Below are 115,343 nucleotides of genomic sequence, written 5' to 3'. Positions count from 1 at the left end.
TGGAGCTGCCCGCGGAGGCGACGGTGACGGCGGTCGGTGCCGCACTGACCGCGGCGATTGCGTGGAACCTGCTGACGTGGTGGTTCGGGTTGCCGTCGAGTTCGTCGCACGCCCTGGTCGGCGGGTTGGTCGGCGCGTGCCTGATCGCGGCGGGCACGGACGGGGTGCGCTGGGGTGGGTTCACCGACGGCCGTCCCACTGGTGTCGTGGGAATCCTTACCGCGCTGGCGCTCTCCCCGGTGATGGGGGCGCTGGCGTGTGCGTTGCTCGTGGCATTCGCCTGGCGCCTGATGCGACGGGCGCGGCGGCGTGCCCTCGCTCCGGTACGGGGAGCCGAATGGGGCACGGCCGCGATGCTCGCGTTCAGCCATGGGGGCAATGACGCGCAGAAGACCATGGGTGTGGTCACTCTGCTGCTGGTCGCGAGTGGACATCTCTCGGAGTTCACGGTGCCGCTGTGGGTCAAGCTGATGGCCGCGACGAGCCTGACCATCGGTACAGCGTTCGGGGGGTGGCGGATCGTGCGGACCGTGGGACGCGGAGTCTTCCGGATGACTCCGCTCGATGGTCTGGTGAGCCAATCCGGTGCCGCCGGAGTGATCCTCGGCGCCTCCCTCGTCGGTGCGCCGGTAAGCACGACGCACGTGGTCGCGGCCGGCGTGGTAGGTGTGGGAGCACAGCACCGCACACGGCATGTCCACTGGAGGGTGGTCAAGGAGATGGGTTTGGCGTGGATCGTCACGTTGCCGGTGACCGGCCTGCTCGGCGCCGCATTGTTCCCGGTGTGGGAGGCGATCTGATGCGCTGGCCGCGCCTGCCGAGCTCCTGGTTCCTGCCGCGTTCGTTCGACGTGCTCGGCATGCTGCGCGCACAGCTGATTCTCGTGGAGCAGGGCATGCGGGTGTTGAACGGGTGGGGGCACGGCGGGGTCGCGATCCACGATGCGGCCGCGGAGCTGCGGGTCGTCGCGGAGGCCGAGCGCGTCGCGCGTCGCGATCTCCACAACGCGGTGCGCGACAGTTTCAGCACGCCGATCGAGGCGGAGGATCTGTTCGAGCTGGGGGAACGACTCGGCGAGATCACCGAGGCCGGGTATGCGCTGATCCGGGAGTGGGAGCTGTCGTGTTCGGGGCCGACGTGTCTGGCCCCGGACCCGTACTTGGTGGGATTGCTCGACGCCCTCGCCGACGCGGCAGTCCCCCTCGCGGAGGGGCTGCGTGCGCTACCGGGAGGTGCCGCCGCGAAGTACGCGGACCGCGCGATCGAGGCACTGTCGGCGGCCGAGCACGCCTACCGGGCGGCGATTGCCGACCTCGAGAACGAGCCCGACGTGCGGCGGGAGCTGCGCCGGCGGGAGATTTATCGCCGAGCAGAGCATCTGCAGGCCGCGATCCTGCGGGTCGCGCGGCGTACCGGATATTCGGTGTATAAGTCGCGTTGACGCCTGGCGTCAACGCGGACGTCTCGTCGGTTCGGGTCCAGCGGGTAGGGGGTGCGGGTGCGGGGGACGACCTCCGCCGCCGCGAAAAACGCACTCGCGGTCTTCAATATCTCATTAGCCCTGCGTAATTCGGAGACTTCTCGTCGAAGCTGAGCGAGTCCCTCCGACGCGTCCGGCTCTCGAGACGCAGCGCCAGGCGGGGCGGCTTCGTCCCGCTCGATCCAGTTCCGCAGCGTCGCCGGCGCGATGCCGAGCAGCTCACGACGTGGCGACGTGCGGCGAGCTTCGGGCCGCCGTGCTCGTCGAGCCGGTCCCGATACATCCGGATGGCCCGTTCCTGGGTCTCAGCGTCGTACTTCTTCGGTGCAGGCATGACCGACGTTCTCCTTGTTGGATCAACAGCCTCCAGTCGATCCAGGACGGTTCACCATTCGCTGGATCAGCTCTGGTTCGGGCCGCCGGTGTCGAGTCGTAGGGCTGCGCGCGGATTGAGGGCAGGCGGGGGAGCGGACCAGCGGAAAATAGTTCCGTCGCGTTGGTGGTGAAGCGTCGGTTGGTGTCTCGCGGGCGAGGTGGGTGATTTGCTGCCGATCGGTTCAGTCGGGACCGCCGCTACTGCCACTGCCTGGCACCGTCGGATGGTAGCGGAGGGGAAGTCCGAGCGCGGTCCGATCGCAGCCCCGCACGAGGTCGGTGGCCGTGACGATGCCCGTCAGGTGCTGCTCACCGTCGACGACTGCAATCAGATCCAGACCCGGCCGGAGGAGCACCGCCCTGGCCACGTCCGCCAACAGCGTGTCACCGGTCACGATGTCGGCGTCGGGCAAGGGGCAGGCGAGTGACCCGATAGTCGTCCGGCTTCGCGCCGCCGGGGTTGTCCGGGCCAGATCACTCAGAGTGATCACCCCGACGGGGTGAACGTCCGGGTCGACTACCGGGAAGATCCGGTAGTGGGACGACGATGCCGCACTGGCCAGGAATTCTTCGACGGTGTCACCCGCGGCCGCGGCGACGGGGGTGGGTGTCATCGCATCGGCCACGTGAAGGTTACCGAGACGGTGCCGTGCCGATGCGGTCATCAGTTCCACATTCGCCGCCGACCGGAGAAACCACCCGAGCAGCATCAACCAGAGTCCGCCGCTTCCGAAGACGATCGCCTGTGCCCCGCCGAGCAGGATCAGCACCAGTCCCAGGACTCGTCCGCTCCTGGCCGCCGACGTGGCGGCGGCGAGTCTGTCTCCGCTGCGATGCCACAGGACGGCACGGAGCACCCGGCCGCCGTCCAAGGGCGCGCCTGGCAGCAGATTGAATATCGCAACGATCAGGTTCGCCGTTCCGAGCCAGAGGAGGGCAGCGGTCACGAGCGGACCGGTGAACTGTTCGAGCGAGAAGGCGACGACGAGAGAGACCACACCGATGAGCAGACTGGTGATCGGTCCGGCGAGTGCGATATGGAGGTCCGCCTTTGGATCGGGTGGTTCCTCACGCAGCTCCGACATCCCACCCAGCAACCACAGGGTCACCCGGTCGACAGAGACGCCATGGCGGCGCGCGACGAGGGAGTGAGCGAACTCATGCGCGACGAGAGTCAAAATGAACCCTGCCGCGGTCACGGTGCCGATGATCCAGTAAAGCAAAGTGGGCCGGCCGGCGAAATGAACCGGCAGTATCGACAGCGACAGCAGTGAAGCCAACAGCGCCAGTGTCGGGAAAAGCGACCAGTGCACCGAGATCCGGATGCCCGCAATCCGGCCGGCGGGAATCGCTCCGCGCAACATCGGGCACCTCCTGATGGAAGCCGGGGTCGCCGGACGCGACCCGAACCAATTTCCATTCCACTCCGGGCCGGATTGATACGGCAGGGTCATTGGTCACGTTCGCCGGGACTGCAGCCACTGCACGGCCGATTCGGTCTCCGCGCCGAGTTCGGTCAGCGGTAGGTCGCCCGTATTCCGAACCGGTTGCCGAAGCCTGTCGCGGCCGTCGGCGTATCGTTCCAGGACTTTGCGCATATTCGCGACGCCTTCTGGCGGTTCCCTGCATCCGGGATCTGGGCGAGTTGACGCTTTGAGACTGACCGCAAAGTCGGCGTAGTCGTCCTCTTTACCTGTCCTTCAGTGGGATTTCGTTGGCGACGGGGCTGTCGGCGGCCCTGACGATCTGATCCACCCGCTCGTGGAATACTCGCCAGCGTCGCTCGTTCTCGTGCGTGAGCACCGCGCTGCGAGCCGCGAGATCCGCGGCAAAATTGAGCATTTCCGAGACGGAGAACATATACCGCGGAGCGACACGGTTCGCAGTGAGATCCGCGCGCAGGGCGGCCGGGGTGAAGTCGACCCGACCGAGGATCGCGACCGCGCGCTCGAGGTTGCGGGCGATGAGATCGGCCATCGACGCGCACTGCCAATCGTTGCTCACGATACGGTGCCGCTCGGCTAGCAGATCCGCAAGTTCCGGGTAGCTCAGCAATGCCTCCAACATGTCCCATGCCGCGGACATCGCGGACGTCAGCCACTGCCCGGTCGCCCGGTTCGCCTCCGCTAGCGCGCGGAGATCACGTTTCAGATTCGTGATCTCCGTAGGCTCGCCACCGCCCTCCATGAACAAGATCCCGAGCGTCTCGGTGGCGCGATCATCATTGAGGTCGGAAGCTCCTGCGAACGGGCTGAGGTACTTCTCGCCAGACGGTTCGACCACCAACCACCGCTCGGCCAGTGCCTGTAATGCCCGTGAATTGCGTTGCAACCGGATCACGTCATGAAATGGTGATTCGGAATAAAACTTCTCGTGCTCGCGGTGAAACCGTGCGAGGTTGCGCACCGTGAGCAGCAGCTGGTCTCGCTCCGTCTGCATCGTTCGAGCGTGGCACGGCACAGCGAGACATCGCCGGCGAATCGGAGAACTCTCGCATCATCGGCGTAATTCTCTCCGCGTGGAGCAGTTCGGGGGCGGTCGGTAGGGATTCCTTCCACCTGTTTGCCGGCGCCGGGGAGGTGCCGTGTGTTCGGGCATAGAGCGCGCCGCAACCGCATTTTGGCTGCTATGTACATGACGACTCTTCCTGTTGCCGACGCCCGGGCGCAGCTGTCGCGGCTGGTCGGAGGCCGAACATACCCATGAGTTGTTCGAGATCACCCGCAACGGGCTCCGTGCCTCGGTCCTGCTGGGCGCCGACGATTACGACGCGTTGCGGGCGACGATCGCGGTGCTGTCGGATACCGATCTGCTGGCGGCGCATCGCCGGCCGGGCCGAGTTCGAGGGCAGGGATGTCGTCGATGCTTGTGGGCCGGTACTGATTATGTGGGCCGACGATTGCGCGGGCTCTGCAGCCGTTCTGTGGTGTGGGGTGTGAAAGCATCCTTCCGCGACGGGCAAAGGGACTATGCAGCTTACGGAGGGCGTGAAGGATGCCGCTGCCGAGGTTGAGCGGTGTGGCGCTACCGGTAGATGTCCACTGCGTTTGGTGCTGGATCGCCTTTGGAGATTCATACCAAGTCCGACATCAGCACCGATGGTCCGGTGTGCTTGCATCCCCGACGCCGCTGTTCTCGAGGGCTTAGGCTGCCCAGCGCAGAGACTCGTGTTTGCGGTAATCAAGGATCGAGTATCACGAGCCCTTCCGCGCCCGTGACAGCCGTTCACCGATCAGTGACCGGCCAAAAAATCCGCCCCCTTTGTGCGAGTTCTCCGGTGAGCACTTTGTGAGCACGGCGTTCGTCAGTGCGCCGAATTCGATGGTGGTCAAGATATCGCCGGTTCGTTACGGGCTGCGAGGTACGTTCGCTCGCGCGTTCCACGTGCTGGCCATCGAAAACGACAAATTCTGCCGCGACTCACGCAGCCGATCGTTCGGCCGGCGGTCAGCGGCGGAAGAATGAACGTAGGGTGCGACGCTGGTCCTGGACCGGGGTGGTGTCCTGACGGCAGGTGCAGCGGTCGGCGGTAGGCACGGAGCTCATGACGGTGTCGACGTGTCGGCCGCAACCGCCCCAGCCAGTGTTGCCGCAGTTCGGGCAGGTGACGGGATAACACATGGGGATCCTCCTGGGTACCAGTCCGGCGCTCGGGTGAACGGTTCGGGTCAGGCGCCGGCGACTGCGCGTCGTTCGGTGACCGTCGCGTGCACCCGAGCCATGTCGAGGGCCTTCACCTGCCCGATCAGGTCGTCGAGGGCGGGCGCGGGCAGTACCCGGGCCGGGAGTAGACGAGCACGCCTTCGCGGAAGGCCATGATGGTGGGGATCGACCGGATGTTCGCCATGGCGGCGAGTTGCTGCTCGGCTTCGGTGTCGACCTTCGCGTGCACGAAATCTGGATGCGCGGCCGAGGACTTCTCGAACACCGGGGCGAAGGCGCACCAGGAGGCCCAGAAGTCGACAAGCAAGACGTCGCTGTCGGCGATCGTGGACTCGAAGTCCACGAGGGTGAGATTTTTCGTTGCCATCCGTTGGGTTCCTTCGTTGATCGGGACTGCGTGTGGCTTGAACGATCAGGCGGGGACGTGCGCCTCGGCCCAGGCGTGGTAACCGCCGAGCAGGTCGGACACGTTCTCAAAGCCCTGCGCCCGCAGCAGCGACGCGGCCACACTCGACCGCCAGCCGCCCGCGCAGTGCACCACGATCGGCTTGCCGGTGGGTACCTGCTCGAGCCGGGTACGCAACTGCGCCAGCGGAATCGGCGCCGACCCCGGTATCGTCCCGAACTCCCGCTCGCCCGGATTGCGGATGTCGACCAGGGTCACCGCATCGGCGGCGAGTAGAGCGTCGAGCTCGTCGATGGTGGTGCGTTGCGCCGACTGCACGAGGTCAGCCAGCTCGACCGGAAAGAGCCGGTCGTGGCCGACGTTGAGGTAGCCGATCGCATTGTCCGAGCCGATCCGCGCCAGCCGCACCGCAGCCTCCTGCTCCTCGCCCGGGTAGGTGATCAGCACCAGCTTCTCGCCCACTTCGGCGACCATCCCGCCCGTCTCGGCGAACCGGCCGTCGAACCCGACATTGACCGAGCCGCGCAGATGCCCGGCCGCGAAGTCGTCCACGCTGCGCGCGTCGACCACCCGGATTCCGGTGACGAGTTCGGCGCGCACCCGCTCCGGCGAGAGTTCGGGAATGGCCCGATCGCGGGTGAGGAGAGGATGAACTCGCTTGTTCATCGCGGCGTCGACCGAGAAGTAGGACGGCGCCGCGGGTTGTCCCTCGGTGACCAGCGCGACGAAGATGTCCTCGCTCATCGGCTGCACCGACGGATTGGTGGCGCGCTGCTCCCCGATAGTCGAGGTCAGCTCGGTCGAGAGGTTCTTCCCGCAGGACGAGCCGGCGCCGTGGGCGGGCATGACGGTGACCTGATCGGGCAGGGTCAGGAGCTTCTCGTGCACCGTGCGGTACATCGCCCGGGCCAGGTCGGTGTTGGATCCGTGTCCGAGGTTGACCAGGTCCGGCCGGCCGACGTCGCCGATAAACAGTGAGTCGCCGGTCAGCACCGCGGTCGGGGTCACTCCCGCCCGCTCGCGCACCAGCACCGAGATTGACTCCCACGTGTGTCCCGGGGTCGACAGGATCTCGAGCTCGACCTCGCCGAGACGGATCTGCTCGCCGTCGGCTAGGCGGCGGATCGGGTAGTCGGTCTCGGCGGCCTCGCCGAACCCGATCCACGCTCCGGTTGCCTCGACCAGTTCGAGGTGGCCGGAGACGAAGTCCGCGTGGAAGTGGGTGTTGATCACACCTTCGATTCGCAACCCGTGCTTGTCGGCGTCGTCCAGGTACTCGCCGATGTCCCGGCGCGGGTCGACGACCACCGCTCGGCCGGTGCTCTCGTCACCGATCAGGTATGAAGCGTGCGACAGGCACTCGATGTAGTACTGCTCGAGAATCATGCGTTCCTCCATCGGGTCGATGTCCTCGTATGAGCAACATGGTGTCACATACCCCATGGGGTATGTCAAGTACCCCCTGGGGTATCCACCTGCTCGGTTATCCCGACCGCAAAGTTGTTCGAGGACGGAAGTCGGCACCACAGCCGTCTCCGTCCTAGCCTGGGAAGCTGGCCGGACTATGCGCATATCCCGGCGCATGCGTTTTGGCGCGGTGTGGATCCCCGTCGGCGAGCGGCCCCGTCCGCCCGGCGGTGGCACCCGCGGCAAGGCGGTCTATTTCATGCGCCCCTGCGGGTTACCGAGCAACCAGCGCGCGCAGGTCCGCCAGCCGTGAGGCCCGCACCGCCGCCGGGCGAAAGCGACGCATGGCTGCGCCAGGTTCCAACGACGGCACTGCCCGAACTGGCGGCGAATCCTCCTCGGCCCTTTGCTCGCTCACGTCGCGGGCAATCGGCACACTTGCGTACCGACATACCCCCTGGGGTACAGTGAGCGAGGTCCCGCCGATACCCCATAGGGTATAAAGGAGTTTGATATGCGTGAGGTAGACCTCGGTGAATTCGCCGTGCGCTGGGCCGACGGAGTTCCCGTCGTGGATGTGCGCGAGCGGTGGGAGTACGTCGACGGGCACGTACCTGGTGCGCTGTTGATGCCGCTTGGGCAACTAGCCGCTCATACCGTGGAGATTCCCGCGGGGGAGGTCGTCTACGTGATTTGTGCGTCCGGTAACCGCAGCCGGGAGGGGGCCCGCATCGTCGAGGCCGCCGGCCGCGGTGCGGTCTCGGTCGCTGGGGGCACCTCGGGCTGGGCCGCCCTGGGCCGGCCGCTCGACACCGGAGACGGATCGTGAGCGAACCCTCACGCCCGACCTCGCCGATACGCGCTGCCAGCGCTTTGCCATCACCTCGAGGAGGACTTGTATGACCCGCAGTACGGCATTGGGCGGCGACGCCCCGACGGCCGAGCCGATCACCGACGGCGGTGTGCTCGGCCGCATGGGCGTGGTCATGGCCGGGCACGCGAAATGGGTGTTCGGCATCTGGCTGATCCTGCTGGTCGCCCTCGGTGCCGCCGCGCCGTCGGTGTTCAGCTCGCTGGCCGGTGCCGGGTGGCAGGCAAATGGATCGGAGTCGGTGCAGGTTCGTGAGCTCGCGGAGCAGCATTTCGGGGGTAATTCCTCGGCCGCGGTGCAGGTGGTCGTGCACTCGGATACTCAGACCATCGACAGCCCGCAGATGCAGCACACCCTGGCCGACGTCGGGACCGTCTTCGCGGGCGACCCACGGTTCGGTGCGGTGATCGCACCGCAGCCGGGGACGTCGATCAGCCCGGACGGGCACACCGGCATCCTCATTGCGGGCGCGAACGCGAGCACCGACGACATGGTCAAGGCCGTCGACGAACGCAAAGCGGAACTGACCGCCCTCTCCGGCGACGGAATCGAGGTGTACCCGACCGGCGCATCCGCACTGTGGAGCGATTTCAACAAGGCAAACCACGACGCGATGATTCAGGCCGAATTGTTCTCCTGGCCGGTGACGTTGGCGATCATGGTGCTCGCGTTCGGGTCTCTCGTCGCCGCCGGTCTGCCGCTGCTGTTGACCCTGGCCGGGCTCGTTGCCTCCGCGGGCGGGCTGGTGTTGCTCAACCAGGTCACCCCGATCTCGGTGTGGGCGATGAACTTCGCGATGATGTTCGCCCTCGCCCTGGGTATCGACTACGCCTTGTTCGTCGTCGCCCGCTTCCGCGACGCGATCCGTCACGCCTCCTCACCGCGTGCCGCGGTGGCCGAAACTATGGCGACCGCGGGCAAGGCCGTCGTCCTGTCCGGAATTACGGTGCTGGTCAGCCTGTCCGCCGTTCTCCTCGTGCCCGCGCCGGCCGTGCGGACGATGGCCGTCGGGATCATGCTCGCGGTGTTCTTCGTCCTGCTGGCCTCGATGACGCTTCTGCCCGCCGCCCTGGCCGCGCTGGGCGGCAAGGTCAACGCAGGCTCGCTGCCCTACGCCAAGCGGCAAACACACCGCTCGCCGCGGTTCGCCGCCTGGGGCGACCTGCTGCATCGCCACCCGTGGCCGTTCGCGATCGGTTCCCTCCTGGTGCTCATCGCGCTGTCGATCCCTGTGCTCGGACTGAAGGTCGCGATGCCCTCGATCGAGGTCGTTCCCACCGACGCCCCGGTCCGCCAGGGCTACGAACTCGTCCAGGCTCAGATGGGCGAGGGCGCACCGGGCATGCTGCAGATCATCACCCCCACCACGGAGGGTGCCGAGACCGCCGCGGCGGCCACAGCCACGGACGGTATCGCCATGGTCACCCCACCGCAGCCAGCCCCCAACGGCAGCAACTACGTGATGCTCCAAGCCATGCCAACCGTCGATCCCTCCGACGCGCGAATGGGCACTATCCTCGCCAGCCTCCGCGCCGGCCTACCCGACACCGCTCTCGTCGGTGGTGCACCCGCGGAGAACCTGGACCTGCAGCAGGCCCTGAACGACTCCCTCCCGCTGATCGTCGGCATCATCCTGATCCTGGGGTTCGCACTGCTATTGGTGGCGCTGCAGGCCCCGTTGATCGCGCTCCTCGGCACCGTCGTCAGCCTGCTCTCGACCGCCGCCGCATTCGGAGTCGCGAAGCTGATCTTCCAGGACGGCCACGGCGCGAGCCTGCTCGGCTTCACCCCGCAGGGCTTCCTCGACGGGTGGGGACCTGTGTTCTTCTTTGCGATGATCTTCGCGATCGCCATGGACTACACCGTGTTCCTCCTGGCCACCGCGAAGGAACACTACGAACACTCCGGCGATCCAGCGGTCGCGCACGTCGACGGCCTCGCCCACTCCGGACGGGTGATCTTTGCCGCCGCCGCAGTGATGGTCGCGGTGTTCTTCACCTTCGCCCTCGCCGATCCGCTGCCGCCGAAGGAGATGGGCATCATCCTCGGCGTAGCCGTCCTCCTCGACGCGGTGCTGATCCGGCTGATCCTGCTGCCAGTACTGCTGCGGCTGACCGGGCACGCCGCCTGGTGGTCACCGGCCTGGCTGCGCAAGGTCCTGCCGACCATCAGTTTCTCCCACTGATGCCGGTGCGGAGGTGGGCCGGCGCGTCCCTTACCCACCCCAATCCGATACCCCGGGGGGTACAGTGGTGAGAGGTCTAGGAAAGGAAACGCCATGGTCGGCGACGAAGACAGCATCGCATTAGTACTCAACCGGCTCCGCCGCGCCCACGGGCAACTCGCCGGGGTGATCTCGATGATCGAGCAGGGCCGCGACTGCAAGGACGTCGTCACCCAACTCGCCGCGGTCTCCCGGGCCCTGGACAAGGCCGGGTTCAAGATCGTCGCCACCGGACTGCGCGAATGCCTCACCGGCGACACCGCCGAGGGCAAGGAGCCGATGACCGAGGCAGAACTCGAGAAGCTCTTCCTCGCTCTCGCCTGAGCCCCTCCGATCCACCGACAGGAAAGGCGACCATGACCGAGACCCTCCACGCCCGCAGCTGGACGATCGAGCGGGTAGTCCCGCTACTGGCCGGAGTCATGGTGCTCGCGAGCATCGCTCTGACACTGGCGTTCTCGTCGTGGTGGCTGCTGCTCACCGGTTTCGTCGCCGCCAACCTGCTGCTGTTCGGTGCGGTGAGCTGGTGTCCGGCGAGTCTGCTGCTGCAGCGTCTCGGTGTGCCCCGGCGCACCGCAGCATGCCCAACCTGATCCCAGGCCTCCGAGAGAAAGGCAGCACACGCTCATGACACTCGCACTGTCGACCACCCTGCACACCTCGTTCGCCGACGCGGTGGACCGCACCCGCAAAGCCCTGGCTGACCAGGGCTTCGGGGTCCTCACCGAGATCGACATGAAGGCCACCCTGAAGGAGAAACTCGGTGAGGACATGGAGGACTATCTGATCCTCGGTGCCTGCAATCCGCCGCTCGCCCACCGCGCGGTCACCGTGGACCGCCAGATCGGGCTGCTGCTGCCGTGCAACGTCGTCGTCCGCGCCGACCCCGCAGATCCGGGTGCGGTGCTGATCGACGCGATGAACCCGCAGGTGATGGTCCAGGTCGCCGACCAACCCGGGCTCGGGGCGGTCGCCGACGACGCCACCGCAGCGTTGCAGGCCGCCATCGACTCCCTCGGCGCGGGCGCATCGACGGACTGACATCGCTTCTGCCCATTCCCGGCGAAAAGGAGGATCGGTGACCCTGGGCATCGCGCTCGCGCTCGGTGCGATCATCGGCGTCCTGCTCGGACTCCTCGGCGGCGGCGGATCGATACTGGCGGTCCCCGCCCTGGTCTTCGGTCTCGGCCTCGACCTCGAACAGGCCATTCCGATTTCCCTGCTGGTGATCGGTGTCGCCTCCCTCGTCGGAGCCATCCCGAAAATTCGTCAGCACCAGGTGAACTGGCGTATGGCCGGGGTCTTCGCCGCCTGCGGTATTCCCGCCACCTTCGCCGGCAGCGCGGTCGGGCGTGTGCTGCCGCAATCGGTGGTGATGGTCGGCTTCGCCGCCGTGATGATCTTCGCCGGGATCCGGATGCTGATGGACCGCGGCGACACCGGCACCGCCTGCGAGGTCGGGGACTCGGGGATCGACTGGCGCCGCTGCGCCCCCCGATCCATCCCCGCCGGGGTCGCGGTGGGGTTTCTGACCGGCCTGTTCGGTGTCGGCGGCGGCTTTCTGATCATCCCCGCCCTGGTACTGATGCTCGGTCTGCAAATGTCGGTCGCGATCGGCACCTCGCTGGTCATCATCGTCGCGAACTCGGCGGCCGGCCTGATCTCGCACCTGAGCGGCACGAGCATCGACTGGGCGATCACCGCCGCGTTCGCGGGCACCGCGATCGTCGGGTCCCTGATCGCCGGTCATGTCGGCGCCACGGTCGACACCGACCGGCTGCAGCGGTGGTTCGCCTATCTCGTCTTCGTCGTAGCCGCCTATGTGCTGGTCGACACGATCTTTCTCCGCTGAGGAGGGCGGGCACCGACCCCCGACACCGTTTCACCGATGCCCCCGGGTATGCGAATTCCACAAGAACATGTGAGGAAGGTACGAGTCATGGACGTGTCGATCATCGAGCCCTCCGGTTTGGGCGACCGCAGTTACCTGGTCAGCGACGGCGCCGGCGACGACGTCGGCTACCAGCGGCGCGCCGTCGGTGACGGTGAAATCATCAACGCCGGACCCATCCAATTGCAGGTCATGCACACCCCGGTCACACCCACCCCCACGTCAGCTACGTCCTGCGCGACACCGCCGGCACCACCCACGCAGTCTTCACCGGCGGCTCGATGCTCTTCGGCACCACCGGCCGCACCGACCTCCTCGGCAGTGACCACACCCAGGAACTGACCCACGCCCAGTACCACTCGGTGCGGCGCCTGGCCGACGAGCTCCCCGCCGACACCAAGGTCTACCCACCCACGGATTCCGCAGCTTCTGTGCCGCCACCCCGGCCAGCGGCGAGTCGTCGACCGTCGGCGAACAACGCGACACCAACCCCGCCCTGACCCAGGACGAACAGAGCTACGTCGAGGAACTGATCGTCGGCCTGTCCGCCTCCCCGGGTCGGTGAGCACGACGAGACCGGGCGGGCTCTGCCACCACACGTTCACGTCGCCGGCGGACGCGGCGAGGGCAGCGCCGAGGCCGAGGACACCGACAAGTCCGATCAGGGCGCCGGCCACCAACGGGACCGCACCACCGGCAGGGACGGATTCCCTCGTCGGGCGGTGGTGGTGATGCGTTCGGGCGACCAGACCGCCGAGTGCGACGGCGAGCCCGAGGAGCAGCAGCCACCGCAGGGCGGCATCGGTCCAGGACGTCGACCGGCCGCCGGCCGCGCTGCCGTCACCGGTCAGGGCGAGGCCGATGGCGAATCGGAAGTCCTGCTCGACGAGGTCTCCGTCGGCACCGGTCACCTGCCAGCGCACGGTGTAGGTCCCCGGGGCCAGCGGGTCGGCCGGGCGGACAGTCGCGGTGACAGCCGCGACCGTGTGGGTCGTGCTCATCCAGTGATCATCCGCAGATGCACTGGTCGGACCGTGCGATCTCCGCCGGACGGTGTTGATGACCTACGGCCATAGAGCCACCGAGCCGCGAGCACAACACTCGAAGCCAGGACAACGCAATGAGACACGATGATCGGCCGAGCACCCACCACACCCACGGAAAGACCGTGAACACGCGAGCGCTCCCCACGGTCCCCGACCGACGTACCGTCGAATTAGCCGTGGCGCTGGCGCGCCGCGCGTCGTCGCTGCACAACAGCCAACCGTGGCATTGGGTAAATGGGCGCGGCTCACCTGACGCTGTAGGGAGATCCGACCGGCTGTTGCGTACCACCGATGGGTTCGGTCGTCAGATGGTGATCTCCTGTGGTGCGGACTTGAATCATCTCGAGTACTCATTCGCGGCGAATCGCTTGCGTCCTGTAATCGCTGCCGCGGCCTTCCTGCCGACAACTTCTGTCTACTATGCGCTTCGTCCCGGCACCGCAACCGCTCGATTTCGTCGCACGAATGGCGGCGGCGATCGAACGACGACGAACCGAATGACTGCCACTGGACGCACCGCCTCTGCGGAGCGAGACACTCGACCGGCTGGTGCGACCCATAAGGACGGTAACGGGGTGGTCAGAGGGAATTGACGCCCTGCAGGACAAGAGCCGGCCACCCCGGGACCATCAGGCCGATACCGATCGAGATCAGTATGAGACCCCAATTGTTGTATCGTGCACTGTAACTAGCGGCCAATCCGCAGAAGACGATTACCGACGCGCAGCCGAGCACATTGAGTGCGGAGGTTGCGAACAGTGCGGCACCACCGGTGAGTGCAGCGGCGACCAGCCAGAAGTACCGCAGATCGCGAGCATCGAGATCGAGAGTGTGCACGGTATTTCCTGTCTCATATGACTGTCAGCGCCTGTTTTCTCGTCGAGATTTGTTCACCGACAGCACGGTATTTACCTCACGCCGGGGAGTCTGCCGCGGAGCGAGGTTCCCGACCGTGCCGAGACGAATCAAGACCTGGGCAATGGATGGCTCGGGGAGAAGGTTTCCGATCATCGTCCGGCTCTGCGGGACCTCGGTCATGTGGGTGAGCGGGCAGGTGGCAACTTTGTTCACCGTTGCGTCGAGCAGTACGGCGGAGAGGGCTTCACCGCAGCGCAACCAGTCCATCCGAGTGTCGGTTCCGGTGCTCAGCACCACCACGGTCGACTGATCGATCTGCGTCGAGTCGGCTCCGTGTGTGTCGGTTCCGGAGGGGAAGTTGCGGCCGATGCCGACGCGTGCCCGCTCCTCGGCGGTGGCCAGCGCAGTCGGTGGGATTCCTCCCGCCGGAATCGAATGACCTGCCCACCAATGTAATTCGGTGTGATACATCGCGTCGTAGCGTCGCGCAGCCGCGGTGAGTTCCGTCGCCTCTGCCAGCGTTCGACGCGCATCGGCGGGGAGCACGGTCAAGCGTGCGCCACGTCCGCGAACCACCTCGGACAGGGTGCCCGGGCCCCACGCCGTCAGGGGGTCGAACGCCCGTCGATCCGAGTAGCGATGCCTCATCGCGGCCGCGAGGTCGAAGTCGTGCGATTGAGGGCGAGCGTCATGCCGGAAGCGAATCGTCGCCAGATGGGGTGAGTGAGGGCCTTCGGGGAGCCGCTGGATATCCGCGGTCCATCGCACTGCGGTGAGCGCCACCTCCAGGTGATGAAGGGCCGCTCCGCAGCTGATCACCATCTGGCGGCCGGTGGGGTCAGCCGTCTTCAGGAGTCTTTGGGGATCGGTATGAAGTTCGAGGCGATCGTCGGTCAGCGTCCAGTGCCATGGCTGGCTGTTGTGGACCGACGGGGCGCGGCAGGCCAAGTCGACCGCGTGCCGCACCACATCGAGGCCGGGAATCTCGACATTCATGGTCTACTCCTCACCTGCACTCTCACCGACGTCGCCGGCGGGATGGGCGCACCGCCCTTCCTTACCCATACTCGTCGTCGCAAGGCTTCCGCGGCAGGGCCTATGGTCACCGCAATTGGTGTCCGAGCGTCCCGGTGTGTCCCCTGCGTGGCCGGCGGGGCATCAACATTGCTGTCGCAAGGCACAGAATTCCGACAAGAATCGCTGCCGCACCCACACCGACGAGAGGCGTCGCGAGCCAGACACCGAGAAAAGCGACCAACCCTGCCACAGTCGCGCCGGACAGCACCGCAAGCGCCATCCCGGCCGGGTGCAAGAATCGAAGATCGTCGCCCTCCTGGCGGTGCTCATCAGTGAATGAGCCCTCGCGATGCTGTCCCACGATGTCCTCTCCGTTTCGTGCTGCTCGGTGTGTGTCGGCTTCCGCGAACAACGGTCCGATAACCAGGAGCTTTGTTCCAGGGCCGAAGGTCACCGATTCAGGCGCCGTGGCCCACGCCGGGTGGGCGCTGGTGGAAGAGTCCTGGGCCGATGACTTTGTGCTCTACGCGCGTCGGATTCATCGCGGAAGACTCGGAAGAGGAGCGTTCCGAGGAGGTGGGGATGGACAGCACGCAGCCACTCACCTTGCGGTGGTGGCGACTGGCCCCTTGGAGCCGGAACTCGTTGATGCGCCCGAGTGATCGATTCGAGTCGCTCGCGGTGCTGATGGCCGCCCTTTTCGTGCTCATGCTGGTGCCGTGTGCGGCGGCATTCGGCACGGTCAGCTACACCGACCTGAGTGAACAGTCCCGGACCGACCGCGCAAACCGGCATGTGACGACCGCCGTCCTCGTCGATAACCCGAAGCCCCGAATGGACGACGGGTATACCCGGTCTCCGCTGACCCACGACTACGCGTCGGCGCGGTGGCGTGCCTCCGACGGATCACCTCGCACAGGGGACGTGGAGGCTCCACCGAATGCACAGGCGGGCGATACCGTCGACGTCTGGATCGATGCGAGCGGCGACGTCGTGGACGAGCCGAGGACCGGAACGGAGAACGCCGCCATCGCGGTGAGCGCGGCGATATGTGTGTGGGCCATCGGCGCGACCACTGCCGTTGTTCTACTTGCCCTCGTCCGATGGGCAGGCTCGCGCGAGCGGATGCGGCGGTGGGATCGTGAATGGGGCAACGTTGACCGGACCCCGGGATGGACGATCAATTAACCGTTGTTCGATTGACGACAACCGGAAGAATCACGTCACCGGGAGCATCGATGACCGCCGCTATGCCCGACCGAGCATCTCTCGAATCTGCAGTGGCCCTTGCGTGCAGGGCGCCGTCGCTCCACAACAGTCAGCCGTGGCGTTGGGTTGTCGACCGGTTCGGGCTTTCACTGTTCAGTGATCCCGATCGCCTTCTTCCCGCGACGGACGACTTCGGTCGTCAAATGGTGATTTCCTGCGGCGCTGCGCTGAACCATCTCGAATATGCCTTCGCTGCACAGGGCTGGGGCTTCGACATCGATCGGATGCCGGCCCGGGCCGACCGCGAGCTCCTTGCGACGGTTGGCATGTTCCACCAGCGGGAGATCGTGCCGGACGACGCCCGCCTGGCGGAAGCAATTCCGACGAGAAGTACCGACAGGTTGCCGTTCACTGCACCACCGTCGTGGGACGAGACAATTCCGCATCTGCACGCTGTGTCGGAAAGGAGCGGTGTTCGCCTCGTCGTTCTCGACGAGCGCAGCCGAGCAGCGCTCGAGGATGCGTCCCTGCGGCTCTCCGGTCTCCGTGGGGGCAATCCGATGTATCAAGCCGAACTCAGATGGTGGGCCGGTCATCCGGATTCTTTCCCGCACGGGGTGCCCGACGCGGCGTTACCGTCTGCCACTCAACGCCGTTCCGTGTCGCTGGCTCGCGACTTCCCCTCGGGCACCGCGGCATCGGCGGATCCGGCTGCGCGGCAGGATCGGGCCGCGATCCTGCTACTCACCACCGACGCAGATTCCAGACTGGACTGGTTGCGCTGTGGCGAGGCGCTGTCCGCTGTGCTGCTCACATGTGCATCCCGCGGGCTCGCCACGTGTCCGGTCACTCACCTCACCGAGATGCCGGCCACTCGTACCCTCGTCCGGGACCTCTCCGCGGACCCTGGGTTGCCGCAAGTGCTCATTCGGGTGGGAGTGGCAACCCATGAGCAGACGCTTCCGACCACATCTCGTCGTCCGCTGTCCGAGGTCCTCTTCAAAGTCCGGCCGACACCACCTGGATAGTGACCCCGCGTCGATCACCACGCAGTGGAGTCTCCGGATCAGACGCGCGCGAACAGGGCGGGATCGCTACCCGGAACCTGCGCGACGAGGCCGCGGGCGACCAGGTGCCGCAAGTGGGCCGCGCCCTCGGAGAGCGCCATGTGCTTGCCCATCGGCGAGATGTCGGCCCACGGCTTGTACCACTTCATCCGTGCGGCCACATCCCACACGCTGAGCTGGTCGTCGCCGAACGCGTGATGGAGGTGGTCGAGCCGTTCCTCATGATGTTGGATCAACTCGCCGGCGCGACCCGCGACATCGTCGATGGGGATTCCGTGGGCGCCGAGACCGCGGGTGATCTCCATCTTCTGCACGCGGCGCAGCGAGTCGAAGAACTCGGCGAGGGCATCGCGTTCCTCGAGGGGGTAGACGAAGTTGCCGACATGGGGGGTCGTCTTCTGCAGCACGTGGTCACCGGTGAACATGACGTCGGCGTCTTCGAGGTAGAAGCAGACGTGCCCGGGTGTGTGGCCGGGGGTGTAGACGGCACGCAGCCCGCGGCCGGTGAGGGCGATCAGTTCGTCGTCCACGAGAACGCGGTCGGGAGCCGAACTCGGGCCTGTGGGCGGCTCGGTGGTCGCCGCCTGCTCGAACGCCGCTACCTCGTCGGCGCCGGCGCCGGCACGGACCATGTTGAGGCGCTGAAACTCCAGCCATTCGTCGCTGCGACCGGAAGACATGTGCGCGAACAATTCGTGGTCGGACTCGTGCATCGCGATCCACGCACCCGACGCCTCCCGCACCCGTCCGCACAGCCCCGTGTGGTCGGGATGGAAGTGGGTGAGGACAACGCCCTCCACGTCCTTCGCGGAGTGGCCGATCTCCTCCAGCCCGGAGGTGAGCCCGGCCCAGGCGTTGTCGTCGTCCCAACCGGCGTCGACGAGGATCAGTCCACCCGGGGATTCCATCGCGTAGACCAGCGTGTGCCCGAGGGGGTTGTCCGTAATAGGGACAGGTATCTGGAAGATGCCATCACCGATGGCCGCCGCACCATTCATCTGCTTTACCTCGCACTAGAAACTGCTCTTGGATTCCGAAACCAAAATCGGTCTATCACTCCTTCATAGCCGCTGCGGACCGGTCGCGAACAGCCGGGTCCCGTTTAGCGGGCGTTCAGACTTTTCTCGATCCCTCGATCCGGCGCGGGCCGGCAAACGCTGTGGGATGCTCCGAACCGAGACGATCGATCGGGAGCCTGCGACGGGGGACGACTGACATGACAGATCAGCACACGAAAACACGACGCCGCTGGTACACGAGCGGGGTGTGCGGGGTGGCCGTAGTCGGCGCATCCGCGCTGCTCGCGCCCGGTGTCGCCGTGGCCGCCCCGGCACTGCCGACGGGTTGCGTGCAGGGGTCGGGCAGTACGGTGACGTGCACCTTCACCTTCACCGGCGGTGCCCAGTCCTTCACGGTTCCGGAGGGCATCACCAGCCTGGACGTGACCGCTACGGGTGCTCGCGGTGGAAACGCCGCTTCCGTGCTCGGCGGCTTCGGCGCTGTCGCGTCGCGCTCACTTCCCGTCACGCCCGGCGACGCCCTGTATGTGCTCGTCGGCGGCAACGGTGGTGACGGCACGGGTGCGGCCGGGTTCAACGGCGGGGGAGCCAGTGGCACGGGCGCGGGCGGCGGTGGCGGCGCATCCGACGTTCGGATCGGAACGGGTGAGCTGGCCGATCGGCAAATCGTCGCGTCGGGTGGCGGCGGTGCCGGAGACACCTACATCGGTGGCGGCGGCAACCTCGCTCCCAACGCACCCGCAGGTCAGGCCGGTGGCGGGGGAGGAGCCGGGGTGGCGGTCAGGCCGACGCGGGTGGTGTCGGCGGCAACGGTGGTGACAATCCCGACGGATCGGCGGGCCTTGCCGGGGTCGGCGGAGCTGGATCCGAGACCGGTGGCGGGGAGGCGGCGGCTGGTTCGGTGGCGGCGGCGGCGCCGAGAACTTCGGTGGCGGTGGAGGCGGAGGCGGTTCGTCCTACGCGCCCGACGGGACCATCGGTGCGGCCGGTGTCGACGCCGTATCGTCCGTGGTGATCACCTACGGGGCCGGTTCGGGAACCGGATCGCTGGGGAGCTTGTTCGGTAGTAGCTGAACGAGCACCGTCGCGGTAGTTCCGTCGTTACAGCGGGGGAAGTGGTGCGGCTCAACGACAACGGCAGCAGCCCGGACCTTGTATCCGGGCTGCTGCCGTTGGCAACACGCTGGGTGATTGCAAAACACGAACCGCCGAACTAGACAGCGACGGCGGTGGTTTCGTAGATCGATTCGATACGGCGTCTCGTGGCCTCGGGGGTCGTCTTCATGGCGAGGACGAGTTCGGAGATGACGAGCTGCATTGCGTGCTCGAGCTGGCGCTTTTCTCCGGCCGAGAGCGGCTTGGCCAGCGACCGTGTCATCAGATCGCGGATCACTTCACTCACCGTAAAGATGCCACCGACGGTGATCTTCTCCTGGTTGGCCTTGAACCGCCGGGACCAGTTGGACGGGTCGTCGATTGTCGGGCCTTGCAGGATCTCGAACACTCGACCGACTTCGTCGGTATTGATTGCGTTGCGCACACCGATCGCCTCGGCTTTCGCCACCGGTATCTCGATCTGCAGCCCATTCTGAGCAACTTCGAACTGCACGTATGCAGTGGGTAGATCTTTGAACATCCGGGTCGTGAGCTTCGTTACCGTCACGGACCCATGGTGCGGGTACAGGAAAATGTCTCCGATATTGAGATTCATTGATTACCACCCTTCGAGTACATTATGGCACACGCTGCCATATTGACAACCGGTGACCACCTGTGAGCGACTGGTAGGGCTTCTACCGATTGTGAGGGCCAGCGATGACCAGACTCGACGCGTTCCCTGTGTCGCCTCACCTGCCCGCCGGCCAGCCTGGGCTGCGGGAGCGGCGGCGTGAGCAGACAAATGTGGAGATCAGCGAGACTGCGCTCACCCTGTTCGAGCACAAGGGTGTCGAAGCCACGACGGTTGGTGAGATCGCGCAGGCGGCGGGCGTGTCACAACGCACGTTTTTTCGCTACTTCGCCACCAAGGAAGAGGCGGCACTCCGAGACCACTGGGCCTTCGAGGCGGTCTTGACTGCAGGGCTCGACCGACTCGACTCGGATATGTCACCGCGACTCGCGCTGGAAACGTCCTTCGCTGCAGCTTTGACGACGTACTCGGACAGTTCGTCGATCGCATCTCGGCGATTGCTGCGGGTAAACAAGCTCATCAAGAAGGAGCCGACGCTGCGCGCCGTGCTGGCGCGTGCGAGCGTGGCGCGGAACGCGACTCTGGTCGATGCGGTGTCGAAACGATTCGACTGCTCCGAACTGCAGATTCGGCTGGCCGTGGATGTGTCGATCGCAGTACTCCGAGCGGCACTGGAAACGTGGGTGGACCGTTCCTCCACCGACGAGACGGCGAACCTGCCCGAAACCTATTCGACGGCACGGACACTCGCGTACATGTGATTGGGAGTTCGCCCCACGCGCCAGCTCACCCGGCGAGGAAGCTGAAGCGGACGCGGCGCACCGGGTTGTCGACGTTGGTGTCGACGAGGCACACGGATTGCCAGGTCCCCGTCGCAACGGTGCCGTCGATGACGGGCACCGACGCGTAGGGCGGCAGGAACGCCGGCAACACGTGATCGCGGCCGTGTCCGTGGCTGCCGTGGCGGTGCCTCCACCGGTCGTCGCGGGGCAGCACGTCGTCGATGGCCCGTAGGAGGTCGTCGTCGCTTCCCGCGCCGGTTTCGATGACGACGAGTCCCGCCGTGGCGTGCGGCACCCACACATGCAGCAGGCCATCGCCGGCACCGGCCGAGGCGAGGAACTTCTCGATCTCACCGGTCAGGTCGTGCACCACCGGCTCAGCGCCGGTGCGCACCTCGATCTCAGTACTGAACATGCTCCGACGTTAGCGCGGGGGAGCATGACATTCGATCCGAAGCGGTTGGGCCCGCGCCTGTCACTTGCGGCCGGCTGCCCACTTCATGCCCCAGCTGTAGGCCTTGTCGAGGTCGGCCTGGCTGCCTTCGATGTAGTTCACTTCGCGGGTCACAGTGATGCCCTGACTGGTGTTGTGCAGCATCGCGATGGCACAGACGCGAGCGGAGCTGTTCGAGGAGTCGAGGCGAACCTCCACCTCGGGACCGCTGGTGGGGTACAGGGTGACGACGCCGTCCACTGCGGCCCAGTTGGGTGCGCCGTCGTAGATCATCGCGAAGATGAGGATGCGCTTGAACATCTCCGGGCGATCCAGATTGATATGCATATTCTCGCCGCCGGTCACGGTGCCGGTGCGGTCGTCGGCGTCGAGCTTGATGAACGGAGCGTCCTGCAGCGAACCGAAGGTGTTGCCGAGTGCCTGGACCACGCCTTTCGATCCGTCGGCGAGTTCGTAGAGGCAGCCGAGGTCCAGGTCGATACCGGTGCTGCCGCCCGCAGCGGCAGCGAGCTTCGCGAAGAAGCCGGTCTTCTTCGGCTGCGGCGCCACGCCAGTCGACCAGTTCAGGTTGACCCGCATCGCGCCCTGCCGCTCACCCGACTTGGTGAGGCTGACCGACGGTGCTGCCTTCGACAACGTCACCTTGCTCAGAGTCACCCCGCCCTGGGGTGCGGCCGGGGTGGAGGGGCGACGGGTGTAGTCGATGGCCATGGGTAGAACCTTCCGTTTGACGACCGGGCGCCGTGCCGGATCGCTGTCCGATTTGCACGGTTTCGGTCCAGGGTAGTCATACGTCCGATACTGCCCGACTCGACCTACACTGGGATCAGCCAGTCAGCTCCGCTTGTTCCACTCGATTGCCGGGCACGTATCCATCACCATGGCCAGTCCCTTTTCGGTTGTGCGTCGGAACGCTTCTTCGTCGATGACGCCGAGCTGGAACCACACGCCTTTTGCCCCCACTTGGACGGCTTGGTCGGCGAATTCCCCCGCAGCATCGGACTGACGGAACACGTCCACGACATCGATGGGAAACGGCACGTCCGCGAGAGTGGGGTAACCCTGCTCGCCCAGCACCGTCGGGGCGGTGGGGTGGATGGGAACGATGCGTTTGCCGCGTTCCTGCAGCAACTGAGCGATGCGGTACGCCGTCCGTTCCGGATTGCCGGAGAGTCCGACTATCGCCCACGTCTCCCAGTCGTCGAGCATCGACGAAACGGCGTCAGGGTCCTGCCATGAAGTGCTCATGAGACAAAGATAGTGATGCCGGGAGATTCTGACAGGTAGTAGATCCGAAGCTCATCGGAAGAGTCGGCGGGATTGCGGTTGCGAGCACGAGCTCTCGCTCCGAAATCACGATGGAACTTGGTAGACCGCTGCCGCGATGAGTAGGACGACGAGCGAGAGCAGCACGCCGCAGCTCAGTTGGCGGATAGTCTTGTTCTGCATGAAAAGTCCGGCGAGAGCTAGAGCGAAGACCAGCCAGATCGCGGGGTTCACGTAGAAGCCTGTGAATGCGCAAGCCAGGCCAAGGAGTATTCCTGGCTGAGTCCGTTCACCGAATGATGTTGTTGTCATTGCCAACCCATGATCGCCAACACCGCGGGAATTGTAACAACGCACAACGCTCCGAAGACCGCACCGTATGGAATCGCGATTAGCAGCGTGAATGGTCGACGAGACATGACGAAGAGAAGGGCGCAGTAGGCAGCCAACACGAGAATGCAAAGTAGTCGGGGATCGGGGAGTGAGTGGCAGTCATGCCGAGTCACCTTCGCCCAGACACCGAAGGCGATTCCGGCTGTGAGTATCGATGTGGCCGTGGACGCCAACCATGCTGTACGGGCGGTCGGCGGATTTGTCGGCTCGATGTCGGTGCTCATTCTCCCACAATCACGGTCCGAGGTGGATCGGACGGCGACCCCGAGGCTGTGCCGTCCACTCGCGGTACGAAGTATGTGACGCCGCGTCTGTTGCCAGGTATCGGCTCTTCGTCGAACAGGTCACCGAAGTTTTCGGGCCTGTCACCCACTACGTGTGACGTTCCGAGTTCCAGTAGCGGTCCGGCAGAGCTGGTGTTGTCGGCTTCATCGTTGAGGAGCGTTCGAGTTGGTTCGCCCGGTCGGTCCGAATACACCTCGAGTGATGGGTAGTCGCCCACATCCCCGTAAACAGATGGCCCGCTCTCGTGTGGGGACACGATGACGCTGCCGCTTACAACCTTTCCGGCGAGTTCCGATCCGGGCGGGGCGAATGGGTTCTTCGCGCTGTAATCCACCATGACCGTTCCGTCCGACGTTTGCCACGTTTTTGTATCTGGCACGTCGACTCGCACTTCACCATCGGTTTGGACAGAGGGGTTCTGCCTTGTGATTACCACACCGTTCTCATAGTCGACGTACACGGATGCCCTGGTGTGTTCGGGTGTGAAGTTCTTGTCGAATCCGCGATTGTCTCCGAGGTCGTCTTCGGGAACGTTGAATACTGACTCGCTCGGGATGAACAAACCCATGCGCACCACACCCTGACCGGGGACCGGTTCAATTCGTGACACCACGACTTCGGAGTCGACACCCTTGTACTTCGGGTCGTAGCTCTCGGTGTTCAGTATCTCTGCTGTTCGCCAGTCGGTTTCCGACGTTGGATTCCGGCCGAAGGTTTCACGGAATGCGTCTCGTTCCGTTTGTGCTCGTGTCGGGTCAAGCTGATCGCGCACGCCGTCGAGGTAGCGCACCCATTCGGGGTGTTCGTCAAGAACTTCGCGTCGTTGATATTCGGGCATCGACTCCCAGTACTCCCGATTTTCCGCAGCCGTCCCGTTTATGGGTGGTGCAGGAGCGGTGAGTCCGCCCTGCTCTTCCCCCGCCTTGACAGCGGCCTCGGCGTCCTTCGCGCCTTGCGCGTTGATCTCACCGTTCGCGACACGCATGAGGATTGTGGCCGCGTCGGCATCGATGTCTTCGGCCTGGAGGATCAACGCCTTTGCGGCCGCTGCGGTCTCCTCCATGGCAGCTCTTCGCTGGGCTGCGTCCTCTGCCGAGCGCTCGGCGGGGTATGAAGTATCGGTGACACTGCCGTCGTCCGATATTGCAAGCTCATTGCTGTCCGCGAACGAATAGAGAGCGTCGAGCTCCTTTTTCACGTGGGTGACCGCGATGTGGGTCTCGCCCGTCACCTGCCGGACTGCAGTGATCGCAGCGACCTCGTCGATAAGATTGTCTACAGTGACCCCAAAACGCTCCCGAGCTGCTTCCGCAGATTTGCCCGTCCACGCCGGGAGCCGGCCGATGTCGGCCAAACGCTGATGAACATCCTCGATCGTCGAGATCCTGGATGACAGGGATTGCTCCAGCTGCTCAAGTGAGACCGTGTCCCACTCGCGTACCGCCTTCAGATCCACAGTCCCCCGATCGAAAAATTTCCCCACGGACACACTCGGAAGTCGCGTCCACCCTCCGTCAGCGTAAGGCCTCGACAAAGTCCGTCGACAGTGAGGTCGGTGACAGGATGATTGTCCGGAGTGACCGGAAGCCTGCCTAGTAGAAGCAGGGCTCTCGGGATTCGTGACGTTGGAGAACTGCGAGGTGTCCGACGGCCATAGGCAGGCCCGGGCCGTCTGCTCGCACGTGCGGGCGTCGTATCTCGAGGCGTTGCCCGCCATCTGGTTATTCGAGGCGTGTCCCACGTTTGTGGGCGACTTCCATGCGCTCGGTCAGCAATGGGGAGCGCCAGAGGGGTCGGATGAAAGCACCCGCAACACCGACATCATGGAATTTGGGAACTCGGCCTTACCCGGCATATTGCAGATTTGGCGTCGGAACTACCCTTGGGGGAGCGGTTCGATGCGGCAGTCGTGGAGGAGGCGCAAGACATCGCCGATGACTGGTCCGCTGCAACAACGAAGATGACTGGTCCGCTGCAGCAATGAAACAGAGCGAAGATATCGCGGAAGGATGACGAACTCACCACGGCGTCTACAGTTGCAAGCGTGAATTTTGATGCCATCGACCGTCCAGCCGTACTGAAGGCGCTCGCCAAGTGCGACGAATCGAGTCGGGACGAGTTTCTGAAAGAGTTCGGGTTCAATCGTGCACTGAAGTATGAGGTGGTACACGATGGCAAACGGTACGACTCGAAGGCGATTGTCGGTGTTGCGCATGGCTACGCGACGGGGATCTTCCTCCGGCCACATCAGTTTTCAGGCGGGCGCAAGGTTACCAGTCGACTCGAAGAACTCGGATTCGAGATCGCAGGTGTCTCTGCGCCGCATTAGTGCCGCACCGACCGCTTCTCTTCTAGCCGCGCCTATCTTCGAAACTCGGCGCCTTTTCCTTACCTGGCTCGGTAACCTGCTTGATCTTTCTCCCGAGAAAGCCGAGCCCTGCCGCACCTGCGTCGACACCACGGCTCCCTAGTGCAAGTGCGGACCCGCCGAGTGTTTTGAAGTGGTTCCCTAGCTCGGCCAGCGCATCACCGATGCCCGGATCTTCGTGGTCCTGCCATCCCTGTACCTGACTGCGCCGTGCCGTGGCGAACGAATCGAGGTCTTCGCGCAACTGAACGATGTCTCGCTTCAGCTGTCCGCTGGACATCCACCGTACGATCTCGAGGGGCTTGATTGCGGCGTAGTGTGCGAGCTCTGTACGTCCGCGCCGAAGTAGCTCACCGTCTGCATTCAAGTGCTCAGCAAGCATCTGCCGGGCGGTCGCAATGACCAGTTCGAGATTCTCGGGTTCGGTCTGGCGCACGCGTTCAATTCGCAGCCGTTGCCACAGGTAGAGCGAATCTTCTGCAATCACGAGGAGTTCGAGCGTCTCTCCAAGGCGGTTGTCCTCCACTGCCTTCTTGAGATACGAAGCGCGATCTTGGACGGGCTTGGCCGCATCGAATCCCTCGACCGTGAGTCGGATATGCGCTCGCAGTTTCTCGACTACCACTTCGAGGTTCGGGCCCAGCGGTGCAATCGAGTCCCAGTCCGCTGACGGGAGTTTGCCCGTCTCATCGAGTGTGTGCACCGTGCGCTTCAGTGACTGATGATGCCCGACAACATCACCGATCACCGACGCCTTCGCCAAATTGAGAATGGCGTCGACCTTGCCTTCGACCCGTTCGACCGCGTGAGTGGTTTCCGCGATTGCGGTCTGAAGTGCGATCACGGCGACTGTCAACTGGATGGAGAGTGCGCGTGTTCCCGCGAGTGATGCTTGCTGCCACTGCATTTGCCCACGGAACTTACCGGCGGCATCGGCGACCATCATTCGATTGAACCCGGGATTTCCAGGTATGACGTGGAACTTCTTCATCAGATCGACGCTTTCGGGCGCAAGCCGGACGAACGTCCCGTGCTGCGCGCCCATCGCTGCCAAGCCGGCGGCCAGTGCCGCAGTGCCCGCAAGTGATTGCGAATCGACCCCCGCCACCTCGATCGCGCTAACCGCGTTGAATCTGAGCTTGTCCAGGAACATCTGGACGGAGGATTGGTCACCAGCCACGAGTAGACCCTCGGGCTCCACGACAACGGCCAATTCCGACTCAGACTCGGCGGAACTCTCGTCTGTGCGAACCACATCACTCACGGCGCATTCCTTGCTTGTCTGTAGGCGCGGCTGTCGGTTGGCGCGCTAAGGGAACATCGCTGATCTCCGTCGAATCATGATGAAGATCAGTAGGGTTAGTCTTCTGGCTCAGATATTTACGCCATAATCGCGTGCGATGCCGGCGAGCCCGGAGGCATAGCCCTGGCCGATTGCGCGAAACTTCCATTCGCCGTTGTGGCGGTATACCTCACCGAATAGCATCGCGGTTTCGCTGGACGCGTCCTCGGTGAGGTCGTAGCGTGCGAGTTCGATGTTGGTGACGCTGTCGACAACGCGAATATACGCGTTGGTGACCTGTCCGAATGATTGCAGGCGGGCTTCCGCGTCGTGGATGGAGACGGGAAAGAAGATATTTGTGATTGTTGGGGGCACTGCGGAGAGGTCGACGTTGATCACTTCGTCGTCGCCGTCCCCTTCGCCGGTGAGATTGTCGCCTGTGTGCTCGATGGAGCCGTCTGGCGACCGAAGGTTGTTGTAGAACACGAAGTGCAGATCTGACAGCACCCTGCGATCTTGCCCGGTCGCCAGGGCGCTGGCATCGAGGTCGAAAGGCGCACCCGTGGTGCCGCGGGCATCCCAGCCGAGTCCAACGGCCACAGTCGTGAGATTCGGCGCCGCCTTCGAGAGTGAAACGTTGCCGCCTTTGGCCAGAGTGACGCCCATGCTGGATCCTTTCGAGACTTCGGACGGCGATCGATGGTCGGCGTCCACATTCCGTGGTTCGCCCTACAATAGCCACACACTTCGACGGTGTCGGGCCGAAGCCGTTCATATTCGGCTGCGGTTCGCCTCTCGCTTGTTTCCGCGCTCGACCGATAGACATCCAAGGACCTGACCGCCACGCGCTGATCGGCAAGCTCGCCGGCTGCCCCGGGCTGGGGAAGGACCTCAGGACCGTGGAGGAACGGTGCGTCCGCGAGTGACCGTTCGGCGCGGCCCCCGACCCGACTCTTCTGCAGGGTAACGCCGACCGACATCTGTCCGACTATCTAGTGTGGTACGCGGTTTGCTGCGTTGGAGTGGGAAGGAGCGGGTCGTGAAGCGGTACGACGGTGTCAATGGCCAGATCGTTGTCGACGATCCGTATGTGTGGATCACCCGGGAGGAGCTGGCGGCTGACGTCCACTTCCCGTTTCCGCTCGACCCACGGCGTGCGCCGCTCTCCAGAGTGCTGAAGTGCCGCTTCCTGCCGGCATCTGATTCCACTGTCGGCTACTTCCACATCGTGGCCGAAGGAGCGGGTCTTCCCGGCAGGGAGGGCCCGATCGCTCATCCGGACCTCGTACTCATTGCCGATACTCATTCGGCAGGGTTCCACGAACTCGCTGAGAACCTTGCGCACTACTGCGGCGTGGAAGTACTCGAAGCGGAGTCGCCGCCCTCCTCGAAAGACAAGTTTCTCATCGCACTCGACGCGCTCGAGGGCCTGGCATCGGCGGACGAGATCGTTCTCGAAGCCGGAGGTATGGACGCTTCCGATCGACGCGGTGAGACATTCACGTTGTTGGCCGACGAGCTCGACGCCCTCGATCATGACGAGCGGGTGACGTGGGCATGGATTGGCGACTCCAGATTCGCTGCGGGCGGGTGCGTGCCAACCCCTGCCTCCGATCGCGAAACGCGTATTCGTGAGCTCACAGGTTTGCGGACGTCGCTGCGCAGCGATGCGGGAACCCGACAGCTCGTCGCTGCGGTCGCCGGCACATCGCTGGCCGCGCTGTCCACGATGCGGCTGGCGCAGCTTTGGGAGATCGTTGCACCACCCGCACCCGCACCTGCGCCGCAGACCACACCGCGAACTCCCAGCGCTGGAACTTCGACATCGAGCCTTCACGCTCCGAGCACGCCCAACGCACAGCCGCGTTCCCCCGAACCGAAAATTCCGGAAGTACCGGGACCCGAAGCGCCGACACGAGCACTGGTTGGGCCGGCACGCCCGGAATCCTCGAACCCAAGACCGGCCCCTGTCGCGGCGCCGGCACACACCGTGCAAGCGCCGAGAGGTTCGGCGGCAGTCGGCTCTCGTTGGCGGGTCTACTTCGATTGCGAGGGGTTTCGCACGATCGCCGTGTGCGATCCAAGGACCGGAGAAACGAAGATCACCAAGGGTGAGCTGCAAGGGCGCCGGTTTACAGATCCCACATCTGCCGTTAGTGCGGTGATTGAAAGACACGACTCAAACAGCGTCGACAATCCCGACGGTTGGAAGTTGTGGTTGCTCCACGATGGGTCTGGTCGCTCGATCGGCTCCATGAAGCAAAGTGGCGTTGAAGCCGATCGTGGTGAAGTCGAAGACATTGCCCCGCCGAGTGCACCACCTCGTTCTCAGCCAGCGTCCACAGCCCGGCGTTGCAGATCAGGGAATTGATTGGTTTCTCCTGCAACTCCGCGCCCGGGGTGCGCACGGTGAGCGTGTAATGACCTCCAGGCGGACTGCAGTGCGGGTAGAGCGTCCAGGTGCAGCCCCTATCGTGGTTCGGGTCAAAACGCGGACAGCGGGTACTTGGCAAGCCCAGAAGGCAGACGAGGATCTGAGCAACGACGACACGGGATCGTCCTTCTGGGCTTTCGTTGATCTGTCGACGTCGAGGAAACCGGTGTACATCCTGGCGTCCGAGGAGGTAGCCAACGGAATCCGAACGGCCACCGACGCATGGATTGCGCGTGATTCCAGGCGAGAACGCACAGGGCACCATGCGATCGAGTTGGCTCGTGTGGCGGGTGGGCGAGATCGATGGGATTTGCTCGGGTTGTTCCGTTGAACCACCGCGTCATTCACATGGATGACACTGGGAGCATTGTTTCGGGACTCCCCGCGCACGCGCCTTACCTGGTCTTTAATCTGTAGTTCGACACGGAAGCAGCGCAGCAATTAAGGGGGCGATTCTGTGGAGGTTCGGGAAGACGATCCCCAGCTCAAGGACCGGGTTCAGCGGCTCATGCAGTTCTTGCGTGAACTCGTCAAAGCGAGGACCAAGCCGGTTCGAGACCTCCGCCTGCACGACGACGTCCTCTGGTTGAACGAAGGCCGTATTGCGGTATCGGTGGATGCCGAGGTCACTGCTGGTGAGGTGGTTGTTCGATCGCGACGGGTGGCGTTGGAGGAACCGCCAGAAGTGCCGCGGAATCTTCGCGAATGGATCAAGGGAGATCCCTCGGATTCCGCCGCTTCGTTGGAACTGGTACCGGACGCTCCGGTCGGCGACGGAGATTTCACGCGCTGGCTGTCGGTGTGGCGGATGTGGGCGAAACTAGACCAGGAGCGACGGCCGTACTGGGAGCTCTACCGGGCACTACAGCACGCCTTGCAGGAAATGGTGTCGCGTCCGGAGTCCGTCGAGCTGGTGTTGGCATCCGGCCTCCTCGAGCTCCCTGCGAAAGTCGCGGGCGAGGATATTCGCACCCACATAGTCACGCAGCCGGTCACAATCGAACGAGACGAAGCCACTGGCGACCTTCTGGTGCGCCTCAACGCCGGCACCTCGCCCCGGCTGGAGGACACCCAGCTACTCACTGGACTCGACGTGTTCGACGTGTCGGGCTCACGTGCTCTCCAGGACCGGTTGCACCAAGCGGCGTCCCCGGTCGACGCGGGCATCATCGTTTTCCTGAAGGAGTGGGCTGCGCGAGCGCTCACCACCAACATTGACGTCGAAGAGCAAAGGGCGGACTCGAGTTCGGGCCGTGTGCTCACCCCCTCACCGGCGCTGGTGCTCCGGAAGCGAGGCGCATTCGCGCTGGTCGAGTACTACGAGTCGATGATCTTGGCCGCCGAACGTGATGACAGTCAGGTTCCGCTGGGTCTAGCCCAGCTGGTTTCGGCCATCGAGTCGGAGGAGCGGGTCGAGTGGCTCGAGCGTACTGGTTCGGCGCCGTCGACCGGTCTCGCCGATGACCCGTTGTTCCCCCTGCCGGCTAACCGCGAGCAGCGCGAGATCATCGAACGGCTCGCGGGCGACAGCGGCGTTGTGGTCGAAGGCCCGCCGGGTACCGGTAAGACCCACACCATCGCCAACCTCATGTCAGCGCTGCTCGCCAATGGGCAACGCGTGCTCGTCACCAGCGAGAAGTCTCAGGCACTGCGAGTATTGCGCGACAAGTTGCCCGACGAGATGCAAGAACTCTGTGTCTCCATTACGGACGTCGGGCGGGGTGGTTCCGACGAGCTGAACAAGAGCGTCGCAGAGATCGCGACTCGCAAGGCGTCCTTCAGCAAGAGCGCCGCCGACGCCAGAATTGCGGATCTCACAGACAGACGGCGCCAGGCGCTTGGTCGCCGCTCGAGGATCACGGAAGACATCCGTGCGCTGCGCGAATCGGAGACCTTCCAGCATCCGGAAGTAGCACCGGGCTATTCGGGCACTTCCGCGGCGATTGTCCGCGCTGTCACGGCACGGATCGATTCATTTGCTTGGATCCCGGGGCCGGTAAATGATGACGCTCCGCCGCTCACTGCGGACCAGTTCCGGACTCTGATCTCGCTGACCCTGCAATCGAGCCCGAGTCGCGTGGAGCGGCTCCGCCAGTCGTTGCCCGCGGTCGATCACCTCCTTCCACAGGCTTCCGAGCTGCAGCGGTTGTGTGTGCGGGCCGCCGTAAGGCCGGCCGACATCAATCCGGAAGCAACGCAACTTCTCCAGATTCTGAGCGGCGCCACGGCGCAGACCTTGATGGACGTCGGACGGCGCTGCGAGCGACTCCAGGCTCGGATTGCCGAAGTCCGTGCCTTGGAACCAGCCCTCCAGAACGCTGCTGAGGGCGTGCTGTCGGGTCATACCGCACATCTGTGGGCCAAGTCTGCGGACCTCTCGGCGTTGCTCGACATGGCCAAACGCGCCGATGCCTTCGTGGGCACCCGGATAGTCGACGCCTCGGTTGTGGGCCGCCGAGCCCTCAACGCTTACAGCGCACTGGCCGCGGCGTTGGAGAGCGGCCAGCAGTGGCGCGGCCGGTTACTGCGAAGCGACGAGCAGAAGGCCGTCGAGGAGCTGGGCGAACTCGCGACAGTGGACGGCGAACGAGCTAAAACCGCTCACTTGGTACGCGCAGTGACCGAACATCTACGAGCGCTGGACTGCGTGCAGAGTGGCGCAATGTTACTCGGAGACCTTGGCATCGCCGTCAACGTCACAGGTTCACGAACTGTTCAAATCAATGATCTGAACCGGGCGGTCGGGAACATTGGACACATCAACGCGCTTGCCGCAGAGGCGAATGGTCTCATCGAAGCCTTGCTCGCCATCAGTCCGGCGGCGCCGCGGATCCGAAGCGTCGCGGATGCGCAGGCACTCGCGGCCGCGGCCGGCGCAATCGCGGCGGCCCACGACGCGGACGAGGCCCGCAGCCGCATGAGTCAGCTCAGCGCCGAGGTTTCCGCGGTGTTCGGCGTCGCACCCGCGCGCGAAGGTGTCGACCTCATCGAGGCGCTCGGCTCAGCCGACTTCGACGAGATCACCCAGGCGCTGTCCCGCCTCGAAACGGCTCGACAGGAACAAGAAGATGAGCGCCACCTGCAAACTCTGCGCGCTCGGGTGGAGGAAAGTGCGCCTGGGCTCGCGACCCTGCTAGCCGACACTGCAGACGACGCGAGGTGGCCGGACCGTCTCGACAGCCTCGCGCCGGCGTGGGCGTGGCGACGCGCTCACACCTGGGTGCAGCGCCAACACATGGTGGGCCGAGACAAGCAGCTCGAATCGGATCTCGATACGGCCGAGACTGATATCGCTCACCTCACGGCACGACTTGCGGCTGAATATGCCTGGCTGGGGTGTCTGCAGAGGATGACGGCGACGGAAGTGCAGGCGCTGCAGGCATACCGGGGCCACGTGTCGGCGATCGGCAAAGGCACAGGCAAGTATGCCGAGACGTACAGAGCCTCGGCCCGCGAAGCGATGCAAATCGCACAGAGCGCCGTTCCCGCCTGGGTGATGCCGCTGCAGCAGGTCCTCGCATCGATTCCACCGGAGCCCAACACGTTCGACGTCGTGATCGTGGACGAAGCGAGTCAGGCCGACATCAGTAGCCTCTTCCTGCTGTGGCTCGCCCCGCGGGTGATAGTTGTCGGTGACGACAAGCAGTGTGCGCCGAGCGAGGTTTCCTCCGGCGCACTGGACGGAATCTTCGATCGCCTCGACATGTACTTGCATGACGTGCCGGGCTATCTGCGCAACAGTTTCACGCCACGCGACAGTCTGTTCTCATTGCTGCGAACCAGGTTTGGGCAGGTTATCCGGCTGCGTGAGCATTTCCGCTGCATGCCTGAGATCATCAACTGGTCGAGTAACCAGTTCTACCGCGATGCACCGCTGGTGCCCGTTCGCCAGTTCGGCGCCGACCGGTTGCCGCCGCTCCGCACCACCTATGTGGAGGGTGGTGTCGTCACCGGTAAGAGTGCGACGTTGTCGAATAGGCCCGAGGCACTCGCCATCATCGATGCCATCGAGCGATGCCTCTCGGACAAGGCCTACGACAACAGGACCTTCGGTGTGGTGGTCTTGCAGGGGCAGGCTCAGGTCGACGTCATCCAGAATGAGCTCCTGAAACGCCTCGATGTCGATGTCTGGGCTGAGCGACGACTCCGCATCGGAACACCGCCTGACTTCCAGGGCGACGAGAGGAACGTTGTCTTTCTGTCGATGGTAGTCGCACCCGGACAGCGAACGATGGCGCTGACGGCCAACGAATATCAGCGCCGCTTCAACGTGGCCGCGTCTCGCGCACAGGACCAGCTATGGCTGTTTCATTCGGTGACGGCGGACTCGCTGCGCTCCACGGACCTACGACATTCGCTGCTCACGTACATGCAGTCGACGTCTCCGGCACCGGCCGATCCGATGCCCGAGGGCGTGACACGCGACGAGCGACACCGAAACTTCGACAGTCTCTTCGAACAGCGCATCTACCTGGACCTCGTAGCGCGTGGCTATCACGTGAATCCCCAGGTCGAGGTGAACAATCGCCGCATCGACTTGGTGATCACCGGTGCCGCAGGGCGGCTTGCCGTCGAATGTGACGGCGACGCCTTTCATACGACACCCGAGCAGATGCGCGCCGACATGGAGCGGGAACGCGAACTCAAGCGGTGTGGGTGGGAGTTCTGGCGGATCCGTGAATCGGAGTACTACCTCGACACCGTCGGCTCTCTGCGAGGGCTCTGGACCGAACTCGACAAGCGCGGCATCCGGCCTGGCGCCGTAGCCGCGGTGGAAACCGGATCGTCCGCGACCTGGGTCCCTTCAGCATTGCCCGACGACGAGTCGATTGCCGAAGACATTGCCGAGGCAGAAATAGCGAAGATCCTCCTGGCGGATACGCTGACACATGAGCCGGTGTCGCCCGTGCTGGAAGACATGGCGAAGCCGAGTGCGGCAGGGACCCCGCGAGCCCAGGAACCCGCCCCTGCGCCCGTCGCTCGATACCAGCCGGTGACTCCGGTGATGCTGCAAGTTGCGCAGGATGTGGAGGCGCTCGACAATCCTGGCACTGAAACCAATGCTTCGGCGTGGGAAGTCATGTCGGTCGGTTCAGTTCCGCGTCCGGACAACTATCTGTTCGATCGCATACTCGAGGCGGCGCGAGAGCGCCCTGTATCAACGGTAGACCTCGCTTCGCAGTGGCGGGTTGATCACCTACTGGTGTGGGCAGCTCTACGGAAACTCGCTCACCTGGGCCGGGTCGACCGGGTCGGTCGGAAGCCCAAAATTCGTTATGCACTGGCCAGTTCCGACCAGGCGGAGATCCCGCTGCCCGCTGCTGTCAGCGGCGAGGACGGGATTGAGCCCCAAGAGTTTTCGCCTCGATTGTTACGCACGCTCATCGTGGCTGAAGTCAAGAAGGGCCCCGTGACGCGGACAGACCTGCACCGCAGGCTGCGTGCCGACGATCAGCTGATGCGCGAGATCCTGAATGCACTCGTGCGCGAGGAGGCCCTGGTGATCGTCCAGGGCCGTTATGTTCTACCGGAAGACTCATCGGCTCCTCCCGATTTCGCGTAGCGACATGCTGCAGCAACGTTGAAATTTGATCGCTGGAACCTGGCCGGAAGGGATCGACTTAAATGACGTACGTCGTCGCAACCATCAACCTCAAGGGAGGTGTCGGTAAGACGACGACCATGGCCGCCCTGGCTGAGATGATGTCGGGGGAGTTCGGCCAGCGAGTACTGCTTGTCGATTTAGACCCTCAGACCAACTTGACGATGATGATGATTGGAGAGAGACGGTGGGGTGAACTCGACGCGCGCAACCTCACGTTGGCGTCGCTCTTCGAGCGGGCTGCAAGTGCAGCCAGCAGCGATTTCTATTTCGATATATCGACAATAATCGAGCGAGCGGTATCTCCGCTACGCAAAGTGAGCACGGTTGATCTAGTGCCGTCGTCGCTGAGATTGATTGGTCTGCAAGAAAAGATCGGGGCCTCGGGCGACGCCACTGGGGTCCTTCTTCGTGCTTTGAAGCCTGTGCTCGACCAGTATGACTACATCTTGATCGACTGCCCGCCTAATCTCGAGACGATCACGCTGAACGGATTGCGATGTTCGGATGCGTACATCATTCCTACGATCCCGGACGTCATGTCGACCTACGGGATTGGTCCCGTGCAGCAGCGGATCGCGCAATTCGGTGAGCGTTGGGGAAAGCCCATAGTCGAACTGGGTGTGGTGGTTACCAAGTACCGGAAAGCATCGACCGTCCACCGGAACACTGTCGAGGATCTGAACCGGCGACGAGACATTGCAATGGTGTTCCCGTCGTTCATTCCCGAGGCCAACCAGATTGCCGCCGCCGCCGAGTACATGGATTTCGGAACACTGCGGAACAAGTACGGCGCGGAGGGACAGTTCACCGCATTGCGTGACCTTGCACAAGATTTCATGGCGACGACGAAGGTGAGATTGGGATGGGCGTAGGACTCTCCGCCGACGAGCTGGGGCTGAGGAGGATCACCTCGGATGCTGAGGGTTCCCTTGCAGCCCTTGGCAAGACCAACCCGGAGTTGGGGATTGCCCTATCGCGACTGGTGCAGACGGTTGCGGACGAGGCCGCGCGCACGCCCCGGTTTGCAAAGGCGCTCGGTGATGCATTGATGCTGGGCGCGATCCAAACTGCTGCTCCACAGCCCGTGCCCGCGCGCGGGCCCGCCACGGCACGTTCGAAGGGTGTGCTCGATCCCTTCGCGGTATTCGAGGTGTCCGGCGACGCCGGGCTCCGCGCCCGATTGAAGACCCTCAATGTGAAGCAGTTGAAGGACATTGTCGCTGAGCATTCGATGAACTACGACAAGGCCGCGATGCGTTGGAAATCAGCTCCCCGGTTGGTTGATCGGATCGTGGAGCGTGTGCAAACCCGAGCTACGAAAGGTGATGTGCTGCGATAGCACTTCGTCGGGTAGGCGGTCCCTTGCGCAGTGACCTCAGAGGCCGACCGATTTCGGTCGGCCTCTGGGGTTATACGATCGGTGATCTAGTTCTTATTCCCCTCGCTCACATCAATGATGGGGGAGTCCTCGCGTGAGGAATCGATGGTGGTGAAGCGGACCACCCGGCTGTCGCCGCCGTGTGCGGAGGCGGGAGCCACGAAGGTGAAGGCGAGCACTAGTTTGCCTGGGTCGATGGTTCTGTCGGTTCGAACTGTGGCCCGTTGGGAAGACTCGACAATGGGGTACAGGACGATCGCACCTCGGCGATCACCAACGAGCTTCTCCGTCTCGACGTTTCCAGAGTCGGGCAGGGCTCCGGCGATTCGGCGCGGTACAAAGCGATGTTTCGGGTCACTGATGGCGCCGAAGAGGGGACCGCGCCGTCGATCACGAGCGATCCAGGTGAACTCGCGGCCCGAGCCCTTTACTGCGACGCGATTGGCGCCATCGGCACCCTGGGGCAGAAGGACAACCCAATCATCGACTTGCGCTGAAGCGCCCGTGCTGATTCGACGCAGATACGCGAGGTTCGGCGCGAACTGCGAGGGTGCTTGCCATCTGAGTTTCTCGACCAGGTCCAGAAGTGCGTCCGCTGCAAGACGACCAGTCAGAGCCTCGAAACTCGCCTTCGCCCCTTTGCCGGAGCGGTAGGCATACGACGTGCACTCAGTGGAGAGCGACTCCAGGATTGGTATCCAGAGCGCCGTGTTGTGTCGCAGGTCCGCTTCCTTCGTCGGATACGCAGTGGGCTCATGCCATTCACCCGGTGAACTGATCTCCACCAGGCGGGCGTTGAACATCTTGTTGGGGCTCGTCGGCTTGAGCCAGGCGAGGTGTTGCGAGACGAGGGGTGGGACCTGAGACGGAAGGATTTGGGGTCGGCCATCCACCATCACGGAATACTGCTTGAGTTCTGACCTGAAGCTCTCCTCGTCCAGACAGATCGCTTCGAAGGCTTCATACAGGTCGATCTCCTTGGCGCCTGTCGTCTCCGAACGACCGAGATAGAGCCGCACTAGATCCCGATATCCCTCGCGGAACCCGAACCACCGTCCCATCTGCATGAGCGTCGACGCATTGCCGGCCCGGCGTCGGAAGTAGGTGACGGTCAGTCCCTCCACGGTGAAGCCCCGCGAAAGTTTCTGGCCGCCGATGAGGATCTTCCAGATAGATCGCTTGTCGAAATCCGCCTCCCCGGTCTCGACGTCCTTGTCACCGTTGACCACGAGGATCGGGTTCTCGTCGCCGCTGATTCGGAAGAATGCCGGACCCAGGAAAGGCATGAGCTCGTCGTAGGAAGCGGGCACGGCGTACCCGTCGGCTCGAACCATGGACACCGGCAGAACGTCCGTTTCGAATAGTTCACGAAGACGCTTGTGCCCACTCGGTCCCATATAGCCAGAATTCCACCACAGCCTGGTGACACGACCTAGTAGTTCGCGATGGACCTCTGTTCGCATGGATTCGTGGATGAGCATCGTGTGGTGCTGGAAGTAGCGTTCGCCGAGACCGCCCTTTTCCTCGCGGTAGAGCTTGATTGCAGCCGTGAGAACGAACATGTCCATCGCGCGCTGCAGGCAACTGTCGTCATCGTCGCCGTCAATGTAGATGTCCCGGACGTGCGCTTTCTCGTTCGAGTTGGCAACGGTCCGTTCGTTTACGGGAATTATCGAATCCAGATCGTGAAAGTCTGGAGCACCCATGTAACCGTCCGGGCGGGGAAGCGAGATGATGAAGTCCTTGGGAAAGATGTCCTCGGTGTCGCTCGGGTCCACGAAGACATTCGCGAACGGCGTCGCTGTGTAACCGACGTACTGTGCGCGAGGCAGCATCTTCAAGAGATCTGAGATCTTCTGATTGATTGCGGTACGTTCGGCATCTGGCTTCGCCAAGTCGGATGTGTTGACGGAGGCCTCATCGGATTCGTCATCGATGATCAGGACGGGAATCTCGGTGAGGGGAGTCTTGATCCTGTTGAGGTCCTTGACTAACTTCGTCAGTACCGTCTTGTTCTTCTTGACGACCATCAGGCGCGCCGATGACCTGTGGAGATTTTGCGGATCGTACAAGGGGAGTGCCGGTTCCTGTTTTTCGAACTCGAGCGCGACTATTCCTTGGAGCAGGCTCTTGTAGTCGTCGTCTCGGGTTGTCATTCGGACGACGTCGAATGCGCCCAACGTGGAGGGGAGGCCCCCGAATTCGAGAAACTTGCCCTTTCCCCATGCCGGGTCGTCCGCGTAGTCGGACTCGTCCGCGTGCGCGCCGCGCAGGATGTTCTCGCGGCCGACCAGCTCCATGTCGAGCCGTCGCTGGGTCTGTCCCCGGAGCAGATTCAGGGTGCCGCCCAGAACGATCACGAGCCGGTAACCGGCGTCGACGGCTTTGGCGATGACTCCAGTAAAGTTGGCGGTCTTGCCCGATTGGACGTAACCAACGACCAAGCCCTTCGACTGATAGGCGGTGGAACTGGACGGGTCGGCCAGGCGCTCGACGACGCGGTCGGAGGCCATATCCAACCCCGCGACTGCGTGTTCGGGCCAGCCTTTGTCCGTGAGCAAGCGACGGTAGGCCGGCCAGTACCACGGTCGGCCATGTTGGGACTGGGGGGTGTACCACGGCGTGAAATCAGTGCTGATAACAACAGGCGGGTCGGACTTGAAGACTGGCGCGAGTCCGGTGAGCAGCTCGCGCGTCGCTGGATCGAGGGCGAGGAGTTCATACACATCGTGACGTCGTTCGTCGGAGCGGGCACCGGCGTTCGACCACAGAGGAGCTTCGACAAAGTCCCACCTCGTGAGTTGTTTGCGCCACATCTCTACGAGCTGGTCTGTGGGTGAAGCGGACCCCAAGAACCGACGGAAATCGTCTTCGGCCGCATGGGCGGCCGCACCGTCGGGAAGATCCTCGGACTGATACTCGAGCGCACGCAACAATCTCTTGGGCTTGCTGCCGTTCATATCTGCCAGTGCGGCGCCGTGTAGGGCAAGTCGCAGGGAATCAGGGTGAGTCATTACATTTCCTCGTTGATCGACAATGCTGATGCTGGATTTCGCGTTACTCACCGTCGGCCACTCGCTCGAGCTCCGCTCGAGCTGCCGATACCAGCACTGACTGCCACAGCTGGAGGTTGTCCTTCTCTCGCTTGCCGCTGTATTCCTTCTCGAAGATCTGGTGGAGGAGTAGATACATGAGCGACTTGAGGACTGGTGCGTCGTTGAGCGTGCCTTTTCGGCCGCCCAGAATTGCTGCGCGGTAGTACTGATTCAGCTGAATCGTTCGATTCTCGCGATCCAGGTCGAAGAAGATGCCGTTATCGAGCGTTTGCCATCGGACGGAGATCGGGTCTTCCCCGGGGATCAGTGGGAGCTCTTCCTCGATTGTTTCGCGTACCGAGGCGTCAATACCTTTGCCAGGAGCTATTACTGGCTTGCGGATCGTTCCCGAGGTCTTGCGGGCCTCGCGATACGCGGTTTCGCCATCCTTCAGATACTGAGTGAACAGTCGCCCGTCGCCGTCCTGCGCGTCCTCGAGTGCAGCGACGACCTCGGGCGACATTTCGACGCCCTCCTTCTTGACGCTGAGCCGGAAGACTTCCTGAGAATGGTCGGGCAGGTCGATGGAAATGCGGGCCAGTGCGAGGTGTTGGTCGGGTTGCCTGAAATTGTTCCATCCTCCCGCTTGGACGAGGCGGTCATGCCGATAGAAGTAGAAGCCTTGCCGCTCCATGACGGACCCGACGGCCTTGTATTCGTCAAGCGTGGATTTTGGGGGCCAGACGTGGGCGTCGAATCCGACTGATCCGACCGACGGGAGTTCGGCGACGAATGGGCGCGGATAGTCGGGGTGACCGGACACGGGGTAGGCGAAGGGATTCAGCGGGACTACGCCGAAGTTCATGTACTCGATACCTGTTGCAACATCTTCGACTGCAATCGTGATGTTGAAGTTGTCGCGCATCAGGAAACGGTGAAAGTAGAGGCCGAGGTGAAAACCGACCTTGTTGATCGTTCGATGTAGGTAGCGGTCGGTTTGGCCACCGCCACCGTACTGGGGAAAGTTCTTGACGCCGTCCCACCGAATGACGGTACCGGACCAGACGATTGGGCAGTTGGCGTAACGGTCCATCAATAGTTGAGCATAATCGGGTTCGACGATGTCACACTGGAAATCGGCCATGGCGCGTTCCATCAGCCAGCGCCGACCTGCAGGGCGGGTACGTTTGGTCTTGCTGACCACTGTCACCGAGGATGCGTGGCTGAGGGAGGCTGACTTCAGCCCGGTGCCGAACATTCCGAGAGCCTGCGCGCCGTAGCTCCGCTGCCCTCCCACGGTCATCGCGACGTCGAGGCCGTCGTCAGTCATCCCGTCGCCGTCGTCGATGACCAGGAGACTGACCAACTGGTCGCCATCCCGGAGGAAGTGAATGACCACGTCCTTCGCGCCGGCATCGATCGAGTTGTCGACCAGGTCGGCAATCGCAACTTCGAAGCCGTAACCCTGACTGCTCAGCGCTTCCATGTACCGGGCGTCCGGCGGTAAGTGTTTGGTGCCTGCCGTGGGGACTTCGAACTTCCAGTCGCCTGCCATACCCGTCCTGAGATTCTGTGCTGATTGACAATCAACGCAGACGATAGCCGAGCGTACAGACAGCAACGGTGCGCACAGTGCCTATTGGTTCCGCCCGCATGGCTGAGTATCGGTCGAACAACCGACAAAGCGATCTGAATTTCAGGGCTTGCGCTGCGCCGGGGTGACAAACCGAAATCCATTAGATCGAATATTTGTTCGAGTTTTTCGGCTGGGATGGAAAATGAATCCTGTCGGACCATTGCCCTAACGTCTGTCGGCTGTCCCCAATGCAGCCCCGTATCACGGGTGGAGACGACATTTCGAATTGAGTACGCAATGCCTCGCATTTCCTTGTTCGTATTCGCCATACTCGCGCTGGTCGCCGTATCGGGCAACGGTCGCACTCAGACGGAGGTGGCGGATGAGCCTGCGAAAGTCGAGCCGATCATGGCGTCTGATAACCATGACAGGTTCATGTCAGCACTGGTGTCTTCCGGCTTGCGGTTCGACGATGAGTCCTCAGCAATCGAAGTCGGGCTGTCAACCTGTGATGCCCTCCGTCGAGATGTCTCGCCGGCTGAGGTTGCCGAACTCCTGACAGGAGCCCTGGGCATCGCGACCGCTGAGGCTCAGCTCCTGATCCTGACCTCCGTCGACGAGTTGTGCTCCGAGTATCTGGCGGGGAGTCATCGCTAGCTGCACTGAAGGACCGTCCCCGCTGCGACCCTGTCGGGAGCCGAGCGCCCGAGGTCGTCCGCCCTGTCCTGGGGTGTCGCCCGTTCCTTATATGATTCATCCCCATGACAGCCGCTCAGTCCTACAGCTCGCCTGCCGAGATGGTGGACCTCTTCGCCGGACCGGGCGGATTGGATGTGGCGGCGCGTTGGCTCGGGGTGTCGGTTACCGGGATCGAGTGGGACGCCAATGCGTGTGAGACCAGGAAAGAGGCGTTACTCGACACCAGGAAAGGGGATGTGCGTCACTATGGGCCGACGAACTTCCCGAACGCAAAGATCCTTGCTGGTGGACCTCCTTGTCAGACCTACACTGTTGCAGGCAACGGCGCGGGGCGTCGAGCTCTCGACCGAGTTCTCGAGTTCGTCAAACGAATGGGTGCCGGAGAAGACGTTCGCACCACGTTGAGTGAGTTGGACGACGACCGGACGGGCCTGGTGCTCGAGCCCCTGAGGTGGGCACTGGAAGCCTATGAGCTCAAGCGCCCGTTCGAAGCGATCGTGCTAGAGCAGGTTCCTGCCGTGTTGCCCGTATGGCAGGCGATGAAGGAGCCACTCGAAGCGATCGGCTACCACGTCGACTGCGGCATTCTTCGCACGGAGCAGTACGGCGTCCCACAGACCCGGCGCCGGGCAATCCTCATCGCGCATCGAAGTCAGACGGTGTCCCTCCCTCAACCGACGCATCGTTCGTACCGCAAGTCAGCTGAGGCGGCGGAGACCGACAACGGCTTACTGCCGTGGGAGACAATGGGTAGCGCACTTGCGAAGACGCGTAAGCATCCATTTGTGGTTGTCTCGAATTACGGCACTGGCGGAGACCCCAAGGCGCGGGGAAGGCGGTTGTCATCGGAGCCCTCGGCTACCGTGACCGGGAAGGTGTCCCGCAACCGCCTGGAGGGACCAGATGGCTGCGAACTGGGGCGACTGAGCCCCAAGGAAGCGGGCAGGCTGCAGACCTTTCCGCTGGACTACCCGTGGTCGGGCAACGATATTTCGCAGCAGATCGGCAATGCCATTCCTCCCCGCCTGGCCGCCCATGTTCTGGCAGCAGCGCTCGGGCGAAATCTTGACGAAGCGTCACTAAAGGCAGCAGTCGCCGCAAAATGGTCGAAGTCGTTCGGCGCACTCGGCGATGCAATCTCTGCCACGACTGCTCCGTGACCGATCTAGGATGGTGGCCCACGTTCTGAGATTCCGAGGGCTGCGGAAGCGCTAATTTCCTGGTGCTGTCTGTCGGCAAGCAGCGAATTAATGCTGCTTGTCGCTGTCTGTCCCATGGTCGGAAAGCGACCGCTTTCGGTCACGAAATGGCTTTGCGAAGAAATGTGTCGGTGCCTTCTGGCAATGTTCTAGGGCTCGGCCTCGGACGCCCGAAATGTCTGTAACAAGGTGCGCACGATTTCCGACATCCCGCAGACGGCATTTGCCGGGGGCGGCAACGATGTGGTCATTCGAGACAAGGGCGAGAACATGAACGCGATGTGGGCGGGCGTCAGCGGTGAGCTGGCGAAACATGTAGAAGCGCAGACCAACCAGTGCCAGGCGGCGTATCGAGCGAAGCCGAATCTGATCGAGCAGGATGCCGGAATCGAGATCTCGAACGTGGAGGGCGGTTACGGGCGCAAGCAGCTGCACGAGCTGGTGCAGAATGCGGCTGATGCGTTGGTAGGAAATCAGGGTCGAATTGCTCTTGTGTTGGCGAATCGAAAGTTGTATTGCGCCAACGAAGGACAGCCCCTCACCAAGAGCGGTATCGAAACCTTGATGGCGTCCCACCTCTCCAGGAAGAGGGACGAGGAGATCGGTCGTTTCGGACTGGGGTTCAAGTCCGTTCTCGGTGTAAGCGATGCCCCGGAGATCATCAGTCGCGGTGTCTCCATCAGGTTCGACCGAGACTCAAGCGCACGACGCGCGAGGAGCATCGACCCAACGGCTAGCCGGACGCCCGTTCTGCGGATGGGCACCCCGTTCGATCCGACTGCGGAAGCCACTGAAGATTCGACACTGGATGAGCTCATGTCTTGGGCGTCCACCATTGTGCGGTTGCCCCTCCGCCCGGACGTCGACTGGCTCGGCGACAGCCTTCTCGCCTTCCCATCGGAGTTCCTGTTGTTCAGCGAACACATCGAGCGCCTCGAGCTTCGTGACGTATCGAGTGGCGAGAGCAGGGACTGGCGTGCCGAGCGAGAGGGAACGCAGGTCACGCTGGTGTCGGACGACAGTTCCGTGCGGTGGCGCGTGTATCGCACCTCGCATGAACCGAGCCCCGCTGCGAGAAAGGATGCCGGTGAGATCTCCGGCCGCGGTCGCGTCGACGTGGCTTGGGCGGTTCCGGAGAAGGGGCGCGCACGTGTTGGCACGTTCTGGTCGTATTTTCCGACCAACTCGCGGACGACATTGTCCGGCATCATCAATGCCCCGTTCAAGACAAATGAAGACCGCCACGACATTCTCGACGGCCTCTATAATCGGGAGATTTTGACGGCTGTTCTTCCCGAGCTCGTCAGCCGCAACCTCACCGACCTTGTCGATCCGCAGGATCCGGCGTCGATCCTCGATCTCCTTCCGGGGCGCGGCAAGGAGGACAGGTCCTGGGCCGACGCGTTGATCAACGACCCCATCATGCGGGCGGTCGCTGCAGCACCGTGCCTGCCCGATATGGACGGTCGCCTGATGAGGCCCGGCAAAGTGAAGCTCCAGCCGGAGTTCCTCTCCGAATTCGGATCATGGAAACCGCGGTGGGCTGCCGTGGACGGCCGCCCGTCCGACTGGGTCCATGGGTCGGTCGACCGAACTGCTGAACGTCGTTCCAAGGCAGAACGTCTCGTGGGACTGGGCGGCTCGAAGGTGCGCGGTGTCGGCGAGTGGCTCCACGACCTGGCAGCGAGCGCCGGCATCGTGGGCTCCCAGGAGGCCATCAAGCTCGCGGCACTCGTTGACAGGGAAGCCGGCGAACACATGATGGAGATGCGGAAAGCTACCTTCGTCTTGGCTACCGACGGATCATTGAAGCTGCCGAAGAGCGGCCTGATCTTCCTCCCGGAGTCGGACGACGAGAACACCGCCGAATTCGTGCACCCGGCCGTCGCAGCGAACGGTGACGTAAGGCAAGCGCTCGAGCAGCTCAGCATCGGCAGGCTCGATCAGCGGGGGCGTTTGCGCGCCCAGGTTGCGCGCATGGCGCAGAGCACGGTCACCGGTCCGATGGTGGAGGGATTGTGGAATCTCACCCGCGGTCTTCCCGTGGAGCAGGCCGCACAGGTGATAGAGGCCGGCTTCGGCGCGGGCAACTGTCCGGTTCGAACTCTGGCGCGCCGCACCGACCGGATCGGCAACGTGTTACTGCCGGGCACGATCGTTCCGGCCGATGGCTCGCGCGATGCAGCCATTGCGGTTGACATGGTGTTCCACGCGAAGGACGTCGCCCTCCTGCGTCGCCTCGGTGCCGTCGCGGAACCCCAGCTCGAATCGCCGCGGAAGGAGGAGGCCTGGTTCAAGGCGTGGGAGGTGGCGGCCCGGGACGGTTACGTCGAATGGGCTTCCGAACGAGGACTCCGGGTGTCCGGAGCAAAGGTTCGGATCGTGGCGGGGACGACGATCCGTGGTCTCGACATCACCGCCGGTCTGAGCGATGAAGGCAGGTTGGCACTAACTCAATGTGTCCTGCGTTCGTCGGCGAAGCCGTGGGTACTCGATTCGACGAGTAACAACGGTCAGTCATCCATGCCGTTCCCCAACCCCGCACTGTGGTGGATGAAGCGACATGGGTTCGTCGACACGGCCTTCGGAATTCGACCTGTCGTCGATTCTTTCGCCAGTGTGCCGGGCATACCCGACTCGCTTATCCCGGTTGCTCGGATCCCGGACGCTCAGGCGCGTGCCCTGGGACTGTCGGATCAGATTCGGGACCGCGAATGGAACCGCATTCTCATCCGCCCGTGGCGCTTCCTCGAGCAGGATCAGCTCAATCAGCTCTACGGCATTGCTGCGAAAATTGGTGCGCCGGCGCCCGAGGAGATCGGCGTGACGTTCTCGTCGAACAAGACGTTGGTGTCACCGGAGGAGGCCTACGCAACTACCTCAGTGGCCGACTACGAGGCCCTGTCGGAAAACGGCTACCCCGCAGTCCTGGTAGATGACTCGGATCAAAAGGTGGCCTTGATCGAACACTGGGGCCTGCAGGACGCGCAGGGAGTGATCAGCAGGAAAGTACTCGCCGCGGAATCTGGTGAGCCGATTCTCCTCGTCGAAAAGTTTCCCGGGCTCCGTGCATTCGTGCGCCCCGCTCCCGACGTCGAACTCGTCCCATGTTCGGATTTGTCGGTCGAACTCGCAGCTGACGGAGCCTCCGGTCCCACAGTGACCGACCACCAGATCCTGCGGGACGGCGAAGACACGGTGTACTTCCGAGATGAACTCGACGACGAGACACTTCTGACCGAGCTTGTCGGCGAGTTGCACCTGGGCCTGTCGGATGTGGATCAGCGAAAGATCCACGAGATCGACGCGCGCGGTGAGGTGAACAAGCTTCGGCAGCGGGTACGGGCGGAGAAGAGCGAGGACCGCAAGCTAGTCATGCTGGCCGGGGTCGAAGCGTTGGAAAAGGAGATTCCGGCCGGCGCGAAGATGATCGCGGAACGGCGCCGCGGCAAGAAGCTTGATGCCGAGGAGATCGCGGCGATGGCGCGCGCATCGAAAGGTGCGAGCTTGCTCAGTCGACTTGCGCCGGCAATCGAGGAGAAGGGTGTTAGTCTGCCGAGGCTCTCAGGCGGCGTGCAGGCTTCGGCAGCAATCCAGGACCTCGGCCTGCCCGTTGAGTATGCAGGAAGCCGGACATCCGCGCCGGCTCCACGGTTCCAGGTCATCGGACCGGTTGCGCTCCCGTCGCTGCATGGGTATCAGGAGCAGGTCGTCGAGAAGTTGCTCGACGTCCTGGGTCCGCGCGGGTTGAACCGCGGGATCGTCGCGCTTCCGACCGGGTCGGGTAAGACCCGTGTTGCGGTCGAGGCGCTGATTAGGTTTATGAGGGAGTCGGATACCGAGCCTCTTATCCTCTGGATCGCACAGTCCGACGAACTGTGCGAACAGGCGGTGGAGACGTGGTCGTACACGTGGTCGGCGATTGCGCCTCCCGGCGCCAAACTGACGATAAGCAGGTTGTGGGGTGCAAACGATGCCACGCCTGCTGAAGATGGCGCGCACCTGGTCGTTGGCACTGATGCGAAGCTTCTGTCACTTGCCCGTAAGGGGCATCACGTGTGGTTGACGGATGCCGAGGTGGTCTTGGTCGATGAGGCGCACACGTCGATCTCGCCGACATACACCGAGCTCTTCGGGTGGCTGAAGCGTGGTGCCCGTGAACGCGACAGGACTTTGATCGGCTTGTCCGCGAGCCCGTACCGCGGGAACAACGAGGACCACACGAAGGGCCTCGTCAATCGCTACGACTCGAACCTGCTCACCGACGACGTGTTCGGCGACGATCCACACTCCGAGCTGCAGGACATGGGGATTCTTGCGAGGGTGAAGCATCTCGAGCTCGAAGGAATGACTCTCACCCCCGCAAGGGTCCGCCGAGCGTCGGACTCCGAGGCGATGCATCTGGACGACTACCGCATCGACCTTAATCAGGTGGCGGGTGATCACGACCGGAACAAGGCGATTCTGGACTCGCTGGAGGCGCTGCCTGCCGATATGACGGCTCTCGTGTTCGCAGCCTCGGTGCAACACGCAGAGGTGCTCGCAGCAGTGCTGGCTAACAGCGGAATTCCCGCGGCGCCGATCGCCGGCTACACCCCGGCACCCGAGCGTCGTAGATTGATTCAGCGATTCAAAGAGGGGGAGATCCGAGTGTTGACCAACTACAACGTTCTGTCACAGGGATTCGATGCGCCGAAGGTAGGGGCCGTGTATGTCACGCGACCGACTTTCAGTCCTAACCGTTATCAGCAGATGATTGGTCGTGGCCTGCGAGGGCCGCTGAACGGAGGATCCGAGGAAGTGCTGATCGTGAATGTTCGCGACAACATCGACGCTTTCGGGACGCAGCTTGCCTTCCATCATTTCGACGGATTGTGGAGGCGGTAGTGGTAACCGAACCATTCGAGCTCAATGACGAGCAGCGTGCCGTCGTTGAAGCGGACATCGGAGATCGGCTCGTGGTGATCGCCGGAGCAGGCCAGGGCAAGACCGAGGTGGTTGCAGCCAGGATCGGCTTCCTCGTCGACGAAGAGCAGCTATCGGCGTCTTCGGAGATCTTGGTGCTCAGCTTCTCCCGAGCGGCGGTCTCCGCCGTTCGGGCCAGGCTGGAATTGCGGGAAGTGGCTGCCGCGAACGTGCGAACGTTCGATTCGTTCGCCGGTCAGATTCTGCTCGATGCGGCCATCGAGCCGACTGGCTCGTATGAGGCGCGAATCAGACAGGCCACCCGGGTGCTCAATGAATCGGATGAGATTCCGTTCGAAGTCGAATCACTTCGGCATGTAGTTATGGACGAGGTACAGGATCTTGTCGGCGACCGTGCGGATTTCGTTCTCGCGCTCCTTCGCAGGTTGGATTCCGATGTGGGGATCACTGCCCTGGGCGATCCGTTGCAGGGCATCTACGACTTCCAACGCAGCGATTCGAAGAGCAAGACCTCGTCGCAGCAGGTTTTCGACGCTTTCGCATCGGAGTTCAATGCAACGACCGTGGGACTTGGGCAGAACTACCGTGCACAAGGAAAAGATCCGAAGGAAGTTGTCGAACTGGGCAACTGCCTTCGTGTGTTGACTGATGCCGAGGAAGCGCAGGCCGTGCTGGACGAGTTCGAGACATCCCTGCTCTGCCTGGGTGAAATCGAGGACTGGGCCGATATGGTGTCGGTCGACGGCACGAGCACGGCTGTTCTGTGCGCGACCAACGGCGAGGTCCTCCGGGTTTCGAAATACCTCAACGAGCGAAGAGTTCGGCACGTTGTTCGTCGTCAGGCACAAGACTTTGGTGCGGCTAAATGGGTTGCGCAGGTGCTGGGTTCCCTGGAGGCTACGGTCGTTCGTCGGTCTGAGGTAGAGGTCGCGCTCGAAAGGACCCTCGGCCGTGAGCGGGGTGAGGAAGCCTGGTACTTGCTCAAGGCGGCCGAGGGCAATGCACGTCAGATCGACGCTCTCAACATCGCGAGAATCAGATCCTTGGTCGGGTCGGCCTCCGCCCCACTGACTTTGACCGAATCCGACGACAGCAACGTCATCGTGTCCACGGTCCACCGGGCCAAGGGTCTCGAGTTCGATCGAGTGTTCCTAGTCGAGCGCAGTTTTGTTCGGAAGGATGAAGATCCGTGGGCCGCCGTGCGCGCACGCTACGTGGGATTGAGTCGTGCTCGGGACATGATCGGTGTGTGTGCCTTGCCTCGGAGCTTTGCATCATACCAGGAAATGCGCTGGTTGCCCGGTCGTCTCCTTGAGAGGTTCCCTAGGAAGGGCTCGAAGACGAAGCGCAACAGTGCTGTCGAGTTTCGGTATTCAGATGTCGAGGTCGACGCGCCCGTGGAGTTCGAGGGTGGGAATGCGTCCGTGGTTCAGTCCAATCTGGAGGCGTCCGACCTCGTCGGCGCCAGACTGGACGCCAATCTGGACCTCGGGAACTCGACACCTGACCTGCCGTCGTACCTTCTGACTACCGAGGACGGTCGTACAGTCGGGCGGACGAGTGATGCGTTCAATGAGGCGTTCGTCAAGGCGTTCAGGCGCCCTGACGGTAAATGGCCGGCCATGCTGACCGGACTGTCGGTCGTGTCGGTAGAAACTGTGGCCGGTGACCCTCGGAAATCGCAGCAGATGGACATCAGTTTCGCCGGATTGTGGCTCGCACCGAGAGTCGTTGGTCTGGCCCAACCGGATTGGTCGATGATGGAGGAAGTGCAGTGAGCAGCTCGGTGGACTCGTCCTTGGACGAGAAGTACAGGTTTCGCTCGGATATGGTCGAGCAGCTCGAACTGGACGTGATCGGTCCGGGTGAGGGTGAGCACGAGATCATCTCGGAGGCGCCGCTCGACCGGTACATCGTCGGTGCGCTGTGGCCGGTTGATGATCGACGGCAGGAGACACCCGAGCCGGATGGCGTCGAGCCGGGTGACGCCGAGCCGACAGAAGACAGTCCCGTTGCACAGGCACTGATGCGATACCCGTCGTCGGTCGGCCTGACCTTCTCGGTTCGGCTCGCCGACGCAAGCGATATAACTATCGCGATCGAGGGCGCGAGCTACACCGCAGTCGCGGTAGAAGGCGACGATGCCGACGCCAAGAAGAAGCGGTCCGACGATTGGCAGCGTTCACCTCTGGCGATCGAGCCCATCACGGTGCCGATCAGTGCATCCGGCGTCGTCGGGCCGACGAACGACGTTATTGAGGGACTCCAGCTGTACGTTTATGTGCGGCCTCCGCGCGACGGTGCTTCGACAATCTCGGTGGCCCTACGCAACACGAATCGGGCGGTCACGGGGGAGCTGCGCGACGGTAAAGCGTGGTTCCAGGTGGGTCTCAAGGTGTCGACCGAGGTACCAGCAATCATCGACCGCACTAGCTATGAGAACGTTGGAAGCGACGAGGATCTCGCCAGCTCTGCCCTGCTGTACCGCAACAAGTGTACGTTTGCAATCGGCCATGGGTGCGCCGTGAAGTGGGACGCGGGTTCCGCCAAGGTGGTGGCGGAGGTGTCGACAACCTTTCTCCCGACTTACGAGGTCTCGCGTGCTCGGCCGGGTCTTCTCGACGAGTCCGTAAATCTGCGAATGTCGTTTCTGGCGACAGGTTCCGACGACGACATTATCGCGAGTCTGCGTGGATTAGCGACGCGGTACAGCGAGTGGATCAAGGCCCTCGAGGGTGACCTCACATCCGGCGAGGCCGACGTCCCCGCCGAACTGCTCGATGTTGCCCGCGGTCACGTCGTGACTGCCCGCACTGCATCCGATCGGATCGAGGCCGGCATCGACCTGCTCCGAGACGACCCAGTCAGCATGAGGGCTTTTCGACTGTCGAACCAGGCGATGCAGTTGCAGCGCGCCCGTCAGGACTGGGTACGCAGGGGAGCCAAGGGAAGTGTCGGCGACGGTGCGGAGGACCGCTGGTACCCGTTCCAGATCGCCTACATTCTTCTGAACCTTCCAGGCCTGGCTGACAGGCATCACCCGGACCGGGAGATCGCGGACCTGCTGTGGTTCCCCACCGGTGGTGGCAAGACGGAGGCGTACCTGGGGCTCGTCGCATTCTCGATCCTGCACCGAAGGCTCAACGACCGCGACGCGCAGGGGGTGGCGGTCATCATGCGCTACACGCTGCGGTTGCTCACCATCCAGCAGTTCGAGCGGGCCACGATGTTGATGTGTTCCCTGGAGACGGTGCGCAAGGCCAACGCTGACATTGGTGACCTGCCGTTCTCTATCGGACTGTGGGTCGGAGGGGGCGGCACTCCCAACACGCTCGACGAGGCTCGTCGGTCGCTCCGCGACCTTGCGTCGGGGCGTGAGCTGCAGGAGAAGAATCCGGTCCAGCTGACGCAATGCCCCTGGTGCGGAACCCTGATGGACCACAACAATTACGCGGTTGTGAAGGCGCCGGAACGGCACCTCCAGATCGCGTGCGAAACCGTCGGTTGTGACTTCGCGAACGGGTTGCCCGTGCACGTCGTCGACGAGGACATCTACAGGGACCGCCCTGAACTCATCCTCGGCACGGTCGACAAGTTTGCCGCGATGGCGTGGAAAGCAGACGTCGGCAAGCTGTTCGCCCGTGACGGCGTCGGGCACCCCCCGAATCTGATCATTCAGGACGAGCTGCACCTCATTTCGGGGCCCTTGGGCTCGATGGTCGGGCTGTACGAGACTGCGGTCGACGCGGCGTGTTCGGTGGATCCGCTGTCGGAGTCCGACGATCGCGGCCAACCGAAAGTCATTGCGTCGACTGCGACGATCCGTCGGGCGGAGAAGCAGATCCGATCCGTGTTCGCGCGGCGGGCGGCACAGTTCCCGCCACCAGGTATCAACCCGGACGAATCGTTCTTCGCGGAGCCCGCGCCGCGGGAGACGCACGGCACGCGCCAGTACGTCGGTGTGATGTCTCCGGGGTCCAGCCACGCCACCCTCATGGTGCGCGTGTACTCCGCGCTGTTGCAGGCAGCCGCGGACATCGACGGCGACGCCACCACGCGCGATCCGTACTGGACGCTGCTCGGCTATTTCAACAGCCTTCGTGTGCTCGGGAGTGCGAACCTCCAGGTGGAGGGCGACGTCCGCGAGCGATTGCGGGTGGTGGCGAACCGGAGCGGTACCGTGGAGCGGGAGCTGAAGCCGGCGAACGAGCTCACTAGTCGTGTGCCGTCCTCTGAGATCCCCGGGCGGCTCAAGCAGATCGAGACCACCCTCGCGAGCGGAATTCCGGACGACGTCGTGCTGGCGACCAACATGATCTCGGTGGGGGTCGATATCGACCGGCTGGGATTGATGACCGTGATGGGTCAGCCGCAGTCGAGCTCCGAGTACATTCAGGCGACCAGCCGCGTCGGCCGTAAGTTCCCCGGCCTCGTGGTCACGATCTTCAATGCCGCTCGCTCGCGGGACCGTTCGCACTACGAGAGCTTCATCCCATACCACCAGGCGCTGTACCGGGCCGTGGAGGCGACGAGTGCGACGCCGTTCGCGGCCAGGGCACGTGACCGTGGCCTGCACGGTGTGCTCGTGTCGCTGGCCCGCTTGCTCGTGCCGGACCTCGCCCCCGACACAGCCGCCTACCTCGCCGACGACAACTGGGACGACCTTCGCAAGATCGCCGATCTGGTTGCAAGGAGGGCAGAGACGGCGCTCACGGATCCGGAGAGACCGGACGACCCGGAAAGCAAGCGAGAGTGTGAGGACACGGTGAAGCAGGTCAATGCTCTCCTTGACGTGTGGTCCGACGCTGGCTCGGCGAAGCCGAACATGCGGTACCAGAACATTCGAAATATCGACGCTGCCCTGCTCGTCGACCCGGCACAAGCGTTGACGAACGACCACATCGAGTACTCACAGGAAGAAGCCCCCTGGCCGACGATGCGCAGTATGCGCGAAGTCGATGCGGAGAGCGGCCTGTACCAGATTGCGATGAAGAGGAAATGATGACGACCGGAGCGAAGGCCCGTCGGGGCCAACTTCTCAGCACATACGGAATCGGTGGACTCTTTCCGTCGGAGACGACCAGTTACATGATTGTCGGATTGGATGAGTGGCAGGAGAACCGGGCGCGACCGGTGAGCGAACCTCGGCTGGCGCGTTCACTTCGTGTCGCCGAACTGAAGGCGCCGCCGGCAGGCACACCGCGCGATGTACCGGTGATCCGATTTCCTCTGACACAGGTCTGTCCCAATCCGAAGTGCCGCCGCATCGGGTCGCTGTTCGAACTGGCGAAGGATTGGAACATCGCGAAATGCGCGCAGTGCAAGGAAAAGCCGTTGCTGACGCCGTTCCGCCTCATCACGGCATGCTCGAAGGGACACATCGACGAATTTCCTTACTTTCGGTGGCTGCACAAGGGCGCGGCGTGGGGGGAGGGAACCGCTCACAACATGCAGATGATCTCCCTCGGCCGCACGTCCTCGCTCGCGGATCTCGTTCTGAAGTGCAGCTGCGGCGTCACCCCGAAGTCGCTGGACGGGACGTTCGGGCCGAAAGCGCTCGCCGAGTTCGGAACGTGCAACGGAGCGCGGCCGTGGCTGGGTGCCGAATCGAAGCAGGACTGCGCCGAAACCCCTCGGGTGCTCCAGCGCGGTGCTTCCAACGTCTGGTTCCCGGCTGTGCGGTCGGCGATCTCCATTCCGCCGTACTCGGAAGCGTTGGTGAAGCTGGTCGACAAACACTGGGTCCTGCTTGAGGATCTCGACCCGATCCCGCAGAAGGTGCTGGAGAACATCGCGAAATCGTCGAACCGCAAGCACTCTGTCGAGGACATCGCTGCCGAGATCGAACGCCGGCGTGGTGCAGAGGACGACGCAGACGTCAGCGAGGATGCGTTGCGGCGGGAAGAGTTCAGCGCCCTGAAGTCGGGGCGGAAGGAAAACGGAATCGAGTCCGATTTTGTGTGCCTGCCAATGGATCTGGACTCGACTGTGCCTGACCTGGTGACACACGTCCGGAAGGTGACGCGATTGCGGGAGGTTCGCGCGCTGTATGGGTTCTCGCGTCTCGACGGCGTGACGGAGCCTGGTGCGGAGGGCCTCTGCGACCTGTCTCGTAATCGCACACATTGGTTGCCTGCGGTCGAAGTGATCGGCGAGGGCCTCTTCATCGCGCTTGATCGGCAAATGCTCACGGACTGGGCCGAGAAGCCGTTCGCCCGGGATAGACAGAAGGCACTTCAAACGGCGGCCGGGCGCCGCGCGGCCGAGTTCGGACGACCTGAGGCGCCGCGAGTGGACATTGTGAAGGTCGCCGTGCACACTCTCGCCCACGTTCTCATCGACCAGCTGTCGCTGGATGCGGGCTACCCCGCGGCGTCATTGCGGGAGCGGCTCTACGTCGACGACGACATGGCCGGGATCCTTGTCTACACGGCGAGCTCGGACTCGGCGGGCAGCCTCGGTGGTGTGGCATCGCAGGCGGAGCAGAAGAGTTTCGCGACTGTGGTGGACCAGGGGCTGAGACGCCTGTCGTGGTGCTCGTCCGACCCGGTCTGCATCGAGGTGTCGGCCTCGGGGACGGATGCGTTGAACCTGGCGGCCTGCCACGCGTGTGTGCTCGTCCCTGAGACGTCGTGCGAGCTGAACAACACATTCCTGGACCGGGCGTTGTTGTTCGGCACTCATGAGAAGTGCCAGGAGACGGAAGGCCTCTTCAGCACATTTACCGCACGGAGCTGAGCTGCTGACGGTGGACGGGGAACGACAGACATCACCGTCCACCGTCGGGTTTCGAGCAGGTTGGCCCCGATGAGTCCGTGCGGAGGGCGGAGAGGACATGGCCGGACATGCAGGTCGCGGCCGTGGTCGACACCGATAATTTCGTGACGACTGGCGCGGCGGCAGTTGGTAGATGGTGGCCTCGCCGGACTGCCCGTTCGAGCCGGATACGCTTGCACATGAGATCGAGGACACGGTGAAGAGGAGTGGGCAGTGAAGGCCGAAGTGCGTATGCACGACCTGTTCGACAACTCCTACGACCGACTCGAAGGCAGCGTCAAGCAGCGGGTCGTGGACTTCATCATGAAGATTCAGCGGGACCCCGAGGCTCCCGGCCTCGACTACAAGATCCCGAAGCTGGCGCAGAACAATCGAGTACGAACGGCGCGCGTGACGGACCACTACCGCGCTGTGCTCGTGGTCGCCGGTGAGGACGACGGCACCAGCATCCTGTATCTGGTGGCAGTCAAGAAGCACGATGCCGCCTACGACTATGCCAGCAAGCTCACCCTTCAGGTCAACGCCAAGACCGGCGCCGCCGAGCTTTTCGACGGCATCGCGCTCGAGGAAGCGGTCGACAAGGCGCGCAACGCGAAGCAGGTAGAGCCCTCCGCGAAGCCGATTATGCCCGCCAGGGTGAAGCAGAAGGATCTCGAACGATTCGGTGTCGATCCCGAGATCGCCGAACAGCTCAAGAAGGTCGCTGACGAGGATGGCCTCATGGCGATCGCCAGCGCGCTGCCGTCCTCGCAGGGCAATGCGGTGCTCGACCTCGCCTACGGCAAGAGCCCTGACGAGGTCTGGGCGGACCTCGTGATCGAGGATCCGGGCGAGGTCGACGTGTACGACCTCGACGCAGCGCTCCAGCGCCCACTGTCACGACTCAGCTTTACCACCTTTGAGGGTGACAACGAGGAGGAGCTGAGGGTCGTCCTCGAAGGCGATTTCGCGAGGTGGCGAGTATGGCTGCATCCGTTGCAGCGCAAGCTCGCTCAGCACACGGGGTGGAACGGACCGTTCCGCGTGACCGGTGGAGCGGGGACCGGCAAGACGGTGACCGCGATTCACCGGGCGTGTTTCCTCGCACGCCGACTCGACACGGAATCGGCCACTCAGAAGGTCCTGTTTACGACCTTCACAAAGAACTTGGCCCGCACTATCGAGTCCCAGTTGAAGCAGCTGGCGGGACCTATGGTTGGCGAGCGGGTCGATGTCGTCAACATCGACTCCCTCGCCCGGCGGGTAGTCACGGCCTCGGAAGCGGGTCGTAACGTGGTCAGTTCGGTCAAGTTCGTCGCGGCGGATGCCGACGAGGTGCGCGAACTCTGGTCGAGTGCTGCTCTGATCGCGGCCGGCCAATGGGAGCCGGCGTTCCTCGCTGACGAATGGGCCCAGGTCGTTCTCGGCAACGCCATCGTGGACGAGGCAGGCTATCTCCGCGTCACGCGAAGCGGACGTAGCCAGCGCCTGACCCGTCCTCAACGTGCCGACGTATGGCAGGTGGTCGAACAATTCGAACGCCTGATGCGATCCCAGGGTCTGATGACTTTTACCCAGTTGGCCGCGCAAGCCGCGGCGACGTTGGCGGCCGATCCGTCGCTACGGGATCAGTTCGGCTACCGTCACGCCGTCATCGACGAGGCCCAGGACTTGCACCCTGCCCATTGGAAACTGCTGAGAGCCCTCGTTCCGGGAGAAACAGATGACCTTTTCATTGTCGGTGACGCACACCAGCGAATCTATGGGCGCCCTGCACCGCTGTCTCGCTATGGCATCGAGACCCGCGGTCGATCACGACGATTGATGATCAATTACCGGACATCGAAGGAAATCCTTCGATGGTGCCTCGAGGTCGTCGATACCGAGGTCGACGACCTTGACCTCGCCTCGGACACGTTGGCAGGAGCCCGATCGGTCTTCGGTGGACCCGATCCCGAGATTCGCGAGTTCGACTCCGAAGCGGAGGAGGATGAGGGATTGGCTCAGCGCATTTCGAAGTGGGCTGATGAAGGATTGCCGCTTTCCGGGATTGCGGTCTTCGCGTACGACAAGTTTGCGGTGCAGGAAATTGCGAGCTCGTTGGAGCGCGCTGGCATCTCGTCGATCGTTGTCACCGATCGCTCAGACGAGGACAAGTTGGGCGACGCAGTCCGAGTCATGACGATGCACCGCGCGAAGGGCCTCGAGTTCCGCGCGGTTGCCATCGCGCGGCTCGGATGCGAGTCATTCCCGCCGAACTACGTCAACAAGCTCAAGGGTGCCGACCTGGAACTTGAGCTGCGCAAGTTGCGGCGGGTGCTTTACGTGGCCGGCTCGAGGGCGAGGGAACGTCTTCTATTGTTCTCGGCGGGCGAGGTGTCGGAGTTGGTGGGACCGCCAAACGGCGCATAGGTCCAGTCGTACGTAGTGAATCCAGCGGGCCGCGCGCCCAGTAGGCTGCATATCGTTCGATGAACCGTCACGGGACGTGAAGCCGAAGTCATGCTCTTTTGTAAGCAGGCCTGCGTCACCGCCACGTGACCCCATCGTGGAAACTGGCGCGGTGACTAGGGAGGCTGTATGACTGTCGGAAAGTCGGTTCGGCTGTTTCTCGCAGATGGGACGCCCGGCGGATTATTGACTGCCGAGATCATGAACTGGACCGGCCATGTTGTTGCTGCCCCACGGTCAGATCTGGCAGGCCTGATGAAACGTCCAGAGGCCAGCCGGACCGGCATCTACATTCTGATCGGCGAGGACCCAGGGAGCGTGGGTGGTTCGATCGCATATGTCGGTGAGGGAGGCGATGCCAGCAGGCGCCTCTACCAGCATTCCCGTCCTGAAGCTCAAGGCGGAAAAGACTTCTGGAACCGCGCAATTATCTTGACGAGCAAAGATTCGAACTTGACCAAGGCTCACGTGAGATTCCTGGAAAGCCGCTTCATCTCGATCGCGCTGGAGGCGAGTCGCGCGACCTTGGTCAACTCCACAGCGCCCGACCCGCTCGCGCTCCCCGAAGCCGATAAGTCGGATATGGAGTACTTCATCATGCAGGCCAAGATCGTTTTGCCGGTTCTAGGCATCAATATCTTCCGAACCGTATCGGTCGAGACGCGATCGTCGATCTCCTCTGACCGCTTTACTGAGCGAGGGGCTTCGCCCCTATTCGAGCTGCATCTCAAGAAGGAAGGTCTCACCGCGAGGGCCCAAGAGATCGACGGTGAGTTTACAGTGCTGGCCGGCTCGCAGGCTCGGCTCTCATGGACGGGTAGGCACCCGTCAAACGAGGGGTACAGGCGGCTCAGGGAAAACTTGAGCAGGACGGAACCATCGTCTCCACCGATGATGGCAGCACGATGCACTTTTGTCGTTCCCAAGTATTCGGGAGCCCTAGTGCCGCAGGGGCGGTTGTCGTGGGTCGCACAATGAACGGCCGGACAGACTGGAGGATACCCGGCATCGGCGTGAGCTACGGGAGTTGGCAGAATCAAGGCACTGAGGCTGTCGGGTATTCGGCATCGAGTGGAGATGTGATTCGCCCAGGTCTGTGACCATCGGCTCGCGGGGTACCGATGAGCAAGTTGGGCCAGCGACGCATCCGGGTAGGTGGCTTTCATCAACGGCTACGAGCGTTCACCGCCTACTACGCTAGGCACGGAACGTAATTTCCTAATCGTGCGTGCGCTAGGTGCTTCGAACACGACTATCCGACAGCCGAGGACACGATTCCGGTAGCTGTCCTAGCAACCTATGTGCGAGGCCCAAATCGGAAGAGTTCTTGCAAATCCAGGAAGTGTTTTTCCGTAAACTTAAGTTCAGCGGATTCGCCGCATAAGACAAGCTTGATTAGTGGATCGTTGTTACCGCCTTCTGCCTTGGCGCGCCAGGACCGAATCTGTTCATCGAGACCGCCTGCCTGCACCGTACCGAACTGAAGCTTCCTGCAACAGGTTGGACACAGACATAGGACGCCGCCCGGACGATCGGTGTGTGGCCCTATCTGTCGTTCGGCAAGGTGGAATGCCTCAAAGTAGGGGGTGCCATCCTTCTGCGCGAACGTTGAGTGGCAGATCTGGCATCGACCGCTGTACTGGTCGAACAAGAACGCGCGCACGGACTCATCACGTGGGTTGTGCGATGTATGGATCGAAAGTCGGTGCGTCATCACGATCGTGGTGTCGAGTTCGAGTTCCCCGAGGCGGCGGTACGCCCGGACGTTGGCGGTCACCAGGTCGTCGCCGACGACGTCGACAGAGACGACCTCGTTGCGGTATTCGTCGAGCTTGGCCAGGACGCCGAAGGCCTTGAGGAAGTCGGCCTTGGTGTAGAGGCGGAGAGGATTCCTTCGAGCGTGAAACCGGCCCACTTCATCTCGTCCGAGTACAGCTCCACGAGCGGAACCGGGTTCCCCTCGTCTGCGGCGGCGAAAGCTGCCTTCAGGGCTGCGGCATTGCTGTTGGTCATGCGGACTCCATCGTCGCTTCGGATATGTCGGCACCACGAGCCATTCCTGTGGTGTGCATCACCATGCCCGTGCGGGGAGCCCGGCGGAACCGTCCAGCTACGTGGTTCACTACGGTCACACTAAGCCGAACCTGGCGCTCTGAATCTGTGCAGGTAAACGCCGCTTTCTCGGCCTGAGTCCGGGTGCGAGTGCGCAAGGCGCACGGTTGCGATGACACATCTCGACCCCCGAAAGTTGACAGCGGGTGACTAGCGACCAAGGTGATCCAGATCTCAATTACCGGGAGGTCGACCGACCGGTGACGAGTCTAGAAGGGGCCTTGTGAACGCTGACGAGTGGGATGAGATTCGCCGACTCCACCGGCAAGGATCTCCCATCAAGCACATCGCGGTGCAGCTCGGAATGTCGCGCAACACGGTGCGCCGCGCGCAGACTCTCGACCACCCTCCACCGATCATCGAAGCCGACGCGGCTCCGTCGTCGATCCCGTGGATTCGGCCATCCGGGAGCTGATCGCCGACGACCCCGACATCGCGATCGCGGGGATCACGCGCAGAATCCAATGGACCAAGTCGAGGACCACGCTAGCCCGCAGGGTCACCAGCATCCGTGAGGAACGGTCGACCGGCGAGCCCCACGACAGCCCCACCGACACGGTGTCCGCGGCCCCGTCGGTCCCGGTCTACGGACCGAGCTTCGTGGACCGTCGAACCGAACTGCTCGAACCTGCGGAAACTGCTGGGTGACCACCGGCTCGTGACCATCACCGGCCCGGGCGGAATGGGCAAGACACGCTTCGCGATCCATGCCGCCGGCGAATGCCGCCGCGCGTTTCCGGACGGTATCCGGTGATCGAACTCGCCGCGCTGCGCAGCCCCGACCTCCTCACCCAGACCGTCGTCGACGGGCTCGCCCTCGCCAACCGCGACATGCACGCCAGCCCGACGGAGAACACCATCATCGAGTATCTCAGGACCCGGCGGATGCTCCTGATCCTCGACAACTGCGAGCACCTCCTTTACGAATGCGCACAACTGGTGTCGGTGCTGCTGCGCTCCACGACGGAACTGCGCATCATCACCACCAGTCGCGAGATACTCTCGGTACCGGACGAATTCGTCTTCCCACTCTCCCCGCTTCCCACGGTCATCGGAACGGAGTCGGCCTTCCCAAGTCGCGGAACGGGAAGCACGGTGGAGCTGTTCGTGAACCGAGTCGTCGCCGTCCTGCCAAAATTCAAGCTGACCGAGCGCAACCGAGACGCCGTGATGTGCGTGCCTACTCGATTGTCGTGCGCGCAGCAACCTCGGCGGGTGGTAGGACCGGTTGGTTCGATTCTTCGTGTACCAAAAGTGCACGTCGTAGGACGTGAATCAGGTAGAGGATGGCGGGCGCTATGGAAGCCACAGTCACGAATATGGTGAAGACAAGTGGAGCCGGCAGGTCACTCGTCCGATTCTGGCTGGTGAAGTGCCAGTTGAGTACTCCCAGCCCGAGGGAGAGCGCGACAACGACTGCCCACGACGCTCGCGATCGTCCAGATGATGCGCTGGCATTGCGTTCATCGCGAATGCAACCATGCATACTGCCAACAGGGCAGCATATGGCCAGAAAGCCGTTGGCCCGTTGGCGTCGCTGTGCAGTGGCAATGTGACGAGGACGAGCGATCCGGTTCCAGAGAGAGTGCAGAGAAGCGCTATTGATGCGAACACAATTCGTGCTGCGGTTCGGCTCACGAGAACTAAGACTCCTTGTCAGTTGGTTCGGCGCGATGCGTGTAAGAGTGTGTTGATTTCGCTCTCGCTGGGTGTCGTCAGGACTGTCGACCTCGACGCATGCGAGCGCCGCCCGCCCAGCGGCGTCGACCGGATCAGGGTTGGGACATCAGTCCGTCAAGTCGAAGTGGGGTTCGTTGGCGCTGTGAATACGCACCTCGCCCCAGTCACCTTCGACGTGAAAACTGCCATCTTCCTTGGTCAAGCTGTCAATGTTGCCCAGATCCTCTTCGCCCGCGGCATCTGTATACCGGTTGGGTGACTCTGTAATCCACTCGATCTGCGTAACTTCGTCGAAGACGAGTTCGCCCACTGCGTAGCAATACTGCTCACCGGAATTTGGCGGACGGTAGTGAGGGTTCTCCGGCGTGAGAACAGCTTCCATCTTGAACGACAACTGCCGGGGGAGCTCCGAAATGCCCAGGACGAAACTGTCTTCGAGGTAGACACCCGAGAGATTCGAGAACTGCGTGTAGTCACTAGTCATGGCATATCCCATTCGATTGGTGTGTGGTTGCCGGGGCTCCTGCGAGTGACCGGGTTCCCAAAGGGGTCGATACGTTGCCCTGTCGGGTCACGAAGCTCCACATGAGGATCTTCACTTCCCGGAGCTCTTGATGAGCCTTTCTTGATCGTGAGACGGACGACGCCATTCTCGTCGACGAACTTTGCGGGACCATCGGCCGATTGCGTCTTGGTCCATCCCTCCGAGCGTGCGTAGTGCTCCAAATCGCTGGCCTTCGGCTTGTTGCCATTCTGAAAGAGTTCGCCGATGTTCTTCTTCGTCGGCTTCAGCTTGGCCTTCTCGACGGCCTTTTTCCCCAGTGTCTTCAGGCGCTCGAGCACCAGTCGAAGTCCCTTGAGGTCGTTGCTGGCCTTGACGCCGCGCCCGATATTCTTTGCGACCTTCCATGCGGTGACTGCATCTCGAACGATTCGCGCGAACTTGCTGATCGTTTGGGCGGACTTGGCAACTCCAGCTGCGGCGGAGATACCGAAGCTAACAAACGACGCGGCGATCGCAATCGCTGCAGTGGCTGCGAGCTCGATCGCAAGATCTTCGAGGATATCTGCGAGTCGCTGACGAATCTCATCGATGTGTGTCCTGTACTCCGAGCACGACAGGGCCATTTCGCCGCATGCTCCCTGCAATCCTTCGATGGCAGCCACGACTTCCTCGAGGTCGTCGATGATGAAGTCGACTTCCGGAGATGTCACGTCCGCAAACAGTTCAGCGCTCGCTCGGATTGCTGCGGAGGCGTTCGTAACTTCGGCACTGCTGGCTAGCGAATTCCAAATGTTGCAGGCGTCATCAAGTTTCTCGGTATCGCCGTCAGGGACTGGAATTCCTACCTCGGCTGCAAGGCCAAGGCCATCGTCGACGAGCCCGTTTCCAGGCCCCCCAGCCGAAGGTGGAAACGCCGGGGTACATCCAGGCAGAACCGCCGGCAATGGGGGTGGCGTAGGAGGTGCTCCACCGTCGACATTGGCATTGTGATCTGCCATCGCATGGTTGTGACCAGCCTGGCGCAATACTCCAGCGTAGTTCTCCAACGCCCTGATCGCGTCATCGAATGAGGCGAGGATGATCTGCGTTCGTTCGTCGTAGGACCTTGCCCATTCATGGGCTGTATCAAAGGTCCCGGCCATTCCACCGCAGCGTTGCAGTGACTGTAGCGCCGTTGTGAAGGCCGTGTAGAGATCGACAGCAGCCTCGTCGCATCGGGTGCCGGCTGCGTAGTAGGTCTCCGGGTCGGCATCCAGACGCGTCATGGGCCGCCGCCGCGTCCGAGCATCTGCAAGTTGGCGGACACTGCGGCCGTGTATTCCTCGTGGGCTCGCCTCGCCGCTGCGCGCATCGCATCGAGGCCCTCACGCAGATCTCTCGCGCCGGCAACCCAGTCCCGATGCGCTTCTGCATGAGCGTCTGCGGCTCGGCCGGTCCAACTTACCGGCAGGCCGGTGATGCGACGGTCCAACTCGTCGAGATGGTCCTCCACGAATCCCACAAAGCCGGCCAGGCGCGCAATGACTTCATCGAGTTGATCGAGATCAACTGTGTACCGTGAACTCATCGCGCTAGTCGAGGCGCAGCGAACTCAGCGAGCTGCTGAACGAATGGTCTTGTCTGGAATAGTTTTCGGCCGTTACTCCCAGCAATTCCGCCATGTCGCTCAGCGCCTCGAACACTTGGATGCCTCCGTCGCGTAGTTCGCACCACCCCGCACCGTAGGCGTCCGCGGCAGTGCCCGTCCACCCGCCGGCCATGAGGCCATCCACCTCGGCCCCAGCGGATCTCAACGCGTCCAGCAGGTCCTGCGCCGTCCTGAAGGCAAACTGCCCGGCTTCTCGTACGCCGTCAATTTCGACGAACACATCACTGCCGTCCGAAGCGTGTTCATTCATCTCATCCCCCCACGCCGCACGATTGCGGCGTCCCATTCTTAGCTATGGACGAACCGTCGGGCAAGTCTTGGATCTTCGTGTGAGCTTGTGATGGGTCTCGGTAGAACCGCGCTACTTGGCCGTCGCGTTACCGAGCAGGCTCCAGCAGTTGGCCTGAACTGCTGGAGGCTGCAGGATCGATCTGGGAGAGGAGCGCCCCAGGCGTCACGTGCTCACCGACCGGCCAGCGCCCGGGCCTGTTCTGTCAACGTCACTGTCGCCGCTCGCAGCTGGTCGGGGGAGTGGAGTGGTTCCGCGTACCCGACTCGCGTCATGGCGGCTCCGCGCGGGGTGACGACGCGCAGGTCCAGCCCGTACCGATCGGCGCCCTCACAGGTGGCGGTGGTGGCGTCCGGGAAGCCACCCAGTGCCTGGGCCATCGACAGCAGCGCGTCGGCGTGGTCGGCGTTGAGGTGCTCGACGGCGCGGCCGGCGTGTGGGGTCACGGGGTCGGGGGATGCCGCCGCATACGCCTCGGCGGTGGCCGAGTCCATCCGCCCGTACCCGCCGACCCACCGCACGCGCTGGACGCGCAGCACCCAGAGGGCGAAGTCGCTGAAGTCGATGTAGACGTGCGCGGCCGGGATGGCCGCCAGATGGGCCTCGCGTGCGGCGGCGAGCTCGTCACCCTCGGGTCGTTCGACAAACCCGGCAAGGGTGATGCGGGTGCTGGCCAACGGATCAGCCGGCGGGTTCGGTGCGACGATCGCGATGCTGGCCCGGGGATTGTGCGCGAGGTTGCGACCGTGCTCGGCCATGTGCGACACGCACAGCACGGGGGACCCGCCCAGCAGACCGTAGGTCACGAACGACGCCCAGGGATCACCGTCAGCGGTAAGGCTGGCGAGGGTGCCGATGTTGGTCGAGGTCGCCACCGTCCGGGCCTCCTCTGCCGCGGACGGACGGGCCGGATTCACGACCTCCGCCAGCGGCGGCGGCACAGTGGGGGCGTCGCCCGGATCTCCGTGATCTAAGTTGGTCATTCCCGAACGGTACGCCCGCGTCTCGCTCACCACGCCTCGAACCGCGCGTGGACGTCGGCGCTGAGCGTGATGTTCTCCGGCTTGAGCGCGATGGCCTCGTTCGACCCGCCGGCGGCGAAGGCGCGGGCCCCGACACCGCCGTAGGACGTCCCGGCGTCGACGCCGAGCATGCCCGGGTCGGCGATCGCGACGGGGTGAACGGTGTTGCGGCCCAGACTGCGGGCGTAGGTTTCGGCCTTCGACTGCGCGTCACGGATGGCGAGTTCCCGGACCTGCACGATGCGGGCCGCCCGACTCTTGCTGGTGAGCGCCCAGTCGAAGTTGCCGACGTTCACCCCTTCGAGCGTGGACACCGAATCGACGAAGCCGCCGACGGCGCCCAGCTGGCTGAACTTCACTTCGAGCGCGGCTTCGGCCCGGTACACATACGGCAGCTGGAGACCGTCCTTGTTGTACGGGCGATGCCGCGAATGTCGGACCTGATCGAGCGACCACCAGTTGATCGGACCGTGGTTGCTGTCGAACTTCGCGTTGATCAGCTCGGTGAGCCGGCTGACGGTGGCCGTGGCCGTCCCGACCGACCGTTCCACGTCGCCCGTCTCGATGCGGACGACGACCGTCACGGTGCACCGCTCGGGCGCACACGTGGCCTCACCGTGGCCGGCGACGGTGACGACAACAGGACTCGTATGCATGAGAAGGAGTGTGCCATCCGAGTGGGAAATTGCTGGTGGCGTGACCCCCCGCGCTCGCATACCGTGGATACCGAGGGCCCGATCGCCAGGTGGCTATGCGATGCGGCCGGGCCCTCGCGAAGCGTGATCGTGGGTGATGCGAAATGGCCGCGTTGGGTGTGCTGGCACTGATACTCGGTGTGCTGCTGATCGTGATCGAGGCACACGCACCGACCGCGGGTGTGCTCGGCGGGCTCGGTGCCCTGGCCTCCGCAGCAGGGGTGTGGCTGCTGTTCACGTCCAGCGACACCGCGCAGATGATCGCCGTCCCGGCGGCCGCGGGAGTCGCGGTGGTCGGACTCGGCAGTGCGGCCGTCATCGGCCGGAAGGCATTGTCGGCGCGGCGAATTCCCATCCGCTCGGGCCCGCAATCGCTGATCGGCACCGACGCCACGGTCCGCAGCTGGGCCGGGCGACAAGGACAGGTGGAAACGGCCGGGGGACTGTGGAAAGCGCAGACCCAATTCGGCGACGACGAGGAACCGACCGCCGGTGACGCCGTCGTCGTCGAACAGATCCGCGGCCTCACCCTCACCGTGCGCCGCCGCGAACCGTGGGAGCTGTTATGACCGAACTCGTCGTCATCCTGTGCGTCGTCATCATCCTGCTCGCCATGCTGGCGAGCAGCTCCATCCGGGTGCTCCGCGAATACGAGCGGGGCGTCGTGTTCCGGCTGGGCCGGCTGATCGACCTTAAGGGTCCGGGCCTGGTGCTGCTGATCCCGGCCATCGACCGCATGGAACGCGTCAGCCTGCGGACCGTCACACTCAAGATCCCGGTGCAGGAAGTGATCACCCGCGACAACGTGCCTGCCAAGGTCACCGCCGTCACCTACTTCCGGGTGATCGACGCAGACCGGGCCATCGTCGAAGTGGAGGACTTCCTTTCCGCCACTTCGCAGATCGCGCAGACCACGCTCCGCTCGATCCTGGGCAAGGCCGACCTCGACGCCCTGCTGTCCGAGCGCGAACGGCTCAACGAAGACCTGCAGCAGGTGATCGACCAGCAGACCGAACCGTGGGGCGTGAAGGTCACCACCGTCGAAATCAAGGACGTCGAGATCCCCACCAACATGCAGCGGGCCATTGCCCGGCAGGCCGAGGCCGAACGCGAACGCCGCGCCAAGGTGATCAACGCCGAGGCCGAATTCCAGGCGTCTGCCAAGCTCGCCGAGGCCGCCGACGTGATCAGCCGCAACCCCACCACCCTGCAGCTGCGCTACCTGCAGACGCTGGGGGAGATGGGAGGCGACAACAACTCGACAATCGTCTTTCCATTGCCGCTCGACCTGGTTCGCCCGTTCCTCACCACCCCGACTGCCGACGGGCAGGACAAGGCACAGCCGGGCGAACCGTCGCAACTGGAGGCCAGACCCGACGTCGACCCGATGCGGGCCATGACGCGACCGGAACCTGTAGCGCACCCGCTGCGCAACTGAACTGACTCACGCCCGCGACTGCAGCAGTTGCGACAGAACGTGCGCCTGCTCGAGGAGGAGGGTGCCGAGTTCGGGATGGCGTTCGGGGCGGAAGCGGGTCTCGACGCCGGTGAGGCTCAGCGCCCACGCCGGCCGGCCGTCCCGGTCGAACACCGCCGCACCCATGCCCCAGCTTCCCTCGACGATCAGACCGGGGTTGACCGCGTACCCGGTGTGGCGGGTGAGGGCTATGCGTTCCCGGAGTGCGTCCGTGCTGTGGTTCTCGCCCCAGCGTTCGGAGAGGTCGGTGCGCGCCAGATACTCGTCGATGTCGCGGTCGGGGAGATGCGCCAGAATCACCAGTCCCGCGGAGGCGACGCCGAGCGGAAAGCGGATGCCCTCGTGCAGGACGTGGGAGCGGAGGGGGAAGCTGCCGTCCTCGGCGGCGATGCACACCGTTTCGTCGCCGCGCCGCGCCGAGAGGAAGGCGCTCTCCCCGGTGTCGCGGGCCAGTCGGTCGAGGACGCCGCGGGCGTGCCGGGTGATGTCGTAGCGGGTCGCGGCCGCCGCGCCCAGCAGATACAGCTCCGGGCCGAGGGTCCACCGGCCCGTCCTCGCGTCGCGGTCGAGGAGGCCCTCGTCGGCCAGCGAAGACAGCAAGCGGTGCGCGGTAGGACGGGCCAGTCCGGCGGCGCGCCCGAGCACCGTGGTGGACGCGCCGGCGGGTTCGTGTGCTCCGACCGCCCGCAGCAGCGCACCCACCCGTCCGACCACGTGCGGTCCGCGTGTCTCCTCCGTCATGACGCCATCATAGCGTTCACTCAGTGAACGCTCGGCGCTCCGGTGTCCAGGCTGTGAACAACCTTGCCGAACTCCTTGAAACGTGAGGAAGAGCACGTTCTACTAGGGCTTACGCGTTCACCACGGCGGTCAGTGAAGCCCGCCAGGCGTGAAACCCGCGTCTGCTGGATGAACGCATGGAAGTGAACACCGGCTCGGAGGTCGAGCGGTAGCGAAGGGAGACACGATGACAGGAAAGGTTTCCGAGTCCGCGGCAGCGGCGGTCGCGGGCATCACCAGCGGCTCGTCACTGGCGGTAGGAGGGTTCGGGCTCTGCGGCATCCCCGACGCGCTCATCGCCGCCCTCGAGGAAGCGGGCGTCGACGAGCTCGAAGTGTTCTCCAACAACTGCGGAGTGGACGACCACGGGCTCGGAATCCTTTTGTCGGCGGGCCGGATTCGCCGCGTCACCGCGTCGTATGTGGGGGAGAACAAGGAGTTCGCCCGGCAGTACCTGGCCGGGGAACTCGAAGTGGAGTTGACCCCGCAGGGCACCCTCGCCGAGCGGCTGCGGGCCGGCGGCGCAGGCGTCCCCGCCTTCTTCACCCCGGCCGGTGTCGGCACCCCCATCTCGGACGGCGGCATGCCCTGGCGTTACGGCCACGACGGTTCCGTCGCCATCGCGTCACCGCCCAAGGAGACCCGCGTCTTCGGGACCAAGCGGTACGTGCTGGAAGAGGCGATCAACGCCGACTTCGCGCTGGTCCACGCCGCGATCGGCGACACCGACGGCAACCTCGTCTTCGACAAGACGGCCATGAACTTCAACCCCCTCGCCGCGATGGCGGGCAAGGTGACCATCGCCCAGGTGGAGGCCCTCGTCGAACCCGGCGAGATCGACCCGGCACACGTGCACCTGCCGGGAGTGTTCGTCCAGCGGATCGTGCACACCGGACCCCAGAACAAGCGAATCGAAAAGCGCACCGTGCGCGCGGAAGGACGCCCCTCGTGACCACACTTGCTGCCACCGGCTGGACCCGCGATCAGATGGCGCAGCGCGCCGCCGCCGACATGATCGACGGCGAATACGTCAACCTCGGCATCGGGCTGCCGACCCTCATCCCCGGCTACCTCAACGATGACGTGCGGGTGATCCTGCACTCGGAGAACGGGATCCTCGGCACCGGTCCGTACCCCACCGAGGAGGCCGTCGACGCCAACCTGATCAACGCCGGCAAGGAGACCGTGACCGTCAATTCCGGTGCCGCCTTCTTCGATTCGGCGTTGTCCTTCGGCATGATCCGCGGCGGCCACATCGACACGGCGGTACTCGGCGGAATGCAGGTGTCGCGCACCGGCGACCTCGCCAACTGGATGGTCCCCGGCAAGATGGTCAAGGGAATGGGCGGGGCGATGGACCTGGTGCACGGCGCCGAACGGGTCATCGTCGTGATGGAACACACCGACCGCGACGGCAACCCCAAGATCGTCGACGCGTGCACCCTGCCGCTCACCGGCCAGGGAGTCGTGAACCGGATCATCACCAACCTGGCCGTGATCGACGTACTCGGCGACGGCACCCTGGCCCTGCGTGAACTCGCGCCCGGGGTGACCGTCGACGACGTGCAGGCCGCGACGGGCCCCACCCTGATCGTCGACCTGGAGAACGCTGCCTGATCGGCACTCCAGTTCGACGACCCGCGGGATCGGGATCTAGACGCTGTCGTCGACCGTGTACTTCGTGAGGACCGGTGCGCCGGCCAGCAGAGGTCCGAGGTCGGTGATGGCGCCCGGTCCCGCGCGGAAGGTGCGGTAGGCGGCGTCGTGCTCCTCCGACTCCCACTGCTCGATCAGCAGCCAGCGGGCAGGGTCGGCGGCGTCGACGAGCACCTCGACGCCCAGGCAGCCGTCGAACGCGCGGGTGGCCTTCAGCTCGCGGGTGAAGATGTCACGGGCAGCGTCCACGGACTCAGGCTTGAACTTCAGTTCCAGTGTTGCGGTGATCGGCATCTGGTCTCCTCGAAATCGATGCAAATAATATGACGTCGATCACGATAGAGAACGTTTTCTCGACCCCGATGGGCGGGCGGTCGATCGACCGGATTCCGTCTGCCCCAATCGGTACGCGGGATCGTCGTGCCACGTTCACCCGGCATCCGTCCGGCGTGCCCCTGGACGTTGCCTGCACGCACTTGTCTAGTGTGGATACCCAGCGGGAGTCCGCCTGGCTCCTGTCCCTCCGGGCGAGCGGAAGCGAGAGACCGATCAACGGTACCGAGGCAGCCGACCTACGTACGGCCGAGTATCCACGGCCGTCGCACTTCGTGCTCCATCTCAGCGACACGCATCTGGTCGACGAAACCCTGCTCTACGGGGCCGTCGACAGCGAAGCCAAACTGCGCCAGATCTTCGCCGAGGTGGAGGCATCCCACGCCGCACCGGACGCTCTGGTGTTCACCGGCGATCTCACCGACAAAGGTGAGCCGGGCGCCTACGAGAAACTGCGCGACATCGTGGAACCCGTCGCGGAGTCGCTCGGTGCGCAGGTGATCTGGGCGATGGGCAACCACGACGACCGCGGTCATTTCCGGACCGCACTGCTCCGGGAGGAGCCGTCGTACGCGCCGATCGACCACGCCTACGACGTCGACGGCCTGCGCATCATCACCCTCGACACCACCGTCCTCGGACACCACCACGGCGAAATCGAGCAGGACCAGCTGGATTGGCTCGCGGCGGAGCTGGCCGTTCCCGCGCCGCACGGCACCATCCTGGCGCTGCATCACCCGCCGGTTCCGTGCGTCCTCGACCTGTCGGTCCTGGTGGAGCTGCGTGACCAGCCGCGACTCGCCGATGTGCTCCGCGACAGCGACGTCCGGGCCATCCTCGCCGGGCACCTGCACTACTCCACGACGGCCACCTTCGCGGGCATCCCCGTCTCCGTCGCCTCCGCCACCTGCTACACCCAGGACCTCAACGTTCCGGCGGGTGCGCTGCGCGGGCAGGACGGCGCGCAGGGCTTCAACCTGGTGCACGTCTACCCGGAAACCATCGTCCACTCCGTGGTCCCGCTGGGCTCCTACGACACCGTCGGCGAATACGTCACCGCCGACGAGACCGCGCGCCGGCTCGCCGACAAGGGTGTGCGCATCCCGGATGCCGGGGAGGACTTCATCCAGCGCCCGACTGTTCGCGTGTAGTCAGCTCCGACGCGGAAACTGCTCCCGGTGCGCCAGCACGTCGGAGAGCCGGAACCGGCGGTGGGTGCCGCGCATCTCGATGGGCAGCGCCCCCGAATCCGCGAGCCGCCGCACATACGTGTCCGAGACACCGAGAACCTCCGCCGCCTGCGAGGTGGTGAGCAGATCCGCCACCGTGCCGAGCGCCAGGCTCTGGCCCTCGCCGAGCAGCGCGAGCAGTTGGACGACGGCATCGCGGACGGGGGCGGGTAGTTCGACACGGTCGACGGTCACCGTGGGAGTGGCATCGCCGGCAAGTGCGGCGAGGACCGACCGGAGCTCCGTGAGAGTGTCGGCGCCGAGTGCAGGAACGATGTGGTCGATGCTCATGCTGGACGCTCTCTGCCGGAGGGACGGACGTTCTACGATCTCATGAGCTGCGCCGGTGAGCCGCCAGGGCGGTAGCCTTTCACTGTGGACGAGCTGCACGATTCCAACCGATTCGAAGCCGCCGGGGACAACGACATCGATGTGACGCCGGAGATCGACGAGATCGGTGAACTGCTGCGCAAGTCCGGCCGCAAGCGGGGCATCGCCGAAGTGGACGAGCCGTGGAAGCACGGATACCCGTACGACGAGAAGATGACGCGCCGCCAGTACGAGGCCCGCAAACGCAAGCTGCAGATCGAACTGCTCAAGCTGCAGGCCTGGGTGAAGGAGAACGGCGAGAAGGTGGTCATCATCTTCGAGGGCCGCGACGCGGCAGGCAAGGGCGGCGCGATCAAACGGTTCACCGAACACCTCAACCCTCGTGGTGCGCGGGTGGTGGCGCTCGAGAAGCCCACCGAACGCGAGCGCACTCAGTGGTACTTCCAGCGGTATGTCCAGCACCTCCCGGCGGGCGGTGAGATCGTCCTGATGGACCGGTCCTGGTACAACCGCGCCGGCGTTGAACGCGTCATGGGCTACTGCACGCCCAACGAGTATCTGGAATTCACCCGGTCTGCCCCCGAGTTCGAACGGATGCTGGTGCAGTCGGGCATCCGCGTCGTGAAATTCTGGTTCTCGGTGGGCAGGGAAGAGCAGCACGCCCGGTTCGTGGCCCGCAGCACCGACCCCGTCAAGCAGTGGAAGCTCTCACCTACCGACCTCGCGAGCCTCGACAAATGGGACGCCTACACCGAGGCGAAAGAGGCCATGCTCTTCTACACCGACACCCCGCACGCGCCGTGGACCGTCGTGAAGTCGAACGACAAGAAACGGGCCCGCATCGAGGCGATCCGGTGGGTGCTCCACAAGTTCGATTACACCGGCAAGGACGAGAAAGTGGTGGGCACGCCCGATCCGCAGATCATCGGCCCACCTGCCACCGTCTACGACGAGGGTGAGCGGCCAGGAGACTCGATCCCCGCGGTCTGACGGAGCCTCCCCGGGGGCGGTCGCTCAAGCCCCGGTCTCCCACGGCGCCGGGATGGGGAAGTAGCTTTCCAGGAAATCGGTGACCCTCTTGGTGCGCAATTCCAGGTCGATCTCCGGTGCGCTGCCGTCGTTCAGGCAGAAGAAGTCCATGGACCGCTTGGCGAGCAGCGAATCCATGTCGCGCAGTCCCGCCTTGACGGTGGTGTCGACGTACTTCACGCGCGCCGCCGTCTGCACCACCGCGCGCCCGCTCATCAACGCGTAGTAGTGATACAGCGAGTTGGTCACCGAGATGTTGGAGCTGGCGCGGAAGGTGCTGGCCGCGGTGGCGGCGAACTCGTCGGGGAACTCCTTCTCCATCTCCTCGAGCACGCTCCGGCGGAGCGGGGTGGCGGCATGTTCGAGGTGCCGGGTAGTGGTGACCCCGAAGCGGTTCTGCAGCAACCGCCTGTTGACGCGGGCAGCATTCTCGAAACCACTGCGTTGTTCGTCGTTGTGGCCCAGTCCGATTCGGGTGGTCGCCTCGATGAACATGCTGATCCCGCCGGGGGAGAAAAACATCTCCGGTCCGACGGGGCGGCCGAAGAACATGTCGTCGTTGGAATACAGGAAGTGCTCCGACAGGTCGGGGATGTGGTGCAGCTGGCACTCCACCGCCTGCGAGTTGTGGGTGGGCAACACCGACGGATCTGCGAAGAATTCCTCGCTGGGCACGAAGGTGACGCGGGGGTCATCGGCCAGCCACGCCGGACGATCGGAATCGGTGGCGACGAAGATGCGGCGAATCCACGGCGCATACATGTGGACCGAGCGCAGCGCATACTTCAGTTCGTTGATCTGCCGGAACCGGGCCTCAGAGTCGTCGCCCTCGCCCACCACATAGTTCTGCATCCGCTTGGCACGTTGCGCCTGAAACTCTTTGGACGATCCGTCCACCCACGAGAACACCAGATCGATGTCGAAGTTGATGTCGGAGGCGTGATCGGCGAACATGTTCTCGATCGTCGGCCACACCCGACCGAACCGCTCGACGGTGCCGCGGACCGCTTCTTCCGGCCGCACTATGTGGCGGGTCAGCGAATTCTCCATGGGAAGCACGATCTCGTCGTCGGCAAACTTCCACAGTTCGATCTGCACACCCGTCGCCGCCCCGTAGCTCAGGCCGCTCGCCACGTGCACCCGCGGACGGAACAGCCGGAAGATCCGCGCCTTCGAGTTCGCGGAGAGGGCGCCGTCGGCGACGAGAACAGCCGATCCACGCTTGGCGTCGACGGTTTTCGAGTAGAACGGGCGGTTCCGGCACGCGGCCACGAGGGCGGTGCGCAACTGCTTACGCAAAGCCCAGTCGACCGCGATCACCGGACGTTCGTCGTTGCCCCGCACCAGCAGATAGTCGATGCCCGCGCCGTCCAGCACGTCGCGGATGAACAGTAGATCCTCCACCATCGCCTCGTGCGGCGTCGTGGTGGTGATGGTCAGCGCGAAGCGGCCCTTGACCCGCACCACATCGGGTCGATGTTCCAACCTGGACTGTGCCGCGGCGGAAACGTGAGCGACGGCGTCGCCGCTCTCCTGCTCGGGTGGAACCAGGTAAACATCGTGCGGAGCAGAAGAATGAGTAATCGTGGGGGCCTTTCAGGTGACGGCTGCGAGTGCGGCGAGGCCTATTCTATGCCCTGAACCGGCGTTCCGAAGGACGGCGGCCTGCGTAGCTTCCGCCCCAATCTGTTAGACAGGGTAAATGCCGCCTAACGGGAATTCCGATACGACGCAGCACGACGCCGGACAGGCGTTCGAGGATGTCGTCGCGTTGCTGAACTATCCGATGTTCGTGGTCACCACCCGCTGGGAAGAGCAGCGGTCGGGGTGCTTGGTCGGGTTTGCGTCGCAGGTCAGCATCAACCCGCCGCGATTCTTGGTGGGGTTGTCGAACAAGAACCACACCTACGGGGTCGCGGTGAACGCCGAACACCTCGCGGTCCATCTGCTGACCCGGGAGCACCTCGCGCTGGCGACTCTCTTCGGTGAACAGACCGGTGACGAGATCGACAAGTTCGCGCAGTGCGAGTGGCGCACCGGCCCCCACGGGCTGCCGATCCTCGCCGACTCCGCGGCCTGGTTCAGCGGCCGAATCCTCGAACGCCTCGAGCTCGGCGATCATGTCGCGTTCCTCCTCGCACCCGAAAGCGGCTCGGCGCCGGACGATCTGGGTGAACTGATCACCTTCTCGGACGTGCGGGACCTCGAACCCGGACATGAGGCATGATGCCGACCATGCGCACACTGAACATGGGCACGGACGAGGTGTCGGCCGAGGAGTTCTACCGCGACCCACCCGACGGAGTCCGGGTGAACATGGTGGCCAGCCTGGACGGCGCCGCTGCTTTCGACGGCCGGGTCCGGCCGCTGTCGGATGCGGTGGATCACCAACTTCTGCGCGCCCTGCGCACCTACGCCGACGTGGTTCTCGTCGGAGCCGGAACCATCCGGGCAGAACGCTACGGACCGGCGGTGCTCACCGAGGAGCAGTCGCGCTATCGGCTCGAACGATGGGGCCAGGACGCACCACCGCCGATCGCCGTCGTGACTCGCACCGGAAACATTCCGCTCGACACGCCGTTGTTCACCGGGGACGTGCGGCCGCTCGTCATCACCTCGCAGAGAACTGCGACCGAGCGCGGCGCAGCACTCGAAGAGGCCGCAGACATCGTGGTCGCGGGCGAAGACACCGTCGAGATGCCCTCCCTGATCGCTGCACTCCGCGACCGCGGGCTCCGCCGGATTCTGTGCGAAGGAGGTCCGACGCTGCTGGACGACCTCGTCATGCACGACCTCGTCGACGAAATGTGCCTCACCGTGGCGCCGAGGCTGGCCGGACCACAACCCCAGCAGGCGACCGCCGGCCCCACCCTGGGAGCGCCGCGCACGCTGTCACTCCAGCACGTTCTGACCCACGACGACTTCCTGTACCTCCGATACGGCCGGGTTCGCTGAAGTCAGTCGACGACGGTGAAGAACGAGTCGCCGTCCTCCGCGGCGCCGTCGATCTGTCCCCGGTCAGTGCGCGAATCCTCGACGATGACACCCTCCACCACATCGGCATGCTTGGTGCCCAGCACCGGGATCACGATGTCGTCCTCGCCGTCGATGATGCGGTCGACGTCCTCGGACAGCTGATCGTCGGGCAGCTCGGCAATCGGAATGTCGAGTTGCTCCTCGAACGCGATGTCGGGCTCCTCCTCGGCCAGCTTCTCGTCCAGCGACTCGCCCTCGCGCTCCTCCCGCGCCGTGGTACCGAATTTGTCGGCCTCACTCCAGCCGTCGGGAGGATCGACCACATCGTCTCCGTCGTTGTTGCGCACATCGTCGGAGTCGAGGCTTTCGCTGGGACTCAGCGTGTCGCCGGGGCCGTCTTCGATACTCATGGTGCAGAAATGCCCAGTTCAGGCGCTCTCGAAACGCGGCGATGGGGAAACCGACGTCATCGCGAAGGTGTGACCGGTGCGGTGCTCAGCGTCTCCAGAGCTGCAACCTGAGCCGGTGACCAGGGCGCCGAACCACGACGGCTCGAATCGAGCTGAACGAGTGTGGCGGTCACCTCGGCGGCCTGCGTGCCGTCCTGCTCGATCCCGATCTGCAGGGTGAGCGACGTGGTGCCGATCCGGGCCAGGGTGACGTCAACGTACGCCTCCTCGGTGAACAGTTCGCGGCCGAAGTTGCTGACGACGTTGACGACGGCGGTCTGCGTGACCGGGTCGAGGAGATCGCCGCACGCCTCACGGAGCGCTCGAACCCACGCTGCGGCGGCCGCCTCGTGCGCGACGTGGAACGGCACGTGCCGGCTGATGGACGCCGGCGCGTCGGGGGCCGCGCGGTTGTGCAAGGTCGTCGTGTAGCGGGGCATGCTCCGGACACTACCCAGCACCGGCGGCGACCCTCGCCCCCGACTCCGTCTCGGCGAACCAGGACCGAAGTTGACCTCATTCCCTACTAGTGTCGAATCGACGTGAAGGCGGCGTTCAGAGTTCGGTGCGGATGTGGTCGGCCAGTCGGGCGATCGTCTCCTCGTCGCGGCGGTAGTGGGTCCACTGGCCGATCCGATGGCTCGTGACCAGTCCGGCGCTCTGCAGGGCGGCCATGTACTGCGAGGCCGTCGACTGCGAAACCTCGGCCCTCGCCTGGATGTGTTTCAGGCACACGCCGACCTCTTCGGCTGGTTCGAGCTGCGGGGGAAAGGTGTCCGGCTCCTTCAGCCACTGCAGGATGCGCACGCGGGTCGGGTTCGACAGCGCTTTGAAGACCAAGGCCAGGTCGGTCGGGTCCGGATGTTCACTCACGTTGTCCATCGTACCGCTATATCGCGATTTTCCGATATGTGTGCTTGACTCGGTATATCGCAACTTCGCGATATGCCGATAGGAGTGAGTGATGACGAAGCGCAGAGTGGCAGTGGTCGTCGGTGCGCGCGGGGTGATCGGCGGCAATCTGATCGACCATCTCGAGGCGACAGGGGAGTGGGACGTCGTCGGACTGTCGCGACGGGGCGGACTCGACACCGACCGGGTGCGGCACATCGCGGTCGATCTGCTCGACGAGCGCGACGCCGCCGACAAGCTGGGCGAACTGCGCGACGTGACCCACATCTTCTACGCTGCCTACCAGGACCGCCCGTCGTGGGCGGAGCTCGTCGCGCCCAACGTCGCGATGCTGGTCAACACGGTGAACGCGCTCGAACCCGTAGCTGGGGATCTCGAGCACATCAGCCTGATGCAGGGTTACAAGGTCTACGGCGCCCACCTCGGGCCGTTCAAGACGCCGGCGCGCGAGAGCGACCCGCCGCACATGCCGCCCGAGTTCAACGTGGATCAGCAGCAGTTCCTCGAGGACCGCCAGCGCGGCAAGCGCTGGACGTGGTCCGCGATCCGCCCGTCGGTCGTGTGCGGGTTCGCGCTCGGGAACCCGATGAACCTCGCGCTGGTGATCGCGGTCTACGCGACGATGTCGAAGGAACTCGGAGTGCCGCTGCGGTTTCCGGGTAAGCCCGGCGCGTACACGAGTCTGATCGAGATGACCGACGCAGGACTGCTGGCGGAGGCCACCGTCTGGGCCGCGACCACGCCCGAGTGCGCCAATCAGGCGTTCAACATCAACAACGGCGACCTGTTCCGCTGGGACGAGATGCTGCCGAAGATCGCGGACTTCTTCGAACTGGATGTCGCGCCGCCGCTGCCGATGTCGATGGACGTCGTCATGGCGGACAAGGAGCCGGTGTGGAAGGACCTAGTCGCGAAGCACGGGCTGAAACCCACGCCGTACGAGGATGTCTCATCGTGGGCGTTCGGCGACTTCGTCTTCGGCTGGGACTATGACGTCATCGCCGACGGGTCCAAGGCGCGCAGGCTCGGTTTCCACCGTTACGTCGAGACCGAGCAGATGTTCCTCGACATCTTCCGCGACCTCCGGGCCCGGAAGATCATCCCCTGAGGGCGGCCGCGGTAACAGCACAGCCGGCGTTTGCGACGTTGAACGTGTGCGGACACTGACATTGATCGGAACGGCCCTCGGTCTCGGTGCGGGCCTGGTGTGTATCGGCCTGTTCTCCTGGTGGCTCTCGTACCCGGTGCACTTCTACGTGGGCAGCTACGAAACACTCGGCGCCGGAGGAAGCGCCGCGCACATGGACTCGGTGGATCCGATGCCGTTTCTCGCTGCCGGCCTGATTCTCAGTGCACTTCTCGGGGCCGTCTCGGGTTTCATCGCCGCACGCCGTGGCTGGCGGCTGACCCGACTTGCTGTTTGAACCGGTGAGCCGGCTCGGCACGACCCGTTTCGGGCCAGTAAGCGTGCACGTTGACTCGACTGGGTGTTGGTGCCCGGGATCGGGCACTCTTGGGTATGGGATCGAAGGCAGGTCGTCCCCACAGCCCGTCGGCTGCAGCTTTGGGTGGTCGACTGATGAAACTGGTCGGTGACCGTGACGCCACCCTGTTCTCGCGGGAGATCTCCCGAGTGTGCGCCGAACCGCAGCCGACCGACGGTCAGCCGGACTACGGTGATGTGCTGGCCTGGGTTGTCGACGCCATCGTCGGCGTAATCACCGCTCGTCTGGGCGCCGCGGGGCCCGGGGAGCGGTTCGTCCTCGACCTTCACTTCACGGACGGGACGCATGTCGACGTCGACGACCTGGCGGCATCGGAGCGTTGGGTGCTGCAGACGGTAGCGGCCTTCCTCGCCGAAGAAGTCGCGGCCGGGGAACGGTTACTCGCCATCGCCGAACAACAATTCGACACCACCCTGCGCGTGGACACTCTGGCCGACGCGATCATCTGGCTCGACTTCGTTCTCGACGTCGATCTTCCCGACCCACCCGACGTCACCACGACATAACTTTGACGATAGGCGGCGGCCGCCAATGCCCATACCCCGGCGGCGGTGGGGGCACGTAAAGCGCGGGCATCGGCGCCGGCGAGCTCACGTTCAGTCCTGACGGGTGCCGCCCTCGACGCCGATATCGCGTTGGTGTGTGGTCTCGTCGACCAGGTCAGTGACCGTCGGTGAACGCTAGCTGACGTGTGGCCACCATTTGGTTGGCACGGATGCCGGCCCGGGCTTCCTCGTGTCCATTGACAGGCCGTAAGCGAGGAAAATCGAACACGGTGTCCCGGGGGCGATGGCGCTGACATACAGGTCGTTGACGACAGCACCCGCACCCTGCCGTCGACATGTGGTCGAGAGGGGCAGCGGTGCCGGTGTGGTGTGGTAGGCCCGGATGGCGACCAAGAATGACGATGTCGTGTTCGCGGTTTACAACTGCGCCAGCACGGGGAACAGAGCGATCGCGGAGACGGTGATCCCCGCGGCGCCGGCAACGACACCCAGCAGGGCCCGCAACGATGCCGCCTCGTCGTCCGCTACTGCGGACCGCGACGTAGCGACGGCGCCGCAGACCACCGCGGCCACCCCCAAGGCGAAGCCGAGTCCGACCACCCAGAACGACGCCACGGACAGCGCCCCGAGGGCGATCGACATGGCGGGCAACCGCGACTCATGCTGTTTCCGTATCCCGGTGTCTTCGAGGGAGGAACACATGCGGTGGTCGGCACCGGGGCTGTCGGGGACGGCGGCGGTCATGATCCTCCTTCTCACGGTTGACGAGTCGGGTCGATGGGGCACATAGGATTGACGAGACCGGAAGCGTCGTCAAGACCTGTTCGGGCGCAACGGGAACGGTGTTGTCGAAGCAGTTTCGGTGGTCGAGGGTTGCGACTCGGTCGAGGGTCTCCGCTTGTGACGAAGACCCCATAAGAAATTTAGCACTCGTATCGTGGGAGTGCTAACTCTTTTTGCTAAGTAATTTCATGCCCCTTAGCCGGCCGCTGAAGTGCGTCGACCGCCGGACTCCGTGGCCGTGGACATTCGCCGAGGCCCGACGGGCGGACGGTGCTGGCTCGATTGTCGAGCGAAGGCTCGTTGTTGTCTGCGGGGCCGAGGCGGTTCCCGCGATGTTCGCTGAGTGCGAATGCCGATTCATGCTGGCGCGGCAGGGTGGGGCGCATGTTCCGGACCGGCTGAGGGGGCGCAGTATCGGCGTTGAGAGGGCGAGTGTCGAGGCCCTCCGCACGCCTCTATCGCGACACGCGCGGTACGCGGTACGCTATTGGCACAAATGGAGGTGGTGGACATGCTCGTCGACCGTGATCGTGCCCGCGACTCGATCCATGCCTTGTCGGATCCGGACCTCGTGGAGCTGTTGGTTGAGGAGTTCTCCCGTCGGCCGGCCCTGCGTCCTGTCCGTGACGATGTGACGGCGTTGCTGTCGATGAGCCCCGCGCTGGCACGTCAACAGGAGCGTGCGGTTGCCAACCCGGCCGCCGCGGCGGTGGCCCGCACGCGGATCGTCGCGTCCGTGCTGAACTCGATCGTCGACCAGCACGAGATGCTCGACTCCACCGCCGTCAGCCGTGTCCTGGGGAAGGCGGCCACCAGCCGCAACACTGCCAGCCGCCTGTCGGCAGCCGGCACGGTGATCGGCCTGCCGGTATCGGGGCACAAGCTCTACCCCGCCTTCCAGTTCGACGCCGAACGCCGGCAGGTCCGCCCGATCGTCGCCGAGATCAACCGGGCCCTCGGCGCGAAGGACGACCCGTGGGGTGTGGCGTCCTGGTGGCTCAGCCCGACCGACTTCGCCAACGACCCACGATCCCCGGCCGCCCTGGCCGCCGACGGTGGGCACGAGCAGGATCTGCGGGACATGGCCGACGACCTGACGCAGGACTGAACCCGCGTGACCTACCCGGATCCACCCACACCGTTGCCCGCTGCCCTGATCACCACCATTCCCGCCGATACCTCGCTGTGGCGCATCCACAGCGCCGCCCGCGGCGCCGCGGAGTTGAACCCCACCGCCCGGCCCCGCGTCAGGGTTGGGGGCCGGTTCGACAGTCTCGACGGCTCCTACGCGTACCTGGACCTCGGTGACAGCCCCGCTGCGGCGGTCGCCGAGACGCTCTGCCGCAACCTTCCTGTCGACCAGTCCCCGCGGCTGATCCCGCGGGCGAAGATCGCCGGCCGGGTCCTCAGTGAAGTGCGGACCACCCGCACGGTGAAGGTCGTGGATCTGACCGGGACCGGGGCGTCCCGGATCAACGCCGGCGCCTGGTTGTCCAAGTGCGACCCCTCCGGGTATCTGCACACCCGCCGATGGGTCGCCGCGATCCTCGCCGCGAACCCCGATGTCGATGGCGTGCAATACCGGCCACGGCACGACGAGAACACCGTCGCCTGGATGCTGGCCGATGACCCGGCCATACACACTCACCCCGCCGTCACTGCCGTCGGAGGCGTGATCGCGCTCGACTCCGCCGACGGGCACTACCTGTTGGGTGCGATCCTCACCCCGCACAACGCTGCACTCGGACCGTGATTGAGCCCCATGCGGACAGCAGTTCGGTTTCCAGATTTCATGTCGGTAGGACGCCCTCACCTCGGCATCTCCGCAGCTCAGGATCATTATGGGCAGACCCGGATCAGCGGCGCCCCGGTCGATCCCGGTCAGCCCGCCCTGTCGTTCGAGGCGTTCACCGGCGAGGTGCTGGCGTGGGTGCAGTGGTGGAACACCGAGCACAGCATCGGTGAGCTCGGTGATCGGACTCCGATGCAGTCCTGGGACGGCGATCCGACCCCGATCCACGACGCCGACGAGACCCGGTTGTGGATGTTCACCCTCGAAGACGACCGCCGCAACCGCAAGATCACCACCAAGGGCGACGCGTTCGGCCGCAACAGGTACTACATCGCCGAGTGGATGGTCGGGCTGGTCGGGGCCGGGGTACGGATCCGCTTGTTCCGGGCCCGACCGACGCCGCGCGACATTCGCCACACCCTCGTCGACGCCCTCGCGATCGGTGGCGCACCCGCCACTGGAGCCGATCGAATTCGACCGGCTGCTCAAGGACGTGCTCTCCGAACGATTTCGGGTGCTGGTCTGCGACGAGGCGCAGTGGATGTCGCGGGAATGCCACGACGCCCGCGTATGTACCCCCGCCGGCCCCCGCGTATACCCCGCCTGCAGCGTCGGGCCCGAAAGAGGGGAATCCGGGCTCGTTCTGCTCCGGTGGGACCGGCGTCTCCAAGAAGGGTGTCCCGATGGTGTGCGCGCCGGGTTCCGATGGCAGGGACCGCTGGCAATCAGCCAACTAACCCGGCAGCACGTGTTATAGCGCCATAACGCTGTGACGCCACGACGGCATAGTTACCACAGGATGAGGGATGATTCGGCGCCCTCGACGGCGCGGATCCCCGTTCAGACACCCGGATCGGCTGCGGCGCACCCGATCAGGACCAGCTGTTCGAGCGCCAGGGGAGGAGTAGGGAGGGCCTTCCGGGAAGCGTGGGGCAGCCCCGGTGGCTGGTGTCGTCGCGCCGGCCTCCTCCCTGGTTCCGTGCTGTTACCGGGGCGGGTAAGGGTGCGGTGTCCGACACGTGCCGATTCGTCATTGGCAACGACCCGACGTCGCACACGGCTGCGCGACCGCCGAGACCGATACGACGCCGACGAGCCCCCGCCGGTGCGTCGCGGAGACGGCGTACCCGGTGGGGGCCTCGCTTGCTGCCCGCGCAGTGAGTCGAGTTGACGGTGGTGGGGATGTCGGTTGTGATTTATCCTGGGATCAGGAGGTGGATCTGCCATGACAACCGCACACCCGCGACCGGATCTCGCCGCGTACAACGAGGCCGCCCGGATGAGCCAGCCGGAGCTGGTCACCGCCCTGCGCGAGCTGCTCGGCGCCAAGCTGGTCGCGTACCTGGGCCGGGTCAAGGAAACCCGCGCGGTGCGGCAGTGGGCGGACGGAACCCGGACCATCGGCAACGACACCGACGTCGAACGGCTACGGATCGCCTACCGCGCCGCCCGGTTGATCACCGCCCGCGACACCCCGGCGGTGGCGCAGGCCTGGTTCCAGGGCCTGAACCCGATCCTCGACGACCGGGCACCGGCGCTGCTGCTGCGCGAGGGGGAACTCGCCGACATCGGACCTCAGGTGCTCGCCGCTGCCCGGCAGTTCGCTGCCGTCGGATGAGCGACCCGGACTCCACCCCCGTTCGCACCGCACGCGGGCCGGTGTATTGCGCCCACCGCCACGGCACCGAGGTGCATCGGGTCGGCTTCGCCCCGTCGCCGTGGGAGTGGACACCGTGGGAGTACGCCACCGATGGGCGGTTCACCGGCCGGTGGGACGACCCGAACGGGGTGTGGCGCACCCTCTACACCGGCGCCAGCCGACTTGCGTGCTTCCTCGAAGTTCTTGCGTTCGCCCGACCGAGCCCGCAGATGACCGCAGAACTCGACGACATCGTCGTCGACGACGAGGACGAGGCCGCGTTCCCGAGCCTCCCGCTGGGGCTGGTGCCGCGGTCCTGGTGCACCCCGCGCCTCGCCGTCCGGGGCGCGGTGACGGGATGGTTCGCCCTGCCCGGACACCCGGAGACCCTGGCCACCCTGCGGGCCGGGTTCCGGGCCGCCGCGATCCGGCACGGACTCGACGACCTGGACGGGGCCGCGATCCGCGACGGTCGCCCACGCGCGCTCACGCAGGCCATCTCGCAGTGGATCAACACCCTCACCGACCCGGACGGCCAGCCGGTCACCGGGGTGGAGTTCGACTCCCGGCACGGCGACGGGCTGCGCCTGTGGGCGATCTACGAACACCCCGGCGACCCACCGATCAGCCCCCACCTCACCGCACTCGAGTCTGCTCCCGTCAGGCCGGACGATCCCGAACTGGGGAATGCGATGCGGCTGCTCGGCCTCGAATGGGACGACACCTGATCGATCGCGACGGTGGTCAGCGTTGGTACGAGCCGCCGGCAACCGTGTGGCGCCGCACCTCCAGTCGCCTGTGACGAAAACCCCAGTACTCCAGCGTATCCGAGGCGCGGGGTTCCGACTTCGGGAACCGGTCGGACTCCACCTGCGCAGGTTTGGGTCCGCAGTCAGGCTCGCGGCTGGTGCGCGGGATGCCCGGAGTGCGGCCGGGAAGATCCCGCCCGTGTGGCTCGGATCGGCCGCTGGCCGACTTCGGGGCGCGGCCAAGTCGGCGACGCAGCTACGGTGATCGGCCGTCTGTTGCAAGACACGGCGCTCTAGTTGACATAACATAAATATCGGTGTGGCGCAGCATGTTTCGTCACCAGTGACAGAACGTAACGCGAATCCCACTGCTACCTATCACCGAGTAGCCGCCGGCAGATGCAATCGCGAGCTCAGGGTCGATCCACCTGGCGATCGCAATGTGCTCTTGGAAGCGGCCCGTCACTGATGTCTTGTACGCCCGGTGTGGCGCGAGGACAGCCGCCGCGCGGAGTGCCGATCATTGAGCTACACGGGGCGTTACCAGAGGGGGTGCCCAGTCGGTTTGATCTGGTCCATATAGGCGCAGCATCAGCCTGAAATCACCGGGAGGGCAAGGTAACCAATTGCGTTCGGGTTCATGAGGGCGCTCAGTTTGGATCCATACTTCAAGTCGCCCGTCCGCGCCTTCCACCAATCCGGGGGTGCGGTCGGTGATCGCATACCGGGCTAGCTCGTTGCCATAGAGCAAGCCGGCTTTGTGATAGATCGTGAGCGACCAAAAGTATTTGGCTGGAGGATAATCGTCCGGTTCGAACGTGATCATATAGGCGTGGGCACCGTTGAGTTGTTGGCCTTGATCGTCTACTTCACAGACGGGATAAAGGGCTTCGATGGCTGGGTTGATGTAGATCTGCGAGTATGCGACTGCGGCTCGCAGGAGATGGTCACCGCCAAAGTCGGCGCCGCGTTCATTGAGCGCCCATCCATTCCTGGTTTCGCCAAGGGTCTTGACGTGTTGAGCGATCTGATCAAGCCCGGCATTCAGTCCGTCCGAGATGGCGCGCCACTCGACCGAGGTGGTGTCGCGCACCAAACATTGAAGACACTCGACTTGCTCAACGACTGTCGATGGGATGCTATCGGGTGCGATTGCGGTCATCGCATGCTGCAGTGAGTCGAGGAAGCCAGCGGGGTCAACGATCTCCGCGTTCCGTTCCCTGCGAACCAGGTCCGTCAGGGATTCGGACGCGGCTCGCGAAGGCATAGAAGGGCCGGTGAGCTGTATTTGTTCCTGGAGTGCGCGCGCGAGTGCCGTGTCTTCCGGGTCTTCCGGCAGTACCAGCACTCGTATGGCGACCATCACGAAGCGGGTTGAACATTTGATGGCGGTTTCGGATTTGCCGTCGGCAAGAGATGGGTCACCCCGACAAATGCGTATCGGGGGGAGCTGAGGACCTGAGGTGCGCTGGCCCAGGACAATTCGTGTTGTCGTATCAGATTCGCAGATCTGGACACTGTAGTAACGATCGCCGAAGTTCGGCATCGTCAGCAGGAACGGTCCGGCGTCGAGGTCGAGGAATGCCAACGAGTAGAGCGTGTCCACGTTGGGCGCTACCCCTGCAGTGAGGGTGTGATCGGACAGTCTGCGTTGATGGCCCATCGTGTTCAGCGGAGCGCCGGCAGAAGTCTCGGGTCGAGCAGCGTCCGGGTCCAGTGGGTTCGTGAACCGTAGCCGAATCCGTTGAGCAAAGATCAGCGGAAAACCCCAGATCTGAAGAGATCGGGCCGCCTCGTCGAGGCCGATGGAACCAAATGCGCGGTCTGGCAAAACAAGTCCTTCTGTTCACGGAGTGTGGGTGATAAGCCTCGAGTCCGATACTAAACTGAACTCAAGTAGAGTTGCGGTGAATGAGGTGACAGGCCGCACTGTCCTGCATTGCGGCGCCGATCAAACTGCGGGAGAACAAATGGTCAAGCGGGCGAAGCGAGTGGCATCCCAGAGGTTTCCGCGAGCTGTGTATGACAGAGGCGAAGAGCCTGATGTGCGATTCAGTCTCGCGAATGAGCGCACCTACCTCGCGTGGATACGTACTTCTCTGGCCCTGATGGCAACTGGAGTAGCGATTCAGGCGTTCGAGATTGGAGATCACTCAGTCGCTAGCGTTTTGGCTTCGGTTGCCCTTGTGGGTAGTTCGATCGGTATGCCAGTGCAAGCGTGGTGCGGTTGGGCGAGGGCCGAACGCAGCATGCGCGAACGTACGCCGCTGCCCGATCCGCGGGGGACGCTGCCGCTTGCGCTGGTTGTAATCGGTGCTAGCGGTTTGGTTTTGTGGTCAGTGTTTCAGTGATCCCGCACCGGTCCGAGGACAGTAAACCAGCCACTTGCGCACCGCTGTTCATTACGCTCGACGACGGCGGCCTGCAACTCGAGCGAACGTTGTTGGCATGGGAACGTACGTCGTGCGCATTGGCGCTATGCGCTATCGCCGGCGCACGGGTGTGCATGTCGCTTTCGACTGCTGCCCTTACTGCCATCGCGTCGATGCTTGCAGCACTCGCACTTACGCTGGTAGCGATCCTCTATCTCAGGAGGCGAAACACACGACCGCGATTGGCGGTAACCGATGATGGTTGTATCCACCTGGCACTGGCGCCCGGTGCTGCTGCGTTGATGCTGGCCGGTCTGACCTCAGTCAGTGGCGTGGTCGCCTTGTTCTTGATCGCCGGATTCGTCGCCCTATGAGATCTGATCAGTGATCTTCCCAGTCCGAGCGCCGTACGACTGATCGCACGGCGTTCACCTGGGACTGTGAGACCACTTATGTGAAGAGTTGTTCCCATTCGCGCGACGCTTTTTCGACGTACTCCGAGGTAAGTTCGGTCGGATCGGGCGACTGTATCTCGTGGGCGTTTGCGACTGCACCTGGTATGTCGGGCAAGGCGGTCGCTGTTGCGGTAGCCAGAGCGGTTTGCCCTTCGACGCTGACTAGAAAATCGGCTAGTACCTGGGCAGCGTTGGGGTGAGGAGCAGCCTTGGTGACGTGTCCGTAGAACGGCGTACCCCACGATGGCTTGGGAAGTGTCCAGTTCACTGGTGCTCCCGATTCCAGCTCGCGAACAAGGGGTTGCACCATGGGCGAAACAACTACTTCCCCCGACGTCAAAGCTTGAGCAACGCCCAGCGCACTCGGATAGATCCGGGGGTTCATTTTCGCCAGCCGTTCAGCGAAATCGTCTCCGAAGTTCTCATTGTAGAAGTCGTAGAAGTCGACATACGAAGCGATACCCACGGGTTTGACGATGCCCACCCGCCCCTGATATTTGGGGTCGAAGACGTCCGTTGGATCTTGAATCCCCTCCGGAACGACGGTCGTGTTCCATCCCAAGCCGAAGGTCGCGGCGGTAGTCAAGAAGAATCGATCGTTCTTGATGCTGACATCCGGCTCATAAGCTGGGTTGTCAAAGCTCGGACCTAGCAGTGTAGTTGAGTAATCACCGCTGTCGGACGCGCTGGCAGTCCACGCCGTATCAGTGGTGATATGCACGTCGGCCGTCCCCTTGCCGGTGCGGTTTTCGACGTCGATACGAGGGATGAGGTCAACGTCGGTTCCGCGTACGAACTCCAACGTGATCTCTGGATACTTCTGAGCCCACGCAGCTTGCAGGGCTTCAAGGTTTTTGGGGTGCTGCGCCGAGTACAGCATCACCGAACCTTCGCTTTTGGCCGCCGCGAGCACCTCGTCCCAACTACCCTCCACGACCGACGAACCGCCACCGCTGCTACATGCCACTGCCGCGCTTGCCAGGACAAGAGCCATACCCGTACCTAGAACCCGCCTAGTGAAGTGCTTCAAGGGAACCTCTCAAGATCGTACTGGTCTGGTGAAGTGAACTCAGGTAGGTTTACCATGCTACGTGAACAGAGTGATGTCAATCACTCATTAGGCAAGGAGTAACCAGGCTCATGGCCTTTGCTCGATCTAGCTACGACCCGACCGAGGCAACGCAACTATCAGCATCTGCGCGAGCGGACATCGTTCCCCACGACGGCGATGATCATGAGAATCTGAGTCGTACCGCGATGATGCAGGCCGTGATCTACGGCCTGCCAAGCGTCTACCAGTACGCGAGCATGTGCTCGACCTCAGCACCGAAGACACCGGCAGAGCCCTGGCGCCTCAATACTTTCGCCCATGACCGGCAGATCGCGGACTCGACTTACAAGGCATTTCGCGTGCCCAACGTCGACACCCTCTACTCGAACGGGTGGCTGGACCTCGCCGACGGGCCCGTCTTCATCGATCTGCCCAGTTTTGGAGAGCGCTACTACACACTTCAGCTTCTCGATGCGTATAGCAATGTCAGCAATATCAGCAGTCGCACCTACCCTGACGCGCCGCAGCGATTCGCGGTCATGACCACAGATTGGCAGGGCCCGACGCCGGCCGATGTCGAGGTTTTCCGCGTAGCCACACCGCTGATGTGGGTGTTGATGAGGATCCAGGTCTTCGGCACGGGCGACCTCCCCGTCGTACACAAGCTTCAAGATGAAGTCACGATCAGCACAGATCATGCGGTAACCACAAATCGGTCCTGGCCGATAATCCACCAAGAGGAAGTAGAAACGTCGTGGCAGAGCTTCCTGTCCGCCCTGGACACTTCGCTTCGCATCAACGGTCACCCGCGAAACGACCAAAGCCACGTCCAGCAATTTCGGATCCTAGGAATCAGCAACCCCGACATATCCAGCAGCGGACTTCGCGAGCTCGATGCCGCAGCCGCCCGCGGCGCAGCCCAGGGCTTTTCCGACGCCATGAGTTTACTCGCGCGATCGCGACCCCAACTCGGCGAACCGATCGGAAGCGGATGGACACGTGTCCTAGACAAAGGGACACATGGCGACAATTTCCTTGCACGCGCGGTCATGAACTTTGTTGGCCTTGGAGCAAACGTAGTTGATGAAAACTGCTCGTACAACACATATTACGACCGAAACCGCGACCAGTTGAATGGCTCCGACCACAGCTATCAGATACACCTCACAGATCCGCCGCCCGCCAAAGCCTTCTGGAGTATCACTCTCTACGACCTGAACGGATGGCTGTACGCCGCACCAGCCGGCAAACATTCAGTCGGCACTTCAGGCCGAGAAGAAGACGCCGCCGCATACCCGATGACCATAACTATCAGCAACGAAAGACCAGCCGTGGGCGAATGGCTTCCATGCCCAGCAGGCCCATTCTTCATCGCGCTGCGGATGTACCAACCCAAGAACTCTGCCCTGCACGGCGAATGGACACCTCCCCCGGTCCACATAGTCAGCGACCCGACGCACTGACCAACATGTCACCGATCGAGAGACCATGAGCGCCGCCTGAGCTAGACGCCTCGCTTGTTGGATGGCAACGCGCGTGAGATCGAATGACACTTATCTGGAAGTCGGTAACCTGCGCCGGCGAGCGCACCGAAGTGTCTACGAGTGACAGATGAACTGAGACGAAGACAGGTTCCTCACCGGTTCGCCGTTCGGGTGACACCTAAGATGGGGCCGAGGCCCGGGTCTCACAACAGGCCAGCAGCCGCGTCCTCCCAGATTCGTGTCACCGAGTCTCACATCGCCGTCAATGTCTCAACTGCATTGTCATCCGACACGACAATCCGTCATCCGACAAAGATCGAGGCTAGCCAGACAAACAGGGATGTCTCAATTTCGGACGTAGCCTCCGTTATCGGCAGTCGAAAATCATGGTGGCGCACTAGCATCGTGATGGCATGTAACGGATGCGCCTCGAACGCTGACCTCCCGGGATGAGCCTCTCGCGAATTGCCCGGCGCACCTTGTCGGTGGTGGCCCTCTGTAGTGCTGCTTCGATGTGGTCCGCACCGACGGCCTTGGCCGACGTCACCGATGTCACAGTGCTCCCGGGATTGAGCAACGCCCCGCTTCCTACGGGTCCGGCTGCACGTATCTCGTGGTGGCCAGAACCTCCACTCCGATAGAGCGAAGCGTGTCGATCGTGGACTACAACCGTGCCTCGACGTTCTTCCCCCAGGAACTGATCTGGGACACCATAGATCCGTACTACAACTCACCGGTCATCCTCGGCCACGCGTTTTCGCTCTGGACCCCCACCGCGCCCGGAGAACACACCCTCATGGCGTACCAGACATCTGCTGGCGGGCCCGTCGAGACCGTCACCGTGACCCCGGGCACCCCGATCGGACCCCACCTCCCTGCACGCAGTGCTCGGGGAAATCTTGCTGATCGTCTCCCTCGACACCGAGGCGCCTGGGGGCACCTCCCGCCTGCGGGGGAAGACGTCGTCGAAATGGGCGACGATCTCGCCTGTGGTGAGGCCTTTCGATGAGAGCGACAAGATGATCTCGTCGACACCGGTGAGCCGTCTCTGTCGTTTCTTGACGATCTGCGGATCGAACGAGGCATCGGTATCACGGGGTACCTGGATTTCGACCGGTCCGATCTCCGTCAGCACCGTTTTCGCTCGTCTGCCGTTGCGGGAGTTCCCCCCGTTTCTCCCTTCGACCTGGTGTTTTTCGTAGCCGAGGTGCTCTTCCATCTCTGCTTCGAGAGCGGTCTCGAGCACGTTCGCTGTGAGTTGGTTGAGTAGTCCGTTCGGTCCGACCAGTTCCACGCCGTCCGCGTTGGCCTGCGCCAGAAGTTGCTGCGCCAACTTCTGGTGATCGATCTTCGTCTGATCCATAGGATCGAGTGTCTCGGTCATGATTCCGCCTTCCCGCCAAGCAAGCTCGGCGTGTCGGCCAGACTCAGATCAACCGATTACCGGACAGTCCCATGTATATGGATATCCGCAGTGGTGTCGCCCCGGGTGAGGCCATTTCCGCAGGCACAGTCGGTGCCGCCGCAGCGATCGGCACTGCCGCGGTCCTGGGTACGGGCATCGCTCCGGCCCTGGTGGCTGCTGGGGTCGGGATGGGCGCGTACTACGGGACCCGGTGGGCCTACGGCAAGCTTCCGGACGGAGTCAAGGGCACCATTGATGACGCGGTTGGTGCGGTCGGTCATTCCATCGGCAATGCATGGAATTCGATGTTTGGGTAGGGATGCGTTGTGTTCTGGAAATACGTTAAGTGGCTCGGAAAGTGCTTTGTCTATTGGGTTGTGACGTTTATCAGCGGCGGCCTCGACACCGGCGACCCCCCGCGCCGTCCTCGGCGCGGGATACAGGACTATCCGTCATATAACCCGGACGCCGATGGACGGAAATGAACCTGTGAAAAACAGCGATGTACGGTCTCGGCGTACAACGGTGTTGGTCGCAGCCGTATGCGGGTTAGCGGTGTATCTCGGCGCCGTCGCATTGTTCGGTTACGCGTGGAGCCACGCCCAATCGGATTGGGCGAGGATCGGACTCGTGGTAGCAGGGCTGTGCGTGGGGACGCCGATGATCATCGGCGTCGGCCACGTTGGGCGGGCCGCCGGTCGGCGGAATCTCGTCTGACCACGCCTCCGTGAATTTTGGAGGCGGGCGCAAAGTAGTGAATCGTCCCGGGTCTGATGCGCACCTGCTTTCTTGGGAAGGTGATCCTTATGCCGAATGTCTATCCAACCGAGGTGCGGGGGAAGGCGATAGCGTCCGTTCGTGCGGTGGATTTTGCGAGGGCAACCGGAGGCCGCTCCCATTGCCCCGCACTCGAGGGTGCGGGCCCTTCTTCGGCAGCGGTCCTCGAGGCAGTCGGGCTGTCTTCCTTTGGAGCGCAGGGTGGAAGTCGCTATTCAGTTGCCGATCTTGAACGTGTTTCCGTTGGTGTCCTCGCAGTGGTGATAGGACATGGCGTGGCTGCGTCCCTCGACGTTGGGCCAGGAGCATGTCCAGTTGTCGATGGTCAGGAAATGTCCTTGGCCTTGTGATTGGGCGAGGTTGTTGATGTAGTGCTGGGCGGTCGTCAAAGCGGTGGGGCAGTGGACCTCACCGTGCAGGACGATCACTGGAAGGGATTTGCTGTTGGCGACGATGAAGTCGCACATGATTCCGGCAGCGGTGAGCTTCCGGGCGGTCGGCGGCAGTGAGGGCCATGGGGTGTCATTGGTGGGTGTGCTGTCGAATGGGGTGATGTCATCGGTGGGAGTGCGTGCAATGCGTGTTTCTTCTGCTGGGCAGTCGAAGTGGGTGTTGTCGAATGCGTGGCCCGGAGTCGGGAGGTTTTCCCGTGTGGCGCCTTCTTGCCAACTGGCGGCGCGGTAGGTGTAGTCCATTCGCGTGCGGGACCGAAGTCAATGCCGGTGATTTGGGTGATTGTTCCCGGAGATTTTGGAGCGCACCGACTGTAGCTGTAGTCACCGCCGGCGGTGGCGTAGGTATTCCATATGTCGCGGTTGCCCCATTTGCTGTAGAGCGGGCCATCGACGGGTGTGAGTGAAGTCCGATTCAGGGTGAGGACTTGGAATTCGTTGTGGTCAGCGAATTCACCTGTCCACAGGATGAGTTCGGGTGTGCCGTCACCATCGATGTCGGTGACGGTCTCGAGTGCGGCATCCTGTTTGCCTGCGAAGCTATCGCTGGTGGGTCCCAGTCCGCCTTGTTGGCTCGAGGTGGAGCCAGGGTAGGTGGCGACAGAGTCGCTGAGGCCGACGTGAACTTGCAGGCTGGGTCCGGTGGTGATCGCGATGGCGATGGGGCTTGAGGTTCCAGGTCCGCTCAGGGGTGCTGGGGCGGCGCTGCAGGGGTCTGCGTAGTCGGCTTGGGGTTCGGGTGGTGTCGTTGTGCTGGTCAGCTTGGGTGTGGGGGCGCCGGCCACCGGCGCCGGATTCGGGTTCGTGGTTGATCCACAGGATGCGAAAGTGCAGGTCCAGTTTGCGTTGCACGAGCCGGCGCAGAGCCGAGTCCGCGAGCAGCCTGTACTCGCGTGGCCGACGGCGATTCCGTTTGGCTGCGTGGTCGGCGGACCGCGGAAGGTAGCGGCCGTGCGCATTTGGTTCCCGAAGCGGAGGGCGGTTCGGCCGGCCCCGAATTTCCACATGCATTCCCAGCACCGCGGCGTAACCACGATGCGCTCGTATCTACGTCATGGCAATTGATGGGTGTGGTCGAACCTGTCGACGGACAATCCCATGACCGGAACCGTTCCCGGCGTTGTCAGCGCGCCCCGGAGACGGTCACGCGCCAGGTCGAGACGGGAGGCGATGTGAGTGGGATTGTCCGCCGACGATGCGGGCGATCGCTTCTGCGCAGGATCGGGCGGTCAGCGTCGGCGGCGGGATCGACGTGTCCCACTGCCGTCCACGGGTGATCCACGCGGTGGACAGGCCGGCGGCCCGTCCGCCTTCTATGTCCGCGACTGGGTGGTCACCGACCATCCAGCCTCCGTCGAGGCCGATTCCGGTCGCTGCCGCCGCTTTTCGGAAGATCCGCGCGTCGGGTTTGCGGACCCCGACCGCTCCGGAGATCACCGATCCGGAAAGGTGCCGGTCGAGACCCGAGAGAGCGAGCTTCGCCTCCTGTTGGCGTGCGTCCCCATTGGTGACGACCACGGGGGTCCACCCGGCGGCGGACGCGGCAGTGAGTGCGTCGAGAACGTTCGGTTGGACGCGGATGTCGGCCAGGTGCTCCATCAGAGCCTCGACGATCGAGTCTGTCGATCGCGTGAGCGTGTAGCGCTCACGGATCGCCTCGGCGAGCTGGCGCCGTGGCTGGTAACCGTCCCGATCGGCCCCGATTAACCACTGGGCCTCCTGGGCGCCGCCGCCGAACTGTGCGACGAATCGTACGCACCAGGTACCGAATGCGGCGGTACGGTCGATGAGGGTGTTGTCGAGGTCGAGCAGCAGCAACGACACGTCATGAAGCCTATCTACACGTGACCTTCTGTGTTGCGGGGGGAGTAATCGGACCTGCGACTGTCGGAGCTGTCTGTCACACTCGAGGTATGGAGGGGGCCAACAAGTATGCGCGTGAGGTGATTGCTGCGTTGCGTCCGGTACTGCCGGCGCGGACGCTCGATCATGTGAGTTTCTCGCTGGAGACCGGTCAGGTCGACAAGGCGCTGATCGAAGCGCTGGGTGGGGCGGTCAAGCACGAGGTGACCGTTCCCGCCATTGTGGTCGAGGCGGTGCGGAAGTTGCTGGCGGAGGGGTCGTTGCGGCGCCGCGATGCCCGTGCGGTGCACCGGATGCTGCCGCGGCTGCGCGTGGACACCGGGACCTGACTCGTGGGCACCATCCGCATGATCACACGGGATGGAATGCGGTGGCCGGTCACTGTGTACGTCGTCGCCGCGGTTTGGGTGTGTTGGTGCGGCCGCCTTGGCCGGGCCGGTTGTTCGCCACTGATCGCCGCCCTGGTGGCATCTGGGCTGTGCGGAAGATTTGGAGGGCGGGTAGGCGGCGGTCCCCGAACATGCGGACTGCAGTTTCTCGCTGTGCCGCGTGATGGTCGGCCCACCTCGGGGTCGGGGTCACGTCGCGCTGCGTTCGTCGGATTCGATCGCCTCACACAAAGCTTCCCGGGTGGCCGGGGTGCCGGTGATCGCGTACTCGGTCGGACCGTTGATCAGCAACCTCTGCCAGGTGGTCGGGTCGAATTCCAGCGGGCGGGTCGCGGACAGAAACGTCTCGACGGTCCGCAGGAACCGCACCGGGTCGTCGCGGAAGGGAAAATGACCGGCGCCGCGGAAGATTTCGAGGTGCGAACCGGGCAGCGCGGCATGGGCCAGATACGCGTGATCGACCGGGATGACGACGTCCCGATCGCCCCAGATGAGCTGGACGGGGACGTTCTCGGTCAGGTAGCAGCGGTCGAGCATCGTGACCACCTGCCCGCGCCAGTCCATCACCGCACGCAGGGTACGCAGGTAGGCAGCGTGAGCGGTCGGCTCGGCCAGCCCTGCCAGGATACGAGTCAGATCCGCGGTGTCGTGCAGCGCCGCACCGAGTGGGAGGCCGGTGCCGCGGATCTGATCGTGGACGGTGCCGATCAGCCGCACGGCGGGCAGTGCGCCGGGAAGGCGCAGCAGTTTCAGGGCCTCGTTGAGAACCGGCACCGAGCTGAGCCGGAGAAGGGGATGGACCTCCTTCGCGACGCCACCGGCGGAGACGAGGATCAGCCGATCGACCATCTGCGGGAACTGATACGCGAACTGGGCCGCGACCCCGCCGCCGAGAGAGTGCCCGAGGATGGTGACACGGGCGACGCCCAGGGCGGCGAGCAGATCGCGCATCCCGTTCGCGTACGCCGCGACGGAGTAGTCGGCACGCGGCTTGTCGGACCGGCCGTGGCCGAGTAGATCGGGGGCGATGACGGTGTGCGTGCTCGCCAGGTGCGGGATGATCTCGGCCCAGGTGGACGAGTCGTCACCGATACCGTGCAGCAACAACAGCGCAGGACCGTCCCCGGCCATGCGCACCGCCCGCCGATACCCGTGGATGGTGCGGAACACGGTCCGCACCCCGGTCTCGGGAACAGGTTTCAGAGTGCGACCTCGCACATTACTCATCTCGCCCGCCTTCACTGCGTCGGGCCCACATTCGGACTCCATCGGGTAGTTAACGGAAATGTAGCTGGACGTTACTTCTCGAGTTGAGATGTGTGCAAACCCGTGAAACAGTAACATCCGAATTTGCGGTGATGCCCGGTCCCGTTCCCTAGTTTCCGGCGGCGCATCCTGCCTGATCGATGTGTAACCACCAATTCACGGAAGGCGCGTCCCGTGTTCAAAGGATTCAAAGATTTCGTGCTGCGAGGGAACGTCCTCGACCTCGCTGTGGCCGTCGTGGTCGGCGCCGCGTTCACGGCCATCGTCACGTCCTTCACTCAAAACGTGATCAACCCGCTCGTCGCGGTGGCCGGCGGCGGCAATGAGCTGGGGTGGGGCTACCAACTTCTGGCGGACAACCCAGCGACCTTCGTCAACCTCGGCGCGGTCGTCACCGCGGTGATCAACTTCGTGATCATCGCCGCGGTCGTCTACTTCATCCTCATCGTCCCGGCCAACGCCGCGAAGAAGCGGTTCGTCACCGAACCAGGGGACAAGAAGGCCAGCGAAACGGACCTGCTCATCCAGATCCGAGACCTCCTCGAAACCCGGCTGGACACCAAGGGAACCCCGGCTGTGACGATCAGCCCCCGCAGCCCTCTGTCCTGAGCCGCCACGGCGGCCGACGTGGCCAGTGTGGGGCGCCCGCGACAGGAGTGGCCCGGCACTCGGCGCGCATCCGATCCAGTCCACGGTCCACGGTCCACGACGTTGTCCAATTGCTTCTCACCGTGGAGAGAGGTCGACCTGCGTACGGTTGGGACTGTGTACGGCTGGGATGCGCATCGCCTGGCCGACGACCTTCAGGCCTGCTGCGAGCCCCGGCAACCGCGAGTTCGGCCGAGCGCTCGGGGTCGACGCCGAGGTCACCGGGCCACGCCACGGGCGAGTACTCGGGCTCCCGCCTGGTCGGGCACCGTGACCGCGTCAAAGGGAAGCACTGGCTGCGGTCAGCATTCACTGGGCGCCGAGCTCGTCCCGGTGACGGCCCCCTACTGGTGCGGTTACAGGCAGTCGAAGTGACGTGGACGAGGGGAGGCTACCGATGTGGTGATACGCCCTGACCTGGACCAAGCCCTACCACTGACAATCGCCGTGTGGCGCTACACCGAGTAGCCCCCGGGCGTGGGGCATTGCCGTCCGGCGATGACTTCTGCGTCACGGAAAATACCTTTGAGCTGCATATATAGAAATCTCTCTGTACGGTGATGGAAGCGATCGAACGTATGGCACGGAGGGGGCTGGGCTGCATGACCACTGCACACATCGCCACCACACCCACCGCATCACGCGGTGTCGAAGAGTCGGTGCGGTTCGCAGCTGCAGGGGTTCGTCTTGCCGGCGGCACCGTCACCGAAGCCGACAAGGCGGCTGCGCGCCGCGTTGCTCGTGGCGTGAGCACTCCAGAGGAAGAGTTGGCGGCGTTCCGCGAGGAACTCGAACTCTGATCGTCCATTGCCTTCGACAACTTCACAGTTTCGTTCCACGCCGTTACGGCTACTACCCCGGCGTGGGTGATCCGATCCGCGAGGCAGCAGAAAGGCAGTTCCGGAAGCTGGTGGCCGAGAACCTGGGGCGCGGGCGTGGCCGCACAGAGTTCGTCGCCGGCTCGCCGATTACTGGGGCGAAATCAATACTGGTGGAAGGCCATCATCCAAGGAGTGATGTCGTCGCCGATGTCGTCGAGGGTTCGTCCGTCCGAACGGTTTGCACGGCGACGGCAACGGATGCCTGTCGGCTGAAAGTGTGCTTGCATACTGCGTTCGAACTCATGGATTCGCTGCCGCGGTCTCGTCTGCACGGTTCGGAGGAGCGCGGTGCCACGTCGCTCTCACTGCCCGAGTGGCTGACGCGGTCGATTATCGTGTAGCCGGCGTTCGAGGTCAGTCGGTCAAGCACCGCACGCGGAGTTGACGGGTGCCTTGTTGATTCGGTCCCACAGGAATTTTGCCGCAAGCGGCATCCCGGTCGCCGCTCCGAAATCGTGACTAAGAGTTGATCCCGGTAGCAGCGGCGGTGTGATGTCGTCTTGTGTGTATTCGACTTCCGCCCCCAATGCGCACCATCTGTCTCTCAGTGCTGCAATGGAATCAGCGGGAACGATGTCGTCGTTGGTGGACGTGTGCAGGTATACCGGGGCAGAGGGGGCCGTGCGACCGATCTGTTGATCGTCGACTACCGCCGCGAGTTCCGGCTCTTCGGACAGGATCTGCGAGAAGGATTTTCCATCGACGCTGTAGTCGGTACTACGAGTATCCAACGATGTCAGCCCGGTATCCGGCACGCATTGCGTCGCGCTGGTCTTAAGCCATTGCTTTCCCTTGTCGTTGAGCCGCTTGTCGAAGATCGGCCCTAGCTCGGGGTACCTCTCCATCAGGCTGTTGAGGGTGTATCCGATCGCTCCGGTGAGCAGTGACCCATCTGCCTTGCGGAGAACTTCGCGCAGGTCGGGATCGGCGGCCCCCGCATAGGTTCCGAGCATATTCAGCTCCGGTGCCCGTTCACCGACGATTTCTGCAGCGGATGCGCTCGCCCCGCCGCCTTGGGAGTAACCCCAGAACGCGATCGGCGTGGAGTCAGGCAGATTCCACAGTTGATTCGAGGCCCGCGCGGCATCGACGACGGCGTTGCCCTGCTCGACTCTGTTGACGTAGGTGTGAATCCCGGGAGTGCCGAGTCCGATGTAGTCGGGCATGACTACGCGAAACCCTGCGGTGAGCAGCAGGTCCGCATCTGTGACGTTGTAGTTGACGGGCAGGCTCAGCTGAGGGCTGATCTGAATATTGAAGGCCCACGCAAGGTTCTTCGAACCGGCGCATTGATCGCCCTGGCCGAACGTACCCGGAGCAACGACGACGGTAGGCCGTTCGCCGGGGCCTCGCCAGGGAAACGCGGGCGTGATAGCTGCGCCCGTGGTGGCCACGGGAGTTCCGTCCACGAGAGTGGAGGTGTACATGATCTTCTCGCTGTTACCCGGCCACGTGTCAGGGATGCCGGGTATCTGGCCGAACAGGGGGGTGGGCTCGGACTTGATCATCGTGCCCTCCCCTGCCGGCAATATCGTGGGTGGTTGATAAAAATCTTGCGATTCCGCGTGGGCGAGAGCGGGAGTCATGGAAACGGCTCCGACAGCGAGTAAGCCCACTGCCGCGAGACGGAGGAGCGCAGCCTTATGCATTTCTTCTCAGATCTTCCGTGTCAGACATTGGTGTCTAACTTTCCTTCAAAGTAGCGTACTTGTGATGGGACTCGCAATGGGGGTTGCGCATCGGTGTTCGCCACAGTTGGCGTTCATGAGCGTGCTTGCAGGCGAGCTGCTGCCGAGGAAGATTCCTGGCCTGCGGAGAAGTGCCGGGATGCCGAATGGTCTCGACGAGAAGAGAGAGGATCGGATTTCGGATCAGCTGGTCGAGGCGTCGGTGCCGATCAGAGCGCTCAGAATCGTGGACATGACTTTGACGAGACCGTCGACGGGCGGACGGGTGGGGGCAGTGCTCCACTGGTGCACGAGAGCCATGAGTGCGCCGATGAACGCCGTCGACGCCATGTCGTATCCGCCGGGGGGAACAAAATCCTCACCCACGGCATTTTGAACTGTCGTTTTGAAGAACGCGACCCATTCTGTGCGACGCGCTACTCGGTGTGCTTCCACTCGGGGACTGACCCCGACGATGTCTACGAACAAGATCTGGGCTCGCCGAGGATCAAGGCCGATCGACTCGACGAACGCCGTCATCGCCGCTTCCGCGCGATCGGCAAGTGTCGCGGGGTTTTCGGCGGCGATCGCGGTCAACATCGCGTCCCGCGCGTCGCTCTGAATCTGGTCGTACAGTGCGATCAGCAGATCTTCACGGCTGTCGAACTCGTCGTAGAACTGTTGTCTTGCAAGACTCGCGGCGGCACAGATATCTGCGACCGAACTTGATGCGTAACCCTTGTGCGAGAAGACGTCCAGCGCAGCCCAAATGAACTGCAGTCTTCGTTCGGCACGCCGAGCCGATACGGGTCGACCACCGTAGTTTCGAGTCTCGTCGCTGACCTCCTGCACGTCGTACATGATAGTCCCCTCCCTCGGTGGGCGACGCAGAGACCTCAGGCGTAGATCGCCTCCACGTCGGAAGCGTAATGTGCGAGGACGACGTCACGTTTGATCGACAGCTTCGGCGTCAGTTCTCCGGCACTCTGAGTCCATTCGGTGTCGAGGATGCGGAACTGTTTGATCTGTTCCGCCTTCAAGACCATTTTGTTGGTTTTCGATACCGCGCCGTCGATTTCGGCGTGCAGGCCGTGAACGAGTTGCAGGTCGGAGACGGATACTTCCTGGGGCAGGCCTCGCCGCTCCCGCCACGCCCGAAGCGCCGTGGAATCGAGCGTGATCAGCGCACTGACGAAGGGGCGTGCGTCGCCGAGCACCATCGCCTGATTGATCAAAGGATGGGCACGGAGGGCATTTTCGAGTGGGGCCGGCCGATGCCGTTGAAGTAGTGCCCGAGTCGTGTCCCGAGAGGCACGCCGCCTGAGACGACGTGGGTGCACTGCCCTCCGAGCGCGGTCTTGATTTTCGTAACGCGTCGACGCCATGATCGCCACGCGATCCCCCAGCGTGATACCCGAGGCGATCAACCCGGCAGCGCAGCTGTGACGTGCTCCGCGAATTCTGCCGCAGTGACATCGGTCCACTGTGCGTCCTCACCGCGTTTCCTGAACGCGACGAAGTTCGGCGACTCGGCTGCGTAGCGAAATAGGTTATCAGCCAAAGATATCCGATTCGGCGATCAGTGTGACTGGTAAGTTGAAAGCGCGCATGTCTGTCGATTCCCTTCGAGAGGCAGCTCGATGGCAGTCTCCCGCCGGGTTCGACAACTGTCAGGCACAAGCATCTCACTCTGTCGAGTGCTGCCTCTGCGCCGCGCGCAACTTCCGGCCCCACCGGGTGCCTAATACTGCAACGCCAGTTATGGGACGTGTCCGAGGTTCAGGTGGTCAGGTTCAGCGCGGCGGCCTCCGCGGTCTGCGGTCGAACCGCAGTTGTCACTAGTCGGACTATCCGTTGTGCCCCCTCGACTGCCGTGCCTGCGTCGGTTCCGTGCAGGCCGAGTACCGGGTCGAGACCTTGCACGTGAGGTGCCAATGCGATCTGAGGGAGAAGTACCAACAAGGTCGCCAGAAGAGCTGCACGATCGGCGTCTGCGCGAATCTGACCGCTCCGCACACCCGCATCGATGATTGGCTCGAGCATGGCGAGGTAATGCGGATCGATAGCGGCTCGGACCGCCGAGCGGCCGCGCGCATCGGGTTCGAGCGTCGAGGCTGCGGTCAAAGCACGCTCGACAGGATGGTCAAAAAAGTAGCGTACCCACCGCTCGACCATGCTCTCCAGTGCACCGAAGAAGTCCACGTCCCAGGGAAGCGTAACCGCGTATTCGTTCATCGCTGCCCGCACCCGCTCACCGGACAACTCGGTCAGATGGGCATACAGGTCGGCCTTGTCATCGAAGTACTGGAATAAACTGCCCTTTGACACGCCCGCGTTACGGCAGATCGTGTTCAGGCTGGCTCCGCTGTAGCCGTGGGCGCAGAACTCATCCTGCGCTGCACTTAGCACGGCGCTGCGCCGCGCCTCCGGTAGCCGCGCCCAGGTCGATGTCGGCACCCGTCCTCCTTCTTGCGTTTGACGACGTATAAGAGCTGGTCTAGCTTATGACCACTGGTCACATGACCGGTGGTCACACGGAAAATGGAGATGTCATGCCAACCTACACCGATCCACCAACCGCGGCCGACGCCAATCCGATCGAGCGAGTCCTTTCGCGGATTCGTACCAAGTCCGCCGATCTTCCTACCCCCGAGGAGGTTGAAGGCTTTCGCCTGGCTCAGAAGCTCTCTTTCTCCTGTGCCCAGGCCGTGGCAGCCGAGATGCGACCCGGCTGGACCGAAGGCCAGACCCAGGACTGGATGACGAGCTACCTCCACGACCATGGGGTGAGGACCAGCTTGCACAAACCGATCGTTGGTTTCGGCCCGCGCTCCCTCGCGCCCGATGCCGAGTGGTTTCCCGCCAAAGGCGCCGGCTTGACGCTCGAGGACAACGACGTCGCCATCATCGACTGCGCACCCATCGTCAACGGCTACGCCGGTGATGTGGCGTACACAATCCAAGTGGGCGATGTCCCTGAGCTCACCGAAGCGATGGACTTCCTGTCCGATCTGCGCAATCGCATCCCGGGACAGTTCACCCTCCCGGAGACTGCGGCCACGATATTCGAGTGGGTGACAGGCGAAATGGAAGGGGCCGGCTACCAGAATGCAGTCAACGGATACCACGGTCACATCCTGGGTCACCGCGTCTATCGTCACCGGCCTGCCTCGGCCAACTTCCGCCACTACCTGCCGACGGTGCCGTTCGGCTACAAGGCGAGCTGGCATTCGCCCGGCTTCCTCCTGAAGTCGATACGTCGTGCCCTCATGCCTGAGCTTCTGGGCCCGTTCCACACAGGGCCCAAGACCGGTGTTTGGGCGATCGAACCTCACCTGCGCGTCGGCACGAAGTACGGCGTCAAATTTGAGGAGCTGCTAGTCGTCGAGGATGGGTACGCATATTGGCTCGACGACACCTCTCAGAAGCGCATCGTCATAACGGCTGGGAACTGAACAGCTGGACAGGAAGGTGAGCTTCCGCCGGATCGAACAGATTCACCAGCCCCGCCGTCGCGACGGCGCACGCTTACCACCGAGGCTACAAACGCACGGGGCACGACAGTCACGGCCCACCATCCGCCATTGCCAGCAACCTGCCTGGCCGAGATCACTTGGAGTGTCGGCTTATTCGAATTGTGCGGCCTCCACGGTGAGCTTAGCTCAGCCCGACGTGCCGTGCGTCTGTGCAGGCACGGTGGCCGACGTCCGACCAGGCACCTGATCACCAGGTATCACCTCAGCTTGGTTGAGGCTGGCGCCGCGACACACCGAATCTCGTCGGGCACTCGCGACTGACGCTGGCGGCACCCGTACAGGAGGTCGCCGAGACCCCGAGCTCCACACCATCGGCAGAGTCCGAGAACCCAATCACAAGGGCTGGAACAACTCGTTAGAAAGGGCGGATAGATGGCACGCGCGAAGTTTGCTGACTACCTGGATAAGAACATACTGATCACAGGGGCGGCGTCGGGACTTGGACTCGCACTGACGCACCAATTCGTGCGCCAAGGCGCCCACGTCATCCTGCTGGGGCGTTCTGCGGACAAGCTGGAGCAAGCGCTCACGAGCATCCAAGATCTGGGCGGTAGTGGGACCGCGCAATCCGTCTCGGTGGACGTGGTGGACAACGAAGCATTGCAGGCTGCGCTCGAGCCACTCCTGACCGAACTCGGTGGGCTGGATGTCGTAATCAACAACGCGGGTATCAGCGGAGAAGCCTACATCGAGGATGTGCCTCTGTCGGAGCACCACAGGTTCATGGAGACAAACTATTTCGGGTGCCTGAACGTGATTCAGGCGACTCTGCCCTACCTGAAAGCCAGCCATGGCACGTTGATCAATGTGGCGTCAGTCGCTGGCCTGCTCGGTTCCTTCGGTTTCTCGGCTTATTGCGCATCCAAGCACGCGCTGGTGGGGCTTACCGAGGTCCTCAAGTATGAGCTCGAGCCACAGGGAGTCAGGGTGCATCTCGTGTGTCCGAGCGAATTCATGACCCCGATGGTTGAGTCACTGGAGATAGCTCGGACACCCGAAAATCGTGCGGCTACCCAGACCATTCCTCGGGTGACGACGGAGCTTGTCGTGGCGGAGATACTCGACGGGATCGATGCCGGTATCTACCGAATCATTCCAGGAATTCGGACGAGGGTGCTGGTCCGAGTCGGGCTGGCTCTGCCGGGATTGAGTCGCTGGCTGGTCGCCAGGCGCATTGGTGCTGTCTACGTCGGCCCCGGACGGCCGTCCCCTCGGGTAACCCATGATCGGCGGGTATTAAGTGCAGTCGGACGAGTCGCACTACAAACCGGCGGCACCGCGCCGCCACGGCCACGCCTGGGCATCGTCATCGGCGGGAAGGGTGTAGCGCCCGGCGTCACACCGCAGGCCGGTGTCTCGATACAGCCACCCCACCGCCACGAACATCCGAATTGCTGTTCACGGACCAAGTCGCGCACGGCGGCCTGTGGCTCGCAGCGTACGAACCGCGCAGCGCTCTGGCGGTGGCTGCAGTCTTCGGTGCGCCGGCAATCGGGAAACTCTGACACTCAGAAAGGCTCGATCCAGTGACCTCGACGGACCTCGAATCCACCCCTCGCCTATAGCGCTCGCGTGTTCTCCGGCTGGAGGAATAGTCAAATCCTTGAGTTAGGCGACCTCCGATACCAGGGTCAGCGCGCTCGAGGGCGCTTGCTGCACGGGTCGGGTCTGACGCGCGGAGTTGATGCGTCTGGCGGCGCAGCGGGTGCTCGAGGCTCCCGGAATGATCGAACACGCGGTGAATCGCGAGATCTTCCGCGGCGAGAAGAACAGAGCCCATCTGATGGCCCGCCACGCCCGACGCCAGGCGCGGCGCCGCACGCAACCGGACTGACCCGCCGGGCACCCTTCCGCACCCACAGGAACTGACCGACCGCTGCTGTGGGTCAGTGCGTGGAAGCCTGGGTGCGTGTCGATGTATCCGCCTCCGGCGGTTTCCAGGCCACCTGCGGTGTCCTCCGAATTGAGCGGCGCTGCGCTCCCCTGGAAGAGCGGCGGTTATCTGCGGGACCTGCTCGCGGGGCGATCAGCTCGGCGATCGTCGTGGGGGTCCCCCATCTGGCGCAGATGACTGCGGACCCCAGATCAGGGTAGAGCTTTCGACGCAGCACAGTGAACCATTTTCGGTACCGGCGGCCGCTCCGGCTCACTGCTGAACCGAACGCGGTCTGAGCACGACCGATACTCCGGAATGCCGGGCACGCCTGAACACGCATTACCCGCTCACACGATCGGTGAGAATTCGGTCCATTCTGAGGTGGCCGCGCGGACGGCGGATTTGGTGTGATGATCTGCGGTGATGGGGGTTCCACCGATATCGTCGACGAGGTGCGTTTGCGGGAAGTTGGTGTGGTTGACAGGGCTTGCGCGTCACGGCGAGCGACGTGAACTGAGCAGCCGCGGTGGTCGGGCCCAAACTTTCGTTGGAGGTGTGTATGACGGTCGCTGACACGGTGGCGCCGCTGGTTCGCGCGGTGCTGGGGGCGCAGGTCCCGGTAGGGATCAGGTGTTGGGACGGTAGTCGCAGTGGGCCTTCGGACGCGCCGTGGCAGGTGCACATCGTCAATCGGCGTGGTTTGCGGCGGTTGCTGTGGGCGCCGAACGACCTCGGTTTCGCTCGGGCCTACGTGTCCGGCGACATCGACGTCGAGGGAGACCTTCTCGCCGGACTGGACGTGTTGGAGCAGGTGTCGGATCCGAGTCGGGGACCGGGTGTGCGGATCGACAGGCAAACGAAGAAGGCACTGGTGACAGCGGCGCTGCGCCTGGGGATCATCGGGCTGCCACCGAAGCCGCCGGCGGAGGAGATGAAACTGGCGCGCGGCGGGCGCCGGCACGACAAGGGTCGTGACGCTGCCGCGATCAGTCATCACTACGACGTCGGCAACGACTTCTATCGACTCGTGCTCGGTGAGTCGATGACCTACTCGTGTGCGTACTGGGCGCAGCAGAGTGAGGATTTGGGTGCGGCCCAGTACGCCAAATGCGATCTGGTGGCGCGCAAGCTCGGCCTGACCGCGGGGATGCGGGTACTCGACGTCGGCTGTGGGTGGGGGACCTTTGCACTGCACGCGGCACGTCACTACGGCGTGCACGTCGTCGGTGTCACTCTGTCCCAGGAGCAGGCGGACTATGCCCGCAAACGGATGGTCGACGAGGGCGTGGGAGAGTTGGTGGAGATTCGAGTTCAGGACTACCGCGACGTCACAGACGGCCCCTACGATGCGATCTCGAGCATCGGCATGGCCGAGCATGTCGGCGCCGCGATGCTCGCGACCTACGCCGCGGACCTGTTCGCGCTGCTACGCCCTCGGGGGCGGTTGCTAAACCATGCGATCTCGCGGCGACCACGCAAACCTGCTGCCAAATTTTCGAAGACGTCGTTCATCGATCGCTATGTGTTCCCCGACGGAGAAATCGAACCGATCGCGACGATGATCGAGGCGCTCGAAGGGGCCGGTTTCGAGGTGCGTGACGTCGAGGCGCTGCGCGAGCACTACGCGCTGACCCTGCGGGCCTGGGTGGGGAACCTGGATGCGAACTGGGACGAGGCAGTGGCCTATAGCAGCGCCGGGCGGGCACGAGTGTGGCGGCTGTACATGGCCGGCGCGGCGTTGGCTTTTGCGGCGAACCGGCTCGGGGTCAACCAGGTTTTGGCAGTCAAATGCGCCGAACGGGGGCAGAGCGGCATGCCCGGTACTCGTGCCGAACTTTTGCAGCCATCCGCCCCGATACCGTCCCCGCCGGGTCTCGAAGTTCCAGGTCGAGGCGTGCCTTCTGGACACCTCACTCTCGATCCCGGCGCACAGTAAGCCGGGTTCGCCGCGCCGTTGACCGGATGCAGCTGACAGCGTAGTTGTCCCCAGGGGTATGTATGACTCTGATAGGGAAGGGTCGGTGGGGTTCTTCCCGGAGCCGCTCAACGTGCCCCACTCGATTTACTCCTCGGGCGGAGTGCCCAGAGTCGCGAACATCGCTTTCACCACGGCCTCGATGAGTGCTTGGCCCAGTCCTCGATGAGGGTCTTGAACCTCGAACTCCTTGAGGGTGAAGCCTTGCCGTGTCGCCGATCAACGTCAAGAATGCTTCCCGCGCCGTCTCCGGGAAATCGCACCTCAGCGCGTTCTTCGCGCGTCGAACAAGTGTCGGATGGTGTCGATAGCCTGCTGGTCATGACGATCGCCCAGGGACTACGCCCCGCCGAGCTGCCCGCGGCTGCTGTTATCAGCGACACCGCGGTGTTTCCAGATCTGTCGGAGGCGGTGGCTGCGCGGATGGGGCGGGCGATGGCCGAGTCCCGGTCCGAGGGCACCCGCCGCACCTACGCGTCGGCGTGGCGGCGGTTCGAGCAGTGGTGTCACACGCACGGCCCACGCCTCGTTGCCGGCGCACCCGGCGACGGTCGCGGCCTACCTTGTCGACGCCGCCGACACCATCGGCTCGGACGGTATCCGGGTGTATGCGCCCGCTACCTTGACCAAGTGGGTGGCCGCGATCGCCCATCATCATCACCGCGCCGGCCACGAGTCTCCGACCGGGCAGGAAACCGTGCGCGCTACCTTGTCCGGCATCCGCCGCGACTACGCCGCAGTCGGCGATCGGCCCCGTAACCCCCGCCCCGCGCTGCTGACCGCGGACATCGTCGCGATTGTCACCGCCGCCCGGAACGCGGTGACCGGGTGGGCAGGCGCGTTGCTCCTCAGGGGGTCGCTGAGATCGTCGAGCGCCTGTCCCGCGAGTACGCCGACGCGAGAGCACTGCTGCAGGTGTGAGAAAAACATCCCCGCATCCGGCGTGTGTCCACGATGCTGTCCCGCTCGCAGACAGGTGATCTCGCGCCTGTCGCACACCACCGCTCCGACGACGGGGCCGAGCCGCGTATCATTCTGAGAACAGCTGAAGCGAAGACCTCTCATGACAACTGATCACCACATCGTTCAGCAGGCAAGCGGCTCTCGCCGTTTCGGCTCACCTACCCTTCACAGAATCGGTGGGTTCAGGAACTAGCTCAGGCTAATCACATGACGACCGAACGCGTTCAACCCCAGTTCGGGGCGATCGTGAAGGGAATCGTGGTGCGTGCCCTGCACGCGATCACGCGGCGGATCATGCGGGCACCGCTTCGATGACGGAGGAGCGGGGGCCGGGTGTGATTGATTCCAGCGTGAAACCGTGACCACTCAACAATCGGAGCCATTCGGTCGCCGTCCGTTCCCGACCACCCAGCAGAACCAGCATGTGGAGGTCCAGTAGGGCCATGGGGTGGGCGGTAGCCACTTCGGGCAAGACTTGCTCGACGATCAGCAGGCGGCCGTTTCTCGGGATCGCTCGCCGACAATTGCGGAGAATCTTGCCAGCGGATTCGTCGTCCCAGTCGTGCAGAATCTGGGACAGGACATATACATCACCATTCTGCGGGACCTCTTCGAAGAAGTCGCCACCGACAACAGTCGTTCGGTCACCGATGTCGGCCGACCAGAACTTCGATCCCGATTCCGCGACGACGTGCGGCAAATCGAACACTGTGCCCCGCAGGTGTGCGTGACTCCGGAGTAGGCGTTCGATCAATGTGCCGGCCCCGCCGCCGATATCGACGACGGTCATTGTTTCCGTCCAGTCGCGGTTGAGCAATGGCACCAGGCGCACCTCGACCAGTCCTGCTTGGCACCTGTCGAATTCATCAGCCGCCGAGGGGTTCTCGGACAACCACTCGAAGTATGGCCTTCCGAACGCCTCTGTGAACGACTCTTTCCCGGTTCGGACAGAGTGGAGCGAGTGTCCCCACACGGTGTAGGCCTCCTTCGACATCAGCCCGACCAGGTGACGCAGTGAACCGGGAGTGTCGACCCGTAGGAGCTCGCCGGCCTCCGTCAACGCAAATCGTCCCGCGGCCTCTTCCGTGAACAGTCCTTCTGCTACGAGTACCCGCATGAATCGGCCGAGAGCATCGGCATCGGCCCCGACACTCGCTGCCAGATCGGGCAGCGAGCGGTATCCATTCGACAATTTGTCGGGGACTCCGAGTTCGCAAACGGCAGCAATTGCCTGGGACACGATGTATCCCATAATCTGCTTTCTGACCCGGTTGTTGATGTCGCTCATGCTCATGCCGCCTGGGGGAGTCCGGGAAAGAGTGGCACCTTTGCGGCACTCTGCAAATACGACGCGCCTGCCGTGCCACCGGTTCCCGGTACTGTGCCGATGACCTTCAAGGTGATGCCCCAGTGGCCACGCTTCATCGCACCCCACGCGCGGTCGAGACGCCGCATCGATTCCTCGAGAGGCACTGCATCAGGGAGTGCATGCCGCATCGCCAGAAATACGGTTTCCAGAGTCGGCTGCTCGTCGTGGACCTTCGGGGCGTGGTCGGTGCTGCGTTGGCTACGCGGCGCGCACGCGAACTCGACGTCGCGGAATGCGCGCGACTGAACAGCGCTCCGCCCATGGGTGAAGCCGCGAATGATGGAGAAGGCGTCGACCGGCATCGTCGTCAGAACACGGAAGAGAGCAGGTATCGCCTCGAGGCGACCTGACGCCCGATCGAGGCGATTCTTCGCATCAGCGGCATTTCCGTCGAGGAGGTCCGTGATCGCCGTCGATATCGCCGTTGCAATCTGCCGGTACAGGCCCTCGAATATCTGGATGCATCGGATGAACATCTGCTCGTCGTGCAGACGAGTCGTCGGCAGCAAAGTCAGCCGAACTGCGGCTCCGATGTCTTCGGGAACACTTCTCAGCGCCAGCGTGGCAGCAGAACCAAACGAGTCGTAGGTGGCACCGGCCTCGGCAAGCGCTGCGACACCCTCCGCAGCCACACTGGGATCGAGCTTGAAATCGGGTGCGAGACGGGAGAGTTGCGACACGACTCGGACGGCCGCACGCGTCCTGACCGATTGGGGAGGTCGGGGCGCCGCTGCCAACGCTCTTGTCTCCAGCAGTGCGAGGTCGATGGCTGCCGCGGTTACGAATGCGTCGACACGCTCGCAGTCGGCCGATCGGACGACCTGGTCGAAGTAGTCGAGTCCGACATACGACGAATAGGAGGCATCGTTGTCGTCGAACGTCATCGGTAGCCATTCGGCGAGCACCGGGTCGGATCGGGATTTGCCGTGGAGATCGCGCAACATGGCCGCCACGTGTGGCCGCACACCGTTTCGTCCGACCACCTGATAGTGGTCGACGACGGCCGTGAACGGAAACTCGGTGTGTCCCGCGGCCCATTGCCGGAGCGCTTCCGGTACCTTGCGGCCGGACCGGGTATCGGGCGATGCGTCAGCGGCCTGAAGGCACGTGCCGCCGACACCGATAGGGGCGCTGTGAACGAGTTCGGCCTCAGCTTCGAGCAACGTTTCGGAAATCAACAAGGGATGTGCCTTTCATCCGTTCTGCTCTGCGGTATTCCGCAATCTTGTGCGCCGACAGGCAAAACGGATAGGCACCCTAGGGAGCCGCATCGGCCACCCCTGCTGCTGGGGTGAAGCTTCGGCCCCCTGGGGTGCCTATTCGCCGGGCCGACGCGCGCTGACCATTGGGTATCAGAGAAGCCAGGGTTTGGATAGCGAGGGCAATTGACCACCGACGACGGGCAGCGCAGGAGACACATCATCCTGATCGGCGGGCATGATGAAACGTTCCCGCATTTCGCGGGGTTGGGCTTCGAGTTCACCGTTCTACAGCTGCACGGCGCGATTGGTCCGAACCTGCGCGGCCTTACCGAACGCATCAGTCCCGTGGCTGATTTCGGTCCGGACACCGTGGTCGCTGAGATCACACGAATAATGAGGTCCGAACCGGTCGACCACATTTTCTCCTTTACCGAGGGTGGGTTGCTTTCCGCGGCCCTTGCAAGCCACCACCTCTCTGTCCCGGGTCTCGACCTCAGCGCATGCGAGCTGTGTATCGACAAGCAATTGATGCGGACATTTCTCGACAGCACCGAGTTCGCCGTCGCGAACACGATATGTCGCACGCCGGCCGAGGTACGAGCCTTCCTCCTCCATCACCCCCAGGGGCTGGTTCTCAAGGATCCGGCTGGGTCGGGCAGCGAAGGCGTGTTCATCGTCCGCGACGAACGCGAACTGACCGCGGCGCTTGCCGAGCTGACAGGGGACGGTTTCGTCATGCTCGCCGAAGAGTACTTACCCGGACGCGAAATCAGTGTCGAGACCCTGACCATCGACGGGAAGCATCGAGTTCTCGCCGTGACGAACAAGAAGCTGCACAGAAAATCCCTTGCAGAACAACAGCACATCATCTCACCCGATGTCGTGGACGACGACATGTTCCACATTGTCAGTGACTACTGCGAAAAACTGCTCACCCGAATCAATTACCAGCACGGGCCGTGTCATATCGAGGTAAAGATCACGGTTGGCGGGCTTCGCCTGATCGAGATCAACAACCGGGTGGGCGGCGACTACATCGGGCTTCTGGTCGAACTCACGACCGGCGTGAGCCAATTCAGAGAAACGGTTCGTTGCTGGAGCGAAGTCGACTCGTCCGGCGTCGGCCGGGAACAGGCGCGATATACCTACGCCGCGTCACACCAATTCTACGAACCCATCGACCCCGAGTCTCTTCGGAGCGCGCTGCGGGGCGTCAGCATCATCAGGCTCCATATCGAGCCGGCACCGTTGCGACTCGACAGACCCCGGACAAACGACGACAAGATCGGTTGGATTGTATTCGCCTGCAACGAGAGGGAGCCATTCAAGCGAGCCATCGACTATCTCGACGTCCACTGTTCCTGAAAATCAACGCGATCATGGAAACCGCGTCCTCTCATCAAGAAGGGAAGAAATCGATGCAGATTATTGCCAGAAGCGCTCTCGAAACGATCAACGAGGTGGTGGTCGACGGCCATGTCCACAATCTGGGTGTCGTCAAGATCTTCTCCCAACACCCGGAACTGGCCCAGTTCATTCCCGCTTCCAGCAATCTGGCGATCAGCTGGGTCAGGTTGGAATGCGGTCAGGTGCTATCTGTGCACAAACACCCGGAAGCGAGCCTCATCCTGGTCTGCGAGGGTTCCGGACGCACGATGGGTAGCACAGAGCAGGACGTCGCTGCGGGAGACATGATCCTCGTACCCGGCGACTCATGGCACGGCTTCGAGGGAACTCGCAACGGGTTCTGGGCGCTGTCGATCCAGTTCAACGGCAAGGCCCTGTACGAAGATGTCGACAACCCGAACGCCATGTTCGCAGCCGCTGAGTCCGGTCCGGCGGTCGTGATCCTCGAGGACAACGAGAAGTACCTGGAGCAATTCAGGAACAGCAGTCTGCTGCGGTTGATCGACACCTCCTCGATGACCGACCCGGGCGTTCGCGAAAGACTACTCGACTGCCAGCAAACCTGGTCGGATGTGTTCCAGGATTTGCTGCACCTGCGTGTGGCGATGACTACTGATCCGCAACACAAGCATGTCGCACTCGATCATCTGGTCGAAGAACTGGGACACAACAACAACCTCAGACAGCAACGGAACTCGTCGCACTCGCCGGTCTCAGATGCGACGTTCGTATCGACAATGGACTGGTTCAGGCAGCAGATGCTCTGCAGGAGCGACATGGTGCGAACGTTGCTGATGCACGTAGTGCTGGAAGGTAGTGGCGAAGTCTGGCACCGAGAAGCCGCGCGCGCGTTTCCTGGCATTCCACACTTCCAAGAGCATGGTGAAGACGACGGCCACCATGTGAGCATGGGGATCGACCTTCTCGATCGAGCAAATCCAACGGAGATCCACGAACTGCGGGAAGCGCTCGGCGAGGGATGGACGATGATCACACGATTGTGCGACAGAATCGCTTCCATCGCCGTAGACGACACCGCAGACGCCACGCTGTCCACATGCTGAGTGTGCTGAAAAGAGTCGTCTGGTTCGAGGTTCCTCGTTGTGGAACCCAGTTCGACCGGCATACCAACGCGTTTCATCTATCGCGATGGCAGCGCTGGTGCGAAGCTGCGCGACAAGACGACCTGAACGCGCCCCAAGGCGAGCGACTCCACAGATCCGTGCTCAGAGCCCTCCGTCGCGATGTTCTGCTTGCGCTCCTCGCCATAGCGTTCAACGCTGGTTGCGCATTCGGCGCAGCTGTCACGCTGCGATCACTGATCCAGCACCTCGTCGAACTCGGCACACCACCGATGGTGAACCTGACGCTGGGGATCACCTGCATACTGCTGACGTACTCGGCGTGGTTGGCGCTCAACCACACCTTCCTGCTCGCCGAACTGGCAGGCATCGGAGCTCGGACCTACATCGAGCAAAGACTGCTACGGAAGAAGCGCGACGGTGGCGGTTCCGACCGACCCTCCAGCGTTGTCACGCTTGTGGACCGTGAGGCCGCGCGCGTCGAAGCTGCCTGGTCCGGCCTGGTATTCATGATTCTGGCGCTCGCCACGTTAATTTTCACCTCTGCGTTCTTTTTCGTGGCACTGGGGCTGAGTGCATTGTCGGCGCTGGCGATCATTGTCATCAGTTCGATGGCGATATTCTGGATTGCCAAACAATTGACCAACGCTCACACAGAACTATCGGCAATTTCGGCGGAACGCATCGACGTCGGCATGTTCTCGATCAACAACCGAGGGATTGCGTGGCTGAAGAACTGGAACGACGACCTGATACGACGCTACGCCGACAAGCGTGATGGCGAAGAGCGCTCACTCGAGAGGGCGGCGCGTCTTGTCGCGGCGATCAACCTCATATCTACTCTGACACCGGTCGTAGGGATGCTCGCTGCAGCATTTACTCAGCTGGCTTATCTAGGTCATGTGGATCCAGCGGGCCTGCTGTCGGCAATGGCGTTGATGGGGGGTCTGAGATCGGTCGCCAACAATGTGCCCGAACTTGCCCACAGCATTTCGCAAGGCGTAGTCGGGCACACCAACGTTGCGAAATATCTGTCCGGCACCGGCCTGTCAGACGCCGATGCGAGCACCGTCCAACTGCCGACGACAACGGCAAAGCACATCGCTGTCGTCGGCGCAGCGGGTAGTGGCAAAACATCGATTCTGAAAGCCGGCGCGCGGCTGAACAACCGACTCGGTACGACGACGATCTTCGTCCCGGACGAACCATGGATCTACCCGGGCGGACTGTATGAGAATCTGTGTCTCTATCGACGCGACTTTTCGGATGACGAAGCGGCCCGAGCACTGGCGCAGTCCAGACTGCCCGACACCTTCTATGCCCAGTACCTCGACACCAAGTCGCCACCTCGAACCGAAGCCTGGGACGTATCCCGTGGGCAAGGAAAGCGGCTGGAACTGGCGCGGGCATTGCTGGCCGATCCGGCGTGCGTTCTCATTGATCAGCCCACATCAGGTCTGGACGACGACCTGGGGAGAGGGTTGCTGAGCTCACTCCTCCGGGGACCGTGGAGCGACACCACCGTTGTCTATGCAACAGACAAACCCGACGAGATCGACTCGGCGGAGGAAATCTGGGTGGTGGCCGACGGCGCAGTGGTCGAAGTCATACGTGACCTGACGACGCGGTCGGATCTTCTACCAGAAAGCTCGGGGTGGCGCACTCCCGACGAACGTTCACTCCCTCGCCATCCTTCCCGCCGCACGGATGTGACGGAAGACCGGACGCCGTCCAGGCGTAGCTTGATCAGGTTCGGCATCGCGAAGGTCGCACTCGTTGCGTGTGTCCTGTTCGTGTGCCGAGAAGTTTTGACGATCATCGGTGACTACGTGGCGGCCAGTGGTCTGTCCACCGCGAATGTGGCCGAGTCGTCGATGATTCTGGTCTGCGTAGTGTCGGCCGGTGCGCTCTTGTCGATATCCGGCGCCTTGCTGACGGTACGACGCAGTATCGGTGCGGCATCCCGACAGTGCGTGCGGTACTTCTCGACAATCATGAGCCCGACGTTCGATGGCGAGGCAGTCGATCAGGTCGACCAAGATTCGCAGAGCAAGCTCACGTGGGATCAACGACGTGTCGACGAAGTGTTGCCCGCAATACTGCTGCATACGTTGGGTGCGGCGGCGCTTCTGATCACAACCACCGGTTTCGTCCTGAGCAAGAACATCTTTGCGGTGCTTCCTTGTGCTGTGATGTGCCTCGTCTACTGGCACACTTCACGGCGATCGGACAACCGACTGCGGTACTTCAACGAGTGCGAGATCGGAACGACGTCGGCTTTGTTCGCGCGGGTCGAGGCAACGACACGGAGTTCGAGCAGATTCGAGTTGGCAAGAGACAACGCGGTTCTCGTGAGTTGGCTGAACAGGAGCCTGATGGATCGCGCCCTGGCTTCGATGAACAATGCGGCGGCGCGGCGATGGTTCACCTACAAGCTCGATCTGATGGGGGTGCTGTTCCTGTCCGTCATCGTGGGTTCAACGGTATTCGTGTACGCCCAGGGCGGCCTCGGCCTGGCCAATGTCCTGGCGCTGAGTCTCTCGTACAGCCTGATAGCACTCTTCGCAAGGTTGGGTAGTTGCCTGGTCGAACTCAGGCAGGTGCTGGACAGCGCGGATCGCCTGGTCACACCTGAGCTCGCCGCCGTGCCGAACCGAAGTTGTCCGACGATGAAAGGCGACGCACTCGTGTCGTTCACCGATGTCGCATTCGTCGCCAGGCACACCGGTGCACTGCTGCTCGAGCACCACACCGAGTCGTTCTATCGCCGCGACATCGTGGTGATCATGGGTGCCAGTGGGGTGGGTAAGTCGACGTTCGCAAAACTTGTCGTGGGTACATTGCGCCCGACCACGGGTGTCGTTTCGACATTGGGCCGGACGACAGGATACGTGTCGGATTCGCACGACCAAGACGTCCTCCTGCTGACATCGAGTCCGATATTCAAGCCAGGACGATTGTCCGAGCACTTCCACAGCCCCTCACCTCAAGAACTGGCTCGTGTAGTCCGTTACCTCGACGCTGAGGATGTCGTCGAGCGGCTACAATCCGGGTTCGACGAAATAGTTCCCTGCAGCGGTCTGTTGAATCTGAGCAAGACGGAACTGCAACGACTGGCACTGCTCGACGTGATGATCAATCCGCCCGCGATCGCGATTCTCGACGAAGCCACGTCGGAGTTGAGTGCCGAAGCGGAACTCACCGCATTGCGTGCCCTGACCTCTGCACTTCCGGACACCCTCTTCTTCATCATCACCCACAATCGCGAGCTGGCGAGACTCGCCAACCGAATCTTCCATTTCAACGATGAAAGACGTCTACTCGAGATTTCGGGCGAGCCGCCCGCAACAGCCATCGATCGACGCTCGACCGACAAGGAGGAAGTCGATGGAATGGCAACCCCAGCGAATTGCGTTCTGTGACAGCCATAATGTTTCGCAGCCGCATCTCCCACTGGTGGACATCGCTCACTGGGATGCTGTCCTCCAGAGAAGGGAGATCAGGAACTACGGGCTACACCGAGAGCGCGCGTATGTCGGCCCGGGATACTTCTATATGCCCGTGTCCGACGAGCCCGACGAAGGGAGACTGGCGGAGTTGCTGGAGCTGGCCTCCGCCGCCGACTGGTTGTTGGTTCCCTCTCTTATCAGATCCCAACGCTTACCCGATTCTCGGGTCATCGCGGTTCCGTTCATGCAAGCAGCGTACTTTCGGTCATCCGGACGTGTGGATTCGACTCTGCGAGCAACCGTCGGAGATCGGCAATACAAGGCAATCAGAAAGCTCACCACGAAAGCCGAGGCGGCGTGTGAAACCCAAATACACCGTCTGTCAGAGCTGGTGGAAGACGGCCGCGCCCTACACGATTTCGCCGTTCTACAAGCACTGAATGTGGCGAAGTATGGGCACTCCAGGAATCTATATACTGCCGACGTTCTGCGAATGTTGGCACGTTCGTCGGAAGGAACGAAATACTATCTGAAGCTGGACTACGAGAAGTCGACCAATGCGCCCG

105 protein-coding genes and 5 pseudogenes (2 of these 110 only partly in view) are annotated in these 115,343 nt (G+C 63.4%); 61 read left to right on the top strand and 49 right to left on the bottom strand.

The annotated features are described in order from the left end of the window. Together JQT59_RS28155 and JQT59_RS28150 are read left to right on the top strand one after the other, a co-directional pair. Positions 1 to 800, top strand: the 3' portion of a protein-coding gene (locus tag JQT59_RS28155; RefSeq protein WP_213572842.1) for an inorganic phosphate transporter. Its footprint begins 205 nt before the window's first position; 800 of the gene's 1,005 nt are visible here — the last part of the coding sequence; the start codon falls outside the window, past its left edge; its stop codon occupies positions 798 to 800. Then, positions 800 to 1,441 (top strand): hypothetical protein, encoded by a 642-nt coding sequence (locus JQT59_RS28150; protein ID WP_213572841.1) that lies wholly within the window; start codon positions 800 to 802, stop codon positions 1,439 to 1,441. Before JQT59_RS28155 ends, JQT59_RS28150 begins: the two co-directional genes overlap by 1 nt. 211 nt (positions 1,442 to 1,652) lie before the next feature. Here JQT59_RS28150 and JQT59_RS38470 read toward each other — a convergent pair. The 6 genes and pseudogenes from JQT59_RS38470 to JQT59_RS28125 all read right to left on the bottom strand — a co-directional run. Next, positions 1,653 to 1,814: pseudogene (locus tag JQT59_RS38470) on the bottom strand (IS3 family transposase); the annotation flags it as partial. A gap of 223 nt (positions 1,815 to 2,037) precedes the next feature. Beyond that, positions 2,038 to 3,219 (bottom strand): site-2 protease family protein, encoded by a 1,182-nt coding sequence (locus JQT59_RS28140; protein WP_213572839.1) that lies wholly within the window; start codon positions 3,217 to 3,219, stop codon positions 2,038 to 2,040. Between the two features lie 325 nt (positions 3,220 to 3,544). Further along, positions 3,545 to 4,294, bottom strand: coding sequence for a hypothetical protein (locus JQT59_RS28135; protein WP_213572838.1), 750 nt, complete (start codon positions 4,292 to 4,294; stop codon positions 3,545 to 3,547). A gap of 1,008 nt (positions 4,295 to 5,302) precedes the next feature. Beyond that, positions 5,303 to 5,476: a DUF8730 family Cys-rich protein gene (locus JQT59_RS38465; RefSeq protein ID WP_502939745.1), complete on the bottom strand. Its 174-nt coding sequence runs from the start codon at positions 5,474 to 5,476 to the stop codon at positions 5,303 to 5,305. Positions 5,477 to 5,523: 47 nt separating this feature from the next. Continuing rightward, positions 5,524 to 5,885 (bottom strand): annotated as a pseudogene (locus JQT59_RS28130) (thioredoxin family protein). Between the two features lie 45 nt (positions 5,886 to 5,930). Further along, entirely contained in the window at positions 5,931 to 7,310 is a 1,380-nt protein-coding gene (locus tag JQT59_RS28125; RefSeq protein WP_213572837.1) for an MBL fold metallo-hydrolase, read from the bottom strand. A 535-nt stretch (positions 7,311 to 7,845) separates the two neighbouring features. Between JQT59_RS28125 and JQT59_RS28120 the strand changes: the two genes are divergently transcribed. From JQT59_RS28120 to JQT59_RS37290, 7 genes and pseudogenes are all read left to right on the top strand, one after another. Next, the gene (locus tag JQT59_RS28120; protein WP_213572836.1) at positions 7,846 to 8,160 is read left to right on the top strand and encodes a rhodanese-like domain-containing protein; all 315 of its coding nucleotides are present in this window, start codon (positions 7,846 to 7,848) and stop codon (positions 8,158 to 8,160) included. Between the two features lie 70 nt (positions 8,161 to 8,230). Then, positions 8,231 to 10,387, top strand: coding sequence for an MMPL family transporter (locus tag JQT59_RS28115; RefSeq protein WP_213572835.1), 2,157 nt, complete (start codon positions 8,231 to 8,233; stop codon positions 10,385 to 10,387). Between the two features lie 93 nt (positions 10,388 to 10,480). Continuing rightward, a complete protein-coding gene (locus JQT59_RS28110; protein ID WP_213572834.1) occupies positions 10,481 to 10,750 on the top strand; it encodes a metal-sensitive transcriptional regulator in 270 nt (89 codons plus the stop codon). A gap of 32 nt (positions 10,751 to 10,782) precedes the next feature. Further along, positions 10,783 to 11,019 (top strand): YgaP family membrane protein, encoded by a 237-nt coding sequence (locus JQT59_RS28105; RefSeq protein ID WP_213572833.1) that lies wholly within the window; start codon positions 10,783 to 10,785, stop codon positions 11,017 to 11,019. A gap of 34 nt (positions 11,020 to 11,053) precedes the next feature. Further along, complete coding sequence (locus JQT59_RS28100) at positions 11,054 to 11,467, top strand: DUF302 domain-containing protein (RefSeq protein WP_213572832.1); 414 nt, start codon at positions 11,054 to 11,056, stop codon at positions 11,465 to 11,467. 37 nt (positions 11,468 to 11,504) lie between these two features. Beyond that, positions 11,505 to 12,278, top strand: a complete 774-nt coding sequence (locus JQT59_RS28095) for a sulfite exporter TauE/SafE family protein (RefSeq protein ID WP_213572831.1) — start codon at positions 11,505 to 11,507, stop codon at positions 12,276 to 12,278. A gap of 87 nt (positions 12,279 to 12,365) precedes the next feature. Then, positions 12,366 to 12,873: pseudogene (locus tag JQT59_RS37290) on the top strand (MBL fold metallo-hydrolase); the annotation flags it as partial. A 316-nt stretch (positions 12,874 to 13,189) separates the two neighbouring features. Here the strand turns inward: JQT59_RS37290 and JQT59_RS37285 are convergent. From JQT59_RS37285 to JQT59_RS28075, 4 genes and pseudogenes are all read right to left on the bottom strand, one after another. Beyond that, positions 13,190 to 13,318: pseudogene (locus tag JQT59_RS37285) on the bottom strand (copper resistance protein CopC); the annotation flags it as partial. A 624-nt stretch (positions 13,319 to 13,942) separates the two neighbouring features. Then, positions 13,943 to 14,200, bottom strand: coding sequence for a hypothetical protein (locus tag JQT59_RS28085; protein ID WP_213572830.1), 258 nt, complete (start codon positions 14,198 to 14,200; stop codon positions 13,943 to 13,945). A gap of 24 nt (positions 14,201 to 14,224) precedes the next feature. After that, positions 14,225 to 15,217 carry an Acg family FMN-binding oxidoreductase gene (locus JQT59_RS28080; RefSeq protein WP_213572829.1) on the bottom strand — a complete coding sequence of 331 codons (993 nt, stop codon included), beginning with the start codon at positions 15,215 to 15,217 and terminating at the stop codon, positions 14,225 to 14,227. Positions 15,218 to 15,323: 106 nt separating this feature from the next. Continuing rightward, entirely contained in the window at positions 15,324 to 15,602 is a 279-nt protein-coding gene (locus JQT59_RS28075) for a hypothetical protein (RefSeq protein ID WP_249354673.1), read from the bottom strand. 218 nt (positions 15,603 to 15,820) lie between these two features. Here JQT59_RS28075 and JQT59_RS28070 point away from each other — a divergent pair, with 218 nt between their 5' ends. Next, positions 15,821 to 16,426: an Rv1733c family protein gene (locus tag JQT59_RS28070; protein WP_213572827.1), complete on the top strand. Its 606-nt coding sequence runs from the start codon at positions 15,821 to 15,823 to the stop codon at positions 16,424 to 16,426. Positions 16,427 to 16,476: 50 nt separating this feature from the next. Further along, positions 16,477 to 17,475 (top strand): Acg family FMN-binding oxidoreductase, encoded by a 999-nt coding sequence (locus JQT59_RS28065; protein WP_249353909.1) that lies wholly within the window; start codon positions 16,477 to 16,479, stop codon positions 17,473 to 17,475. Between the two features lie 38 nt (positions 17,476 to 17,513). On the opposite strand, the gene JQT59_RS28060 is transcribed toward JQT59_RS28065, so the two are convergent. Further along, positions 17,514 to 18,512, bottom strand: coding sequence for an MBL fold metallo-hydrolase (locus JQT59_RS28060; RefSeq protein ID WP_213572826.1), 999 nt, complete (start codon positions 18,510 to 18,512; stop codon positions 17,514 to 17,516). 218 nt (positions 18,513 to 18,730) lie between these two features. Between JQT59_RS28060 and JQT59_RS37790 the strand changes: the two genes are divergently transcribed. Continuing rightward, positions 18,731 to 19,600, top strand: coding sequence for a glycine-rich protein (locus tag JQT59_RS37790; RefSeq protein WP_283254023.1), 870 nt, complete (start codon positions 18,731 to 18,733; stop codon positions 19,598 to 19,600). Positions 19,601 to 19,746: 146 nt separating this feature from the next. On the opposite strand, the gene JQT59_RS28050 is transcribed toward JQT59_RS37790, so the two are convergent. Next, entirely contained in the window at positions 19,747 to 20,196 is a 450-nt protein-coding gene (locus JQT59_RS28050; RefSeq protein ID WP_249353907.1) for a CarD family transcriptional regulator, read from the bottom strand. A 152-nt stretch (positions 20,197 to 20,348) separates the two neighbouring features. Here JQT59_RS28050 and JQT59_RS28045 point away from each other — a divergent pair, with 152 nt between their 5' ends. Then, positions 20,349 to 20,984 carry a TetR family transcriptional regulator gene (locus JQT59_RS28045; RefSeq protein ID WP_213572824.1) on the top strand — a complete coding sequence of 212 codons (636 nt, stop codon included), beginning with the start codon at positions 20,349 to 20,351 and terminating at the stop codon, positions 20,982 to 20,984. A 25-nt stretch (positions 20,985 to 21,009) separates the two neighbouring features. Here JQT59_RS28045 and JQT59_RS28040 read toward each other — a convergent pair whose 3' ends face one another. The 5 genes from JQT59_RS28040 to JQT59_RS28020 all read right to left on the bottom strand — a co-directional run bounded on the left by JQT59_RS28040 (position 21,010) and on the right by JQT59_RS28020 (position 24,886). Then, a complete protein-coding gene (locus JQT59_RS28040) occupies positions 21,010 to 21,420 on the bottom strand; it encodes a secondary thiamine-phosphate synthase enzyme YjbQ (protein ID WP_213572823.1) in 411 nt (136 codons plus the stop codon). Between the two features lie 60 nt (positions 21,421 to 21,480). Then, positions 21,481 to 22,170 carry a TerD family protein gene (locus tag JQT59_RS28035; protein ID WP_213572822.1) on the bottom strand — a complete coding sequence of 230 codons (690 nt, stop codon included), beginning with the start codon at positions 22,168 to 22,170 and terminating at the stop codon, positions 21,481 to 21,483. Between the two features lie 123 nt (positions 22,171 to 22,293). Continuing rightward, a complete protein-coding gene (locus JQT59_RS28030) occupies positions 22,294 to 22,707 on the bottom strand; it encodes a CoA-binding protein (protein ID WP_213572821.1) in 414 nt (137 codons plus the stop codon). 105 nt (positions 22,708 to 22,812) lie between these two features. Beyond that, complete coding sequence (locus tag JQT59_RS28025; RefSeq protein ID WP_213572820.1) at positions 22,813 to 23,037, bottom strand: hypothetical protein; 225 nt, start codon at positions 23,035 to 23,037, stop codon at positions 22,813 to 22,815. 301 nt (positions 23,038 to 23,338) lie between these two features. After that, the gene (locus tag JQT59_RS28020; protein ID WP_213572819.1) at positions 23,339 to 24,886 is read right to left on the bottom strand and encodes a hypothetical protein; all 1,548 of its coding nucleotides are present in this window, start codon (positions 24,884 to 24,886) and stop codon (positions 23,339 to 23,341) included. 561 nt (positions 24,887 to 25,447) lie between these two features. On the opposite strand from JQT59_RS28020, the gene JQT59_RS28015 reads away from it, so the two are divergent. Beyond that, on the top strand, positions 25,448 to 25,732 hold the full coding sequence (locus JQT59_RS28015) for a ScoMcrA-related endonuclease (RefSeq protein ID WP_213572818.1): 285 nt from the start codon (positions 25,448 to 25,450) through the stop codon (positions 25,730 to 25,732). A gap of 22 nt (positions 25,733 to 25,754) precedes the next feature. Here the strand turns inward: JQT59_RS28015 and JQT59_RS28010 are convergent, their stop codons facing one another. From JQT59_RS28010 to JQT59_RS28000, 3 genes are all read right to left on the bottom strand, one after another. Then, complete coding sequence (locus JQT59_RS28010; RefSeq protein ID WP_213572817.1) at positions 25,755 to 27,035, bottom strand: hypothetical protein; 1,281 nt, start codon at positions 27,033 to 27,035, stop codon at positions 25,755 to 25,757. A gap of 108 nt (positions 27,036 to 27,143) precedes the next feature. Continuing rightward, the gene (locus JQT59_RS28005; RefSeq protein ID WP_213572816.1) at positions 27,144 to 27,719 is read right to left on the bottom strand and encodes a TerD family protein; all 576 of its coding nucleotides are present in this window, start codon (positions 27,717 to 27,719) and stop codon (positions 27,144 to 27,146) included. 322 nt (positions 27,720 to 28,041) lie between these two features. Further along, complete coding sequence (locus JQT59_RS28000; RefSeq protein WP_213572815.1) at positions 28,042 to 28,590, bottom strand: hypothetical protein; 549 nt, start codon at positions 28,588 to 28,590, stop codon at positions 28,042 to 28,044. A gap of 1,354 nt (positions 28,591 to 29,944) precedes the next feature. Here JQT59_RS28000 and JQT59_RS27995 point away from each other — a divergent pair. From JQT59_RS27995 to JQT59_RS27985, 3 genes are all read left to right on the top strand, one after another. Beyond that, positions 29,945 to 35,050, top strand: coding sequence for a PDDEXK-like endonuclease domain-containing protein (locus JQT59_RS27995; protein WP_249353905.1), 5,106 nt, complete (start codon positions 29,945 to 29,947; stop codon positions 35,048 to 35,050). Positions 35,051 to 35,112: 62 nt separating this feature from the next. Next, a complete protein-coding gene (locus JQT59_RS27990) occupies positions 35,113 to 35,964 on the top strand; it encodes a ParA family protein (RefSeq protein WP_213572814.1) in 852 nt (283 codons plus the stop codon). Beyond that, complete coding sequence (locus tag JQT59_RS27985; RefSeq protein ID WP_213572813.1) at positions 35,955 to 36,431, top strand: hypothetical protein; 477 nt, start codon at positions 35,955 to 35,957, stop codon at positions 36,429 to 36,431. Before JQT59_RS27990 ends, JQT59_RS27985 begins: the two co-directional genes overlap by 10 nt. Positions 36,432 to 36,517: 86 nt before the next feature. On the opposite strand, the gene JQT59_RS27980 is transcribed toward JQT59_RS27985, so the two are convergent. Both JQT59_RS27980 and JQT59_RS27975 read right to left on the bottom strand, forming a co-directional pair. Then, entirely contained in the window at positions 36,518 to 39,484 is a 2,967-nt protein-coding gene (locus JQT59_RS27980) for a Z1 domain-containing protein (protein WP_249353903.1), read from the bottom strand. A gap of 43 nt (positions 39,485 to 39,527) precedes the next feature. Continuing rightward, the gene (locus tag JQT59_RS27975; RefSeq protein ID WP_213572812.1) at positions 39,528 to 41,060 is read right to left on the bottom strand and encodes an ATP-binding protein; all 1,533 of its coding nucleotides are present in this window, start codon (positions 41,058 to 41,060) and stop codon (positions 39,528 to 39,530) included. Positions 41,061 to 41,348: 288 nt separating this feature from the next. Here JQT59_RS27975 and JQT59_RS27970 point away from each other — a divergent pair, with 288 nt between their 5' ends. From JQT59_RS27970 to JQT59_RS37275, 9 genes are all read left to right on the top strand, one after another. Continuing rightward, on the top strand, positions 41,349 to 41,738 hold the full coding sequence (locus tag JQT59_RS27970; RefSeq protein WP_213572811.1) for a DUF732 domain-containing protein: 390 nt from the start codon (positions 41,349 to 41,351) through the stop codon (positions 41,736 to 41,738). Positions 41,739 to 41,878: 140 nt separating this feature from the next. Next, positions 41,879 to 42,940, top strand: a complete 1,062-nt coding sequence (locus JQT59_RS27965; protein WP_249353901.1) for a DNA cytosine methyltransferase — start codon at positions 41,879 to 41,881, stop codon at positions 42,938 to 42,940. Positions 42,941 to 43,168: 228 nt separating this feature from the next. Next, positions 43,169 to 47,866, top strand: a complete 4,698-nt coding sequence (locus JQT59_RS27960; protein ID WP_213572809.1) for a DEAD/DEAH box helicase — start codon at positions 43,169 to 43,171, stop codon at positions 47,864 to 47,866. Continuing rightward, on the top strand, positions 47,866 to 49,683 hold the full coding sequence (locus tag JQT59_RS27955; protein ID WP_249353899.1) for a UvrD-helicase domain-containing protein: 1,818 nt from the start codon (positions 47,866 to 47,868) through the stop codon (positions 49,681 to 49,683). Before JQT59_RS27960 ends, JQT59_RS27955 begins: the two co-directional genes overlap by 1 nt. Then, entirely contained in the window at positions 49,680 to 52,907 is a 3,228-nt protein-coding gene (locus tag JQT59_RS27950; RefSeq protein ID WP_249353897.1) for a helicase-related protein, read from the top strand. The genes JQT59_RS27955 and JQT59_RS27950 overlap by 4 nt, the downstream gene beginning before the upstream one ends. Continuing rightward, the gene (gene drmB / locus JQT59_RS27945; RefSeq protein ID WP_249353895.1) at positions 52,904 to 54,643 is read left to right on the top strand and encodes an MrfA Zn-binding domain-containing protein; all 1,740 of its coding nucleotides are present in this window, start codon (positions 52,904 to 52,906) and stop codon (positions 54,641 to 54,643) included. Before JQT59_RS27950 ends, drmB begins: the two co-directional genes overlap by 4 nt. A 252-nt stretch (positions 54,644 to 54,895) precedes the next feature. Next, a complete protein-coding gene (locus JQT59_RS27940; RefSeq protein ID WP_249353893.1) occupies positions 54,896 to 57,073 on the top strand; it encodes a UvrD-helicase domain-containing protein in 2,178 nt (725 codons plus the stop codon). A 168-nt stretch (positions 57,074 to 57,241) separates the two neighbouring features. Then, positions 57,242 to 58,090: a GIY-YIG nuclease family protein gene (locus JQT59_RS27935; RefSeq protein ID WP_249353892.1), complete on the top strand. Its 849-nt coding sequence runs from the start codon at positions 57,242 to 57,244 to the stop codon at positions 58,088 to 58,090. Further along, positions 57,991 to 58,212 carry a DUF4357 domain-containing protein gene (locus JQT59_RS37275; protein ID WP_502939882.1) on the top strand — a complete coding sequence of 74 codons (222 nt, stop codon included), beginning with the start codon at positions 57,991 to 57,993 and terminating at the stop codon, positions 58,210 to 58,212. Before JQT59_RS27935 ends, JQT59_RS37275 begins: the two co-directional genes overlap by 100 nt. A 197-nt stretch (positions 58,213 to 58,409) precedes the next feature. Here the strand turns inward: JQT59_RS37275 and JQT59_RS37270 are convergent, their stop codons facing one another. Beyond that, complete coding sequence (locus JQT59_RS37270) at positions 58,410 to 59,027, bottom strand: hypothetical protein (RefSeq protein WP_249353889.1); 618 nt, start codon at positions 59,025 to 59,027, stop codon at positions 58,410 to 58,412. Between the two features lie 420 nt (positions 59,028 to 59,447). On the opposite strand from JQT59_RS37270, the gene JQT59_RS38080 reads away from it, so the two are divergent. The 3 genes from JQT59_RS38080 (at position 59,448) to JQT59_RS37260 (ending at position 60,550) form a co-directional block, all read left to right on the top strand. Further along, on the top strand, positions 59,448 to 59,639 hold the full coding sequence (locus JQT59_RS38080) for a helix-turn-helix domain-containing protein (RefSeq protein WP_349306988.1): 192 nt from the start codon (positions 59,448 to 59,450) through the stop codon (positions 59,637 to 59,639). Continuing rightward, positions 59,615 to 59,872: a hypothetical protein gene (locus JQT59_RS37265; RefSeq protein ID WP_249353888.1), complete on the top strand. Its 258-nt coding sequence runs from the start codon at positions 59,615 to 59,617 to the stop codon at positions 59,870 to 59,872. The genes JQT59_RS38080 and JQT59_RS37265 overlap by 25 nt, the downstream gene beginning before the upstream one ends. 72 nt (positions 59,873 to 59,944) lie before the next feature. Then, on the top strand, positions 59,945 to 60,550 hold the full coding sequence (locus JQT59_RS37260) for a hypothetical protein (protein ID WP_249353884.1): 606 nt from the start codon (positions 59,945 to 59,947) through the stop codon (positions 60,548 to 60,550). A 460-nt stretch (positions 60,551 to 61,010) separates the two neighbouring features. On the opposite strand, the gene JQT59_RS27920 is transcribed toward JQT59_RS37260, so the two are convergent. The 6 genes from JQT59_RS27920 to JQT59_RS27895 form a co-directional block, all read right to left on the bottom strand. After that, positions 61,011 to 61,388: a hypothetical protein gene (locus tag JQT59_RS27920; RefSeq protein WP_213572806.1), complete on the bottom strand. Its 378-nt coding sequence runs from the start codon at positions 61,386 to 61,388 to the stop codon at positions 61,011 to 61,013. Continuing rightward, positions 61,385 to 62,674 carry a hypothetical protein gene (locus JQT59_RS27915; protein ID WP_213572805.1) on the bottom strand — a complete coding sequence of 430 codons (1,290 nt, stop codon included), beginning with the start codon at positions 62,672 to 62,674 and terminating at the stop codon, positions 61,385 to 61,387. Before JQT59_RS27915 ends, JQT59_RS27920 begins: the two co-directional genes overlap by 4 nt. Next, positions 62,671 to 62,976, bottom strand: a complete 306-nt coding sequence (locus JQT59_RS27910) for a WXG100 family type VII secretion target (RefSeq protein ID WP_213572804.1) — start codon at positions 62,974 to 62,976, stop codon at positions 62,671 to 62,673. The genes JQT59_RS27915 and JQT59_RS27910 overlap by 4 nt, the downstream gene beginning before the upstream one ends. 4 nt (positions 62,977 to 62,980) lie before the next feature. After that, positions 62,981 to 63,307, bottom strand: a complete 327-nt coding sequence (locus JQT59_RS27905) for a WXG100 family type VII secretion target (protein ID WP_213572803.1) — start codon at positions 63,305 to 63,307, stop codon at positions 62,981 to 62,983. A 212-nt stretch (positions 63,308 to 63,519) separates the two neighbouring features. After that, positions 63,520 to 64,329, bottom strand: coding sequence for a HugZ family pyridoxamine 5'-phosphate oxidase (locus tag JQT59_RS27900; RefSeq protein WP_213572802.1), 810 nt, complete (start codon positions 64,327 to 64,329; stop codon positions 63,520 to 63,522). Between the two features lie 26 nt (positions 64,330 to 64,355). After that, positions 64,356 to 65,024, bottom strand: a complete 669-nt coding sequence (locus JQT59_RS27895; RefSeq protein WP_213572801.1) for an SIMPL domain-containing protein — start codon at positions 65,022 to 65,024, stop codon at positions 64,356 to 64,358. A 143-nt stretch (positions 65,025 to 65,167) separates the two neighbouring features. On the opposite strand from JQT59_RS27895, the gene JQT59_RS27890 reads away from it, so the two are divergent. Both JQT59_RS27890 and JQT59_RS27885 read left to right on the top strand, forming a co-directional pair. Then, on the top strand, positions 65,168 to 65,632 hold the full coding sequence (locus JQT59_RS27890) for an NfeD family protein (protein ID WP_213572800.1): 465 nt from the start codon (positions 65,168 to 65,170) through the stop codon (positions 65,630 to 65,632). Further along, positions 65,629 to 66,501 (top strand): slipin family protein, encoded by an 873-nt coding sequence (locus JQT59_RS27885; RefSeq protein WP_213572799.1) that lies wholly within the window; start codon positions 65,629 to 65,631, stop codon positions 66,499 to 66,501. The genes JQT59_RS27890 and JQT59_RS27885 overlap by 4 nt, the downstream gene beginning before the upstream one ends. 6 nt (positions 66,502 to 66,507) lie before the next feature. Here the strand turns inward: JQT59_RS27885 and JQT59_RS27880 are convergent, their stop codons facing one another. Continuing rightward, positions 66,508 to 67,281: an IclR family transcriptional regulator gene (locus tag JQT59_RS27880; protein ID WP_213572798.1), complete on the bottom strand. Its 774-nt coding sequence runs from the start codon at positions 67,279 to 67,281 to the stop codon at positions 66,508 to 66,510. A 226-nt stretch (positions 67,282 to 67,507) separates the two neighbouring features. Here JQT59_RS27880 and JQT59_RS27875 point away from each other — a divergent pair, with 226 nt between their 5' ends. After that, a complete protein-coding gene (locus JQT59_RS27875) occupies positions 67,508 to 68,272 on the top strand; it encodes a CoA transferase subunit A (RefSeq protein WP_213572797.1) in 765 nt (254 codons plus the stop codon). Further along, a complete protein-coding gene (locus JQT59_RS27870) occupies positions 68,269 to 68,937 on the top strand; it encodes a 3-oxoacid CoA-transferase subunit B (RefSeq protein WP_283254022.1) in 669 nt (222 codons plus the stop codon). Before JQT59_RS27875 ends, JQT59_RS27870 begins: the two co-directional genes overlap by 4 nt. A 36-nt stretch (positions 68,938 to 68,973) precedes the next feature. Here JQT59_RS27870 and JQT59_RS27865 read toward each other — a convergent pair whose 3' ends face one another. Further along, entirely contained in the window at positions 68,974 to 69,270 is a 297-nt protein-coding gene (locus JQT59_RS27865; RefSeq protein WP_213572796.1) for a putative quinol monooxygenase, read from the bottom strand. Positions 69,271 to 69,524: 254 nt separating this feature from the next. Here JQT59_RS27865 and JQT59_RS27860 point away from each other — a divergent pair, with 254 nt between their 5' ends. Then, complete coding sequence (locus JQT59_RS27860; protein ID WP_213578151.1) at positions 69,525 to 70,460, top strand: phosphodiesterase; 936 nt, start codon at positions 69,525 to 69,527, stop codon at positions 70,458 to 70,460. Here JQT59_RS27860 and JQT59_RS27855 read toward each other — a convergent pair whose 3' ends face one another. Beyond that, entirely contained in the window at positions 70,461 to 70,829 is a 369-nt protein-coding gene (locus tag JQT59_RS27855) for a helix-turn-helix domain-containing protein (protein ID WP_213572795.1), read from the bottom strand. Positions 70,830 to 70,913: 84 nt separating this feature from the next. On the opposite strand from JQT59_RS27855, the gene ppk2 reads away from it, so the two are divergent. Beyond that, complete coding sequence (ppk2, locus tag JQT59_RS27850; protein WP_213572794.1) at positions 70,914 to 71,858, top strand: polyphosphate kinase 2; 945 nt, start codon at positions 70,914 to 70,916, stop codon at positions 71,856 to 71,858. Between the two features lie 24 nt (positions 71,859 to 71,882). On the opposite strand, the gene JQT59_RS27845 is transcribed toward ppk2, so the two are convergent. Next, positions 71,883 to 73,382 (bottom strand): stealth family protein, encoded by a 1,500-nt coding sequence (locus tag JQT59_RS27845; protein WP_502939744.1) that lies wholly within the window; start codon positions 73,380 to 73,382, stop codon positions 71,883 to 71,885. Positions 73,383 to 73,599: 217 nt separating this feature from the next. Between JQT59_RS27845 and JQT59_RS27840 the strand changes: the two genes are divergently transcribed. Both JQT59_RS27840 and JQT59_RS27835 read left to right on the top strand, forming a co-directional pair. Further along, positions 73,600 to 74,124 carry a flavin reductase family protein gene (locus tag JQT59_RS27840; RefSeq protein ID WP_213572793.1) on the top strand — a complete coding sequence of 175 codons (525 nt, stop codon included), beginning with the start codon at positions 73,600 to 73,602 and terminating at the stop codon, positions 74,122 to 74,124. Beyond that, positions 74,124 to 74,852, top strand: coding sequence for a pyrimidine reductase family protein (locus tag JQT59_RS27835; protein WP_213578149.1), 729 nt, complete (start codon positions 74,124 to 74,126; stop codon positions 74,850 to 74,852). Before JQT59_RS27840 ends, JQT59_RS27835 begins: the two co-directional genes overlap by 1 nt. A 2-nt stretch (positions 74,853 to 74,854) precedes the next feature. Here JQT59_RS27835 and JQT59_RS27830 read toward each other — a convergent pair whose 3' ends face one another. The 3 genes from JQT59_RS27830 to JQT59_RS27820 form a co-directional block, all read right to left on the bottom strand. Next, complete coding sequence (locus JQT59_RS27830) at positions 74,855 to 75,283, bottom strand: hypothetical protein (protein WP_213572792.1); 429 nt, start codon at positions 75,281 to 75,283, stop codon at positions 74,855 to 74,857. A 56-nt stretch (positions 75,284 to 75,339) separates the two neighbouring features. Then, positions 75,340 to 75,762 (bottom strand): acyl-CoA thioesterase family protein, encoded by a 423-nt coding sequence (locus JQT59_RS27825; RefSeq protein WP_213572791.1) that lies wholly within the window; start codon positions 75,760 to 75,762, stop codon positions 75,340 to 75,342. Between the two features lie 115 nt (positions 75,763 to 75,877). Beyond that, positions 75,878 to 76,195, bottom strand: a complete 318-nt coding sequence (locus tag JQT59_RS27820; protein ID WP_213572790.1) for an ArsR/SmtB family transcription factor — start codon at positions 76,193 to 76,195, stop codon at positions 75,878 to 75,880. 91 nt (positions 76,196 to 76,286) lie between these two features. On the opposite strand from JQT59_RS27820, the gene JQT59_RS27815 reads away from it, so the two are divergent. The 3 genes from JQT59_RS27815 to JQT59_RS27805 all read left to right on the top strand — a co-directional run bounded on the left by JQT59_RS27815 (position 76,287) and on the right by JQT59_RS27805 (position 78,245). Next, a complete protein-coding gene (locus JQT59_RS27815; RefSeq protein ID WP_502939742.1) occupies positions 76,287 to 77,342 on the top strand; it encodes an SDR family oxidoreductase in 1,056 nt (351 codons plus the stop codon). 46 nt (positions 77,343 to 77,388) lie between these two features. Continuing rightward, a complete protein-coding gene (locus JQT59_RS27810) occupies positions 77,389 to 77,658 on the top strand; it encodes a hypothetical protein (RefSeq protein ID WP_213572788.1) in 270 nt (89 codons plus the stop codon). A 155-nt stretch (positions 77,659 to 77,813) separates the two neighbouring features. Beyond that, positions 77,814 to 78,245: a hypothetical protein gene (locus JQT59_RS27805; protein ID WP_249353883.1), complete on the top strand. Its 432-nt coding sequence runs from the start codon at positions 77,814 to 77,816 to the stop codon at positions 78,243 to 78,245. A 417-nt stretch (positions 78,246 to 78,662) separates the two neighbouring features. Here JQT59_RS27805 and JQT59_RS27800 read toward each other — a convergent pair whose 3' ends face one another. Then, positions 78,663 to 78,989: a hypothetical protein gene (locus JQT59_RS27800; RefSeq protein WP_249353882.1), complete on the bottom strand. Its 327-nt coding sequence runs from the start codon at positions 78,987 to 78,989 to the stop codon at positions 78,663 to 78,665. A gap of 535 nt (positions 78,990 to 79,524) precedes the next feature. Here JQT59_RS27800 and JQT59_RS27795 point away from each other — a divergent pair. From JQT59_RS27795 to JQT59_RS27775, 5 genes are all read left to right on the top strand, one after another. Further along, positions 79,525 to 80,136, top strand: coding sequence for a hypothetical protein (locus JQT59_RS27795; protein WP_249353880.1), 612 nt, complete (start codon positions 79,525 to 79,527; stop codon positions 80,134 to 80,136). Positions 80,137 to 80,142: 6 nt separating this feature from the next. Continuing rightward, positions 80,143 to 80,781 (top strand): RES family NAD+ phosphorylase, encoded by a 639-nt coding sequence (locus JQT59_RS27790; protein WP_213572786.1) that lies wholly within the window; start codon positions 80,143 to 80,145, stop codon positions 80,779 to 80,781. Positions 80,782 to 80,820: 39 nt separating this feature from the next. Then, positions 80,821 to 81,585, top strand: a complete 765-nt coding sequence (locus JQT59_RS37255; RefSeq protein WP_249353878.1) for a hypothetical protein — start codon at positions 80,821 to 80,823, stop codon at positions 81,583 to 81,585. Between the two features lie 460 nt (positions 81,586 to 82,045). Continuing rightward, a complete protein-coding gene (locus tag JQT59_RS27780; RefSeq protein ID WP_005564217.1) occupies positions 82,046 to 82,438 on the top strand; it encodes a hypothetical protein in 393 nt (130 codons plus the stop codon). Continuing rightward, on the top strand, positions 82,435 to 83,187 hold the full coding sequence (locus tag JQT59_RS27775; RefSeq protein WP_213572785.1) for an RES domain-containing protein: 753 nt from the start codon (positions 82,435 to 82,437) through the stop codon (positions 83,185 to 83,187). Before JQT59_RS27780 ends, JQT59_RS27775 begins: the two co-directional genes overlap by 4 nt. Before the next feature lie 541 nt (positions 83,188 to 83,728). Here JQT59_RS27775 and JQT59_RS27770 read toward each other — a convergent pair. Then, positions 83,729 to 84,871: a DUF1214 domain-containing protein gene (locus JQT59_RS27770; protein ID WP_249354672.1), complete on the bottom strand. Its 1,143-nt coding sequence runs from the start codon at positions 84,869 to 84,871 to the stop codon at positions 83,729 to 83,731. A gap of 142 nt (positions 84,872 to 85,013) precedes the next feature. Between JQT59_RS27770 and JQT59_RS37785 the strand changes: the two genes are divergently transcribed. Further along, positions 85,014 to 85,559, top strand: a complete 546-nt coding sequence (locus JQT59_RS37785) for a YidH family protein (protein WP_317756774.1) — start codon at positions 85,014 to 85,016, stop codon at positions 85,557 to 85,559. Beyond that, positions 85,541 to 85,954 carry a DUF202 domain-containing protein gene (locus JQT59_RS27760; protein ID WP_213572783.1) on the top strand — a complete coding sequence of 138 codons (414 nt, stop codon included), beginning with the start codon at positions 85,541 to 85,543 and terminating at the stop codon, positions 85,952 to 85,954. Before JQT59_RS37785 ends, JQT59_RS27760 begins: the two co-directional genes overlap by 19 nt. Before the next feature lie 76 nt (positions 85,955 to 86,030). Here the strand turns inward: JQT59_RS27760 and JQT59_RS27755 are convergent, their stop codons facing one another. Next, the gene (locus JQT59_RS27755; RefSeq protein ID WP_213572782.1) at positions 86,031 to 87,029 is read right to left on the bottom strand and encodes an ABC transporter substrate-binding protein; all 999 of its coding nucleotides are present in this window, start codon (positions 87,027 to 87,029) and stop codon (positions 86,031 to 86,033) included. Positions 87,030 to 87,175: 146 nt separating this feature from the next. Between JQT59_RS27755 and JQT59_RS27750 the strand changes: the two genes are divergently transcribed. After that, positions 87,176 to 88,549: a DUF1254 domain-containing protein gene (locus JQT59_RS27750; RefSeq protein ID WP_213572781.1), complete on the top strand. Its 1,374-nt coding sequence runs from the start codon at positions 87,176 to 87,178 to the stop codon at positions 88,547 to 88,549. Between the two features lie 913 nt (positions 88,550 to 89,462). On the opposite strand, the pseudogene JQT59_RS27745 reads toward JQT59_RS27750, so the two are convergent. Further along, positions 89,463 to 89,954 (bottom strand): annotated as a pseudogene (locus JQT59_RS27745) (transposase); the annotation flags it as partial. A gap of 71 nt (positions 89,955 to 90,025) precedes the next feature. Between JQT59_RS27745 and JQT59_RS27740 the strand changes: the two are divergent. Next, on the top strand, positions 90,026 to 90,292 hold the full coding sequence (locus JQT59_RS27740) for a hypothetical protein (RefSeq protein ID WP_213572780.1): 267 nt from the start codon (positions 90,026 to 90,028) through the stop codon (positions 90,290 to 90,292). 675 nt (positions 90,293 to 90,967) lie between these two features. Here the strand turns inward: JQT59_RS27740 and JQT59_RS37245 are convergent. Together JQT59_RS37245 and JQT59_RS27730 are read right to left on the bottom strand one after the other, a co-directional pair. Beyond that, positions 90,968 to 91,447: a hypothetical protein gene (locus tag JQT59_RS37245; RefSeq protein WP_249353876.1), complete on the bottom strand. Its 480-nt coding sequence runs from the start codon at positions 91,445 to 91,447 to the stop codon at positions 90,968 to 90,970. 900 nt (positions 91,448 to 92,347) lie between these two features. Then, on the bottom strand, positions 92,348 to 93,028 hold the full coding sequence (locus tag JQT59_RS27730) for an HAD family hydrolase (RefSeq protein ID WP_213572779.1): 681 nt from the start codon (positions 93,026 to 93,028) through the stop codon (positions 92,348 to 92,350). A gap of 89 nt (positions 93,029 to 93,117) precedes the next feature. On the opposite strand from JQT59_RS27730, the gene JQT59_RS27725 reads away from it, so the two are divergent. Beyond that, entirely contained in the window at positions 93,118 to 93,396 is a 279-nt protein-coding gene (locus JQT59_RS27725; RefSeq protein ID WP_213572778.1) for a hypothetical protein, read from the top strand. A 249-nt stretch (positions 93,397 to 93,645) separates the two neighbouring features. On the opposite strand, the gene JQT59_RS27720 is transcribed toward JQT59_RS27725, so the two are convergent. Then, positions 93,646 to 94,683 carry an alpha/beta fold hydrolase gene (locus tag JQT59_RS27720; RefSeq protein WP_213572777.1) on the bottom strand — a complete coding sequence of 346 codons (1,038 nt, stop codon included), beginning with the start codon at positions 94,681 to 94,683 and terminating at the stop codon, positions 93,646 to 93,648. 213 nt (positions 94,684 to 94,896) lie between these two features. Here JQT59_RS27720 and mscL point away from each other — a divergent pair, with 213 nt between their 5' ends. From mscL to JQT59_RS27705, 3 genes are all read left to right on the top strand, one after another. Further along, complete coding sequence (mscL, locus tag JQT59_RS27715) at positions 94,897 to 95,331, top strand: large conductance mechanosensitive channel protein MscL (protein WP_213572776.1); 435 nt, start codon at positions 94,897 to 94,899, stop codon at positions 95,329 to 95,331. A 641-nt stretch (positions 95,332 to 95,972) separates the two neighbouring features. Continuing rightward, positions 95,973 to 96,170 carry an antitoxin VbhA family protein gene (locus tag JQT59_RS27710; protein ID WP_249353874.1) on the top strand — a complete coding sequence of 66 codons (198 nt, stop codon included), beginning with the start codon at positions 95,973 to 95,975 and terminating at the stop codon, positions 96,168 to 96,170. Positions 96,171 to 96,232: 62 nt separating this feature from the next. After that, a complete protein-coding gene (locus JQT59_RS27705) occupies positions 96,233 to 96,592 on the top strand; it encodes a hypothetical protein (RefSeq protein ID WP_213572775.1) in 360 nt (119 codons plus the stop codon). A gap of 21 nt (positions 96,593 to 96,613) precedes the next feature. On the opposite strand, the gene JQT59_RS27700 is transcribed toward JQT59_RS27705, so the two are convergent. From JQT59_RS27700 to JQT59_RS27685, 4 genes are all read right to left on the bottom strand, one after another. Next, positions 96,614 to 97,759 (bottom strand): lipase family protein, encoded by a 1,146-nt coding sequence (locus tag JQT59_RS27700; protein WP_249353873.1) that lies wholly within the window; start codon positions 97,757 to 97,759, stop codon positions 96,614 to 96,616. A 363-nt stretch (positions 97,760 to 98,122) separates the two neighbouring features. Then, positions 98,123 to 98,779: a TetR/AcrR family transcriptional regulator gene (locus tag JQT59_RS27695; RefSeq protein WP_213572773.1), complete on the bottom strand. Its 657-nt coding sequence runs from the start codon at positions 98,777 to 98,779 to the stop codon at positions 98,123 to 98,125. A gap of 35 nt (positions 98,780 to 98,814) precedes the next feature. Continuing rightward, a complete protein-coding gene (locus tag JQT59_RS27690) occupies positions 98,815 to 99,138 on the bottom strand; it encodes a hypothetical protein (protein ID WP_213572772.1) in 324 nt (107 codons plus the stop codon). A 559-nt stretch (positions 99,139 to 99,697) separates the two neighbouring features. Continuing rightward, positions 99,698 to 100,375, bottom strand: coding sequence for a TetR/AcrR family transcriptional regulator (locus tag JQT59_RS27685; protein WP_213572771.1), 678 nt, complete (start codon positions 100,373 to 100,375; stop codon positions 99,698 to 99,700). Between the two features lie 95 nt (positions 100,376 to 100,470). On the opposite strand from JQT59_RS27685, the gene JQT59_RS27680 reads away from it, so the two are divergent. The 4 genes from JQT59_RS27680 to JQT59_RS38075 all read left to right on the top strand — a co-directional run bounded on the left by JQT59_RS27680 (position 100,471) and on the right by JQT59_RS38075 (position 106,344). Beyond that, positions 100,471 to 101,373 (top strand): M24 family metallopeptidase, encoded by a 903-nt coding sequence (locus JQT59_RS27680; RefSeq protein ID WP_213572770.1) that lies wholly within the window; start codon positions 100,471 to 100,473, stop codon positions 101,371 to 101,373. A gap of 453 nt (positions 101,374 to 101,826) precedes the next feature. After that, positions 101,827 to 102,984 (top strand): SDR family NAD(P)-dependent oxidoreductase, encoded by a 1,158-nt coding sequence (locus tag JQT59_RS27675; RefSeq protein ID WP_213572769.1) that lies wholly within the window; start codon positions 101,827 to 101,829, stop codon positions 102,982 to 102,984. 905 nt (positions 102,985 to 103,889) lie between these two features. Then, on the top strand, positions 103,890 to 105,266 hold the full coding sequence (locus JQT59_RS27665) for a class I SAM-dependent methyltransferase (RefSeq protein ID WP_249353872.1): 1,377 nt from the start codon (positions 103,890 to 103,892) through the stop codon (positions 105,264 to 105,266). Between the two features lie 568 nt (positions 105,267 to 105,834). After that, on the top strand, positions 105,835 to 106,344 hold the full coding sequence (locus JQT59_RS38075; RefSeq protein WP_213572768.1) for a hypothetical protein: 510 nt from the start codon (positions 105,835 to 105,837) through the stop codon (positions 106,342 to 106,344). Positions 106,345 to 106,560: 216 nt separating this feature from the next. On the opposite strand, the gene JQT59_RS27655 is transcribed toward JQT59_RS38075, so the two are convergent. Both JQT59_RS27655 and JQT59_RS27650 read right to left on the bottom strand, forming a co-directional pair. Next, positions 106,561 to 107,556, bottom strand: coding sequence for a methyltransferase (locus JQT59_RS27655; RefSeq protein ID WP_249353870.1), 996 nt, complete (start codon positions 107,554 to 107,556; stop codon positions 106,561 to 106,563). Positions 107,557 to 107,558: 2 nt separating this feature from the next. Beyond that, complete coding sequence (locus JQT59_RS27650) at positions 107,559 to 108,818, bottom strand: tryptophan 2,3-dioxygenase (protein ID WP_249353868.1); 1,260 nt, start codon at positions 108,816 to 108,818, stop codon at positions 107,559 to 107,561. 204 nt (positions 108,819 to 109,022) lie between these two features. Here JQT59_RS27650 and JQT59_RS27645 point away from each other — a divergent pair, with 204 nt between their 5' ends. The 4 genes from JQT59_RS27645 to JQT59_RS27630 form a co-directional block, all read left to right on the top strand. Continuing rightward, positions 109,023 to 110,204, top strand: coding sequence for an ATP-grasp domain-containing protein (locus tag JQT59_RS27645; RefSeq protein WP_213572767.1), 1,182 nt, complete (start codon positions 109,023 to 109,025; stop codon positions 110,202 to 110,204). 14 nt (positions 110,205 to 110,218) lie between these two features. Continuing rightward, on the top strand, positions 110,219 to 111,310 hold the full coding sequence (locus tag JQT59_RS27640) for a cupin domain-containing protein (RefSeq protein ID WP_249353867.1): 1,092 nt from the start codon (positions 110,219 to 110,221) through the stop codon (positions 111,308 to 111,310). 158 nt (positions 111,311 to 111,468) lie between these two features. Beyond that, positions 111,469 to 114,750 (top strand): ABC transporter ATP-binding protein, encoded by a 3,282-nt coding sequence (locus JQT59_RS27635; protein ID WP_249353863.1) that lies wholly within the window; start codon positions 111,469 to 111,471, stop codon positions 114,748 to 114,750. Continuing rightward, positions 114,716 to 115,343, top strand: the 5' portion of a protein-coding gene (locus tag JQT59_RS27630; protein WP_213572765.1) for a hypothetical protein. It continues 290 nt past the right edge of the window; 628 of the gene's 918 nt are visible here — the first part of the coding sequence; its start codon is at positions 114,716 to 114,718; its stop codon lies beyond the right edge, outside the window. The genes JQT59_RS27635 and JQT59_RS27630 overlap by 35 nt, the downstream gene beginning before the upstream one ends.

Origin of the sequence: Rhodococcus sp. USK13 (genome assembly GCF_018343855.1) — a bacterium.
Lineage (GTDB): Bacteria > Actinomycetota > Actinomycetes > Mycobacteriales > Mycobacteriaceae > Rhodococcus_F > Rhodococcus_F oxybenzonivorans.
This window is presented reverse-complemented; position numbering and strand designations above follow the sequence as displayed.

Excerpts from the sequence above, each read along its gene's own strand:
- JQT59_RS28150 (WP_213572841.1), top strand. The coding sequence starts at position 800 with ATGCGCTGGCCGCGCCTGCCGAGCTCCTGGTTCCTGCCGCGTTCGTTC.
- JQT59_RS28140 (WP_213572839.1), bottom strand. The coding sequence starts at position 3,219 with ATGTTGCGCGGAGCGATTCCCGCCGGCCGGATTGCGGGCATCCGGATC.
- JQT59_RS28135 (WP_213572838.1), bottom strand. The coding sequence starts at position 4,294 with ATGCAGACGGAGCGAGACCAGCTGCTGCTCACGGTGCGCAACCTCGCA.
- JQT59_RS38465 (WP_502939745.1), bottom strand. The coding sequence starts at position 5,476 with ATGTGTTATCCCGTCACCTGCCCGAACTGCGGCAACACTGGCTGGGGC.
- JQT59_RS28125 (WP_213572837.1), bottom strand. The coding sequence starts at position 7,310 with ATGATTCTCGAGCAGTACTACATCGAGTGCCTGTCGCACGCTTCATAC.
- JQT59_RS28120 (WP_213572836.1), top strand. The coding sequence starts at position 7,846 with ATGCGTGAGGTAGACCTCGGTGAATTCGCCGTGCGCTGGGCCGACGGA.
- JQT59_RS28115 (WP_213572835.1), top strand. The coding sequence starts at position 8,231 with ATGACCCGCAGTACGGCATTGGGCGGCGACGCCCCGACGGCCGAGCCG.
- JQT59_RS28110 (WP_213572834.1), top strand. The coding sequence starts at position 10,481 with ATGGTCGGCGACGAAGACAGCATCGCATTAGTACTCAACCGGCTCCGC.
- JQT59_RS28105 (WP_213572833.1), top strand. The coding sequence starts at position 10,783 with ATGACCGAGACCCTCCACGCCCGCAGCTGGACGATCGAGCGGGTAGTC.
- JQT59_RS28100 (WP_213572832.1), top strand. The coding sequence starts at position 11,054 with ATGACACTCGCACTGTCGACCACCCTGCACACCTCGTTCGCCGACGCG.
- JQT59_RS28080 (WP_213572829.1), bottom strand. The coding sequence starts at position 15,217 with ATGAATGTCGAGATTCCCGGCCTCGATGTGGTGCGGCACGCGGTCGAC.
- JQT59_RS28070 (WP_213572827.1), top strand. The coding sequence starts at position 15,821 with ATGGACAGCACGCAGCCACTCACCTTGCGGTGGTGGCGACTGGCCCCT.
- JQT59_RS28065 (WP_249353909.1), top strand. The coding sequence starts at position 16,477 with ATGACCGCCGCTATGCCCGACCGAGCATCTCTCGAATCTGCAGTGGCC.
- JQT59_RS28060 (WP_213572826.1), bottom strand. The coding sequence starts at position 18,512 with ATGAATGGTGCGGCGGCCATCGGTGATGGCATCTTCCAGATACCTGTC.
- JQT59_RS37790 (WP_283254023.1), top strand. The coding sequence starts at position 18,731 with ATGACAGATCAGCACACGAAAACACGACGCCGCTGGTACACGAGCGGG.
- JQT59_RS28045 (WP_213572824.1), top strand. The coding sequence starts at position 20,349 with ATGACCAGACTCGACGCGTTCCCTGTGTCGCCTCACCTGCCCGCCGGC.
- JQT59_RS28040 (WP_213572823.1), bottom strand. The coding sequence starts at position 21,420 with ATGTTCAGTACTGAGATCGAGGTGCGCACCGGCGCTGAGCCGGTGGTG.
- JQT59_RS28035 (WP_213572822.1), bottom strand. The coding sequence starts at position 22,170 with ATGGCCATCGACTACACCCGTCGCCCCTCCACCCCGGCCGCACCCCAG.
- JQT59_RS28030 (WP_213572821.1), bottom strand. The coding sequence starts at position 22,707 with ATGAGCACTTCATGGCAGGACCCTGACGCCGTTTCGTCGATGCTCGAC.
- JQT59_RS28025 (WP_213572820.1), bottom strand. The coding sequence starts at position 23,037 with ATGACAACAACATCATTCGGTGAACGGACTCAGCCAGGAATACTCCTT.
- JQT59_RS28005 (WP_213572816.1), bottom strand. The coding sequence starts at position 27,719 with ATGGGCGTCACTCTGGCCAAAGGCGGCAACGTTTCACTCTCGAAGGCG.
- JQT59_RS28000 (WP_213572815.1), bottom strand. The coding sequence starts at position 28,590 with ATGATCGAGGGCGTCGAGCTCGTCGGCCAACAACGTGAATGTCTCACC.
- JQT59_RS27990 (WP_213572814.1), top strand. The coding sequence starts at position 35,113 with ATGACGTACGTCGTCGCAACCATCAACCTCAAGGGAGGTGTCGGTAAG.
- JQT59_RS27985 (WP_213572813.1), top strand. The coding sequence starts at position 35,955 with ATGGGCGTAGGACTCTCCGCCGACGAGCTGGGGCTGAGGAGGATCACC.
- JQT59_RS27980 (WP_249353903.1), bottom strand. The coding sequence starts at position 39,484 with ATGACTCACCCTGATTCCCTGCGACTTGCCCTACACGGCGCCGCACTG.
- JQT59_RS27975 (WP_213572812.1), bottom strand. The coding sequence starts at position 41,060 with ATGGCAGGCGACTGGAAGTTCGAAGTCCCCACGGCAGGCACCAAACAC.
- JQT59_RS27965 (WP_249353901.1), top strand. The coding sequence starts at position 41,879 with ATGGTGGACCTCTTCGCCGGACCGGGCGGATTGGATGTGGCGGCGCGT.
- drmB (WP_249353895.1), top strand. The coding sequence starts at position 52,904 with ATGATGACGACCGGAGCGAAGGCCCGTCGGGGCCAACTTCTCAGCACA.
- JQT59_RS27935 (WP_249353892.1), top strand. The coding sequence starts at position 57,242 with ATGACTGTCGGAAAGTCGGTTCGGCTGTTTCTCGCAGATGGGACGCCC.
- JQT59_RS37260 (WP_249353884.1), top strand. The coding sequence starts at position 59,945 with ATGCCGCCGCGCGTTTCCGGACGGTATCCGGTGATCGAACTCGCCGCG.
- JQT59_RS27920 (WP_213572806.1), bottom strand. The coding sequence starts at position 61,388 with ATGACTAGTGACTACACGCAGTTCTCGAATCTCTCGGGTGTCTACCTC.
- JQT59_RS27915 (WP_213572805.1), bottom strand. The coding sequence starts at position 62,674 with ATGACGCGTCTGGATGCCGACCCGGAGACCTACTACGCAGCCGGCACC.
- JQT59_RS27910 (WP_213572804.1), bottom strand. The coding sequence starts at position 62,976 with ATGAGTTCACGGTACACAGTTGATCTCGATCAACTCGATGAAGTCATT.
- JQT59_RS27905 (WP_213572803.1), bottom strand. The coding sequence starts at position 63,307 with ATGAATGAACACGCTTCGGACGGCAGTGATGTGTTCGTCGAAATTGAC.
- JQT59_RS27900 (WP_213572802.1), bottom strand. The coding sequence starts at position 64,329 with ATGACCAACTTAGATCACGGAGATCCGGGCGACGCCCCCACTGTGCCG.
- JQT59_RS27895 (WP_213572801.1), bottom strand. The coding sequence starts at position 65,024 with ATGCATACGAGTCCTGTTGTCGTCACCGTCGCCGGCCACGGTGAGGCC.
- JQT59_RS27890 (WP_213572800.1), top strand. The coding sequence starts at position 65,168 with ATGGCCGCGTTGGGTGTGCTGGCACTGATACTCGGTGTGCTGCTGATC.
- JQT59_RS27885 (WP_213572799.1), top strand. The coding sequence starts at position 65,629 with ATGACCGAACTCGTCGTCATCCTGTGCGTCGTCATCATCCTGCTCGCC.
- JQT59_RS27880 (WP_213572798.1), bottom strand. The coding sequence starts at position 67,281 with ATGACGGAGGAGACACGCGGACCGCACGTGGTCGGACGGGTGGGTGCG.
- JQT59_RS27875 (WP_213572797.1), top strand. The coding sequence starts at position 67,508 with ATGACAGGAAAGGTTTCCGAGTCCGCGGCAGCGGCGGTCGCGGGCATC.
- JQT59_RS27865 (WP_213572796.1), bottom strand. The coding sequence starts at position 69,270 with ATGCCGATCACCGCAACACTGGAACTGAAGTTCAAGCCTGAGTCCGTG.
- JQT59_RS27855 (WP_213572795.1), bottom strand. The coding sequence starts at position 70,829 with ATGAGCATCGACCACATCGTTCCTGCACTCGGCGCCGACACTCTCACG.
- JQT59_RS27840 (WP_213572793.1), top strand. The coding sequence starts at position 73,600 with ATGCCGCCTAACGGGAATTCCGATACGACGCAGCACGACGCCGGACAG.
- JQT59_RS27835 (WP_213578149.1), top strand. The coding sequence starts at position 74,124 with ATGCCGACCATGCGCACACTGAACATGGGCACGGACGAGGTGTCGGCC.
- JQT59_RS27830 (WP_213572792.1), bottom strand. The coding sequence starts at position 75,283 with ATGAGTATCGAAGACGGCCCCGGCGACACGCTGAGTCCCAGCGAAAGC.
- JQT59_RS27825 (WP_213572791.1), bottom strand. The coding sequence starts at position 75,762 with ATGCCCCGCTACACGACGACCTTGCACAACCGCGCGGCCCCCGACGCG.
- JQT59_RS27815 (WP_502939742.1), top strand. The coding sequence starts at position 76,287 with ATGACGAAGCGCAGAGTGGCAGTGGTCGTCGGTGCGCGCGGGGTGATC.
- JQT59_RS27805 (WP_249353883.1), top strand. The coding sequence starts at position 77,814 with ATGAAACTGGTCGGTGACCGTGACGCCACCCTGTTCTCGCGGGAGATC.
- JQT59_RS27800 (WP_249353882.1), bottom strand. The coding sequence starts at position 78,989 with ATGACCGCCGCCGTCCCCGACAGCCCCGGTGCCGACCACCGCATGTGT.
- JQT59_RS27795 (WP_249353880.1), top strand. The coding sequence starts at position 79,525 with ATGGAGGTGGTGGACATGCTCGTCGACCGTGATCGTGCCCGCGACTCG.
- JQT59_RS37255 (WP_249353878.1), top strand. The coding sequence starts at position 80,821 with ATGTCGGTAGGACGCCCTCACCTCGGCATCTCCGCAGCTCAGGATCAT.
- JQT59_RS27780 (WP_005564217.1), top strand. The coding sequence starts at position 82,046 with ATGACAACCGCACACCCGCGACCGGATCTCGCCGCGTACAACGAGGCC.
- JQT59_RS27775 (WP_213572785.1), top strand. The coding sequence starts at position 82,435 with ATGAGCGACCCGGACTCCACCCCCGTTCGCACCGCACGCGGGCCGGTG.
- JQT59_RS27770 (WP_249354672.1), bottom strand. The coding sequence starts at position 84,871 with ATGGGCCATCAACGCAGACTGTCCGATCACACCCTCACTGCAGGGGTA.
- JQT59_RS37785 (WP_317756774.1), top strand. The coding sequence starts at position 85,014 with ATGGAACCAAATGCGCGGTCTGGCAAAACAAGTCCTTCTGTTCACGGA.
- JQT59_RS27755 (WP_213572782.1), bottom strand. The coding sequence starts at position 87,029 with ATGGCTCTTGTCCTGGCAAGCGCGGCAGTGGCATGTAGCAGCGGTGGC.
- JQT59_RS27750 (WP_213572781.1), top strand. The coding sequence starts at position 87,176 with ATGGCCTTTGCTCGATCTAGCTACGACCCGACCGAGGCAACGCAACTA.
- JQT59_RS27740 (WP_213572780.1), top strand. The coding sequence starts at position 90,026 with ATGTATATGGATATCCGCAGTGGTGTCGCCCCGGGTGAGGCCATTTCC.
- JQT59_RS37245 (WP_249353876.1), bottom strand. The coding sequence starts at position 91,447 with ATGGACTACACCTACCGCGCCGCCAGTTGGCAAGAAGGCGCCACACGG.
- JQT59_RS27725 (WP_213572778.1), top strand. The coding sequence starts at position 93,118 with ATGGAGGGGGCCAACAAGTATGCGCGTGAGGTGATTGCTGCGTTGCGT.
- JQT59_RS27720 (WP_213572777.1), bottom strand. The coding sequence starts at position 94,683 with ATGAGTAATGTGCGAGGTCGCACTCTGAAACCTGTTCCCGAGACCGGG.
- JQT59_RS27710 (WP_249353874.1), top strand. The coding sequence starts at position 95,973 with ATGACCACTGCACACATCGCCACCACACCCACCGCATCACGCGGTGTC.
- JQT59_RS27700 (WP_249353873.1), bottom strand. The coding sequence starts at position 97,759 with ATGATCAAGTCCGAGCCCACCCCCCTGTTCGGCCAGATACCCGGCATC.
- JQT59_RS27695 (WP_213572773.1), bottom strand. The coding sequence starts at position 98,779 with ATGTACGACGTGCAGGAGGTCAGCGACGAGACTCGAAACTACGGTGGT.
- JQT59_RS27690 (WP_213572772.1), bottom strand. The coding sequence starts at position 99,138 with ATGGTGCTCGGCGACGCACGCCCCTTCGTCAGTGCGCTGATCACGCTC.
- JQT59_RS27680 (WP_213572770.1), top strand. The coding sequence starts at position 100,471 with ATGCCAACCTACACCGATCCACCAACCGCGGCCGACGCCAATCCGATC.
- JQT59_RS27675 (WP_213572769.1), top strand. The coding sequence starts at position 101,827 with ATGGCACGCGCGAAGTTTGCTGACTACCTGGATAAGAACATACTGATC.
- JQT59_RS27665 (WP_249353872.1), top strand. The coding sequence starts at position 103,890 with ATGACGGTCGCTGACACGGTGGCGCCGCTGGTTCGCGCGGTGCTGGGG.
- JQT59_RS27655 (WP_249353870.1), bottom strand. The coding sequence starts at position 107,556 with ATGAGCGACATCAACAACCGGGTCAGAAAGCAGATTATGGGATACATC.
- JQT59_RS27640 (WP_249353867.1), top strand. The coding sequence starts at position 110,219 with ATGGAAACCGCGTCCTCTCATCAAGAAGGGAAGAAATCGATGCAGATT.